The following is a 115343-nucleotide window of genomic DNA, read 5'->3' as shown; positions in this document are numbered from 1 at the left end:
ACACCGGGCGCATCGACACCTGGTCGCTGACCGTCTGAGTGGTGCACCGCTGTGCGGTTTGCCCTGCTGTGTGGTTTGCCTGAAACGCCCGCCCCGGTCGCACGAATGGCCTAGTGTCCGGTTCGTGCAGCAAGGACCCCAGTACCCGTACCCCCAGCAGCCCCACCTCCAGCAGCAGTACCCCGGCTACCCGCCGCCGAAGTCCGGCGGGAAGACGGCGCTGGTGGTCGTGCTGGTCGTGGTCGGCGTGCTCGTCCTGGCCGGGGCGGGCGTCGGCGCGTTCTTCCTCCTCACAGCGGACGGCAAGGGGTCCACCGCCGCGCCGCCCACGACGTCCGCGAGCGGCGAGCCGGACAAGTACACGTCGTTGCCGCTCTGCAGCGAGGTCGGCAGCCGGATGAACAACCTGCCGCCCCTGTCGAGCGACGCCCCGGCCGAGCCGGCGACCACCTCGGACGACAAGATCCAGCTTTCGCAGCTGAGCTGCTCGTGGACGAAGTCGGGCTCGTCGTCCGGCACACTGTCGATGATGCTGGCGAAGTCGAACGAGCCGGGCTCGGGGAACGGTCCCGGGTACGCGAAGGCCGGCTACGACATCGAGGTGGAACGCGGCGCGAAGCCGATCAGCGAGAAGATCGGGAAGGCGACGAAGGCGGCGGACATCGACTACGGCTCCAGCGGCACCCTGCAGTGCGGGGTGCGGTTCTACCAGGGCAACGTCGATGCGACGGTGATCGTCACCGCAGCCGACCCGGCGGACCGGAACGTCGAACGCTGCCGTCGCAACGCCCACAGCCTGGCCAAGGCCGCTTCCGAATCGCTCAGCTGAACGGCGAAGGCCCCCGCACCGGAAAGTGCGGGGGCCTTCGCCGTGGCTCAAGCGATCAGTCGAACGCCTTCGAGATCAGCGCCTTCTGCTCGACCTCGTGCACCTTCGACGAACCCGCCGACGGGGCCGCCATCGGGCGGCGCGACACGACCTGCAGGCCCGAGAGCAGCTCCGGGAACTTCCGGGGCAGGTTCAGGCCGAAGAACGGCCACGCGCCCTGGTTTTCCGGCTCCTCCTGGACCCACGCGACCTGCTGCGCGTTCGAGTACCGCTCCAGCGCCGCGACCAGCTTCTTCTTCGGCAGCGGGTAGTACTGCTCGATCCGCACGATCGCGACGTCGTGCGCCTCGCGCTTCGTCCGCTCCGCGACCAGCTCCCAGTACAGCTTCCCGGAGGTCAGCAGCACCTTCCGGATCTTCGCCGGGTCCGGCGTGACGTCGTCGATGACCGACATGAACCGGCTCTCACCGGTGAAGTCCTCGGTCGGCGACGTGGCGGCCTTGTTGCGCAGCATCGACTTCGGCGTGAAGACCACCAGCGGGCGCTGGATGCCGTCGAGGGCGTGGCGGCGCAGCAGGTGGAAGTAGTTCGCCGGGGTGGACGGGACCGCCACCGTCATCGAGCCCTCCGCGCACAGCGAGAGGAAGCGCTCGATGCGGCCGGACGTGTGGTCCGGGCCCTGGCCCTCGTGGCCGTGCGGCAGCAGCAGCACGACGTCGGAGCGCTGGCCCCACTTGGCCTCGCCCGAGGAGATGTACTCGTCGATGACGGTCTGCGCGCCGTTGACGAAGTCACCGAACTGCGCTTCCCACATGACCAGCGACTCGGGGTTGGCGACCGAGTAGCCGTACTCGAAGCCGACGGCCGCGTACTCCGACAGCGCCGAGTCGTAGATCATCACGCGGCCCTGGCCCTCGGCCAGGTTCTGCAGCGGCGAGTACTCCTGGCCGGTCTTGCGGTCGATGAACACCGAGTGCCGCTGGGTGAACGTGCCGCGGCGGGAGTCCTGGCCGGACAGCCGGACGAGCCGGCTCTCCATCGCCAGCGACCCGAACGCGAGCAGCTCGCCGAACGCCCAGTCGATGTCGCCCTCGCGGGACATCTTGTGGCGCCGCTCCATGACCGGCTTGACGCGCGGGTGCGGGGTGAAGCCCTCGGGCACGTTCACGAAGGCGTCGCCGATGTGCTCCAGCGTCTCCTTGGTGATCGCGGTCGCGACCTTGGCCGGGACCTGCTGCTCCTCCTCGACCGAGGGGCTCGCCTTCGCCGGGTGCTTCTCCAGCTCCCGGACCTCGTTGAAGACGTGCTCCAGCTGGCTCGAGAAGTCGCGCAGCGCGGCTTCGGCCTCCTCGACGGAGATGTCACCGCGGCCGATCAGCGACTCGGTGTAGGTCTTCCGGACCGAGCGCTTGGTGTCGATGATGTCGTACATCGCCGGCTGCGTCATCGAGGGGTCGTCGCCCTCGTTGTGGCCGCGGCGGCGGTAGCAGATCAGGTCGATGACGACGTCCTTGTGGAACGCCTGCCGGTACTCGACGGCCAGCTTGGCCACCCAGTGGGCGGCTTCGGGGTCGTCGCCGTTCACGTGGAAGATCGGCGAGCCGATCATCTTCGCGACGTCGGTCGCGTACTGCGACGAGCGCGAGTGCTCCGGCGCGGTCGTGAAGCCGACCTGGTTGTTGACGATCACGTGCACGGTGCCGCCGGTGCGGTACCCGCGCAGCAGCGACAGGTTCAGCGTCTCGGCGACGACGCCCTGGCCCGCGAAGGCCGCGTCGCCGTGCATCAGGACCGGCAGCACGGTGTAGCCCTCGCCGCCCTTGTCCAGGAGGTCCTGCTTCGCGCGAACGATGCCCTCGAGGACCGGGTCGACGGTCTCCAGGTGCGACGGGTTCGCGGTCAGGGAGACCTTCGTCTCGCCGTCGCCGAACATGCGGAAGTACTTGCCCTCGGCACCGAGGTGGTACTTCACGTCACCGGAACCGTGCGCCTGGCCCGGGTCGAGGTTGCCCTCGAACTCCTGGAAGATCTGGCTGATCGGCTTGCCGACGATGTTGGCCAGCACGTTCAGGCGGCCGCGGTGCGGCATGCCGATGACGACCTCGTCGAGCTCGTGCTCGGCGGCCTTGTCCAGCAGCGTGTCGAGCAGCGGGATCGCCGTCTCGCCACCCTCGAGCGAGAAGCGCTTCTGGCCGACGTACTTGGTCTGCAGGAACGTCTCGAACGCCTCGGCGGCGTTCAGCTTCGAGAGCACGTACTTCTGGACCGCGGGGTCCGGCTTCTCGTGCGGGATCTCGACGCGCTCCTGGATCCAGCGGCGCTCCTCGGGGTCGAGGATGTGCGTGTACTCGATGCCGACCGTGCGGCAGTACGAGTTGCGCAGCACGCCCAGGATGTCGCGCAGCTTCATCCGCTCCTGGCCGGCGAAGCCGCCGACCGGGAACTCGCGGTCGAGGTCCCAGAGCGTCAGGCCGTGGGACAGGACGTCCAGGTCGGCGTGGCTGCGCTGGCGGTAGTTCAGCGGGTCGGTGTCGGCCATCAGGTGGCCGCGCATCCGGAACGCGTCGATGAGCTCGATCACGCGGGCGGTCTTGTCGACCGGGCCCTCGGGGATGTCGGCGACCCAGCGGATCGGCTCGTACGGCAGGCGCAGGCTGGTGAAGACGTCGTCGTAGAAGCCGTCTTCGCCGAGCAGCAGCTGGTGGATGCGCTTGAGGAACTCGCCGGACTCCGCGCCCTGGATGATGCGGTGGTCGTAGGTCGAGGTCAGCGTCATGATCTTGCTGATGCCGAGGTCGACCAGCGTCTTCTCGCTGGTGCCCTCGAACGCCGCCGGGTACTGCATGGCGCCGACGCCGATGATGGCGCCCTGCCCGGCCTGCAGGCGCGGCACCGAGTGGTTGGTGCCGATGCCGCCGGGGTTGGTCAGCGAGATCGTGGTGCCCGCGAAGTCGTCCGCGGTGAGCTTGTTGTTGCGGGCCTTCTTGACGATGTCCTCGTACGCCTGCCAGAACTGCAGGAACGACATGTCCTCGACGCCCTTGACCGAGGCCACGACGAGGTTGCGGGACCCGTCCTTGCCCTTCATGTCGATGGCGAGCCCGAAGTTGACGTGCTCCGGCGTGATCGCGAACGGCTTGCCGTCGATCTGCTGGTAGTGCCGGTTCAGGTTCGGGAAGTCCTTCAGCGCCCGCACCATGGCGTAGCCGATGAGGTGCGTGAAGGAGATCTTGCCGCCACGCGTGCGCTTGAGGTGGTTGTTGATGACGATGCGGTTGTCCGCCATCAGCTTGGCCGGGACCGCGCGCACGCTGGTCGCGGTGGGGACGCTCAGCGAGGCGTCCATGTTCTTGGCGATGGCCGCCGCGGCGCCTCGAAGCTGCTTCGACTCCGGCTCATCCTTCTTCGCGTCGGCCTTCGGCTCGGCCTTCGCGGCGGCGGCGGGCTTGGGAGCCGCCTTCGGCGCCGGCTTCGCGGGGGCCGGCGTCTTCGTGGGGGCCGCCTGCTTGGCCGCCGACTCCGCGTTCTGCACGGCCTTGGCCGAAGGCTGCGCCGCCGCCTGGCCGTTGGTGGCCGGCTTGGCTTCGGCCTGCTGCCGGGCGTTGTCCGCCTTGGCCTGCGCGTTCTGCGTCGGCTTGAAGTCCGCGAAGAAGTCGTGCCATGCGGCATCGACTGAAGAAGGGTCGGCGAGGAACTGGTCGTACATCTCCTCGACCAGCCACTCGTTGGGGCCGAATTGTGACGCAGGGCTGCTGCTGGACACGGCTGGGGCTCGCCTCTATCCGTCTCGATCTCGATCTTGAATCCGCTGATGCGCCTACCAGGCTAACCCCCTCGGTGACCGCGATGTGATGGAACCGGCCTGTGTGAGGCGTGGCGCACTAGGGGATCGGTCACTGACTCGATCAAGATGTGCTAAGGGAACCTTAAGCACTGGACCCGGTACAGGGTTCGCGGTGTCTTTTTTCCCGGTTCGCCCGGCTGCCGCCGCGCGTTCACCGCGACGGGTTCCCATGGCGGGATGTGGCTGGTCGAATGTCCGTCGTTCTGGGACCAGGGCCTGGTGAGGCCGCTGGTCACCGAGTCCGGCACGGTCGTGCTCCGGTGCGATTCGTGCCACGCGGTCTGGCCCACGCTGGCCGACTTCGAGGAGATGGAGTGGGTCGAGCCCGACGAGCCGGACTGGCTGGTCGGGGCGGGAGTCCACGTGCGGCCGGGAACGGTCCGGTGGGCGTCGCGGCCGGATGTGGAGGCGGCGGGGATGGGCTCGTTGAAGTGGCGGGCGCTGCCTTAGGGGCGGTGCGGGGCGGGCTGGGGGTGGCTCGCTGGGCGGTGGGTGTCGGTGTGGGGCGGGCCGGGGATGGCTCGCTGGGGTCGCCGGTGTCGGTGTGGCGGGCGCTGCCTTGGGAAGCAGTGTGGGTGGGCTGGGGTGGCTCGCTGGGTGGCCGGCGGCGGGCGCTGCCTTGGGAGGCAGTGTGAGGTGGGCCGGGGATGGCTCGCTGGGGTCGCCGGTGTCGGTGTGGCGGGCGCTGCCTCGGGTGGGCGCGGGTCGGCTGTCCCGGGGCGCTGCGGGGTGCTGCGCCGGGTCGGCGTGGCTCGCCGGGGGCCGTCGATGTCGGTGCGGCCGGGGCGGCGGGCGCTGGCTCAGCCGGTGGCTCCCACGTCCTTGGCGAGGTCTCCGCTCAGCGGGTACGGCGGCTCGTGGGGGACGAGCCGGACCGCCTTGTGGAGCTGGTCCGTCGCGAGGAGGCCGGCGATGTCGCGCACCACCGGGGTGATGTCGGTGATCGCTGTGATCCAGTCGCCGGTGTAGTGGTCGAGCGCTTCGGCGGTGAGGCCGATGCGGATCGCGTCGAAGTCGAGCACGGTGTGGTCGAGGTCTCGCTCCGCGTCCCACCGGGTGAGTACCGGGCCGGGGTGGGCGAGGGCCCACTCGAAGCCGTCGCGGGTGAGGTCGATCGCGAGGACGCGCTCGTGTCCGGGCTTGCTGCCGTTGCCGCTGTCGTAGGCCGCCCAGCGGAACGAAGGGTCGAGCCAGACGGTGCCCTCGAGGACCGCGAAGGTCTGTTTTTCGAGCGCGGCGTCGGCGACGGCGGGTGAGCACGCCTGGTAGACCCGGACGGTCGTCTCGGTCTGCGCGGCTCGGACCTGCCGGTCGGGGACTCGCTTCTCTTCGAACATGCCCGCCATGCTCCCAGCGCTCCGGGCCCGCGGCCACGAACTTTCGGCGTTCAGCCCACTGCCGGGACCGGTGGGGAGGGCCGCGGCCAGCGTGACGGCGGCCTGGGTGACCTGGTCGGCGCGGGCCGGCAGCCGCGCAGGGCAAAGTCGGCGCGGACGGCATCGCGGGGCGGAACCGCCGCGGCCGACAGCCGCGCAGGGACAGAATCGCCGCGGACGGCCAGCCGCGCAGGGCGGAGTCGCCGCAGCCGGAGGACAGCGGCCGGCTGATGCGCCGGCCAGCTTGGCGCCCGGCCGACCTGGTGCCGGTCGCCCGGTGCCCGATGCCGGGTGCCTGGTGGACCGAGGTGGGCTTGGCCAGTCGGGCGTCCGGTCGGCCTGGTGCCGGTGCCCGGTTCCTGGGTCGGCCGAAGCGGGCCTGGCCAGCCAGGTGCCGGTCGGCCTGATGCCCCGCGGGCTGGAGCGGGCGCGGTCGGTCCGCGGTTCCGGCTCCGGTGCCCCGGCCGCGAGGGGCGGAAGGCCACCGCGGCCGGCGCTGGGTCAGCCCAGGGCCCACAGCCTCGCGTAGTGCCCCTTCGCCGCCAGGAGCTCCTCGTGCGTTCCTGTCTCGGCGATGCGGCCGTGGTCCAGGACCACGATGCGGTCCGCGCGGGCCGCCGTTGCCAGGCGGTGGGCCACCACGAATGTCGTGCGGCGGCGCGCCACCGTCTCCGTTGCGCGCAGGACCGCCGCTTCCGTCGACGGGTCCAGGGCTGCCGTTGCCTCGTCCAGCAGCAGGACGTCCGGGTCCACCAGCTCCGCTCGGGCCAGTGCCACCAGCTGGCGCTGGCCCGCCGACAGCGAGCGGCCGCGTTCGCCCACCGGTTGCAGGAAGCCCGCCGGCAGCGCCGCGACGCCGTCGAACGCGCCCACCGCGCGGACCGCCGCCTCCACCTCCGCGTCGGAGGCGGACGGGCGGCCGTAGCGGACGTTGTCGGCCACCGTGCCCGAGAACAGGTGCGCCTCCTGCGGCACCACGCCCATCCGGCCCCGCAGGCCGGCCAGCTCGTACTCGCGGACGTCCGTGCCGTCGATCCGGACCTCGCCGCCGGTGACGTCGTAGTAGCGCGCGACCAGCTTCACGACCGTCGACTTCCCGGCGCCGGTCGCGCCGACCAGCGCGATCGTCTCGCCCGCGCTGACGTCCAGCGAGAACTGCTCCAGCGCCTTCGCCTCGACACCGGTGTAGGAGAAGTCGACGTCCTTGAACGCCACCTCGCCGCGCAGCCGCTCCGGTGCCGCGACCGAGTGCTCGGCCGCCGGGACCGACGTCGGCGTGCGCAGCAGGTCGCCGATCCGGGAGAGGCCGACGCGGGCCTGCTGGTAGCCGTCGAACACCGACGACAGCTGCTGGATCGGCGAGAAGAACTGCTGCAGGTACAGCAGGAACGCGAGCAGCACGCCGGCCGACAGCGTGCCCGCCGCGACGCGGCTCGCCCCCACCACCAGCACCGTCGTGGTCGCCAGGTCGGACAGCAGCGCCACCAGCGGGAAGTACGTGGCGACGTACTGCTGGGCGCGCAGCCGCGAGCGCCGGTAGGAGTCGCTCAGCGAAGCGAACGCCTCCGCGGAACGGTCTTCGCGCGCATACGCCTGCGTGACGCGCAGCCCGCTGACGTTCTCCTGCATGTCCGCGTTGACGACGCTGACCCGCTCGCGGGCCTCGTTGTACGCCTTCGACGCCGCCCGCCGGAAGATCACCGTGGCCACCGCCAGCACCGGCACCATCGCCAGCGCGAACAACGCCAGCCCGGCGTCGGTGACCAGCAGCGCCGCCGCGATCCCGGCCAGCGTCAGCGCGCTGACCACCGCCGTGGCGAGCCCGGTCTGCAGGAACGTCGAGAGCGCGTCGACGTCCGTCGTCATCCGGGTCATGATCTTCCCGGACAGCTCCCGCTCGTAGTAGTCGAGCCCGAGCCGTTGCAGGTGCGCGTAACTGCGGACGCGCAGCGAATACAGCACCGTCTCGCCGACCCGCGACGTCAGCCGGGTCTGCGCGAACACCACCAGCCAGTCGGCCGCGATCACCAGGGCGCCGATGCCGGCCGCCAGCCAGACCACGTACTCGACGCCCGTGCGGACACCGTGGTCGACGCCGAACTGGTACAGCGCCGGCAGCGCGATCGACGCCAGCGCGTCCGCCGCCACCAGGCCGACGACCACCGCCAGCGGCCAGCGGACCGGCCGCAGCAGCCGGGCCAGCCGGAAGCCGGGGTCGGGTGCCGTGACGTCCACATCGGACAGCCGCGGCTCGTCGACGGCCGGCGGGAGCTGCCGCACGCCCTCGATCAGCTCCGAGGTCGGCGGCATGTCGAGGCCGGCGCCGCCGCGGCCGACGAACCCGCTGCTGTTCGGGTCGCCGCTGCGCAGGCGCGCCGCGTCGGCCAGCTCGTCGACCTCGTCACGCTCTTCGTGCGGCCACAGCGACGGCGTGACCCCGGCCGGGCCGAGGTCCAGGCCCTCGCACCGGTGCTTCTCCTCGACGCCGTCGCCCGGGCCCGCGATCAGCTCGCGGAACAGCGGGCAGCGCGCCATCAGTTCGGCTTCGGTGCCGACGTCGACCACGTGACCGTTGTCCAGCACCGCGATCCGGTCGGCCAGCGCCAGCGTCGAGCGCCGGTGCGCGATCAGCAGCGTCGTCCGGCTCGCCGTGACCGAACGCAGGGTGTCGTAGATCGCGGCTTCAGTGACGGTGTCGATGGCCGAGGTCGCGTCGTCGAGGATGAGGACGCGCGGGTCGGTGATCAGCGCCCTGGCCAGCCCGAGCCGCTGCCGCTGCCCGCCCGAGAGCGTCAGCCCGCGTTCGCCGACCAGCGTCTCGTAGCTCTCCGGCAGCGCGCGGATGAACTCGTCCGCCTCCGCGGCGCGCGCGGCCGCGAAGACCTCTTCGTCGCTCGCGTCCGGCCTGCCGTACGCGATGTTGTCCCGGATCGTGGTGGAGAACAGGAACGCCTCTTCGAACACCACGCCGATCGCCTGGCGCAGCTGCCGCAGCGGCACGTCCCGGACGTCGAGGCCGCCGACCCGGACCGCGCCCGCGTGCACGTCGTAGAACCGCGGCAGCAGCAGCGAGATCGTCGACTTCCCGGAGCCCGCGGTGCCGACCAGCGCGAGGGTCTCGCCCGGGTGCGCGGTGACCGAAAGCCCGTTCAGCACCGGATCGCTGCGCGTGTAACCGAAGCGGACGGCGTCGAGCTCCACGCCCAGCGGCCCCTCCGGCATCGATTGCGCGTCGGGCGCGTCGACGACGTCCGGCTGCGCGTCGATCAGCTCGTACACGCGCTCGGCGCCCGCGCGGGTCAGCTGGGCCTGCACGACCAGGCTGGACAGCATCCTCGCGGGCCCGACCAGCGTCGCGAGGTAGGTCGCGAAGGCGAGGAACGTGCCGAGCGTGATGGCGCCGTTCATGGCGAGGACGCCGCCGATGCCGAGCACGGCGACCTGGCCGGCGGCGGGCAGGGAAGCGGTCGTCGCCGTCGGTACCGCGGACAGCTTCGCCGCGCGAAGCCGCTCCGCGAACAACTTGCGCGCGGTCCCCTCCAACCGCCCGACTTCCCGCTTCTCCTGGCCGAAACCCTTGACCACGCGGACACCGGTGACGGTCTCTTCGACCTGCTGCGCCACGTCGCCCGCGCGCTGCTGCGCCGACCACGTCGCCGGGAAGAGCCGCTTGCGCCCGCGCGCCACGATGATGCCGACCGCGGGCGTGACGACCAGCGCGATCAGCGTCAGCACCGGGGACAGCCACAGCATCGCCGCGAACGAAAGCAGCGCGAAGAGCACCGAACCGAAGGACACCGGGATCTGCATCAGGATCCCGGTGACCAGCTGCAGGTCGGAGATCGCGCGCGAGACGATCTGGCCGGTGCGCATCGCGTCCTGCTTGCCGCCGTCCAGCCGCGAAACCGCGTTGAAGACCCGCTGCCGCAGGTCGTGCTGGACGCCGAGGGCGAGCTTCCCGCCGACGTACCGGCGCACGAACGCCGTGCCGAAAGCCACCACTTGCAGCGAGATCAGGAAGACAGCCACCCCGGGCAGCCCGCCGGTCTGCCCCGCCACGGCGTCGTCGACCGCCGTGCGCACCAGCAGCGGGCTCACGGCCTGCACGCCGACGCTGAAGACGGCGGCGGTCAGCGAAAGCACGACGAGGGCGCGGTGCTCCCAGGCCGCGGCGGACAGCCGGCGGACCCAGCCGACGGTCTCGGCTGGTGGGAGCTCTTGACGGGAGCGGGACGGAGCGGTGGTCACGTCATGACAGTAAGCGCGGCCACCGACAATTTATTTCCGCGAACGCCGTGAAGGCCACCCCGGCGACGTCGGGGTGGCCTTCACGGACGGGTGAAACCTAGGTGATGTCTCGCTTCTGGTTGCCCAGCCAGCCGAGGCCGAAGAAGAGCATGGTCCAGGCGAAGAAGATCAGCGCCGACGCCCACCACGAGATCACGCCCGGCGCGCCCGCCGCGAGCTGCAGACCCAGCTGCGACCAGTGGTCGACGCCGCCCGGCAGGTTCAGCGTGTTGATCCCGAAGGCGTCCGCCGCGATCCCGCCCACGATCCCGTTCGCGGTGCCGTTCGGCAGGATCCCGCCCAGGATGTCGACCGGGCCCCAGAGCGCGATGACCAGCACGTTCTCCACGATCAGGAACCACACCAGGAACAGCACCACGGCCAGCGGCACGCTGCGCAGCACCGCGCCGAACCCGATGCCGAACAGCGTCACCAGCACCGAGGCCAGGATCGTCCCGCCGAGCGCGGCCAGCCACTGGCCCGCGCTGGGCCACCGGCCGGAGTCGACCGACGCCATCACCGCGACCGCCGAGACGCCGAAGCTCACCAGGCCGTAGATCGCGCCCCACGCCACGTAGGTGAGCATCTTCGCGGTCAGCGCCGTGATCCGGTTCGGCGCGGTCAGGAACGTCGTCGTGATCGTCTTGCTGCGGTACTCGCCCGCCAGCGCGAAGACGCCGAACAGGCCGGGGATGAGCTGCGCGATGTTCACACCGTGCGCGAACGCCAGCAGCCCGACCGGCAGCTTGCTCGCGTCCAGGCCGACCGCGCCCGCGACCTCGCGCGCGTCGCTCGAGCCGATGAAGTCCGCGAAGTCGTTGGTGATCTTGCCCCAGACGAAGGTCAGCCAGAACGCCACCAGCGCCAGCGGGATCAGCAGCACCCACCACGTGTTCAGCGACAGCGTCTTGCGGAACTCCGCTTTGATCAGGTTGCCCATCACTGCTGCGGTCCTCCCCAGTGCTGCTGCTGTTGCTGCTGCGGGCCCGAAGGCGGGTACTGCTGCGGCGGGTACCCGGGCGGCGGGCCCTGGTACTGCGGCTGCGGCGGGTAACCCGGCGCGCCGGCGTACTGGCCTTGGGTCAGCTGGAAGAACATCCGCTCCAGGTCGGCGTGGTCCTCCTGCATCCCGTAGACCGCGATGCCGGCCTTCGCCGCGATGTCACCGATCTGCTGGACGCTCGACCCGGCGACCGCGACCCGGCCGTCCGGAGTCGGCGAAACGCCGGTGATGCCGTTCTCCTGCAACGCCTTCACGAGCGCCGACGGGTCCGCCGGCTGCACCAGCACCCGCGACTGCTGGCTCTTGCGCAGCTGCTCCAGGGGGCCGAAGTAGCGCGTGACGCCCTGGCTGATGATCACGACCTGGTCGATCAGCTGCTCGACCTCGTTGAGCAGGTGGCTCGACACCAGCACGGTCCGCCGCTGCTCGCGCGCGTACGAGCGGAGGAAGTTCCGCAACCACAGGATGCCTTCGGGGTCGAGGCCGTTCGTCGGCTCGTCCAGCACCAGCACCTGCGGGTCGCCGAGCAGCGCGGTGGCCAGCGCCAGCCGCTGCCGCATGCCGAGCGAGAACCCGCCCGCCTTCCGGTCCGCGGCGCTGCCCAGGCCCACCAGGCCGAGCACCTCGTCCGCGCGCTGGTCCGGCACGCCGATCGCCGCCGCGTACACCCGGAGGTGGTTCCGGGCCGTGCGGCCCGGGTGGAAACCTTCGTTTTCCAAAACCGAGCCGACCACCCGCGCCGGATTCCCCAGCTGCGAGTGCGGACGGCCGTTGATCGTCGCCGTCCCCGACGTGGGCGTCACCAACCCGAGCAGCATGCGCAACGTCGTCGTCTTGCCGGCGCCGTTCGGGCCGAGGAAGCCCGTCACCGACCCCGGTTCGACCGTGAAGCTGAGGTTCTGCACCGCGTTCACCGCGCCGAACTGCTTGCTCAGGTTCTGCACCACAATCCGGCCACTGCCGTCGTGCATACCGTCCCCTAACGTTCCCCGCTGATGCGGCGTCATCCTGCCCTACCGCCGCCGCTCGCGCGCACGGAACTGCCGAACCGGCCGGGAGCGACCTTCGTCACGTTCCGCAACCGGCGATGTGCGTGACCTGAGGGTTTGCCGAGCGCGACAGATCAAGTTGGTAAACATTTCGTTCGACTTGGCGACCCGGTGCAGCGAAGTCGTGCAAAGACCTCTAAGCTGGGTATCGGCGGCCCGCTCCCAGTGACCCCCAGGCTGGTTGAGCGGGTCGCCCCTTCGTCTCTGCTCCGGGCTTCGCTCCGTCGCGCGACTTCGTCCTTTTGCCCGGGGGCCGAGCCCCCGGACCCCCCACGGTGCGGCACGCGCGGCTTCCCGGCGTTGCCGCGTCCGGGTCGAGTCGCGGTGTGGTACGCGCGGCTTCCCGGTGTCGGCCCTCTTCCCTGTGGCATCGTGGCGCGATGCGGATCTTGCTCGTCGAGGATGAGCGGCGGCTCGCCGAGGCGCTGCGGGCCGGGCTGAGCGCCGAGGGGTACGCCGTCGACGTCGCGCACAACGGGCGGGACGCGCTCTGGCTCGCCGGGGAACACCCCTACTCCGCCATCGTCCTGGACATCATGCTGCCGGGGCTGAACGGCTACCGCGTCTGCCGGCGGCTGCGGGAACAGGGGAACAGCACGCCGATCCTCATGCTCACCGCCAAGGACGGGGAGGACGACGAGATCGAGGCGCTCGACACCGGTGCCGACGACTTCCTGCCCAAGCCCTTTTCCTACGGTGTCCTGCTCTCGCGGCTGCGGGCGCTCATCCGGCGGGGCGGCGCCACCCGGCCGGGGGTCCTCAGGCTGGGGGACCTCGAGCTCGACCAGGCCGCCCGGACCTGCCGGCGCGGCGGGGCCGACATCGCGCTCACCACCAAGGAGTTCGCCCTGCTCGCCTACCTGGTGCAGCGGCCGGGACAGGTGGTCACCAAAGCCGAACTGCTCGACAACCTCTGGGACTTCGCCGCAGCCGCGACCGCCAACCTCGTCGAGGTGCACGTCAGCGCGCTGCGGCGCAAGCTCGGCGCCGAAACCATCCGGACCGTCCGCGGCGCCGGCTACCTCGTGGTGACCGCGGGTGCCTAGGTTCCTCCGCTCGACCCGCTTCCGCGTCGCGCTCACGGCGTTCGCCGCATCGGTCGTGGCGCTCGGGGCGGTTTCCGTGTGGTTCGTGCTCCAGGCGGAGAGCCGGCTCCGGAACGCCGCCGCGCAGCTCGCCGACGCCCACGCCGACGCGATCGTCCAGCTGCTGAACACCGGTGCCGAGCCGGCCGGCCTGACCCTGCTCGTGCGCGATTCGATCTACGAGGTCACCGATCGCGCCGGTAGGCGGCTCGTCTCCTGCCCGGTCCTGGACGGGGCCACGCTCGCCGCGTTCGACACGCTCCGGCCGTACGAGATCGTCCGGAGCGACCAGGCCTCCGTCGGGTGCGCGCCCGAACTGCGCGACCTCGACGAAACCCTCACCGTGCACGTCGTCCACGCCGTCAGCGGGGACAGCAAGTACGACGTCTTCGCCGGCGTGGAGATCGACGCCGAGGGCCAGGCGGCCGTCGACTCCGTCCGGACCGTGCTCACCGCCGGCGTTCCCGCGGTCGCGCTGCTCATCGGCGTCATCGCGTGGCTCGCCGTCCGCCGGTCGCTGCGGCCGGTCGAGGCCATCCGCGGCGAGGTCGCCGAGATCGGCGCGCACGACCTGGGCCGCCGGGTGCCGGAACCGGGCACCGGCGACGAGATCGCACGTCTCGCCGGGACCATGAACACCATGCTCGCGCGGCTCGACGAGGCCGTCACCCGGCAGAGCCGGTTCACCGCCGACGCGTCGCACGAACTGCGCACCCCGCTCGCTTCGCTGCGGACCCAGCTCGAGGTCCTCCTCGCGCACCCGGACCGGCTCGACTGGCGGGACACCTGCGAGAACGCGCTGCTCGACATCACCCGGCTGCAGGACCTCGTCGCCGACCTCGTGCTGCTCGGCAAGCTCGACCACGCCGGCCCGGCTCGCCTCGAACCGGTGGCACTGTCCGAAGTGGCCGAAACCGTCGCGGCCGGGCGCGCCGACGTCGAAGTCAGCGGGACGCCGGTGGTGCGCGGGCACCGGTCGCGGCTGGAACGGCTCGTCCGCAACCTCGTCGACAACGCCGAGCGGCACGCGGTGTCCCGGGTCGTCGTCGCGGTGTCCGCTGTGGACGGACAGGTCGTGCTGACGGTCACCGACGACGGGCCCGGCATCCCGGAAGCGGACCGCGAGCGCGTCTTCGACCGCTTCGTCCGCCTCGACGACGCCCGTGCCCGCGACGACGGCGGGTCCGGGCTGGGCCTGGCCATCGTGGCCGACATCGCCCGCGCCCACGGTGGCACGGCCGTGGCCGAAGCGGGCAGCCGGTTCGTCGTCACGCTCCCGGAGCTGAAGACGTCTTAAGCTCGCTTCAGGTCCCGTTCAGCGTCCGCGGCCGACGCTGCGCGCATGATCATCTCTTGGCGGCCCCTCGACCACGCCGCGTACCGGTCGTCGTCGTGGTTCCCCGGCCTGACCGGCGTGCGCGCGCTCGCCGCACTGGCCGTCGTGTTCTTCCACTACGGCGGCCCGGCGCTCGACCGGCTGCAGGGCTGGATCGCCGTCCAGCTGTTCTTCGTGCTGTCCGGGTTCCTGATCACGACGTTGGCGCTGCGCGAAGAAGACCGCACGGGCCGGATCTCGGTGCGCGCCTTCTACCTCCGCCGCGTCTTCCGGATCATGCCGGTGTACTTCCTGCTGCTCGGCCTGACGGCGCTGGCGGTGACGCTCGCCGGGACGTACGGGAGCAGCCGGCTCGCCGACGCGATGCCGTACTACCTGACGTTCCTCAACGAAGTCGTCGACTTCAACACGCCGTACCCGACGTCGTGGTCGCTGGGCGTCGAGGAGAAGTTCTACCTCGCCTGGCCCGCGCTGCTCGTGCTGACGTCGTTCGCGAAGACCGGCAAGACCGCGCTGCGCCTGCTGATCGGCGCGGGCGCGCTGGGGTTCGTGCTCGGCGTCCTGCCGCTGGCTCCCGCGCACCAGTGGGCGAGCCTGTCCGTGCACTACGGCTCGCTGGTCGTCGGCTGCCTGCTCGCGCTGGCGCTGCACCACCCGCGCGGGTTCGCCGTGCTGCGGCCGCTGACCAGCCCCGCCGCGGCGACGCTGGTGGCGCTCGTGTTCTGCGCGCTGCAGCTGTCGGTCAAGCCACTGGGGCGGGCGCTCGGCGGGAACTGGCAGTTCGTCGTCCCGGTCTACGCGGTGGGCGCGGCGCTGCTGCTGGTCGCGGTGGTCTCGGCGGGGCCGGTGCGGAGGGTGCTCTCGAGCCGTGTGCTGACGTTCATCGGCGACCGCTCCTACGCGCTCTACCTGGCCCAGACGGGCGCGGCGGGTGTGACCGGCCTGCTGTTCCCGACCGGGTTGGGGAAGGCGGTCGCCACCTCCGCCGTGGCGCTGCTCTTCGCGTGCGGTCTCCGGAAGTGGGTCGAGCAGCCGGCCATCGCGTACGGGCGACGGCTGGTGGCGAAAGGGGAGCGGGCCCCTGCCGCGGAACGACAGGGACCCGCTCGGGTGAGGTAGGTCAGGCGAGGACGGTGTCCAGCGGCGTGTGCACCAGGTCGTGCGCGACCGCGACCGGGCCGTTGGTCAGGGCACCGTCGTGGGTGTTGAGGCCCTTCGCGAGCGCGGCGTCGGCCTGCAGCGCGGCCTTCCAGCCGTGCTCGGCCAGCTGGACCGCGTAGGGCAGCGTGACGTTGGTGAGGCCGTAGGTCGACGTCCGGGGCACCGCGCCCGGCATGTTCGCGACGCAGTAGAAGACCGACTCGTGCACGGTGTAGGTCGGCTCGTCGTGGGTGGTCGGGCGCGAGTCGGCGAAGCAGCCGCCCTGGTCGATCGCGATGTCGACGAGCACGCTGCCGGCCTTCATGCGCGACACGAGCTCGTTCGAGACGAGCTTCGGCGCCTTCGCGCCCGGCACCAGCACCGCGCCGATGACCATGTCGGCCTGCAGCACGGACTCCTCGACCGACAGGCGGGTCGACGTCACCGTGCGGATGCGGCCGCCGAAGTCGTTGTCGATCTGGCGGAGGCGGTCGACGTTGGTGTCGAGGATCTCGACGTCCGAGCCGAGGCCCAGCGCGACGCGGGCGGCGTTGAGGCCGGCCACGCCGCCGCCGATGACGACGACGCGCGCCGGGTGCACGCCGGGGATGCCGCCGGGCAGGACACCGCGCCCGCCGCTCGGCTTCATCAGCGAGAACGCGCCGACCTGCGGGGCCAGCCGGCCCGCGACCTCGGACATCGGGGCGAGCAGCGGGAGCGCGCCGGTGGCGGTCTGCACCGTCTCGTAGGCGATCGCGGTGGTGCCGGCGGCCAGCAGCGCGTCGGTCAGCGGGCGGTCGGCGGCGATGTGCAGGTAGGTGAACAGGACCTGGTCGCGCCGGAGCCGGCCGTACTCCTCGGCGATGGGCTCCTTGACCTTGAGGACGAGCTCGCCCTCGGCCCAGGTCTCGTCGGCGGTGGCGAGGATCTTCGCGCCGGCGGCGACGTACTCCTCGTCGGAGATGGACGACCCGGTGCCGGCACCGGTCTCGACGAAGACGTCGTGCCCGCGCCCGACCAGCTCGTGCACGCCGGCCGGGGTCAGCGCGACCCGGTACTCGTGCCTCTTGATCTCACGGGGAACGGCGATACGCACGGTCGGCCTCCTGGGTCGGTCTGCGTCGAAAATCGGTGCGGTGGTGCCACTCACGGTGAGCCACCCGGACGGCGGTGTCATCGTGCTGCACGGACATTTTTTCGCCGGGTTCGTGGTGCTCGGCGGACAACACCGTTGACTTCGACTTCACTTGAAGTTGCAGCGTGGGCGCATGAGAGCTGTGTGGTTGCGTGAGTTCGGCGGCCCGGAGGTGCTGGTCCCCGGGGAGGCACCGGATCCCGTCGCCGGGCCCGGTCAGGTGCTGGTCGAAGTGGCCTTCGTGAACACGACGTTCGTCGAGACGCAGCTGAGGGCGGGCGCGCCCGGGCCGTTCCGGGTGACGCCGCCGGTGATCCCGGGCAACGGCGTCGGCGGGGTGATCAGCGCGGTCGGCGAGGGCGTCGACCCGGGACTGGCCGGGCAGCGGGTGGTGACGTCGACCGGCGGTTCCGGCGGCTACGCCCAGCGCGTCGCGGTGGCCGCGACGGCGGTGTTCCCGGTGCCGTCTTCCCTGGAACTCGACGCGGCGGTGGCGGTGCTCGCGGACGGCCGCACCGCGACCGGCTTGGTGCATGCGGCCAGCGTGCGCCCCGGCGATCGAGTCCTGGTCGAGGCCGCGGCGGGCGGTGTCGGCGGCCTGCTGGTCCAGCTGGCGAAGGCGGCGGGCGCGGTCGTGATCGGCGCGGCGGGCGGTCCGGCGAAGGTGGCCCGGGTGCTCGGGGCGGACGCCGTGGTCGACTACCTGGCCCCGGATTGGGTGTCCGAGGTGGGGCCGGTCGACGTCGTCTTCGACGGCGTGGGCGGCCCGATCGGCGCGGCCGCTTTCGGTGCGCTGCGGCGAGGCGGGCGGATGGCGGTCTACGGGCTGGCGAGCGGTTCGTGGGCGGAAGTGTCCGAAGAGGACGCTGCCGCGCACGGGGTTTCCCTGGTGCGCTCGATCGGGAGCCCGGCGGAGCTGCGGGCGTTCACGGAGTCGGCACTGGCGGAAGCGGCGGCGGGCCGGCTGGTGCCGGTGATCGGCCAGCGCTTCCCGCTGGAGAAGGCGGCGGACGCCCACGCGGCGATGGAATCCCGCGCCACGGTGGGGAAGACGCTGCTGGTCGCATGAGCACGTTCGACGTGGACGAGTTCCTCGCCCGGCCGCTCACCGCCCGGGTGGCCACGGACGGCCCGACGGTCCGGCCCACTTGGTACCTCTGGGAGGGCGGCGCGTTCTGGATCCTCAGCGGCGAGTGGTCGCGCCTGCCGGCGCGGATTCGCGAGCGGCCGCGGATCGCGCTCACGGTGGACGTCTGCGAGCTGGACACCGGGCTGGTCCGGCAGGTGGTGGCGAGCGGTGCCGCGGAGTTGCGCCCGTTCGACGTCCCGCGCGGGCACCGGAAACTGGTGCGGTACCTCGGTGCGGACGAGGAACGGTGGGATCCGCGGTTCCGGGCGTACCTGCACGAGAACCAGGACACCCTCCGGGTGCACCTGCGGCCTTCGCGGCTGATTGCGACCGACCTCAGCTACGAGGTTGTGGGAGCGTCCTTCGCGGCAAAACAGTGCTCCTGATCCGTGGTGCCGTGCAGGGCACCTCATGGACTTGAAAGCCATGAGGTGCCCTGCACGGAAACCTGTTCAGGCGCGGTAAGCGGACCAGGAGCTGTTCATCCGCGTGCCCTGGCCCGCGGTGAACTCGTACATGCAGTTGTCGTAGCTGTAGTCCATGAAGTTGTGCACCGGGTCCTTGCCCGACGCCGTGCAGGTGTCCTTGGTCGTCGGGCAGCCCGACGTCGCCGTCGCTTCGGCCGGGGTGTCGGACACGTAGTCGCCCGAACCGGAGCAGCCGCCCTGGAACGTGTGGTAGAGCCCCATCCAGTGGCCGACCTCGTGCGTGGCCGTGTCGCCCTCGTTGTAGTTCGTCGCCGAGCGGCCCGGGAGGGACTCGTCGAGGATGACGACGCCGTCCAGCTTCGGCTGCGAGTTGTAGTTCCACGGGAACGTCGCCCAGCCGAGCAGGTCGTCGCCGAGGTTGGCGGTGTAGATGTTCAGCGCGTTCTTGCCGCCCTTGCGCAGCGCGTTCTTCATGTTGCGCTCGGCCGAGGTGCCGTCGGTGATGCCGTTGTACCAGGTCGAGTTGTTCGTGTAGTCGGTGCTCACCAGTGAGAAGCTGAAGCCCTTGGAGCCGTAAGCGCTGTTCAGCACCGAGATCTGCTTGGTGATCGTGGCCGCCGGCAGGTTGCCGGTCGAGCCGCTCGTGATCACGTGGAAGTACACCGGGATCGAGACCGCCGCCGCGGCCTTGAACGCCGTCCGCTTGCCGGCGAGCTTGCTCTGCATGTCCGCTTCGACGCGGGCTGCCTCGGCGGGCGACAGGCTGTCGGCGTGGCCGTCCTTGCTCCGGTCCGCCGACTGGGTGGGGGTGAAGCAGTCGCCGGACGGCGCCGCGACGGCGCTCCCGGCGGTGGCGCCCGGGACGACCAGGGCGACGAGGGACAGCGCGGACACCGCGCCCAGCTTGAGAGCCCTGCTGACCGAACTGCTCATGGACAACTCCTCGTGCGATGACCCGGCCGCGCCGGGTGGTGCAGAGAAAATGCGTCAGGCGATCACCGGAATCCACCACCTTTCGGCTGGAAAACACAATCCGGACGATCGGCGCGATCCATGCGGAGCAGCGCATGCGTCGCGTACTGGGCCGAACGGCGCAATCAGCTCCAGCGCAGCGCCACGAGCTGCGTGATCAGCGCCAGCCGGACGTCGGGGTCGTCGAGGTCCAGCGGGACCAGTTCCAGGAGCTTCCGCATCCGGTACCGGAGGGTGTTCGGGTGGATGCGCAGCTCCCGCGCCGCCGCGCGCGGGTCGCCGGGGTGGCGCAGCCACTCGTAGAGCGTCTCGACGTAGCCGGCCTTGCCCGTCTCGTCGTGCGCGCGCAGCGCGCCCAGCGGGCCGAGCTCGGCGACCTTCGCGCCGGCCGCCGCGGTCGCGCCGCGGTGCAGGGTCAGCGCCGTCCAGGCTTCGTCGAAGGTGATCACGCGCGCGTCGAGCAGCTCCGCGCGCAGCAGCCCGAGGGCTTCGTCGGCCTGCAGACGCGACGCCGAGAGGTCGCCGATCTCGCCGGGCGCACCCGCCGCGGCGCGCGGAGCACCGACGCGACGGGACGGTCCCGTCGCGACGAGAGCCTCGCGCAGTTCCGCCCACCCGCCGGGGCCCGGCCGGTCCGGGACCACGGCGTAGAGCAGCCCGCCCAGCTCGGTCGCCACCGGGCGGCTGCCGATGCCCTGGGAGATGCGTTCGAGCAGCGCGAGGCGCAGGCCCTCGGCGTCGCGCCCGTCGCCGCCGGTGACCTCGATGACGACCACGCGGTGCGGCTCGTCGGACAGGTCGAGCTCGGCCATCGCCTTGCGCGGGTTCGCGCGGCCTTCGAGCACTCCGCGCAGCAGCTCGGCCGACGCGCGGCGCTGCGCGTCGGTGTGCGCGCGGCGCCGCAGCAGGTGCAGCGCGACGACCGGGGCGGCGTCGGCGAACGCGGCCGCGCGCTCGTCGGACACCGGCCCGGCGACCACCGCCCACATCGAGCCGAGCAGCTCGCCGCCCATCCGGATCGGCACGATCAGCCGCGGCAGCGTGCCGTCGCGCTGGGCGGGGACGAAGATCGTCTGCCGGCCGCGCGACAGCTCGCGGAACACCCCGCGCGACCGGAACCGCGCGAGGACGTCGTCGGGGATGCGGCGGCCCATGATCGTGGCGACGCGCGCGGGGTCGGTGAGGTCCTGGCGCGCGGAGTAGGCGAGCACGCGCGAGTTGGTGTCCTCGATGGTCACCGGGGCGTCCACGACGGACGCGACGGCGTCGGCGAGCCGGAAGAGGTCGCCGGAGCCGGGGTCGAGGTCTTCGGACTCGTCGGCGAGGGCGTCGAGGACGGTCCGCAGCAGCCACACGAGCTGCGCCCACGACGTCGCCGCGTGCACCTGCACCAGCGCGATCCCGCTCGCCTTCGCGGCCCGCTTCACCGACGGCTTGCCGGCGACCGGCGGCTTGAGCAGCACGGCGGCGGCACCCTGCCCGGCGCTCTGGCGCACGAGCTCGGCGGCGTCTTCGGGACCGGTCGTGGCGACGCCGAGCACGAGGTCGCCTGCCGACAGGGTGACCGCGCCGCCGGGTTCGGCGATGACGACGTCGGCGACCGCGGGGGAGTCCTCGGGCACCTGGAGCGCGTGGAGCAGCGTCGGCCCCACCCGGTCGACCACGCTGCGCACCGACACCACGGCATCATTCTGGCCGAGAAACCGGTGGACGGCTCGGTAGGGTCGAAGGGGTGAGCGAGCCCCGGCGGATCGTCGAATCCGGCTACGACAGCTCGGCGGAGCGCTACCTCGAGTGGAGCGCCCGGATCGAGGACGAGCCGCGGATGCGTTTGCTGGCGCAGCTGAACGACCGGCTCCCCGACGGCGCCCGCGTCCTCGACCTCGGGTGCGGGGCGGGCGTGCCGTGCACCGCGGTGCTGGCCGAGCGCCACGACGTCCTCGGTGTCGACCTTTCCGCGGCCCAGCTCGAGCTGGCCCGCCGGAACGTCCCCGGCGCGCGGTTCGAGCGGGGCGACATGACCCGGCTGTCCTTTCCGGACGGCAGCTTCGACGCCGTCACGGCGTTCTACTCGGTCCTGCACGTGCCCCGGGAAGAACACGGCGCGCTCTTCGCGCGGATCGCCGGCTGGCTGCGGCCCGGCGGCCGGTTCCTCGCCGCGCTCGGCCGCGGCGAAGCGAACGGTGTCGAGGCCGAATGGCTGGGGACCCCGATGTTCTTCAGCAGCAACGGGTCCGCCGAGAACCGCCGGCTGCTCGAAGCGGCCGGGTTCACGCTCGAAGTGGACGAACCGGCGACGCTCGAGGAGCCGGAGGGCCCGGCGACCTTCCACTGGGTGCTCGGCCGCCGCTGAAGGGGGGCCTACCGGGGCGGCGGCGGGCGGACGCGCCGCCCCGGTAGGCGTTCAGGGGGTCAGAGCTCCACGCTCTTGACCACGCGGCGCGCGACGGCGAGGACGCGGCGTTCCTTGAAGATGTCTCCGATCATCACGACTGTGCGGCCCTGGAACAGGCCGAGGGGCGCCCCGGCCAGCAGGTCCAGCACCTCCGGCGGGTGCGCGTCGGTGGTCTCGACCGACAGCAGCATGCCGGTGGCCAGGTCGACCACGCCGGAAGCCAGGGAGTCGGGCACAGGCGGTGAGGATCGAGCCGATGCGCTCGATCGAGAAGCTCGCGCTGATGGTCGTGCTCGGCGACGACGGAGCGATGGCCAGGTAGCCGCCGCTGCTGCGGACGACGGCCTGGCGGAACACGCCGCCCGGACGGCCCGCGAGGTAGAGCGAGCCGGTGGTCCCCTCGGCCCGGCAGGCGCGCAGCGCCCACGCGAAGAAGTCGAACGAAGGCCGGTCCCGCGTTTTGCTCACCGCACTCCTGGCATCTTCCGGAAATGGCGTCCCGGAAGATCTTCTCCGGGTCGAGGAGTGGCCGACTCTATGGCACTCGTGCTCGCGTTCCCAGAGGGTTCCCCCGATTTTCGCAATAGCCGAAAATTCCTGTCGTTGCCGCCGGGAGACCGAAAAGAACTGTCCACTCGGTAATGAATCTCCTTGCGGGGCAAGGGTATACCCCGGTGAGAGCGCCAGCCGATCTTGTGGCATTCTCTCGCGCTTGTTCGCGGTGACCGGTTTCGAAAGCGCGAGGTGATCGGGTTGTACGGACGTGACGTGGCGGAATGGAAAAAGATGATCGCGGCGGGCCGGACGATCCTGATCGCCAGGGCGGTGGCGGACCGGACCACCTCGTACGGTGAATTCGCCGCCGCGCTCGTGCGCACCACCGGCGTCGCCGGGTTCGACTTCACGACCGGGGCCGGCCGCGCGAGCATGGCCTACCTGCTCGACCGGATTTCCGAGGCGGCGTACGCGGAGTCGGGCGAACGGCTGCTCGGCGCGCTCGTCCGCAACCTCGGCACCGACGACGCCGGACCGGGCTTCTTCCGGCTCGCGAGCCGGAAGGGCCTGGCCGTCCCGCGCACCCGTGGCGGGCGCCAGCTGTTCTGGGCCCAGCACGTGCGGGAACTGCACGAGCACTTCGCCGGCGTCGCCCACCGCCCGGCGGCGGGGTGAGCGACGTCAGACGTCGTGCGGCTCACCGGCTCCTCTCGGCCCAGCAGTCTCGCGTCCGCGGGGTCAGCGGGTTGCCGTGCCGACGGACGCGTTCAGTGCGACTGACGCGAAAGCACCGCGTCGAGCACGCGCCGCAGTTCGGCCTCCGGGTCGTCGACGGGCGCAGGTGCGCGCCACGCCACGATGCCGTCCGGGCGAACGAGCGAAGCGCCGCCCTCCGAAAGGCCGTAACGCGAAGCGAACAATTCGCCGTCGACGACGTGGCAGTCGATGCCGGCCGAAGCGGCGGCCGGCGTCCACGCCGAGCCGTCGCCCGCGCAGAGCAGCACCCACGACCGGCCGAGCAGGTCCACAGTGGACTCCAGGCCGGGCGCGCGGAACCCGGGCCGCCCGGTCGGCGCGTGCACGTCCTCGACGCGCGCGCCGTCGTCGGGCTCCTCGGACAGCACGGCCGTCGAGCGGTAGCGGAAGCCGAGCAGGATGCCCAGCGGGTCCTCCGCCGGCGTGATCCCGGAGACGTCGAGGCCCGGGTGCATGCGCTGCTTCATGTTGTGCAGGGACGTGTCGACGACCATCCGCGCGATCGGACGGCGTTCGGCTTCGTAGGTGTCGAGCAGTCCCGGCCCCGCTTCGCCGCGCAGCACCGCGGCGAGCTTCCACGCGATGTCCGCGGCGTCGCCCACCGCCGTGTTGCCGCCCATCCCGCCGGTCGGCGGGGTCACCTTCGCCGCGTCGCCGATCAGGAAGACCCGCCCGTCCCGGAAGCGGTCGGCCAGCCGGGCGGCGATCTCCCAGGACCCCGTCCAGACGATCTTCGGGTCCAGGTCCGGCAGGTCGGTGGCGCTGCGGATCATCGCGACCAGCCGGTCGGGGGTGAAGTCCGCCGGGCTTTCGCCCTTCTCCGGGAAGTAGTCCGGCGCGAAGACGTACCGGTCCGGCACGTCGGTGTTGACCAGCCCGGCCGTGAACTCGGGGTGCTGCAGGTAGAACAGGTCGGTCACGCCGGCCTGGACGCGGTCGCCGAGGTCGGCGTCGAACACCACGCCGAGGCAGTGGCTCAGCGCGTCCATCCCGGTGGTCCCGATGCCGAGCCGGGCCCGGATGCCGCTGCGGCCGCCGTCGGCCGCGACGACGTAGTCCGCGCGCACCACCGTCTCTTCACCCGAATCGCGGTGCCGCAGCGTCGCGGTGACGCCGTCGGCGTCCGGCGTCAGCTCGACGAGTCCGGTGCGGAAGCGGACCCGCGCACCCGCTTTCTCCGCGTGCGCCAGCAAGATCGGCTCGACGACGTCCTGCCCGGCCATGCCGGCGGGCAGCGTGGTCGAGGCCGAGACGTCGAACTCGCTGCCGTCCTCGGCGAGCCGGTGCAGCACGCGCCCGGCCAGGCTGGTCGCGACGGTGATCCGCAGCCCCTGTGACGCACGGGGGCTCACCGCCAGCACCTCGCGGTCGATGCCCGCCCAGTGGAACAGCTCCATCGTGCGCCAGTTCTGCCCGGCGGCGCGCGAATGGACCGACGTTCCGGCGTGCCGTTCGACGGTCAGCACGTCCACTCCGGCCTGCGCGAGGAACAACGACGCCGACAGTCCGCCCAGTCCGGCCCCCACGACCAGCACTTGTACCCGTTCCATCCCGATTACCTCCATGCCTGTGAATCTCTCTGTAAAAGTATCTTAGTCACAGAGAGATTAGTTTGCCAAGTGCGTGGTACTCCCAGGACGTGGGAAAAGTTGGGTGCTCCGTTCAGCCCAAGTAGGTTCGTCCCGGCAGCCCCCTGAAGCCCTTGAGCCGCAAGGAGAACCGATGAGCGCGGACGACACCTCGGCCTGGTCCTTCGAGACCAAGCAGATCCACGCGGGCGCCGCGCCGGACCCGGCGACCGGCGCGCGGGCGACCCCCATCTACCAGACGACGTCGTACGTCTTCCGCGACAGCCAGCACGGCGCCGACCTGTTCAGCCTCGCCGAGCCCGGCAACATCTACACGCGGATCATGAACCCGACCCAGGACGTGCTGGAGCAGCGGCTCGCCGCGCTCGAAGGTGGCGTCGCGGCGCTGGCGTTCGCGTCCGGCTCGGCCGCGACCACGGCGGCGATCCTCAACCTCGCGAGCGCGGGCGACCACTTCGTCTCGAGCCCGTCGCTCTACGGCGGTACCTACAACCTCTTCCACTACACGCTGCCGAAGCTCGGCATCGAGGTCACCTTCATCGACGACCAGGACGACCTGGAGCAGTGGCGCGCCGCCGTCCGGCCGAACACGAAGCTGTTCTTCGCCGAGACGCTGGCCAACCCGGGCAGCAACGTCCTCGACATCCGGGGCGTCGCCGACGTCGCGCACGAGGCCGGCGTCCCGCTCGTCGTCGACAACACGGTGCCGACGCCCTACCTGGTGCGCCCGATCGAGCACGGCGCCGACGTCGTCGTGCACTCCGCGACGAAGTACCTCGGCGGCCACGGCACCACGGTGGCCGGCGTGCTCGTCGACGGCGGCACGTTCGACTTCGGCAAGGACCCGGCGAAGTTCCCGGGCTTCAACGAGCCGGACCCGAGCTACCACGGCCTCAAGTACTGGGAGGCGCTCGGCCCGGGTGCCTACGCGGCCAAGGCGCGCGTCCAGATCCTGCGCGACACCGGCGCGGCGATCGCGCCGCTGAACAGCTTCCTGATCCTGCAGGGCATCGAGACGCTGTCGCTGCGCCTCGAGCGGCACGTCTCGAACGCGCAGGCGCTGGCCGAGTGGCTGGAGCAGCGCGACGAGGTCGAGAAGGTGTACTACGCGGGCCTGCCGTCGAGCCCGTTCTACTCCGCGGCGCAGAAGTACCTGCCGCGCGGCGCGGGCGCGGTCCTGTCGTTCGACCTGCGCGGCGGCGTCGACGCGGGCCGCAAGTTCGTCGACGGCACCGAGCTGCACAGCCAGCTGGTGAACATCGGCGACGTCCGCAGCCTGATCGTGCACCCGGCGTCGACCACGCACAGCCAGCTCAACCCGGAGGAGCAGCTCTCCAGCGGCGTCACGCCCGGCCTGGTCCGGCTCGCCGTCGGCCTGGAGGGGATCGAGGACCTCAAGGCCGACCTGGAGGCCGGATTCCGGGCGGCCAAGGCGGAACTGTGACGGGTGACCCCGTCACCGGGGCCTGGCGGATCGGTGATCCGCCAGGCCGCCGGAAGTTCGTCACCGGCCCCGGCGCGCTCGCGCTGGAGGCCGGTGGCGTGCTGCCGTCCTTCACGCTCGCGTACGAGACGTGGGGGACGCTGAACTCCGACGCGTCCAACGCGATCCTCGTCGAGCACGCGCTGACCGGCGACAGCCACGCGGCCGGTCCCCTCGTGCCCGGGCACCCGAACGCGGGCTGGTGGGACGCGCTGATCGGGCCGGGGAAGGCCGTGGACACCGACGAGTACTTCGTCGTGGTCCCGAACGTGCTGGGCGGCTGCCAGGGCTCGACCGGGCCCTCGTCGGACTTCGACGGCCGGCCGTGGGGCAGCCGGTTCCCGGTCGTGACGGTGCGGGACCAGGTCGCTTCGGAGGCGGTGCTGGCCGACCACCTGGGCATCGACCGCTGGGCGGCCGTCGTCGGCGGCTCCATGGGCGGGATGCGCGCGCTGGAGTGGGCGGTTTCGCTGCCCGGCCGGGTGGCTTCGGTGCTGGTGCTGGCGTCCACCGCGCGGGCGTCGGCCGAGCAGATCTCTTGGGCGGCCCCGCAGCTGCACGCGATCCGCAGCGACCCGTTCTTCCACGGCGGCGACTACTACTCGCAGTCCGCGGGACCCGCGGCCGGCCTCGGCATCGCCCGCCGGATCGCGCACGTCACCTACCGCAGCGAGCCGGAACTGGCCCAGCGGTTCGGCCGGACCTACCAGGGCGACGAAGACCCGTTGCGCGGCGGGCGGTTCGCCGTCGAGTCCTATTTGGACCACCACGCCGACAAGCTGGTCCGCCGCTTCGACGCGAACAGCTACCTGGTGCTGACGGAGTCGATGAACACCCACGACGTGGGCCGCGACCGCGGCGGCGTGGCGGCGGCGCTGGGCCGGATCACGGCCCGCGCGGTGATCGGCGGCGTCGACAGCGACCGGCTCTACCCGCTGTACCAGTCGGAAGAGCTGGCGGCGGGCATCCCGGGGACGTCGGAGGCGTCGGTGGTGACTTCGCCGTACGGCCACGACTCGTTCCTCATCGAGTCCGGCCAGATCGCGGGCCTGGTGAAGGTGCTGCTGGGCTAGCGGCCGCCGACGCGTTCTCCCAGGCGCACCAACCGGTTCGCGACCCGCCGCGACGTCTCGGCCGCGTAGTCGCCGAGCCGTTCCGCGGCGCGGTCGGACAGCTTCGCCACCCGCCAGGCGACGTCGTCCGCGCGGTCGCCCGCTTCGTCACCCGCGGTGGCGATGCGATCGGCGAGCCGGCCGGTGCCGGCGGCGAGCAGGTCCTTGAGCGCCATGGCTTCCCCTTCGTCTAGAGCATTCCGGCGCGGCGCCACAGCACCGCGCTCGGACCGCCGATCAGGTCGTTCTCGCGCAGGAACCGGACGAGCTTGCGGGCCCCGAAGGCCAGCGTCTCGCGCCGGTGCGGGCTCGTCCGCGCGGCGGCCACCGCGACGCCGGGGTCGATCCCCGCGCGCAGGTACTGCCGCGGACGCGACAGCAGCCGGGACATCAGCAGCGCACCCACCGCGACCACGACCCTGGCGAACTCCTTGCGCCACCAAGGGGCTTCGGCCAGCGAGCGGACCAGGTCGTCCCGCGCGTACCGGACGTGCCGGGCCTCCTCCGTCACGTGGATCCGCATCACCGCGCGCACCACCGGCTGCACCGTCTCGTCGTCGAGGTGCTCGCGCTGCAGCGCGTCGAAGATCTCTTCGCCGATCAGCGTCGCCACCCACATCGCCGGCCCGTGCAGGATCGACGGGAGCGCCTGCGCGGACAGCTGCAGCCAGCGGTTGTTGCGGTACGGCCGCCCGTCGACGTGCTCGATCAGCCGGGCGAACATCGTGGAGTGCCGGCATTCGTCGGCGACCTCGGTCAGCGCGTAGTGCACGTGCCGGGTCGTCGGGTCCTGGTGGTAGGACGCGCGCAGCAGCATCTGCATGAGGATCAGCTCGAACCAGATCCCGACGCTGACGGTGTTCACCAGCTCCTGGCGCGACAGCTCGATCCGCTGCTCGCGGCTCAGCGCGTCCCACACCGGCGTGCCGTAGAGGGAGACGAGCTTTTCGGGGATGAAGAACTGGTCTTCGTTCAGCGGCGCGGCCCAGTGGACGTCGACGTCCGGGTCGTAGGAGAGCCGGGCGCTCGAGCGGAGCAGCCGTTCGGCGGTGGCTTCGCGTTCACCCATCCGAGCCTCCCTGTGTCGTGTAACACTAGAACGCATGAAACAATCTCCGTCAAGATGTAAAGTCGGCGCATGCGCGATCTCCTGAAGCACGCGCTCGAAGCCGAGCTCCCCGGCGACGAGACCTCGGAACGGATCATGGGTGCGGCGCTCACCCAGGCGGAGGACTTCGGGCTGCGGCGGTTCACCGTCGACGACGTCGCGCGCCGCGTCGGGCTCTCGCGGGTGACGATCTACCGGTACTTCCCGAAGAAGGACCAGCTGCTCAACGCGCTGATCCTGCGGGAGATGAAGCGGTTCTTGACGAAGGTCGACGCCGTCGTCGAGGCGCAGGGCTCCCCGGAGGAGAAGCTCATCGAGGGGTTGAGCTTCTCCCTCGGGTACCTGCGCGGGCACCGGCTGCTCAACCGCCTGCTGCGCACCGAGCCGGAGCTGATCCTGCCGCACCTGACCGTCCAGGCCGGCGGCCTGTTCGCGGCCGCGCGCGCCCGGATCGCGGCGCACTTCCACGCGGAGATCGCCGCCGGGCGGCTCAGCCTGCCCGCCGAGGACGTCGACGGGATGGCCGAGCTGCTGATCCGCATCGTCGTGTCGCTGGTGCTGACGCCGGACACGGTTCTGCCGGTCGACGACGACGTCCAGCGCCGCCGGCTGGCGGAGCTGTACCTGGCGCCGATCGTCCGCTCGCTGCGTCCTTGACTCAGCCCTGCCGCGTGGGCCGGATGGTGAGGTCGCCGATCTCGACGTCGTCGGGCTGCTCGATGGCGAACGCGATCGTCCGCGCGACGGCGTCGGGGCTGATGCCGAGCGCCGCCATCGCCTGCTGGGCCTGCTCGCGCTGTGCGGGATCCTCGACGTGGTCGACGAGTTCGGTGCGCACGAACCCCGGCGAGATGGACGTCGTGCGCAGGACGCCGTCGGTGGACTCCTGCCGCAGTGCCTCCAGCAGTGTCCGCACGGCGTTCTTGGTGCCCGCGTAGACGGCTTGGGCCGGGACGATCTTCAGTCCCGACGTCGAGACGGTCGTGACGAAGTGGCCGCGGCCCTGCGCGCGGAACACCGGGAGCGCGGCGGCGATGCCGTGCAGGACACCGCGGAGGTTGACGTCGATCATCGCGTCCCAGGCGTCGACGTCGAGGTCGGCCACCGGCGCGATCCGGGCGACACCGGCGTTGGCGACCAGGACGTCGAGGCGTCCGAAGCGGTCGACGGCTCGCGTGACGAGCCGCTCGAGATCGGCGCGCCGCGTCACGTCGACGTCCAGCACCTCCGCGCGGCCGCCGTCGTCGCGGATCTTTCGCGCGAGCGCCTCCAGCCGGTCGGTGCGCCGGGCGCCGAGCACCACCGCCGCCCCGCGGCCGGCGAGTTCCCACGCGGTCGCTTCGCCGATCCCGCTGCTCGCGCCGGTGATCGCGACGACCTTGTCCAGTCCGTTGGTCATGGGGTCCTCCGTTAAACTGACAACTGTCCGGTTAACCCTACCGGACAGTTGTCCACTTATGCGAGGAGAGTGCCGTGGCCGGTCGTGAGCGCCGTTCGGACGCCGTCGCCAACCGCGACCGGATCGTCGAGGCCGCGCGGGCGGAACTGAGCGAGTCCAACGGCGCGGTCGACGACCTGAAGCTGCACCGGGTCGCCAAGGCCGCAGGCGTCGGGCAGGGCACGCTCTACCGGCACTTCCCGACGCGCGAGCACCTGCTGGCGGAGGTCTACCGGGCCGAGCTGACCCAGCTCGTCGACACGGTGGCGCCGTTGCTGGCGGAGCATTCCCCGCTCGGCGCGCTGTCCCGCTGGCTGGAGCGGCTGGTCGAGTACGCGCGCGTCAAACGCGGCGTGATGGCGGCGATCGAGGTGCCGGCGTGGCAGGACCTCTACTCCGGCCAGCACCACCGGCTCGACGAAGCGCTCGAAACGCTGCTGGACTGGGGAAAGGTCGCCGGGGAGATCCGCGCCGGGGTCGACGCCGCCGATGTCATCCTGCTCCTCGGAGCGCTGTCGCGGATCCCGGAAGCCGAGTGGGACGAGCGGGCACCCCGGATCGTGGCGGTGATCGTCGACGGCCTCCGCGCCTAGTCCGAGACCGCTTCCGAGATCCAGGGAGCTACCGGCAGGTCGCGGTCCAGGCACTCGACCGACAGCCGGATCGTCCAGCGCAGCGCCTGCAGCACCAGGCTGTCGACCTCGTCCGGGGCCGCGTTGGCCAGTGCGATCTCCACCTGTTCCTGCGCCGCCTCCGTGTTGCCGTGCACCTCCGCGAGCAGCGTCCGCACCGCGGTCCGCACCGGCGGGTCGGCCTGGTCGATCGAGACCTCTTCACCGTCCTCGTCGAAGACCTGGACCTTGACCGGCGCGCTGCCGCCGTCGCCCAGGGTGGCGACCATCGCGCTGCACTCGCCGAACAACAGCAGCATCAGCGCCTTGGTCTCGTCCGCGCGGGCCTGCGGCTCGGCGGCCGTCGGGGCGACCTCGACGAGGGCTTCCGCATCGTCGCCGAGGCTCAACGCGGTCAGTGCGCGCTGTGCCTTCTCGACGAGCTTTTGCTCGTTCCAGTCCGCTTCCACGTGCCCCATCAAACACCAGCCGCGCCCCTTGTGGGGATACCTTGATCCGGGACGGTCATCCCACCGCGCGAAGGGCACCCAGCGCGAGCCGGGAGAGCAGCTCGGCGAGCTCGCCGTCACCGAGATGGCGGTTGTACGGGGTCGAGTTGATCAATCCGAACACGGCGTGTGCCGCCGACCGCGCCTGTCGTTCTCCCAGATCCGGCATCGCTTCGCGGATCGCGCCGACCCACACCTCGACGTACTGGCGCTGCAGCGCGCGCACCTGCTTGCGGTCGGCGTCGGTGAGGTTCGCGAGGTTGCGCTCCTGGACGGTGATCAGCGCCGGGTGGTTGAGCGCGAAGCCGACGTGGAACGCCACGAGGCCGGCCAGCGTGTCGTCCGGCGTGCCCGGCCGGGCGGCCCACTTCGTGCCGCCGTCGAGCAGGTAGCGGCTGATCGAGTTCAGCATCTCGCCGAGGATCGCGTCCTTGCTGCGGAAGTGCCGGTAGAGCGCCGGACCGGAGATGCCGACCGCGGCCCCGATGTCGTCGATGCCGACGCCGTGAAAGCCGTGGTGGGCGAACAGCTCGGCGGCCGCGGACATGATCTGTTCGCGTCTGTTCGCCTTCTCGCCGTTCACGAGCGGAGTGGGGTTCGCCGGCATCCGGCCATATTAAGGCCCCAAGTTAGCGACCGCTAACACCCGTTCCCTCCTTCCGATGTAAGCCGAGTGGGTTACCTACGGGTAACTAGGGGTTCCTTGTGGGGCTTCCACCTGCTGTCCTATTCGGGCTGGCTCTGTCACAAAGGAGTGACCCCATGGCTGTTCCCGCCCGCAAGTCACGTCGATTCTTCCTACGGTTGAGCACGGCCCTGGGGGCCGTCGTCCTCGCTTCTCTCGGTGTGACGGGCCTCGCCCAGGCCGCCGGGACCGTTTACGCCGCGGTCGGCGACTCCTACTCCTCGGGGGTCGGAGCCGGCAGCTACGGCAGTTCCGGCAGCTGCTACCGCAGCTCGAAGGCGTACCCGCAGCTCTGGGCCAACGCCCACAGCGGCACCTCGTTCACGTTCCTGGCCTGCTCCGGCGCCCGCACGGGTGACGTCATCAGCCAGGCGAACTCCATCCCGTCCAACGCGACCCTGGTCACCGTCACCGTGGGCGGCAACGACGCCGGCTTCAGCGACGTGATCCAGACCTGCACGCTCGGCAGCGACTCGGACTGCACCAACCGGGTCAACACGGCGAAGACCTACGTCAACAACACGCTGCCGCCGCTGCTGACGAACACCTACAACGCGATCAAGGCCAAGGCGCCGGGCGCCAAGCTCGTCGTCCTGTCCTACCCGCGCTTCTACACCGTGCCCGGCTCCTGCTGGGTGGGGCTGAGCGACACCAAGCGCTCGGCGATCAACTCCGGCGCCGACACGCTGGCGTCGGTGATCCAGTCGCGCGCGGCTTCGGCGGGCGCGACCTTCGTCGACGTCCGCTCGTCGTTCGTCGGGCACAACATCTGCTCCTCGGCCGACGACTACCTGCACAGCCTGACCTGGCCGGTGATCGAGTCGTACCACCCGACCGTGGCCGGGCAGTCCGGCGGCTACTACACGCCGCTGCGCGCCGCGATCGGCTGATCTTCCCCGCGAGTTCGTGAAGGCCACCTCGAGGAAGCCCCCGCTTCCTCGAGGTGGCCTTCACGGCATTCCGGCGACTGGACAACCCACGTTAGCGGTCGCTAACATCGGAGCGGAGGTTAACGACCGCTAACTTCGAGGGAGCCCATGGACACGCCGGCACTGGGGACGTCTGCAGCCCCGGACAGCGAGGCCTACACCCGCAACGCGACGTCGCACGCGGAGCTGGTCGAGGACCTCCGCAAACGTTTGGGGAGCGCCCGGCTGGGCGGGCCCGAGAAGGCGCGCACCCGGCACGTCGAGCGCGGCAAGCTGCTCCCGCGCGACCGCGTCGACACGCTGCTGGACCCGGGTTCGCCGTTCCTGGAACTGTCGCCGCTGGCCGCGAACGGACTGTACGACGACGAAGCGCCGTCCGCCGGGATCATCACCGGGGTCGGGCGCGTCTCGGGGCGCGAGTGCGTGGTCGTCGCGAACGACGCCACCGTCAAGGGCGGCACGTACTACCCGATGACGGTGAAGAAGCACCTGCGCGCGCAGGAGGTCGCCCTCCACAACAACCTGCCGTGCGTCTACCTGGTGGACTCCGGCGGCGCGTTCCTGCCCCGGCAGGACGAGGTCTTCCCGGATCGTGAACACTTCGGCCGCATCTTCTACAACCAGGCGACGATGTCCGCGCGCGGCATCCCGCAGATCGCCGCGGTGCTCGGCTCGTGCACGGCGGGCGGCGCGTACGTCCCGGCGATGAGCGACGAGGCCGTGATCGTCCGGAACCAGGGCACGATCTTCCTCGGCGGCCCGCCGCTGGTGAAGGCCGCGACCGGCGAGGTCGTCACGGCCGAGGAGCTCGGCGGCGGCGACGTCCACTCGCGCCAGTCCGGCGTCACCGACCACCTGGCCGACGACGACGCGCACGCGCTGCGGATCGTCCGGTCCATCGTGTCCACGCTCGGGCCGCGCGCGCCGCGCCCGTGGGACGTGCTGCCGACCGAAGCGCCGGCCGTCGACCCCGCGGAGCTGTACGGCGTCGTCCCGACCGACCCGCGCACACCTTACGACGTAAGGGAGGTGATCGCGCGGATCGTCGACGGCAGCCGGTTCGGTGAGTTCAAGAAGGAGTACGGCGCCACGCTGGTCACCGGCTTCGCCCGGATCCACGGCCACCCGGTGGGCATCATCGCGAACAACGGTGTGCTGTTCGCCGAGTCCGCGATGAAGGGCGCGCACTTCATCGAGCTGTGCGACAAGCGCTCGATCCCGCTGCTGTTCCTGCAGAACATCACCGGGTTCATGGTCGGGCGCGCGTACGAAGCCGGCGGCATCGCGAAGCACGGCGCGAAGATGGTCACCGCGGTGGCCTGCGCGCGCGTGCCGAAGTTAACGGTCGTTATCGGCGGCTCGTTCGGCGCCGGGAACTACTCGATGTGCGGCCGGGCGTACTCGCCGCGCTTCCTGTGGATGTGGCCGAACGCGCGGATCTCGGTGATGGGCGGCGAGCAGGCGGCGTCGGTGCTCTCGACGGTCCGCCGCGACTCGATCGAAGCCCGCGGCGGCGAGTGGTCCACCGAGGACGAAGAGGCGTTCAAGGACCCGATCCGCGAGCAGTACGAAGCCCAGGGCAGCCCGTACTACTCCACCGCGCGGCTGTGGGACGACGGCGTGATCGACCCGGCGGACACCCGCACGGTGCTCGGCCTCGCCCTCTCGACCGCGGCGAACGCGCCCCTGTCCGATGTCAACTACGGCGTCTTCCGGATGTGATCATGTTCGACTCAGTACTGGTCGCGAACCGCGGCGAGATCGCCGTCCGGGTCATCCGCACGCTGCGGGCGCTCGGCATCCGCGCGGTCGCGGTGTACAGCGACGCCGACGCCGAGGCCCGGCACGTCCGCGAGGCGCACACCGCCGTCCGCATCGGGCCGGCGGAAGCCGCGAAGAGCTACCTGTCCATCCCGGCCATCGTCGACGCCGCGGTGTCCTCGGGCGCGCAGGCCGTGCACCCGGGGTACGGCTTCCTCGCGGAGAACGCCGAGTTCGCGCGGGCCTGCGAGGCGGCCGGTCTCGTGTTCATCGGCCCGCCGGTCGCGGCGATCGACGCGATGGGCGACAAGATCCGCGCGAAGGCGACCGTGTCGAAGGCCGGCGTGCCGGTCGTGCCCGGCGCGTCCGACGTCGACATCCCGCCCGGCGGTTTCGCGGAAGCCGCGGCGGAGGTGGGCTACCCGCTGCTGCTCAAGCCGTCCGCGGGCGGTGGCGGCAAGGGCATGCGGCTGGTGCACGCCGCCGACGAGCTGGACGCGGCGATCGAGTCCGCGCGGCGCGAGGCCAAGGGTTCGTTCGGCGACGACACGCTGCTGATGGAGCGGTTCGTCACGACGCCGCGGCACATCGAGATCCAGGTGCTGGCCGACGAGCACGGCCACGTCATCCACCTCGGCGAGCGCGAGTGCAGCCTGCAGCGGCGGCACCAGAAGATCATCGAGGAAGCGCCGTCGGTGCTGCTGGATCCCGCGACCCGCGAAAAGATGGGCTCGGCGGCGGCCGAAGCCGCGCGCTCGGTCGGGTACGTCGGGGCCGGCACGGTCGAGTTCATCATGTCGGCGCACAACCCCGACGAGTTCTTCTTCATGGAGATGAACACCCGGCTCCAGGTGGAGCACCCGGTCACCGAGCTGGTCACCGGCCTCGACCTGGTCGAGTGGCAGGTCCGGGTCGCGGCCGGGGAACACCTGACCGTGAAGCAGGAAGACGTCGTCCTCACCGGACACGCCGTCGAAGCGCGCGTGTACGCCGAAGACCCGGCACGGGGGTTCATCCCGACCGGCGGCACGGTGCTGGCGGTGCACGAGCCGGCCGGCGACGGCGTCCGCGTCGACTCGTGGATGACGCGCGGCGCGGTGATCGGCTCGAACTACGACCCGATGCTGGCCAAGGTCATCGCGTGGGGCCCGGACCGCGCGGCGGCGCTGCACCGGCTCGACCTGGCGCTGGCGGACACGGCGCTGCTGGGCGTCGGCACGAACACGGCGTTCCTGCGCGGGCTCTTGGCCGACGCCGATGTCCGCGCGGGCAAGCTCGACACCGAGCTGGTCGACCGGCGGCTGTCCACTTTGGTCTCTTCCGACGTGCCGGCGGAGTTCTTCGTCGCGGCCGCGCTCGACCGGTTCCTGGAGCTGCAGCCGTCCGGATCCGTGGTGGACCCGTGGGACGTGCCGGACGGCTGGCGGATGGGCGGCTCCGGCGGGGTCACGTTCCGGCTGAAGTCCGGCGCGGCCCGCGCGGTGGTCCGGGTGCAGGGGACGCCGTCCGACGCGACCGTCGTCGTGGACGACACCGACCCGGTGCGCGTCTCGGCCCGGCGCGACGGCGATGTCCTGGAGATCCGGCACGCCGGCGGGTTCCACCGCTACCGCCACGCCTGCGGCCCGGACCGGACGGTCTGGCTGGCCCGGGACGGCCGGAGTTTCCCCTTCGGGGAGCAGGGGTTCGTGCTGTCGTCGCGCGGCGAGGCCGCCGGGGCCGGGCCGGTCACCAGTCCGATGCCGGGCACCGTGCTCGTCGTGAAGGTGGCGGCGGGCGACGTCGTCAAGGCCGGGACGCCGTTGCTGGTGGTCGAAGCCATGAAGATGGAGCACACCGTCACCGCGCCGGTCGACGGCGTGGTCAGCGAACTCCCCGTCCGGGTGGGCCAACAGGTCGCGCTGGACGAAACCCTTGCCGTCGTAACGCCCCAAGAGGAGCAGCAGTGATCGACTTCCGCCTGGACGAGGAGTACGAGGCCCTCCGCAAGACCGTCGAGGACTTCGCGCACGCCGAGGTCGCGCCGGTCATCGGCGAGCTGTACGAGAAGGAAGAGTTCCCGTACGCGATCGTCGCGAAGATGGCCGAGATGGGCCTGTTCGGCCTGCCGTTCCCCGAGGAGTTCGGCGGGATGGGCGGCGACTACTTCGCGCTCTGCCTGGCTTTGGAGGAACTGGCCAGGGTCGATTCGTCGGTCGCGATCACGCTGGAGGCCGGGGTTTCCCTCGGCGCGATGCCGATCTTCCGGTTCGGGACGCAGGAGCAGAAGGAGAAGTGGCTCCCTTCGCTCTGTGAGGGTACCGCCCTGGGGGGCTTCGGCCTGACCGAGCCGGGCGGCGGTTCGGACGCGGGTGCCACCCGCACCCGCGCCACCATGGACGGCGACGAGTGGGTCATCAACGGCAGCAAGGCGTTCATCACGAACTCGGGCACGGACATCACGCGCCTGGTCACCGTCACCGCGGTGACGGACGTGATGGAGAACGGCCGCAAGGAGATCTCGGCGATCATCGTCCCGTCGGGCACGCCGGGCTTCGAGGTCGCGCCGAAGTACTCGAAGGTCGGCTGGAACTGCTCGGACACGCACGAGCTGTCCTTTTCGGACGTCCGCGTCCCGGTCGAGAACCTGGTCGGCACGCGGGGTCGCGGGTACGCGCAGTTCCTGTCCATTTTGGACGAGGGCCGGGTCGCGATCGCCGCGCTGTCGGTGGGGCTGGCGCAGGGTTGCGTGGACGAGAGCCTGAAGTACGTCAAGGACCGCGTGGCGTTCGGCCGGCGGATCGGGGAGTACCAGGCGATCCAGTTCAAGATCGCGGACATGGAGGTCCGCACGCACACGGCCCGGCTGGCGTACTACCAGGCGGCGTCGAAGATGCTGCGCGGCGAGCCGTTCAAGAAGGAAGCCTCGATCGCGAAGCTGGTGGCGTCGAACGCGGCGATGGACAACGCGCGCGACGCGACGCAGATCTTCGGCGGCTACGGCTTCATGAACGAGTTCCCGGTCAGCCGCTTCTACCGCGACGCGAAGATCCTGGAGATCGGCGAGGGCACGAGCGAGGTCCAGAAGATGCTGATCTCGCGCCACCTCGGCGTCGCCTGACGTAACGCGCGAGCCGCCACCGGCGAAAGTCCCCGGGGAACGAGGGGGCTCGATGAAGCGGATCGCGGTCATCGCGGCGGGGTTGTGCCTGGTGGCGGCGTGCACGCCCGCGGCGCCGGCCGACGACGGCTCGGAGTTCGACGAGCCCTCGCCACCGGTCACGACGGTCACCTTGCCGACACCGAGCCCGACGCCGACGGCGTTCCCGGACGGCTTCCCGAAGGTCGTGCCCGTGCGGTCGCTCCCGGCTCGCTTGCGCGACCAGTACCGCGCCGGCGGCGCGACCGAAGCCCTCCAGGTCGCCCCCGGCGTCTGGTCACCGGTGCAGGGCGCAGCAGCCATCGTGAACCCTCGAGTTCTCGACGGCTACTGCGCCTCGGTCGAAGCGTTCGAGCGGCAGTACCGGGCCGGGGCGAAGTACTCCGGCACTTGCTGGTGAAGCCCGGCGCTACTTCGGCTGTTGCTGCTGTTCCTTCTTGTCTTCCTCGGCCCAGGCGGCTTCCGCCTGCATCTGGATGTCGGTGAGGCCGCGGTCGACCTGCACGATGTCCTTGCCCGCCCAGCCCACGAAGTTCTTCGAGCTCTTCGCGTCGGAGAGGGCTTTCAGCATCGGGTAGTAGTCCGGTGCCTTGGCCTTGAGCCAGTCGTCGACGAACTTCATCTTCTTGTAGCTGTCGCCGAACTTGGTCTTGAGCCAGTCCTCGTGCTTCTTGATCGTCGAGATGTCGTGGTCGCTCAGGTGCGACTTCGGCGGCGGCGGCTTCGGCGCGGGAGCCGGCTCCGGCGGCTTCGGCAGCGGCCGCGAGAAGTTCGGCGTGGTGCCGTCGCCCGGGGGCCGGGTGCTCGGCGTCGCGCCGCCTCCGGGCGGGCCGTCGTGCGTGACCGCCGTGCCCGGCGGGGGCAGCGGCCGCGAGAAGTTCGGCGTCGTGCCGTCGCCCGGCGGCCGGGTGGTGGGCGCGGCGCCGCCACCAGGGCGGTCGTGGGTGATCGCGGTGCCCGGCGGCGGCATCGGCGTCATCTCGTGGCCCGCGCCCGACGAACCCGGCTTGCCCTTGACCAGCTTCGACAGCCCGGTGAGCCGTGCCAGGGTGCGGCCGGCGTAGGCCACGACCTTGGCGAGCTTCGCCATCATCGCCGCGACCTGCACCGAGACCGTCGCGACGCACTTGGTCACCCCGACGGCGATCGACGCGCCGAACGTCGGGATGGCGAGAGCGAGGGCGATCAGCATCGTTGAGATGATGTCGCCGAGGATCGTCGTGATGATGTCGCGCAGCAGCGAGCGGACCGCGCCGATCAGCGCCCCGGTGGTCTCGACCATGTAGCCGGCGACGTCGGCCGCCTTGGCGTTGGCGTCGATCCAGCCCTTCCGGTCGTTGATCGACTTGAGGAAGCTGTCGTAGCCCTTGCCCTGCCACTGGGTGATCGTCGACTTGAGGGTCTCGTCCAGCTCGGTGCCGGTGTTGCGCAGCGACTCGCCGATCTTGTGCAGCTCGTTGGCGACCTTCGTGACCTCCGAAGGGTTGCCCGCGACCTGGTCCAGCGGCCACTTCAGGAACGAGACGTGCTCGATCAGCCAGCCGAGCCCCGCCGCGATCAGCTTCGCCAGCGGGTCCATCGCGAACGCGACGGTGTCGAGCACGGCGCTGATGACGTTGATGCCCAGCTCCACGCTGACGGCCGCGAGGTCGCCGCCGTGCTCGGTCTGGACCTTGCCGATCGAGTCGCCGACCTGCTTCCAGCTGTCGAAGACGCCGGCGCCCGTGGTGGAGTTCGCCGACGTGATGGGGACGGTCACTTGCCCAGCTCCGTTTCGAAGGTGCTCAAACCCTGCGCCGTGTTCGAGTCGTGGGTCGCGTAGGTTTCGCCGGCCTTCTTCACGTCCTCGGCGGACTTGCCGATGTCGCCCACCAGTTTGGTGATCTCACCCGTGATCACGGCCATCGTGACCCGCGACGGCACGGCGAGCACCTGCGCGAGCAGGATGCCGAACGCGGCGTTGTCGAAGCCGTTGGCGGCCTGCATCCGGTTCGCGGCGTCCTGCACCGCCGGCTGCGTGGTGCCCGACAGGAACTGGCTGAACTTTTGCAGCTCGGCCGGGTCGACCGAGAAACCTTCTCCGGAAACCACCGGTTCTCCTCCGTACTACCAGGGGTTGCTTTCGCCGTCGTCCTCGTCCGGCGCGGGCCGCGGGCGACGACGCGGCGGAGCTTGCGGCGGGGGCGGCGGCGTGCGGTGCGGCGGGGCGGGCGGGCGCGGCGTGCGGTCCTCCGCCTCCTGCTCCGGCATGAACACGTCGCTCTTGCCCGGCGGCGGCGTGCTCTCGTCCGGTTCGGGCGGGGGCAGGAACTCGTCGAGCAGTTCGCGGGCGGCCGAGCTCTCGCCGACCATGCCGCTGAAGGCTTCGGCGACTTCGGCCGAGACCTTCTGCTGCGCCTTGCCGACCAGCTGCATCACCAGACCGGCCAGCGCCTGCGGCGGACGCTCGTACGCACGCGGGCCGAACCGGAGGTCCTGCAGGACCCCGCTCGGGCCGAGCGTCACCGACACCGAGCCGTCCGGCGACTGCACGCTGGCGGTGGCGGACCGCAGCTTTTCCTGCGCCGCCGCGGCTTTTGCCTGGATTTCCTCGAGTTCGACCGTGAACGCGGCCAGCGGATCGCCGCCGCCGGGCACTGACTGTGTCAATTTGTCCTCGTCGCGAGAGAGGTCGTGAACGGAGGAAGTCAATCAGCGCTCGTTGAAGCTCGGATGACACGAAGCGAGCCGCCGGTTGAACGCGGTGTGGATCGCCGAAGTCGGCCCGCGCGTACGCCCGGTGCGGTAAACAAGGGCATGGACAACACCGTCATCCGATCGGGCGATTCCGGGGACGTCGACACCCTGCTGGGTTTCTTCGACGAAGCCGTCGAATGGCTGGTCGCGCGGGGCAGCTCGAAGCAGTGGGGGACCGAGCCGTGGAGCCGGGTCCCGAAGCGCGTCGAACGCGTCAAGGGGATGGCCGCGGACCCGGGCCTGCGCGTCGCGGTGGTCGACGGCGAGCCCGCGGGCGCGCTGATCGTGTCGGAGGAACACGACCCGCACGTGCCGGCGGTTGACGAGCGTGAACTTTACGTCCGCCTGCTGATCACGTCCCGGCGCTTCACCGGCCGTGGCGTCGGGGCGAGGCTGATCGAGTACGCGCTCGACGAGGCGCGGCGACGCCGGATCGACCTCGTGCGCGTCGACTGCTGGGCCGGCGGCGACGGTGAGCTGCAGCGCTACTACGAGAGCCAGGGCTTCGTGCCCACCGTGCAGTTCCACGTCGAGGAATGGGTCGGGCAAGTCCTCGAGCAGCGCGTGGGGTAGCGCGATCGCGGGTCAGGGGTGACACTGTTGACGAAGTGCCAACAGACGAAGGGGTCGCCATGGCCGAGGAGCTCGCGGGCAAGGTCGTCGTCATCACCGGCGGCGGGCAGGGGATCGGCGCGGCGACCGCGTCGGCGCTGTCCCGGCTGGGCGCGAAGGTGGTGATCGGCGACCTCGACCAGGTCCGGGCCAAAGACACAGTCGCCAATCTGGACGCCGAGGCGCTCCCGCTGGACGTCACCGACATCGCCGGGTTCACCGAGTTCCTCGACGAGGTCGAACGCCGCCACGGCCGCATCGACGTGCTGATCAACAATGCCGGGATCATGCCGCTGGCGCACCTCGAAGAGGAGAGCGACGCGACGACCCGGCGTCAGCTGGAGATCAACCTGCACGCGGTCATCCACGGCACCCGCGAAGCGATGAAGCGGATGCGGCCGCGCCGGTCCGGGCACATCGTCAACGTCGCTTCCTTCGCGGGCAAAGCGGGTTTTCCGGGCGCCGCGACGTACTGCGCGACGAAGCACGCCGTCGTCGGGCTGTCCGAAGCGGTGCACCTGGAGCTGCACGGGTCCGGCGTGCGCATCTCGTGCGTGATGCCCGCGATCGTCCGGACCGAACTCGCGAGCGGGCTCGGCGAGGCGAAGCTGTTCAAGTCTTCGCGCCCGGAAGACGTGGCCGACGCCATCGTGGCCACGCTGCGCAAGCCGCGGTTCGAGGTGTTCGTGCCCCGATCCGTGGGAACTATGGGCAAGCTCACCCGGCTGCTCCCGCGGCGGGCGGGCGAAGCGCTGGCCCGCGCGTTGAAAGCCGACCAGCTTTTGGCTTCAGCGGCCCATTCCCCGGCTCGCGCGGAGTACGAGGCGCGCGCCGCCGAGAGCGCGCCCGGGGCGGGCACGGAGTAACTCGGACGGCCTAGCGACTGTCCGATTTGGACGTGGGCGCTGTTGAGTCCACCGGCCTGACCGGGCAAGATTGACCGGAAGTGCCCGGGACGTCGCAGGAGGCTCGAGAAAATGGTTTCACCGCCCGCACGACTGGCCGCCGCGGCGTCGAACGTGGTCGGCAAGGTGCTGCACGGCGGGGTCGCCGACCTGCGCCCGATGCCGCGGGTGCTGATCGACCAGGGTCCCAACCGCTCGCTGTACCGGATGACGCACAGCAGCCGCCCGGTGTCCGGGCCGCCGGTCCTGCTGGTGCCGCCGCTGGCCGCGCCGGCCATCTGCTTCGACCTGCGCCGCGGCTGCAGCCTCATCGAGCACCTGGTCGAGGGCGGCCGCAACGCCTACCTCGTCGACTACGGCGTGGTCGCGTTTTCGGACCGGCGCCTGGGCATCGAGCACTGGATCGACGAGGTCCTGCCGCGCGCGATCCGCAAGGTGAGCGCGGACGCGGGCGGCCAGGACGTGCACCTGGTGTCGTGGTCGCTCGGCGGCATCTTCTCGCTGCTGGTGAACGCGGACCAGCCGGACCTCCCGATCGCGTCGATCACCGCGATCGGTTCGCCGGTCGACTTCACGGCGATCCCGATCGTGGCCCCGTTCCGCCCGCTGGTCGACCTGACGAACGGCCACCTGCTGACCCCGATCTACCGCGCGTTCGGCGGCGCACCGTCCTATTTGGTCAGCCGCGTGTTCCGCGCGACGGGCATCAGCAAGGAGATCACGAAGCCGATCGCGATCTTGAAGAACCTCGACGACCGCGACTACCTCGCCCAGATCGAGGCGGTCGACCACTTCATGAGCAACATGTACGCCTACCCCGGGCGGACGTTCGGCCAGCTGTACCACCGCCTGTTCCGCACGAACGACCTGGCCGAGGGCAAGGTCGACCTGAACGGGCGGATCATTTCACTGTCGTCGGTGCGGGTCCCGACGCTGGTGGTGGCGGGCGAGAACGACACGATCGCCCCGCGGCCGTCGGTCGAGCGGGTGGTGGAACTGCTGGACAAGGCCCCGGAGGTCCGCTTCAAGACCGCACCGGGCGGCCACCTCGGCGTCCTGACCGGCCGCAAGGCCCGCGGCACGACGTGGCGCTACCTGGACGAGTTCCTCGACGACCAAGCCGCGGCTTCAGCCGACTAGGTCGATCTCGAACGGCTCCGCCGCGCTGTAGCGCACGTCCGCCCACACCGCGCCCGGCACGCCGTAACGCCGGTGCGACGTCAGCTTCGCGTCGTACCCCGGCACCTCCCCGGGGTTGTGCCCGACCCCCGCGCGATCAGACCCCCACGCGAAGATGGCCGGTACCCACAAGGGTTTCGCGGAACCGTCACCGCTCAACCGGGGACGCACCACGATCGCCGCGCCCTCGCTGCCGGACAGGAAGACGCGGACCGTGTGCTCGCCGTCGTCGGGCGGGGTGACGGTGATGCGTTCCAGGAGCTCGACCTCCACCCCCAGCGGCCCGGCGCCGGCCGGGTTGGCGGCTCGCTCGCGCAGCCACCCGGAGTCGATGCCCACGGGATCGATCTTGCGGCCGGCCGGCAGGCAGACGTCCTTGTGCCCGGCGTACCGCTCGACCCCGCGCGACATGTACCGCAGCAGCGCGGCGACGAGCTTCGGGTAGGCGTCCCGCTGCGCGTCCGTCCAGCCCCCGGCGCCCGCGGACTCCGCTTCGATGCCGAGGAATTCGTCGTTGACGTCGAGGAACCCGAGCCACCGCGACGCACCGGCGTGGTACGCGCCGCCGGCGGCGACGACGAAGATGGTCCCGCTGCGCCCGAGCCCGAGGTTGCACAGCGGCCCGGCGAGGTCGGCGCGCCCGTTGGTGACGATGTCGAGCGAGGGGTAGTCCCCGGGCGCGGAATCGGCGGTGGCGGTGTGGTGCCCCACGACGCCTTCGACGACGCGCATGCCGCCGTGCCCGCGGGTCTGCCACCCGGGCACTTCGACCACGGGGTACCCGGTGCTGCGAGCGGCGTCGACGAGCCAGGGAACGTACACGGCTCAGCCCTCCGGCTCGTCGTACACGCCGGCTTCGGCTTCGGTGTCGGGCGCGTGGGGATCGGCGATCCGTTCGGCGAGCGCGGTCCGGGCTTCGTCGAGGTCCTTCGGACCCTGCCGATCGGCGTCCCAGCCCTCGGCATCCCATTCCTGCGGCGACTTGATGGGGGTGTCATCCCCGGGCCGGTGCACGACGGCAGCGGCGAGGAGCGTGGTCTCGATGTGTTCGGTCACGATCGGCCTCCGGCACCCGAGGGTACCGGAGGCCGGCCGCGGACGACCTACTTCAGCTCGGCGCTGGACTTGCCGAGGACGCGGCGAGCCACGATCAGCTGCTGAATCTGCTGCGTCCCCTCGAAAATGTCGAGGATTTTGGCGTCCCGAGCCCACTTTTCGAGCAAAGACTCTTCGCTGTAGGCCCCGGTCAGCTCGACGCACTTCAGCGCGATCTCCACCACCGAACGCCCGGCCTTCGCCTTGGCCATCGACGCCTGCAGCGAGTTCGGCTTCCGGTTGTCCGCCATCCACGCGGATTCCAGCGTCAGCAGGTACGCCGACTCGTAATCCGCTTCCAAGCGGAGGAATTCGGCCGCCGCCGCGTGCTGGGTGTTCGCCGGGCGGTCGTAGTCGATGGTGACGCCCGCGGCTGTCAGGATCTCGCGCGTCTCCTCCAGCGCGGCCCGCGCGACGCCGATCGCCATGGCCGCCACCAGGGGGCGCGTGTTGTCGAACGTCTGCATGACGCCCGCGAAACCCTTGGCCGTGTCGATTTCCGGCGTGCCCAGCAGGTTTTCCGCCGGGACGCGGCAGTTTTCGAAGCGCAGCACCGCCGTGTCGGAAGCGCGGATGCCGAGCTTGTGCTCGACGCGCACCACCTCGAAGCCCGGCGTGCCCTTCTCCACCACGAACGACTTGATCGCCGCGCGGCCCTTGGACTTGTCCAGGGTCGCCCACACGACCACCGCGTCCGCGCGCTCGCCCGACGTCACGAAGATCTTCTCGCCGTTGAGGACGTAGTGGTCGCCGTCGAGGCGGGCCGTCGTGCTGACCGCCGCCGAGTCCGAACCGAAGGCGGGCTCGGTGATCGCCATCGCCGCCCACATGCCGGAGAAGCGCTCCAGCTGTTCGTCGGTCGCGACCGAGCCGATCGCCGCGTTGCCGAGGCCCTGACGGGGCATCGACAGCAGCAGGCCGACGTCGCCCCAGCACATCTCGATCGTGCCGAGGACGACGTTCAGGTTGGCGCCGTTGCGGTTGCCCTTTTCCTTCTCGGGACCGGAGCGCCGGACGCCCGCCGCGCCCGCGCCGCCCTCGCCGGACGAGTTCAGCCCGTCCAGCAGCGCCGCGAACATGTCGAGCTCGGCCGGGTACGTGTGTTCCGCGCGGTCGTACTTGCGCGAGATCGGCCGGAACACCTCGGCCGCGGCCTGGTACGCCTGGTTGATCAGCGCGCCGGCCTTCTTGGGAGCTTCCAGGTTGATCATCGTTAACGCCTTTCGCGAAAGCCTAGAGAAGGACGGCGCCTTCCATGACGCCGATGGCACGCAGGTCCCGGTACCAGCGCTCGACCGGGTGCTCCTTGACGAAGCCGTGCCCGCCGAGCAGCTGCACGCCCGCGTTGCCGATCTGCATGCCCTTGTCCACGGCCAGCTTCCGCGCCAGCGCGACCTCGCGGGCGTAGGACTTGCCCTGCTCGGCCCGCGACGCGGCGCGCAGCGTCACCAGCCGCAGGCCCTCCAGCTCGATCGCGATGTCGGCGACGGAGAACGCGACCGCCTGCCGGTGGCTGATCGGCTCGCCGAACGCCACGCGCTCGTTGACGTAGGGGACGACGTAGTCGAGGACGGCCTTCGCGGTGCCGGCGGCCAGCGCCGCCCAGCCCAGCCGCGAAAGCCGGACGAGGTCGGTGAAGACGTCGAGCTTGCCGCCGCCGAGCAGCGCGCCCGCGGGCAGCGACACCTTCTCCAGGTGCAGCTTGCCGGTCGCGGCGCCGCGCAGGCCCATCGCCGGCTCGGCCTCGATGGTGACCCCGGCGGTCGACGACTCGACCAGGAACAGCGCCGGGCCGCGGCCTTCGAGGTCGGCCGACACGATGAACAGCTCCGCCTGCGCCGCGCGCGGGACCAGCGTCTTCACGCCGTCGAGCTGGTAACCCTTGGGCGTGCGACGCGCCTTCGTCGCGGGCTTGAAGGGGTCGTACAGCGCCTTCTGCTCCTGCAGCGCCAGCGCCGCGGCGGGGACGTTCTCGCCGACGAACGCGGGCAGGTAGTCGGCCTGCTGCTGCTCGTCACCCCAGCTGACCAGCGCGGTGCTGACCGCGGACGGCGCGAGCACGGCCACGGCCAGGCCGAGGTCGCCGTGCGCGAGCGCTTCCGCGACGAGCGCGTTGGTCACCACCGAGCGCTCGGTGCCGACACCGCCGAGCTCCTCGGGGATGCCGACCAGGCTGATGCCCAGCTCGGCGGCCCGGCTCAGGAGTCCCTCGGGTGCCTCGAGCTTCGCGTCGGCGTCCGCGGCGGCCGGCCGCAGCTGCTCGGCGGCGAACTCCGTCACCGTCTCGACGATGAGCTGCTGGTCCTCGCTCGGCGTGAGGTCGAACAGCCCCGTGTCGGCGGACGGCGCGAGCCGGGCGGGCTTGCCCAGCTTCTGCACCGACTTGAACGACCGGGTCGCCGCGCCGGCGACGCGGAAGCCGTTGCGGGTCCCCGCGGTGACCAGGTCCTCGAGGGGCTTGCGCAGCCCCGCGCGGTCGACGACCTTGCTCCCGGCCAGCCGGGTCAGCGCGGACAGGCCCCAGCCCATCGCGTCCCGTTTCCTTGGCGCAGCCATGTGGCCCTCCATCCGTTACCTACTCGCGAGTAGGTTAACGCGGGAGCCGCTCCGGCGCCAGTGCGGGGGGTGACCTTACGCCGTAAGGCGAGCTGAAATCTCCCACAGCTCCCGCGCGCCGGCGTGGTCCGTGCGCCGTTCGAGCCGGGGCCGCTCGCCGTTCCGGCCGCCTGGGCCGACGTAGGCATTTCCCGGGACGTCCTCGGTCGCGGCGAAGAGGATGGGGAGTGCGCCGTACTCGGGCTTCTTCTGCGCGATCACCGGGTAGAGCGCCTTCATCAGCAAGGCGAGGGGGCGGTCGAAGTGCCGATCGAGGCCGGTGCGCGCGACGCCGGGGTGCGCGGCGACGGCCCGGACCGCGCTCCCGGACGCCGTCAGCCGCCGCTGCAGCTCCTGCGTGAATAGCAGGTTCGCCAGTTTCGACTGGCTGTAGGCGCCCAGCGCGGAGTAGCGGCGGCGCTCCCAGTTCAGGTCGTCGAGACGGAGCCGTCCCGTCCGCGCCAGCCCGGACGAGACGGTGACGACCCGGCCGGTGACGTGCGGCAGGAGCAGGTCCGCCAGCAGGAACGGGCCGAAGTGGTTGACGGCCATGTGCGTCTCGAAACCGTCCGCGGTCTTCGCGTACGGCACCGCCATCACGCCCGCGTTGTTGATCAGGACGTCGAGGCCGCCGGACCAGCCGGCGGCGAACTCCCGCACCGAGGTCAGGTCGGCGAGGTCGAGGCGCCGGACTTCGGTGTCGCCCGGCGGCGGCGTGACGCGGGCGGGGTCGCGCACGGCGAGGACGACGCGGTGACCCCGGGCGGCGAGTTCGCGGGCGGTGGCGGCGCCGAGGCCGCCGTTGGCGCCGGTGATCAGGTAAGTGCTCATGGACTTGAGCGTCGCGGCGCGCGCGGGGGCGCGGCAGAGCGCGCCGATCGGGGGACCGGCGATCCCTGGGTACGCGGGTCCGAAGCGTCGATAATCGGGACCGTGAACCGCGCCGACCTCGCCGACTTCCTGCGCCGCCGCCGGGAGGCCCTGCGCCCGGACGACGTCGGCCTGCCGCCCGGGCAGCGCCGCCGCACCAGCGGGCTGCGCCGCGAGGAGGTCGCGGCGCTCACGGGGATGTCCACCGACTACTACACGCGGCTGGAGCAGCAGCGCGGGCCGCGGCCGTCGGAGCAGATGCTCGCCGCGATCGCCCGCGGCCTGCGCCTGACCCTCGACGAGCGCGACCACCTGTTCCGGCTGGCCGGGCACACCGCGCCGAGCCGCGTGGCGCGCACCGACCACGTCAGCCCGGCGCTGATGCGCGTGCTGGACCGGCTGCACGACACACCCGCGCAGGTGATGTCGAACCTCGGCGAAACGCTCGTGCAGAACCCGCCGGCCCGGGCCCTGCTCGGCGACGAGACCGGCCACACCGGGCCCGCGCGCAGCGCGAGTTATCGATGGTTCACCGACCCGGCCGAGCAGCTGCTCTACCCGCCGGCGGACCGCGCGCGCCACGGCCGGTTCCTGGTCGCGAGCCTGCGCGCGGCCAGCGCGACCGACCCGCGCGCCGCCGGCCTCGCGCGGCTGCTCGCGGCGAAGAGCGCGGACTTCGCGACGCTCTGGGAAGCGCACGAAGTCGCGGTGCCGTTCGAGCACCGCAAGACGCTCGTGCACCCGGGCCTCGGCGAGATCGCGCTCGACTGCCAGCTGCTCTTCACCGACGACCTCGCGCAGCTGCTGCTGGTCTTCACGGCCACGCCCGGCACCGAAGACGCGGAGAAGCTGCGGCTGCTGTCCGTCGTCGGCCCGGAGCTACTGTGAATGCTCGGCGTGCACCTGCTTGCGCCACTCGGCGAACCGCAGGCGCTCGAACCCGATGAGCCCGAGCACGACCGCGGCGACGACCAGCAGCAGCACCGCGGCCGGGACGTGCTCCAGCAGCGGCGTCGCCGCGACCAGCAGCACCCCCAAGACCAGCCGCTGGTGGTTCCAGCTGCCCAGGTTGCGCTTGCGCAGCGCGCTCAGCGCGATCAGGTAGAGCCCGAGCCCGCCGGTCAGCGTCCAGATCGGCACCCCGTGCAGCGCCTCGCCCGGCGAGTGGTGCTCGGTGTCGGCGATGTACAGGAACGCCTTCTTCAGCCCGAGGGCAACGAGCACGATCCCGGCGATCAGCGGCAGGTGCAGGAACGTGTAGGAGTCGGTGGCGAGCTTCGTGCGCTCGGTGCCCTCGGCCTGGGTGAGCCGGTGCTCGGACACGCGCGCGACGACGTCGAAGTACGTCCACCACATCCCGGCGGCCAGCGCCAGCCCGCACACCGCGCCGCCGGTGACCAGCCACGACATCGGGAGCGACCCGATCCCGATGCCGATCGCGACGATCGACTCCCCGAGCGCGATGATCACGATCAGCCCGAACCGCTCGGCGAAGTGCGCGGGCGCGTTCAGCCGCCACCCTTCGGGCCCGGCGAGGTAGACGTTGAGGTAGTCGGCCAGCAGCGCGGCGACCCACAGCCCCAGCTGCCACGGTCCGCTCAGGAAGGCGGCGACGCCGAGCAGCCCGACGGAGGGCAGCAGGCCGACGAACATCTTGAGCAGGACCTTCCGCAACCCGGGGTCGTGCTTCGCGGCGCCGAGGTAGGCGACGAGGTGCAGCAGCCGCACGAGCGCGTAGCAGGCGACGAACAGCACGGGCGCGTACAAGCCGCCGGGGAAGTCGACAAACGCTTCGGGGATGGTCAGGGAAACGAGGAACATCACGGCCATCGCCCCGAACATCGCGAGCCGCGCGATGCCGTGGTCGACGTGGATGGTGTTCCCGAGCCAGGCGTAGCTGCACCAGCACCACCACAGGACGGCGAGCATGGCCAGCCCCTGCCCGACCCCCACCGGGCTCAGGTGGTCGGCCATCAGCTGGGTGGTCTGGGTGATGGCGTAGACGAAGACCAGGTCGAAGAAGAGCTCGATGGTGGAGACGCGGTGGTCCTCGTCCGCGCTCACCAGGTGCAGGCGTGTCGTTGGCACGCCGAATTATGGACGGCCGGCCCCCGCGAGCGGCGCGTTTCGGGGTAACGCCCTGCGCGAACATGGCCGAGTGTGCATACGTCTGGGACACTGGGTGCGGGACGTGGGGAGGTGGGTCGTGCATTCCTATGCGGCCGCGCTGCACCGGACGATCATGGCCGTGGACGTCGCCGGGTACAACAACCCGAGCCGCACCCTGGCCCACCTGCGAGAAGTCCACGAGGGCCTCTGGCGGGTCCTGCGCACGACGTTCGCCGAAACGGGCATCCCCTGGGACTCCTGCTACGTGGAGAACACGGGCGACGGCGCGATGATCCTGCTGCCCCCGGACATCGCCAAGGCGGACCTCGTGGCCCAGTTCCCGGCCCGGATGCGCGACGAACTGCGCCGCTACAACCACGTGCACGCGGAGGAGGCCCAGGTCCAGTTGCGCCTCGCCCTGCACGCGGGCGAAGTGGCGGAGGGCAGCCACGGCCGCGTCAGCAAGGCGGCGAGCTTCACGTTCCGCATCCTCGACGCCCCGGAAGCGAAGGCGGCGCAGAAGGAGTCGAAGGCCGACCTGGTGCTGATCACTTCGGACCTGCTGTACGAGGAGGTCGTCGCCCAGGACGCGGCCGCCGACCCGGGAGCGTTCCGCCGCATCCCGGTGCAGGTGAAGTCCGGCGAACGGCCCGCGTGGGCGTGGCTGCGCGTGTTCGGCCGCGTGAACGGCGTGGTGGTGACCGCGCCGAAGGTGGCCGGCCGGGGGACCTTCCCGGCGTTGATCGACGCGCTGCTCGCCGTGCCCTGCGTGCGCAAACCGGAAAGCCGGCGGCTGCTGCTGGAACTGTTCCCCCGCCGGGAGATCGCCGACGTCGTGCCGTACCACGCCGAGGATCGCCTGCACGTCATCGCGCTGGCGCGCACGTGCCAGCGTTTCGACGGCGGCCTGGGGGAACTGCTCGACGCGGTCCGGACCATCGAGCCGGAATCCCCGCAGGTCACCGCGCTGGCCGCGATCATCGGCGATTGGCCGGAACACCGGCCGCGCTGACGCTTGTCCAGCTTTTGCCCCTTTTTCCCCGGGTTCCGGTCGGTAAACTCACGGTCCCGAGCGCACGCCGGGGGAGGTGGTTCGTCACGTGTCGGCCGGTGAACGGGTTTACGGGCCCGGACGCGAATTCCGCTACCGGCCGGGCACCACGGTCTCGGTCCGGGAAGCGATCGTCAACGTCCTCGCCGGAGCGGGTTTGGCCGTCGATCCCGCCGGCCGCGCGTTGCTGCTGCACCTGATCGACGACAACCTCGGTTCGCCGTTGGTGGTCCCGGATCAGGTGACCGGACGCGATCACCTGATCGAAGTCGTCAACGCCTGCGCGAAAGCGGATGGCGGAATGGTCGCGCTCGCCGACGCCGTCCGGATGATGCGGCCGGAATCGCGCGAATCGGATCAGGTGCGGCGGCTGGTGGACCAGCCGCGCATGCACGACTTGCTGCCGGAACCGGAACTGTGGTGGCTCCGCGCCCGATTGCTCGGCGTCGTCCCGCCCCGGCTGAGCGCGCTGCTCCGGCGAGCGGCCGGACCGGCGGATCCCCCAATCGACGTCCGCGACGCCTGGGACGCTTTCTGCGCCCTTTCCGACTTCAACACCCCGCCGGACGGCTTGCCGCCCGCGCTCGCGTTCGTCGAATTCGTGGCCGGGAAAAGCCCGCCCGGGCTCGCCGGTGAACTGCGGCACTGGAATGCGGTGCAGGCACGGCGGTTGCAGGCCGAAGCGGGATTGGCCGCGTTGCGCGCGGAACGGGAGCCGGATTCGCCCGCCGAGTCGCGGCTGCACCTGATGATCGTCGTCCAGCCCGACGGCATCGACCCGGGACGCCACCTGGTTTCCTACTGGCGCCAGGACGATCCGGAAGAATGGCCGCCCGCCCGCGGTGGTCTCGACACGGTGACCGGGGACCAGCTCGAGCGCCACGTCGACACGCTCGTCGTCGAAGCGGAAAACGCGTGGGCGGAGTACCGCGGCGAAGTCCGCCTCGAGTTCGTCCTGCCGAGGTCGTTGCTTAACCTGCCGGTGCACCTCTGGTGCAAAGAACACGAAACCGGCGATCCGCGGCCGTTGTTCCTCGATTACCCGATTGTCGTGCGGTCGCTGGAACGGATGCGTTCACGGCATTGGCACCGGGCCTGGCGGCTGCGGTGGGAAGCGATGATGACCGATCCTTCGGCTGAACGGGTGTATTTCTGCACTTCCGAAGACACCGGTGAGCGGCACCGGCTCGACGCGATACTCAGTGAGGATCAATGGGTGGTCATGGTTCTCGCGGCCGCGCCGGCATCGCGGCCGAGACCGGGGGAAGACGAACTCGCGGCGGGATTGCGGTCCGGGCTCCCCGCACTACTATGGCATCCCGAGGCGTCGCTGGATCTCTTGCGAGAGGTGGTCACGTGGCTGGTCGAAGGCGGTGCTCTCGGCGACCTTCCCGCTCGCGTGCAGAAATCGCGGTGCGCCGCTTTTCGGAAAACGACCATTCCGCCGGACCTGAGCGTCGTCCGGAATCTGGTCGTCCTCTGGGACGATCCGGCGCGCGTGGTTTTCCTCGACAGCCCGCCGTTCCGGCCGGGCTCGCCACCCGGGAGCGCCGATGAACGAGGACGAGCATCCTGAACGGCCGCCGGGCTGGTGGGTCTACCGCGGCACCGGGATCCCCGCACCCGAGCGGGCGGACCTGCTCCCGCCCCCGCCGCCGTGGCGCGAGTTCGACGGCGGGCCGTTGCTCGACGACGTGCCGGCGCCACCCGGCGACCGGGAAACGAAACGGCGGCTCGGCGGCGCCAGCACCGAATCGGTGCCGCGGGCCGACATCCACGAAGTCGACATGGTCAACGCGGCGCTCTACCTGCGCCGTCCCCTCCTCGTCACCGGCCGGCCGGGCAGCGGGAAGTCCAGCCTCGCCTTCCGGATCGCCCGTGAACTCGGGCTGGGCCGGGTCCTGCAGTGGCCGATCACTTCGCACACCACGCTGAAGACGGGGACGTACAGCTACGACGCCATCGGTCGCGCGCACGCCGCCGGCTCGCGGTCGGCGGCAGCCGGCAGCGGGGCAGGAGAAGTGGCGGAGCCGCCGATCGGCGACTTCGTGCGGCTCGGTGCGCTGGGCACCGCGTTCCTGCCCCGACGGCGGCCGCGGGTGCTGCTCATCGACGAACTGGACAAGTCCGAAGAAGAATTGCCCAACGACCTGCTCAGCCTGTTCGAGGACGGCGAGTTCGAAATCCCCGAGCTGGTCCGGATGGCGCGGCGCACACCGGTGGTCGAGGTCTTCACGGCCGATCCCGATTCGACGGCGGAGATCATCGGCGGACAGGTGCGGTGCCACGCGTTCCCCATCGTCGTGATCACCAGCAACGGCGAACGCGACTTCCCGCCCGCGTTCCTGCGGCGCTGTCTGCGCTACGAGACCAAGGACCCGGACGTCGACCAGCTGGCCGCGATGGTCGCCGCGCACATGCTCGACCCGGCCGACGCCCACCGGTCGCGGATCATCGAAGAGTTCGTCAGGCGGAGCGAAGCGTTCGGCGGGCTGCCGGTCGACAAGCTGCTCGAAGCCGTCTACCTCGCCACTTCCGGGGCCTACCGCGAAAACGGCGCCTCCTGGGAGCAGCTGATGGACGCGCTGTGGCGGCAGTTGAACTCCTTGGTTTCCTGACGTGGCACCGGAGCCACCCGACGTCCCCACCGTCGCCGAGCTGAGCTGGAGCGAGGTGGGCGACGCCGTGTGGCTCGCGATGGCGATCGGGGACTCGGCACCGCGCGCCCACCCGGAGTTCGAGTCGCCGGACCCCGCGGTCGAAGAAGACGAACGAGCGCACGGTTTCCCGGAGCCGCCGGAAGAACCGGCCGGGCCGGTGACCCCGCCGCTCGGCCGCCCACCCGACCGGATCGTCACCGCTTTGGCGAAGAGCACGGAAATCCTGGGGGCGTCCGGCGCAGCGGTGTCCGGCCCGGTCGGGTTCCTGCCGGAGGCCGCCGCGATCATCCGCGCGCTCCGCTCGCTCAAGCGGACCCGCCCTTCGCGCCACGAAGAAGACGTCGTCCTGGACGAAGAGCTGACCGCGGAAGACGCGGTGCAGGACGACCTCTGGCTCCCGCGCACGAAACCGGCCATGGTCCGCGGGCTGGACCTGACCGTCGTCGTCGACTCGAGTCCGTCGATGGCGCTGTGGCAGCCGACCGTGACCGCGTTCCTGACACTGCTCCGGCAGCTCGGCGCGTTCCGCTCGATCCAGGTGCGCCTGCTCGAAACCGGCAAGCGCGCGGACGACGGGGTGCCCGGGCCGGTGTTGCGGGGCGGCACTCCCGGCGCGCCCGAACGGCAGCCCGCCGAGCTGCTCGACCCGTCGGGCCGCCGTCTCCTGGTCGTGCTGACGGACGGGATGGGCGAGTCCTGGCACCAGGATTCGGTCGCTCCGCTGCTGGCCCAGTGGGGACGGACCATGCCGGTCGCGGTCGTCCAGGTCCTTCCGCAGCGGCTGTGGGGCCGGGCCGGACCGCAGCTGCACCAGGCCAGGCTGACGACACCGGGCCCGTTCCGGCCGAACCGCCGTTACGGCCTCGAACTCCCGGACGCCTGGCTGACCGGCGAAGACCCGGAGACGGCGGGCGCGGGCGCGGTGCCGATCCCGGTCGTCGAACTGGATCCGCGGTGGCTCGGCTGGTGGGCGCGGACGATCAGCCGCGCGCAGCCGGACCCGGTGCAGGCGGTCGTGCTGCTGGCCCGGGCCCAGCCGCAGCCGGCCGAGGCGTGGGACGGGCCGGTGTTGTCGGCGCAGGACCAGGTGAAGCACTTCCACGGTGTCGCTTCGCCCCCGGCGTTCCGGCTGGCGACGTTGCTGGCCGCGGTCCCGGTCAGCCTGCCGATCGCCCGGTTCGTCCAGGCCGAAATGGTCCCCGACGCGGACACGGCCGACCTCGCGGAGGTGCTGGGCAGCGGCCTCCTCGACGTTCCGGCGACCCTCGAAGCGGGCCAGGGCTGGGACGAGCTCGTCTACGAATTCCCGCTCGCGGTCCGGGAAGCCCTGCTCGCCGCCGGCCGCCGATCCGACACGGTCCAGGTCGTCCGCGCCACCGGCGGCCGCTTCGGCGACCGGCACCCGGTCCTGCTCCGGGTCGCCGCGGCGCTGGAGGACCCCGAACACGCGCCACTGCCGGAAGCCGACACCGGCCTGGCCGCCGGCGTCGCACTCGAACGCGCGGTGATGCGGGCCTTGTCCGGCCCGTACGCCGGCCGCGCGGATCGCTTGCGCCACTGGGAATCCGAGCTGGGCGCGCAGGTGCCGGGCGAAGTGCCGGACCCCGGATCGACGACCGAGAACCTGGTCGCCGACGTCCACGAAGAAGCGGCGGACTCCCGCCAGCGAGTCCGCCAGCTGACCACGGACGCCCCGGCGGTCTGGGGCGCGGTACCGGCCCGCAACCCGGACTTCACCGGCCGCCAACGGCTTTTGGCCGCCTTGGCGCACGACCTCCACAACGGCGGCCGCGCGGTCCTCCACGGCATGGGCGGGCTCGGCAAGAGCCAGATAGCGACGGAGTACGTCTACCGCAACCTCGACCGCTACGACCTGGTGTGGTGGGTGAGTGCCGCACAGGAGACGCGGATCCGTGCGTCGCTGACGGAATTGGCGCGGCAGCTCGAATTGCCCGGTGCCGCCGAGACAGTCACCGCGGTGCCGGACGTTCTCGAGGCCTTGCACCAGGGCAAGCCTTACCGGCGGTGGCTGCTCGTGTTCGATGCGGCCGACGATCCCGAGATGGTGCTCCCGTTCCTCCCGGCGGAGGGCCCAGGTGAGATCTTGGTGACGACCAGGCACCTGGAGTGGCCCGAAACCTTTCCCCCGCGAATCGAGGTGGGGCCGTTCACCAGGGCGGAAAGCGTGGAACTGCTCTGCCTGCACGACCGGCAGCTCGATGCGGAGCAGGCTGATCGGCTGGCCGGGCGCCTGGCCGACCTGCCGCTCGCGCTCGCTCAAGCGGCGGCGCTGCGGGTAGAAATCGAAATGCCGGTGGACGAGTACCTGCGCCGGTTCGAGGAGAAGACCTCAGAAATCCGCGAGACATCGACACCGACCGAGTACGAGGTGCACGTCGCCGCCGCCTGGAACGTGTCGTTCGACGAGCTCGGCACCCGCAACCCCGCCGCGCACCAGTTGCTGCAGGTCTGCGCCTTCTTCGCCCCGGAACCGATCTCTCGCAGCTTCTTCACCGGAGCGCGGCGGTTGTCGATAACTCCGGAGCTCGACACGGCCATGCGCGATCCCAGCCGGCTCGACCAGGCTCTGCGCGACATCCACCGGTGGGGATTGGCGAAGGTGGATCACCGGTCGGACACGCTTCTGCTGCACTGGCTGGTTCAGCTGGTGCTGCGCAACCGGATGAGCGACGAACACCACCACAGCATCCGCCACGATGCTCATCTGCTGCTCGCGAACCGCGACCCGGATGATCCTGCGGAGCCGAGCCTCTGGCCTCAGTACCACATGGTGCTGCCCCACATCTACGCCGCCGAACTGATCGACTGCGACGACAACCAGGTGCGCGCCCTCGTGCTCAACTTGGTCAAGTTCTTGTACTTCTGGGGTGACCACACGGGTGCGACGGTGCTCGCCCGACGGGTGGTCGAGGCGTGGACGGACCGGTTCGGCGAAGCGGACCCGTTGACGCTGGAGGCGTCGGAACGGCTCGGGTTCTTCCTTTGGTCGCTGGGGCGCTACGAGGAAGCGGAAGTGATCAACAACCGGACCCTCCTCCTCTACCAGCAGCGAGAGGCCACTGGGCGGCGATCGGAGAAGACCCTGAACGCCCAGGTGGCCGTGGCCGCGGTGCTGAAGGCGCGCGGCGACTTCGCCGGTGCGCGCAAGCTCAACCTGGCGACCTACCACGAAGCTGCCGCCGTCTTGGGCGCCGGCGAACCCACGACCCTGACCGCCGCACACGACCTGGTCGTTTCCCTGCTCCTGACCGGTGAGTACGACGAGGCCGGACGAATCGGCGAAGACACCTGGTTGCGGTGCTCGGAGGTCCTGGGGCCGGACAACGCCGCCACCATCAGCACCCTGAACATCTGGGTGATCTGCCGGCGGGAAATCGGCGAATACACCTGGGCCAGGATCGAGCAGCAGAAGATCGTCGAGCGGGTCCGCCGTCTGGTCCGTGACGAAAACGCCGGCGTGGTCCGGCGGGAGTACCACCTCGCAGTGGCGCTGCGGAAGGATGGTCAGCACGAGGCGGCGCTGGCCTTGTCGCGAAGTACCCTGGAGCGCTTCAAGTCCCGCTATGGCCTCGGCAACCCGAACACCCTGCCGTGCGTGCTCGCGCACTCGATCGATCTCCGGTGCGTCGGGGAGCTCGACGCGGCGAGAGCTCTCGGACAGCAGGCGGTCGACCTCTACCGGGTGAGTCTCGGTCGTCGGCATCCCCACACGCTCGTGGCGGAAGTCGACCTCGGTGTGACACTCCGCCTGTTGGGCGCCCCGATGGCGGCACGGGACGGGGACGACCACGCGCACCACGACCTGCGAAGGATTCTCGGCGCCGATCACCCGCACACGATCGCCGCGGCCATCGAACTCGCGAACGACCGGGCAGCCGTCGGCGATCGGCGGTGGTCCGCCGAGCAACTGCTGGCCATCGACACCGAAAACCTCGCGCGGGCTCGCCGGACGCTGGGCGAAGACCACCCGGTCACCCTGGCTGTCCAGCTCAACCGGGCGCTCGACCTGCACGCGGCCGGACGGAGCCGCGACGCAGCGCCTCAGCACCAAGACGTCGTGGCCCGCTACCGCCGGGTGCTCCGCGCCGACCACCCGATGACCGTGTCCGCCGAACGAGGGGTCCGAGCCGTCTGCGACATCGACCCGACGCCACTCTGACCGATCACCAGGCGGCGGAGAGCCAGCGTGCGACGTCTTCGGTAGCGGGCTCCGGCGCCGATCGCCCGCGGATCCCGCGGTGGACGGCACGTACCACTTCGGGCCGTTCGAGGAGGACTGTCGCGGCAGCCTCGTCGCCGGTGACGCGCAAAGCGAGGCCGAGACCGATCAACGCGGTCGGCGCGTCCGGATCGCTGCGCAGTTCGGTTCGATATGCCTCGACCGAGTCCTCACCGCGGCCGTCCACCAGCGCGAAATCCGCTTCCGTGGCGCCCGGTACTTCCCGCCAGACGGCCTGGGCGCGGCGCGCGCCGTCGTCACCGAGGCGGACTCGGAGCAGATCGGCACGTGCGTTGGCCCAGTCGCCGTCGGCCTCGGTCGTCAACGTCGTACCCACGTCCTCGATCGCGGGACCGGGTTCCCCGCGCAGCCAGCCACCGACGATCAGCTCGATCGCCTCCGGCGCCGGCCGTAGGTGGCGGAGCCGCCAGCCGGCGTGGTGGTCGGCTGCGATCAGGTCGGACCAGTGCTCGGCGATCGCGAGGACCTCGTCGTGCCGCCAAGCTTCCGCGCGCTCGGTGACGTGTGCGAGGAATCGTCGCCCCGGCTCGGTCAGCGCCTCGTCGGCGTGGACCGTTTCGAGGGTCCGGACGACCTGGTACCGCCAGTGGGCGTACTCGAACGCCGCCAGTACGTCGTCCGGCTGCTCGGCGCCCAGCGCGCGGTAGAACTCCGCGACCGCGAAAAAGGCGTAGATACCGTGCACGACTCCGCCGAGCGGCCGTGGGTCGTCCCGCCACGGGGCGTAGAGCCGCTCCGTCCGATCGTCGTTGTGCAGCCGTACGACCTGTAGCAGGCCGCCGAGCCGGATGTGCTGGAACTCGTGCACCAGCGCCGCGGCCAGGGTGACCGGGTCCTCGGGACGGGAGATGAGTGCGCTGCCGAACGCCTCGCCGCTCGACGCACTCGGCAGCCGGAACGGGAACGGCGGTCTGGGCACGATCGTGTCGAGACCGGCGGGCAAGGCCTCGGCGAATCCCGGGAGAAGCCGGTCGATCAGGTCCCAGGCCTCGCCGAGCAGAGCGCGCCAGGTGACGAGATCTTCGGGTCTCAGCCGGTCGGGTGCCATCGGACCGAAAAGCCCGCGATAGGGGTCGACGTCGTCGAGCCGGACCGAGAACCGCCGTCGTCCGGTGCCCAGCTCCGCGGTGCGGATTCCCTGCCAGCCGGGCGCGTCGGCGGTGGGGTCGGCCGGGAGGACGACGACCCGGTCGCCGGTCCTGATCTCGATCCGGCCACCCGAGGAATGCAGCTCCGCGGTCTCGCACTCGGGAGCATCGCCCAGTTGGACGAGGCCGAGCGTGGGCAGGGTGACGTCTCCGCGCCACACCGGCACGCTCGTGCGGAAGTTGCCGACCCGGGCTCGTACCGCGGCGGCCGCGGCAAGGCTGTAGATGTGTCCGATGTGGACCCACAGGGGACGGGGGTCGGTGGTCAGCTGCCGGAGCAGGCGCGTCGTGTGACCCGCCCAGCTGCCGGTGTAGGGGTGGGTGAGCACCTCGTCGAGGGCGGCCGGGTCGGTCTCCTGAGCGAGGACGAGGAGGTCCCAAGCGCGTTCCGGGGAGGGCAGCGGACCACTGAGGGACGGAGCGGCCGCCACCTTGTCGATGATGTCCCGCAGGAGGAGGAGCCGACGGCTGCGGTCCGCGGTCCGCAGCCGCCGAACCAGGTCCGGACCGCCTTCGGAACGTGCCAGAAGGTCGAACTCCGCCCAAGTGAAAGTGTGCATGGCGGATTCGGGAGAGGTGTTGCCTGAGGGGAGCACGGTCAGTCCTTCGAGAAGCGGCTTTAGTCGACCCGTTTCGCTTGACTACCGCTCGCCGTCACGGGAATGTACGCGGCTCGTTCGGCTGCGTGACGGACGGACTTGTGCAGCGCAGCGGAGTCGAGATCCCGCAGCTGGGAGAGCGGAACCGCGCTGAGGTCCAGGAGTTCGGACTCGATCTCCGGTCGTTTCTTGCCGCCCGGCGATCGCATCGCGATTTCCCCTCTCTCGAGAACCCGCTTGGAGGCGCGCGAACGCTAGCACACGCCCCCGCTCACCCCTTCGGTGTGGGCTGCCCCCGCAGCTTACGCCGGATGGTGCAAAGAATCCGCCGTTTTCGACGGGCCGGTTCGCGGTGTGGGACGGCCCGGGGGAACGGTCGGACAACCGGGCACCTCGAGGCTGGTTCCCCCGGCTGAGTGGCCGATTCGTCACTCTCCTGTAGCTCGGGCACGCCTGTGTCATGTTTTTGCCCTTTTACGGTTACGCCGAACAGGTAAACTCACGATCTTCGGTGCGCTTCTCGGGGGTGGGAGGTGGTGCGGCAGGTGGCGGCGAGGCAGGGGCAGCCCGGCCCGGGTATCGCGGTCCGCCGGGCAGTGGTGGACGTGCTGGTGGTCGCAGGCTTCGCCGACGACAAATCCATCCGCACCCTGATGGTAGGCGAACTGCGCGAAGCGCTCGACCACCCGTTCACCTTTTCGGACCAGTTGACCGGCCGTGACCAGCTGATCGAAATCGTCTCTGCGTGCTGCCGCCTCCGTGAGGGGCTCACCGTGCTCGCGGGCGTGATCGAGTTCCTCCGCCCCGGCAGCAAGGAATGCGCCGAGGTCCGCGCCCTGGTTTCTTCGGTCAGGATGCACGAGGTCGTGCCGGAAGCCGAACAGGAGAAACTGCGGGAACGGCTGGCGGGTTTCGCGCCGCCGGGACTCGGGACGGCCGTGCGCCGCGCCGCTCGCTACGTCTCTCCTCCGCCGCGCTACGAAGACGCGTCGGCGGCCTTCTCCGGTCTTGCCGACTTCAACGCGGGTCCCGGGGAATTGCCGCCGCTGTTGATGTTCGTCGAACTGATCGCGGACGAGTGCGAACCCGCCCTCGCCGCAGAACTGCGCGCGTGGTCCGACGGGCAGGTCCGGCGGCTCCGGCTCCGGGACGCGCTGGACCAGCTGCGCGCAGAACTGACGGTGCCCCGGCCGGCACCGGGCCGGCTGTACCTCGTCGTGGTCGTGCGGCCGGATCCGATCGACGACGACCTGTACGAGTTGTCCTCGTGGCGGCAAGAAGATCCGGCGGACTGGCCGCCCGCCTGCGGCGAGACGGTGCGGGTCCGCGAGAGCCAGCTGGAGCGCCACGTCGACGTGCTGGTGGCCGAGGCCGAAGAGGCCTGGTCCGAGGTGGTGGCCGACGTGGTGGTCGAATTCGTCCTGCCGCGTGCCTTGTTGAACCTGCCGGTGCACGCGTGGGCCACGGAGCGCGCTTCCGGTTCACCCAAACCGTTGTACCTCAGTTACCCGACCGTGGTGCGTTCGCTGGAACGGATGAGCTCGCCGCGCTGGCATCGCGTGTGGCGGCAGCGTTGGGAGTCCTGGACTCGTGATCCTTCGTTCGAACGGGTGTATTTCTGCAGCGCCGATGACAGTCCCGATCGACTTCGGCTGGAGGCTGTTTTGAGCAATCGGCAATGGGCGATGGCGGTGCTCACCGAATCGCCGCCGGTCAGGGCGACATCGGGCGGGGACGAGCTTTTGCCGGCGTTGCGAGCGGGGGTCCCGGTCATCGTCTGGCACCCGTCGGCCTCTTCGGAAGTCGTACGCGAAGTGGTAGCCTGGCTAGCCGAAAGCCGTGGCGGATTGGGGGATTTGCCCGCGCTGGCGAGGGAGTCTCGACTGGAAGCTCTTCGGAATCCGCCGTCCCCGGGCGATGGTGGTGTACTCACGGACCTGGTGGTGCTATGGGACGACCCGAATCGGTTGCTTCCCCTCGGCGAAACCGGGATCATCGGGCACCTCGAAGGAGGTGCCGATTCGCGTGACCGAGCTTCCTGACACCCGGATCGGTGCGTCACAGCATCCGGACAGTCCGCCCGATTGGTGGATTTACCGTGGTACCGGTCGTCCGTTGCACGACATCAGGCTGGCCGACCGGCTGCCGGCCCCACCTCCGTGGCGGACCTTTCGGGGAGCCGCGCTTCCCGAGCGCGACGTCTTCCCGCCCGACGACGGGGAAGTCGAGCGCAAGCTGGGCACGGAGCTCAGCTACTCCGCGCGGACCGTCGACGAGCACGAAGTCGAGATGGTCAACGCGGCGCTGTACCTCCGCCGTCCGTTGCTGGTCACCGGCAGGCCGGGGAGCGGCAAGTCGAGCCTGGCCTACCGGATTTCCCGGGAACTGGGACTCGGCCGGGTGCTCCGCTGGCCGATCACTTCGCAGACCACGCTCAAGTCCGGCCTCTACGACTACGACGCGATCGGCCGGGTCCAGGCCGCGGCCGCGTGGAAGGAAATCGCCGCCTCCGGCGCGGGAACCCCGGGGGAGGTCCCGATCGGCGAGTTCGTCCGGCTGGGTGAGCTGGGCACGGCGTTCCTCCCGCGCAGGCTGCCGCGGGTGCTCCTGATCGACGAGCTGGACAAGTCCGAATCGGATCTGCCGCACGACCTCCTCGGGTTGTTCGAAGACGGCGAATTCGCGGTCCCGGAGCTGGCCCGGGACGCCCGGCGCTCGGTGCGGGCCGAGGTGTTCACGGCGGATCCGGGGTACAAGGCCGAAATCGAGCACGGCCGGGTCCGGTGCGCGGCGTTCCCCGTCGTCGTCATCACCAGCAACGGTGAACGGGAATTCCCGCCCGCGTTCCTGCGCCGGTGCCTGCGGCTGGAAACCCGGGAGCCGGACGCCGACCAGCTCGCGGCGATGGTCGCCGCGCACGCCATCGACCCGGACGGCCACCGGGCCGCGCTGATCGAAGACTTCGTCACCCGCAGCGCGACGGTGGGCGGCCTGCCGGCCGACAAACTGCTCGACGCGATCTTCCTGGCGACCTCCGGCGCCTACCGGCCCGAGACCGACGCCTGGCCTCGCCTGGTCGATTCGCTGTGGCGCCAGCTCAACCCGCAGGGGCCGTGAGATGCCGGACCCCACCGCGGGCGAGCCCGACCTGACGTGGACCGAACTCGGCGACGGCCTGTGGCTCATGGCGGCGATCAACGGGACCGCGATGCCGGCCCCCGGACCGGCGGAGCGCCCCGCGCGACCGGCCGCACCGCCGCCGGACCCGGTCGAAACCCGGCGGGAAGGCCCCGAACCGGCGGCACGTGACAGCGACGAACCCGAACTCGTGCCGGCCGCCGGCGGAGGTGGTCCGGCCCCCGGCCCACCGGCGGACGACCGGGAATGGCTCACCGAGCGGGCCGCCGGAAACGGCGGTCTGCTCGCACGCGAGCCCGGCGCCGGCCGGGCGGACGTGGAACTCGCCGAAGTGGCGACCGCGCCGGTCCTGCCCGGGGCGGCCCAGCTCGTCCGCGCGTTGCGGCCCTTCAAGCGGAAAGTCGCGTCCAAGAGCGACGCCGACGTCGAACTCGACGAAGAACGCACCGCGGAGGAAGCGGCGCAGAGCGAAATGTGGCTGCCGATCACCCGCCGCCGCCGCGACCGCTGGCTCGACCTCACGCTCGTGATCGATTCGACGCCGTCGATGGCGCTCTGGACCCCCACCGTGAACGCGTTCGTCCGCTTGGTGGAACGCGTCGGCGCCTTCCGGTCCGTCCGCGTCAGGCTGCTCGAGACGGGCAAGACCGGGCCCGCGGAAGGCGGCGCGGTCGTCGGCCCCACCTTGCGCGGCGGGACGGCCGACGCCCCGGCGAGGGGGCCGGGGGAACTGATCGGCTCGGCGGGCCGGAGCTTGCTGCTGCTGGTCACCGACGGCGTCAGCGACGCGTGGCACCGGGACCTGGTCTCCCCGATGCTGGCCCGGTGGGGGCGGGCGATGCCGGTCGCGATCGTGCACCTGCTGCCCCACCGGCTCTGGTCGCGCGGCGGGATGGGCGTCCGCCAGACGGTGCTCACCTCACCGGGCCCCCTGCGCCCCAACGGGACTTACGACGTACGTTCAGCCGACGCGCTGCTGGACCCGGAGGAAGCCGAGGAGCTCACGGCCGGCGCGGTGGCGGTGCCGGTACTGGAGCTGCAGGACCGGTGGATCGGCTGGTGGGCGTCGCTGGTGACGGGAGTGGGCGGCGTGGCGCGGAAAGCCGCGGTCGTGCTCGCCCACGACGAGCCGCGCCCGGTCGATGCCGAGGCCGGGGAGCGGGTGGAGCGGTCCGCACGGGAGAAGGTGCAGCACTTCCACAGCTCGGCGTCACCACCGGCGTTCCGGCTGGCGACGCTGCTCGCGGCGGTACCCGTGGACGTCGGCGTCGCCCGGACGCTGCAGGCCGAGCTCGTCCCGGGTTCCGGCCCGGACCACCTCGCGGAGGTCTTCACCAGCGGCCTGCTCGAGCGAGCCAGCGACGGAACACCGTGGGACCGCTCGCAATGGGAATTCGCCGGCCACGTGCGCCAGCTGCTCCTGCGCGGCGCCCGGCGTTCGGACACGGCGCACGCGGTGATCAGCGCTTCCCGCCGCTACGGCGACCAGATGCCGGTGCTGGTGCGGCTCCAGGCCGCACTGGCGGCCCCGGACGCCACCCCGGACCCCGTTCTCCCGGCGGCGACGCCCGCGGAGATAGCACTGGAACGTGACCTCATGCGTGCGTTGTCCGGCCCGTATTTGTCCCGGGCGGATCGGTTGGAGAGTAGAATCGCGGGCATTGGTCAGCTCGGCGATCGAACCACTAACATCCCGGCGGTGAGTGACACGATGTCGCAGGAACTCAAGCCGATGGGTTCCGCGAGTGAACCTGAATCCGTTGTCCGCCCCGATGCCGGGACCGCGGACATATCCCCGTCGCCCAGCGAGACGCCGCCGGCTCTGCGCACGAAGGTCGTCCGCGAAGTTGCCGACATGACCAGTCGAAGCGTACGCCGATCTGGTGATGAAGCACCACCCGTTTGGGGTGTTGTCCCACCGAAAAACCCCAATTTCACCGGGAGACGTGAACTACTCGATCAATTGGGCGAGCGGCTGGGTGCGGGCACCACCGCTGTCCTGCCTGCGGCGTTGCACGGAATGGGCGGCATTGGCAAGACGCAGATGGCGGTGGAATATATCTACCGGCACCTGCAAGACTACGACATCGTCTGGTGGATCCAAGCCACCCAGCCCACGCAGATCCGCAAGTCGCTCACCGAATTGGCCCAGCACCTGCGGCTGCCGGGCGCCGACGAAGCCATCACCGCGGTCCCGGCGGTCCGCGAGGCACTACGGCTGGGCCGCCCTTACCGTCGTTGGCTGCTGGTCTTCGACTCCGCCGAAGACCCGGACATGGTCCGGCCCTTCTTCCCGGTCGACGGGCCCGGTCAGATCCTGGTGACTTCCCGCAACCCCAGCTGGGCCGGTATCGCGCGACCGCTCGAAGTCGCCGTCTTCCAACGTGACGAAAGCAAGAACCTGCTCAGCCTCCGCCGCTCCGCACTCGCGGACGAAGACTCCGACCTGATCGCGGAGAAGCTCGGAGACCTGCCGCTCGCGGTCGAGCAGGCCGCCGCGTGGCTCGCCGAGACCGGCATGCCGGCGGATGAGTACCTGCGGCTGTTCGACGAGAAGGTCACCGAGATCCTCGACACCTCCGCCCCGAGCGACTACGAGGTGTCGGTCGCCGCCGCGTGGAACGTGTCCTTCGACGAGCTGAGCTCCCGCAGCCCGGCTGCTCACCAGTTGCTGCAAGTCTGTGCCTTCTTCGCGCCGGAGCCGATTTCCCGGAGCTTGTTCGCCGGGGTCCGTGGGATCTCCGTCGCACCCGAACTCGATTCCGCCCTGAGAGACCCGATGCGGCTAAGTCGCGCGATCCGCGACATCAACCGCTACGGTCTGGCCAAGATCGACCACCGGAGCGACACCCTCTTGCTGCACCGGTTGGTCCAGCTGGTGTTGCGCAACCGGATGGGCGACCAAGACCGCATGGAAATGCGCCACGGTGCGCACCTGCTGCTGGCGAACCTCGACCCGAACGACCCCGCGGCAACGCAGACGTGGCCGCGGTACCAAGAGATCCTGCCCCACATCTATGACACCGAATTGACCCAGTGCACCGATCCCTGGGTGCGGCAGCTCGTCATCAACCTTTTCAAATTCCTCTACCACTGGGGTGACCATCAAGGAGCGCTCGCGCTTGCCGAGCGGACGGTGAAAGCGTGGGCGACGGATCGGGAGGAACGCCTCGCCCGCGGCGAGGAACCCGTTGAAGACCCGCCCTTGCTGGAGCTCAGCGCGTCCGAACGGTTGGCGTTCTTCTATTGGGTCGTCGGGCGCTACGACGAAGCTGAAAAAGTCGCGAAGGAGACGCGCCGACGTTACATCGAGGCAGTCGGGCCGGAGAGTGAAGAAACGCTGACAGCCCAGCTCACTTATGCGCTGATTTTGAAGGCGCGCGGCGATTTCGCGGAGGCGCGGAACCGTAACAGGGAAATCTACGAACAAGCCAGAGGCCTGTTCGGGGACGACGATCCGACCACCTTGTTTTCCGCGCACGAGTTCATTGTCGCCCTTCTGCTGACGGGCGAGTACGAAGAAGCATTCGAACTTTCAAAAGAAACGTACGCCCGCAGGGCCGAAGTCTTCGGTTACGGCAATGTCCTGACGATCAACACGCAGGTGTTGCAAGTTTTGGCGCGCCGAGAACTCGGGCACTATCCATGGGCGCGCATCGAAATGCAACGCATCGCGGAACGCGCGGAGCAGCTTTACGGCGGCCACAGCGTCGGCACGCTTCGGCGTCGTTATTTCGAGTCGGTGGCTTGCCGTAAGGACGGCGACCACGTCGCAGCATTCGAGATTTCGAGTGATGCGCTGAAGAAGATCCGCGGTCGCTACGGCGACAGTCACCCGAACGCCATGGCCTGTGCGCTGGGGCATTCCATCGATCTCCGGCACGCGCGGAGGTTCGCCGACGCCCGCAAGCTCGGCGAAGAAGTTTACGACCTCTATCGCGAGAACCTCGGGGAAAAGCACCCGCACGCTCTGTCGGCCCAGCTCGACCTCGGGGTGACCCTTCGGCTCAGTGGTGACCCGGCCAGCGCCCGGGTCGTCGACGAGAAGGCGCTGGCGGGAATGCGGGAAGCCCTTGGCGAGGATCACCCGCACACGATCGTCTGCGGGATCGACCTGGCGAGCGACCTCTTCGCACTGGATCGGGTCGCCGAAGCGGCGGCCATGGATTCCGACCTGCTGGACCGTGCCCGTCGTGTACTCGGTGACGACCACCCGACCACGCTTGCCGTGCAGCTCAACCGTTCGCTGGACCTGCGAGCCCTGGGCGAGGCGACCGAGGCGGACGCGCTCTACGAGGACGCGCTTACGCGGTATCGCTTGGTGCTCGGCGAAAACCACCCGGGTACCGAGTCTGCGTTGCGAGGCATCCGCGCGGACTGCGACATCGACCCGATGCCGATGTAGCTGCGCGTCGAGCCGGCCGGGGGCGAACGATCTTCGCCGCCCGGCCGGGCATCGCGTTCGAACGGCACGTTTCCGCTCCGTAGTCCGGTGTCAGTTCAACCGGACAAGTCGATCACGTCTGCTGATCGTCAATTCTTTTGTGAGAGCTGGATTCTCATCCGGTTGATTCCGCGTGCAACTCGCCACAGACAGAATTTCCACGCTCACGAACCCGTCGAATTGGAGCTCGACGCGGAAAGGGGCGCCACCTGGTGCAACAGGTGACGCCCCGGCACGACGACCCCGACGCCTCACAACGACAGGAGCACAGCCGCAATGCCCAAGACTATCGGCGATGAAGGCCGCAGCCCAGATCGACCACCTGATCACACCGTTTGGTGGGCCATCGTCGAGGTCCTGACCAGCGCAAAGCTGTACCGACGCCTGGTCAAGTTGCTCTGCCTCGTCGGCGTGGTGATCATCGTGCTGGCGGCCTTGGCGGCGATCACGTTTTCGATGGCCGGCACGGACGCTCCGACCGTCTTCCAAGAGTTCGCGGCGCTCGTTCCCAGCTTCCGGCTCAAAGCCCACTAGCCGGGCTGCCTACTCGTCATCCAGCGAGGACGCACCCGAGCACTGAACCGACGGACGCCGGTCAATGCGTGAACCGCCCCAGCCAGCCGGCGATCGCCTCCACTGAAGGCGACCCTCCCGGTCCGCCACGCAAAGCTCGATGCACCGCCCGGACCAGTTCCGGGCGGTGCAGCAGCGCGCGGGACGTCGGCCCGGTGCTGCGCGCCGCGAGGGCCAGTCCCAAGCCGGCCAGGGCCGCCGGGTCGTCCGGGTCCGCCGCCAGCAGTTTCCGATAGCCCGCGGCGGCTTCTTCCGGCCGTCCGGCCACGAAGTGCAGATCCGCTTCCGTCGCGCCCGGGACCGCGGACCCCTGCGCGGCGAATCGCGCGGCGCCGTCCGGGCCGAGGCGGAGCCGGATCAGGTCCGTGCGGGCGTCCTGCCAGTCGCCGTCCGGGACCGGGGTCGGGACTCGTGGCTCGGGCAGCGTCGCAGTGGCGGACCGCGGCCGCGCGAGTCCGGCTCGCCAGGTCGCCGCCAGCTCCGCCACCACGCCCGGGTCGGGGCGGAGGTGCCTGATCCGCCAGGCCGCGTAGTGGTCTTCGGCGGCGAACCGCGCCCGGGCACGAGGGCCCGCGGCGACCGGCTCGTCCTGCCACGGGTCGACTTCGGCGGTGACACCCGCCAGGAATCGGCGGCCGGCCGTGGTGAGACTCTCGTCGGCGCGCACCACCTCGAGCGTGCGCCGGACTTGCTCGCGCCGCAACGCGAATTCGAAAGCGGCGAGTTCGTGGTCCGGTTCCGTCGCGGCGAGTGCGCGCCAGAACAGCGCCACGCCGAAGAAAGCGTAGATCCCGTGCAGCACACCACCGATCGGGCGCGGGTCGGCGCGCCAAGGTGCGTAGAGCCGCTCCCGTGGGTCGTCGACGCTGAGCCGGACGAGGTGGAGCAAGCCGCCCAGCCGGATGTGGTGGAACTCGTGCACCAGTGCGGCCGCCAGCGTCGCGGGATCTTCGCCGTACGCGACGATCGCGCTGCCGAACGCTTCTCCGGTGGACGCGCTGGGCAGCCGGAACGGGACGGTGGGCTCGGGCACGATCGAGTCCAGCCCGACGCGCAGGGTGTCCGCGACGGCGGGCAGGTGCTCGGCGAGCAGCGACCAGGCGCCGTCGAGCACGGTCCGCCACGATTCGACTTCGACCGGGCTCAGCCGGTCCGGTGGGATCGGCTCGTACAGCCCGCGATAGGGATCCAGGTCGTCGAGCCGGACTTCGAGCCGTCGCTCACCGGACCAGCACACGGTCTTCCGGATCCCGGACCACCCCGGCGCGTCGGCGGACGGGTGCGTCGGCAGTCGGACCACCGAGTGGCGGTTCCGGATTTCCACCCCGTCGCCGCCGCCCCGGACCGTGGCGACGGAAAACGGCGCGTCGGTGCGCAGCTGAGCCGAACCGAGCGTCGGCAGCGCGGCTTTCCCGTGCCAGACCGGAATTTCCGTTTCGAACGGGATCCCGGCGCGGACGGCGGCCGCGGCGGCCAGGCAGTGCACGTGCCCAACGTGCACCCAGAACGGGCAAACACCAGTGACGTCCTGCCGGTACAGCCGGGTCGTGTAGCCGGCCCAAGTTCCGGTGTACGGGTGGGCGAGGATCGTCTCGAGCGCTTGGGGCGCAGCGTGTTCGACACGAGCAAGCAGTTCCCACGCCGTTTCCGGAGACGGGAGCGGGTGGTACAGGTCTTCGGATTTCGTGACCACTTCGACCAGATTGCGGAGCAGCAGGAGCCGCCGGCTTCGTTCGGCCGCCCGCAGTTTGCGCAGTGGCCCGGAACCGCCTTCGCCGCGGGCGATCGCGTCGAAGTCCGACCAGAGCAGCTGGTGGCGGTTCAGTTCCGCGGCGGGATCGTCGGTTTGCTGGGAAATCATGGTCAGTCGACCCGCTTGGCCTCGCTCCCGCTGGCGGTCACTTGCACGTGCGAGGCCCGTTCCACCGCATGCCGCAACGACTTGCGCAGCTCGCCGCCCTCCAGGGTGCGGAGTCTGGTGAGGGAGACGCCGCCGAGGTCGAGGAGCTCGGATTCGATTCCGTCTTCTGCGCCGGAACGAGCTGCTTGCATCGCGCTTTTCCCCTTCCGCAGGGAGAGCGGACCCCGTCGGCCCGATTTCATTGTCCCGCATTCCGGGCCGTTTCGACAGGGACGGACGCCGTGCGCCGATCAGGCTACGTCGAGCACCGTGTGCAGGAGGGTCGTCAGCTCCGCCGCGAAGTGGGGGCGGGCCGCCACGCGACGGGTGCGCGCGAGGTCGTTTGCGATGGTCAGCGCCGCGTGGACGGTGATTTTGGCTTCCCTCGGCGGCAGGGACGGGCGGATCGCGGAAAGCAGCGTGACCCACTGCGCGACGTAATCGCGTTGCACGCGCAGCAGATCCGCTTTGTCGCGGTCGGGCATCGTGACGCGGTCCGCCGAGAACGACACCAGCAGTTCCGGCGTGTGCAGAATCGTGTGCACGTACGACTCCGCCAAGCGGCGCAGGGCCGAGCGCTCGTCCGGGGCCTGGAGCGCGCGCTCGGCCGCCAGCGCCAGCCGGTCCGCCGCGCGGTGGCCGATCGCCACCATCAGGGCGGCCTTGCTCGGGAAGTGGCGGTAGACGCTCGGGCCCGCGATGCCCGCCGCCGCGCCGATGTCCTCCATGCTCACGTCGTGGAAGCCGCGCTGGGCGAACAGCGCCGTCGCTTCCGCGAGGACCTGCTCGCGGCGTGACGGCGTGCCGAGCCCGCTCACCGGTGAAGACGGCGGTGCGGACGGCGTCGGGAGTGTGGCGTTCAGCACACCGAGAGCCAGCTCGACCAACAGCGCGGCGAACCGCCGGCGCGCCACCGACGTGTGGTGCACCGACACGCTGCCGAACACCGACAGTGCCGCCCAGCACAGCAGCTCCGCGTCTTCGCCGGACAGATCGGGGCGCTGGGCGAGCAACGCCTTCGACCACGCCGACAGCGCCAGCGCCGAGCGGCGGCCGATCTCCCGCTGGTCCTCCTTGGGCAGGTGGCGGCCTTCCCAGCGCCACAACGCCGCGATCTCCCGGCGCTCGACGGCCTGCGTCGCGAGCAGGCGGAGCAGGGATTCCAGCTGGTCGGCGGGCGGTACGGAGTCCGAGAGCGCTTCCGCTGTCGCCGCCTCCATGTCCTCGAAGCCGCTGAGGACGACGTACGCGAGGATCGCCTGCTTGTCCGCGAAGTGGCGGTACAGCGCCGGCCCGGTGACGCCCGCCGCGTCCGCGATGTCCTTGATGCCGACCCCGGGGAAGCCGCGCGCGCGGAACAGCTCCGCCGCCACCGCGGCCAGCTGGGCCTTGCGGTCGCGGGGACGCGTGGAGCGCTCGACGTCGGTCATGGTGAGTGAACGATAGCGGCTAACGGCACACCCGCAACCCATTGACACCATGGGGTTGTCCGGCGATATGTTAATGGCCATTAGCACTACTGGCCGGTATCATCGGTCACGGTACGAAGACGTCCCACCCGCTCGCGAGGAGTTGTTCTGTGAGTAGCGAGGCCTACATCTACGAGGCGATCCGCACGCCTCGCGGCAAGAACAAGGGCGGTGCCCTGCACGGCACCAAGCCGGTCGACCTGGTGGTCGGCCTGATCGAAGAGCTCAAGGTCCGCCACCCGAACCTCGACCCCGCGGTGATCGACGACGTCGTACTCGGCGTGGTCTCCCCGGTCGGCGAGCAGGGCGCGGTCATCGCGCGCACCGCCGCGCTGAACGCCGGCCTGCCCGAGACCGTCGCCGGTGTGCAGCTCAACCGCTTCTGCGCCTCCGGCCTGGAGGCCACCAACACCGCCGCGCAGAAGGTCCGTTCCGGCTGGGACAACCTGATCATCGCCGGCGGCGTCGAGTCGATGTCGCGCGTGCCGATGGGCTCCGACGGCGGCGCGCTGTTCATGGACCCGGCCACCGCGTACGACAACTACATCGTCCCGCAGGGCACCGGCGCCGACCTCATCGCGACCATCGAGGGCTTCTCGCGCGAGGACGTCGACGCGTGGGCCGTCCGCTCGCAGGAGCGCGCCGAAGCGGCCTGGTCCGGCGGCTACTTCGCCAAGTCCGTCGTCCCGGTCAAGGACATCAACGGCGTCACGGTCCTCGACCACGACGAGCACCGTCGTCCGGGCTCCACCGTCGAGGGCCTCGGCAAGCTCAAGCCGGCCTTCGCGGGCATCGGCGAGCTGGGCGGCTTCGACGCCGTCGCGCTGCAGAAGTACCACTCGGTCGAGCGCATCAACCACGTCCACACCGGCGGCAACTCCTCCGGCATCGTCGACGGCGCCGCGCTGGTGCTCGTCGGCTCCGAGCAGATCGGCAAGACCTTCGGGCTGACGCCGCGCGCCCGGATCGTGGCGACCGCGTCGATCGGCTCCGAGCCGACGATCATGCTCACCGGCCCCACGCCGGCCACCGAAAAGGTGCTGAAGACCGCGGGCCTCAAGCCCGAGGACATCGACCTGTGGGAGCTCAACGAGGCGTTCGCGTCCGTCGTGCTCAAGTGGATCAAGGACCTGCACCTCGACGAGGACAAGGTCAACGTCAACGGTGGCGCGATCGCCATGGGTCACCCGCTCGGCGCCACCGGCGCGATGCTGGTCGGCACCGTGGTCGACGAGCTCGAACGCCGCCAGGCGCGCCGCGCGCTGGTGACCCTGTGCATCGGCGGCGGCATGGGCGTCGCGACCATCATCGAGCGGGTGTGAGGACCACAATGGCCGAGAGCAAGACCATCCGCTGGGAGCAGGACTCCGACGGCATCGTCACCCTGACCCTGGACGACCCGAACCAGTCGGCGAACACGATGAACGCCGACTTCCGCGAGTCGCTGGGTGTCACGGTCGACCGCCTCGAGGCGGAGAAGGACACCATCACCGGTGTTGTCATCACGTCCGCGAAGAAGACCTTCTTCGCCGGCGGCGACCTGAACGACCTCATCCAGGCGAAGCCCGAGAACGCGGTCGAGCTGACCGAGGGCAGCGGCGCGATGAAGGGCCAGATGCGCCGCATCGAGCAGCTCGGCAAGCCGGTCGTCGCGGCGATCAACGGCGCCGCGCTCGGTGGTGGCCTGGAGATCGCGCTGGCGACGCACCACCGCATCGCCGCCGACGTCAAGGGCAGCCAGATCGGCCTGCCCGAGGTGACGCTGGGCCTGCTGCCCGGCGGCGGCGGTGTCGTGCGCACCGTCCGGTTGCTCGGCATCCAGAGCGCGCTGCTGAACGTCCTGCTGCAGGGTCAGCGCCACCGCCCGGCCAAGGCGCTCGAGCTCGGCCTGGTGCACGAGCTCGTCGGCACGGTCGAGGAGCTCGTCCCCGCCGCGAAGGCGTGGATCAAGGCGAACCCCGAAGGCGGCGTCCAGCCGTGGGACGTCAAGGGCTACAAGATCCCGGGCGGCACGCCGTCCAACCCGAGCTTCGCGGCCAACCTCCCGGCGTTCCCGGCGAACCTGCGCAAGCAGATCAAGGGCGCGAACATGCCGGCGCCGCGGGCGATCCTGGCCGCCGCGATCGAGGGCGCGCAGGTCGACTTCGACACCGCGATCACGATCGAGACGCGCTACTTCATCCACCTCGCGACCGGCCAGGTCTCGAAGAACATGACGAAGGCGTTCTTCTTCGACCTGCAGACCATCAACTCGGGTGGTTCGCGGCCGGACGGCTTCGAGAAGTACACGGCCAAGAAGGTCGGTGTCCTCGGCGCCGGGATGATGGGCGCGGCGATCGCGTACGTGTCGGCGAAGGCCGGCATCGACGTCGTGCTCAAGGACGTCTCGCTGGAGGCGGCCGAGAAGGGCAAGGGCTACGCGGCCAAGATCGAGCAGAAGGCCCTCTCGCGCGGCAAGACCACGCAGGAGAAGTCGGATGCGCTGCTGGCGAAGATCAAGCCGACCGCCGACCCGGCCGACTTCGCGGGCGTCGACTTCGTCATCGAGGCCGTCTTCGAGAGCGTCGAGCTGAAGCACAAGGTGTTCGGCGAGATCGAGAGCGTCGTCAACGCCGACGCGGTGCTGGGCTCCAACACCTCGACGCTGCCGATCACCACCCTCGCCGAGGGTGTGCAGCGCACCGAGGACTTCATCGGGATCCACTTCTTCTCGCCGGTGGACAAGATGCCGCTGGTCGAGATCATCTGCGGCGAGAAGACCTCCCCGGCGACGCTGGCGAAGGTCTTCGACTACACGCTGCAGATCAAGAAGACCCCGATCGTCGTCAACGACAGCCGCGGCTTCTTCACCTCGCGCGTGATCGGCACGTTCATCAACGAGGCCGTCGCCGCGCTGGGCGAGGGCGTCGAGCCGGCGTCGATCGAGCAGGCGGGTTCGCAGGCCGGCTACCCGGCGCCGCCGCTGCAGCTGATGGACGAGCTGACGCTGACCCTGCCGCGCAAGATCCGCAAGGAGACCCGCGAGGCGATCGAGGCCGCGGGCGGCACGTGGAAGGCGCACGCGTCGGAAGGCGTCATCGACCGGATGGTCGACGAGTTCGACCGCAAGGGCCGCTCGACGGGCGCGGGCTTCTACGAGTACGGAGAAGACGGCAAGCGGACCGGGCTGTGGCCGGGCCTGCGCGACGCGTTCAAGTCCGGCTCGGCGGAGGTGCCGTTCGAGGACCTCAAGGAGCGCATGCTCTTCGCCGAGGCCCTCGAGACGGTGAAGTGCTTCGACGAAGGCGTGCTGACGTCGGTGGCGGACGCCAACATCGGCTCGATCTTCGGCATCGGCTTCCCGGCGTGGACGGGCGGTGTCATCCAGTACATCAACCAGTACGAGGGCGGCCTGCAGGGCTTCGTCGACCGGTCGCGCGAGCTCGCGGCCCGGTACGGCGACCACTTCGAGCCGCCGGCTTCGCTCGTGGAGAAGGCCGCCAAGGGCGAGATCTACGAATAGCTGATGGTCTGTGAAGGCCTCCTCGCCGGCACTGCGCCGGTGAGGGGGCCTTCACGGCGTTCCGGACCGGAAGCTGTGTCCGAGCTCCGGGCCCGTGCACAGTCGGGACCTGCGCTTCGGCGATGTGAAAGACTCCGGAGATGTCCGATTGCACGGGCGCGGCGGGCGCACCAGTCGCGACGGCTGCGGCGTCAGTCCCGCGGCTTCGAACTTCGCCCGCTCGTGCCGGAACATCGGCTTGTTCGCCGGCACCGGATCCCGGCCGGTCAGCGGCGCCAGCCGCTCCACCTCCGCCCACTGCGCGGGGGAAGGGCAGGTTGACCACGACGTCCGGGCTGCCGTCGTTCTCTGTGCTCAGGAGCACCACCGGCGTGCCGAAGTGTCCGGCAGCTTGTCCACCTCGAATTCGCCGGAACGCCACCAGGGCCGGTTAATCTCCGCCCATGCGCCGTCCCGTCACGGTGGCACTGGCCGCCGCCCTGTTCGCCTCCGCGTTGACAACGATGTCAACCGCTGCCGACCTGAGCCCCGCAGACTTCGTCGACTCGCTGATCGGCTCCGCCGGGGACGGCAACACCTTCCCCGGCGCCACCGCGCCGTTCGGGATGCTCTCGTGGAGCCCGACCAGCACGCGCGGAGACCAGACGTCGACCGGCGCCGCCAACGGGTACCAGTACGACACCACCCGCGTCCGAGGCTTCGCGTTAACGCACGTTAATGGCGCCGGGTGCAACCCCGGCGCCGCGGGGGACGTGCCGATCCTGCCCTTCGCCGGCGACGTCACTTCCTCGCCGACCGCGGACACCACCGACGCGGTCTACGCGAGCAATTTCAGTCACGCGGACGAGGGAGCAACGCCGGGACGGTACCGTCTCGGCCTGTCCAGCGGCGTCACGACCGACGTCGCGGCGACCGAACGGACCGCGGTCGGCACGCTGGACTACCCGGAGGGCAAGCCCGCCAGCCTGCTGTTCCGCACGTCGAACTCGCTCAACGGCAGCGAGGACGCCGAAACGCACCTCGACCCGGCGAACCGCAAGGTCACCGGGTCCGTGCTGACCGGCGCGTTCTGCGGGCGCCGCGCGAACGGCGGGGTCAACAACCGCAAGTCCTACTACCGCTTGTTCTTCACCGCGCAGTTCGACCAGCCGTTCGCCGGCACCGGGACGTGGAAGGACGCGACCTTGCAGCCCGGCGGTCTCGACCAGACCGGCGGCGAAGGCTACGCGACGGGCAAGGACCGCGCGGGACGCGGCTCAGGCGGCTACGTCACCTTCGCGCCCGGCAGCAAGGTCACCATGCGGATCGCGATCTCGTACGTCTCCCTCGACGGCGCCGAACGCAACCTGCGCGCCGAGCAGCCGCCGAACTCCACCGTGGACAGCGTCGCCGGCCGGTACTTCGGGATGGACCGGCAGGTCCACCGCGTCGAACCGGGACAGGACGCGCAGTACTCGAACTTCTCCGGCTGGGACCAGTACCGCGCGCAGGTCCAGCTGCTCGCGCTGCTGGAACCGCGCGTCGCTGGGAACTTCGCGCAGTTGCTCTACAACTACGCGGAGCAGAACGACGGTGTCTGGGACCGCTGGGTGCACGTCAACGGCGCGACGCACGTCATGACCGGCGACCCGTCCGCGGCGACGATCGCGACGTTCTACGCGATGGGTGTCCGCAACTTCGACTACCGCGGCGCTTTCGACTCGCTGTACGAGCAGGCGACCGTCCCCCGGTCCGAAGGTCTGCAGGACGGCGGCTGCCCCGGCCAGTGCGTCGGCCAGCGGCCGAACCTCGCGCAGTACCTGGCGTCGCACTTCGCGCCGAACGACGTCTGCCACTGCTGGGGCGGCGCGGCGGAGACGCTCGAGGACGCGGTCGCGGACTCGGCAATCGGACATTTCGCGGAACAGCTCGGGCGTACCAGCGAAGCCGCGGAGCTGCGCGCCCGCGGCGCGTACTGGCGGAACGTCTTCAACCCGGACACCGGCTACGCGCAGGCGCGCAACCTCGACGGCAGCTGGGTGACGCCGTTCGACCCGGCGAGCGACCGCGGGTTCGCGCAGGGCAGCGCGGCGGCCTACACCTGGATGGTCCCGCAGGACGTCTCCGGACTGGCCGACGCGATGGGCGGCAAGACGGCCGCCGTCACCCGGCTCGACGGGTTCTTCCACGACGCGAACGGCAACTGGCAGCTCAAGGGTGGCGGGCCGCTCAAGTACGACCCGACGAACGAACCCGACATCCACGCGCCGTGGCTGTACAACGAGCTCGGACAACCGGCGAAGACGCAGGAAACCGTCCGGCAGCTGGTGAACTCCGTCTACACGACGGGCCCGGCCGGCCTGCCCGGCAACGACGACCTCGGCACGATGTCCGCCTGGTACGTCTTCGCCGCGCTCGGGATCTACCCGCGCACCCCGGGAACCGGCGAGCTGCTGCTGTCGAGCCCGCTGTTCGCGAACGCCGTCGTGCGCCCGGCGGGCGGGGCGTCGATCCGGATCGCGACGTCCGGGAGCGGGAAGTACATCGCCGACGTCCGTCGCGGCGGACGGCCGCAGCGGGACTGGAAACTCGACGAGTCCTTCCTGCGCACCGGCGGAACGCTGGAATTCCGCTTGTCCGAGACGCCGACGGCCTGGGGGCGCTGATCACCCGAAAGTGCGGCGCCGCGGAAAGAACGACACCCGACGCGGGGGCGGTCTCCCCGCCACCGTGCCCGAATCGGCCTTAGTGGAGCGGTTCCCACCGCGTTGGCCGAGGCCGTGCGCGTACAACGTCCGGCACCCGAGGCCGGCGCAGCTCCGGATGCGGGTCGCGCTGAACGCCGGAGAAATCGCCTACGACAAGCGCCGGACCGGTGGTACAGGCCGGCCCGGCAGCTCGCGGACACCGCCGCGCGCCGGCTGCGTCAGGGCTCCAGCGCCAGGTGCGGCAGCCGCCGGTCCAGCAGGCGCGGGAGCCACCACGCGCGTTCCCCGAGCAGCCGCATGATCGCCGGCACGACCAGGCAGCGGATCACCAGCGCGTCCAGCAGCACCGCGACCGCGAGGCCGAGACCGAACTGCGCCAGCATCCGCGACGGGTCGAGCAGGAACGCGCCGAACACCAGCACCATGATCGCACCGGCCGCGGTGATCACGCCGCCGGTCGCGGCCAGGCCTTCGCGTACCGCGAGCCGCGCGTCGCCGGTGCGCCGCCACTCCTCGTGCATCCGCGACACCAGGAACACCTCGTAGTCCATGGACAGCCCGAACACGATGGCGAAGATCATCACCGGCACGAAGGCCTCGATCGGGCCGGGCTGCGCGCCGAACCAGCCGTCGCCGAACACCAGCGTCATGACGCCGAGTGAGGCGCCGATGCTCAGCAGGTTCAGCAGCGCCGCCTTGAGCGGGATGAGCACCGACCGGAACACGACCATCAGCAGCAGCGCGGACAACCCGACGACGACCAGCACGAACAGCGGCAGCCGATCGGCGACGGCGCCCGCGAAGTCCGTCGCGGCCGCGACCGAGCCGCCGACCAGGTAGTGGCCAGGGAGCGTCGGCAGGACCTCGGTACGCAGCCGCGTCACCAGCTCGGCGGTCGCCGCGTCCTGCGGTGACGTCGTCGGGAAGGCGAGGACGGTCCGGCCCATCGGGGTCAGCGCGCGGGCGATTCCCGGCGTCGACGCCAGCCGCTGCTGCAGCGTGACGGCGTCACCTTCTTCGGCGACGATCGCGAGCGGGCCGCTGAAGCCCGGCCCGAAGCCTTCCGCGAGCTGGTCGTACGCCTTGCGCGTGGTGGAGCCGGCGGGGGTCGGTGCCCGCGTCGGCGAACCCGAGCCGCATACCCAGTGCGGGGAGGGACAGCCCGACGAGCAGGAGCAGGCCGATCGCCAGCGGCGCCGCGGGCCGCCGCTGGACGCCGTCCGCGAGCCGGCGCCACGCCCGGCCGTGCTCGCGCTTCGCCGCGTGCCGGCGGATCCCGCGTTCGAGCCGCTTCCCGAACAGTGAAAGCAGCGCCGGGAGCAGCGTCACCGACGCGAGCATCGTCATCAGGACGGTCAGCGCGACCGACAGCGCGACGCCGCGAAGCCCGCCGAGTCCCAGCGCGAGCAGGCCGAGCAGCGCGATGATCACTGTCGTCCCGGCGAACAGCACGGAGCGGCCGGCTGTGTCGAGCGCGCGCCTGGCGGCTGCCTCGCGGTCGAGGCCGTTCAGGATCTCCGTGCGGTAGCGCGAGAAGACGAGCAGCGCGTAGTCGACGCCGACACCGAACCCGACCAGCATCATCAGCGGCGAGGTGTAGCTCGCGATGTCGACGTAGTGCGAGACGACCGTGATCACGCCGAGCGTGCTGCCGACGGCGAAGACCGCGGTGATGACCGGCAGTCCCGGCCGCGAGCAGCGAGCGGAACAGGAACACGAGGATGACCAGCGCGGCGAGCAGCCCGACGCCTTCCGCGGGGCCGCCGCCGGAGATGCGCTCGACCGGGTCGCCGGCGATTGCGGCCTCGACGGGACTGTTCTCGACCGTCGTGGCGAACTTCAGAATGTCGTCGTAGGGCAGGTCGGTCGAGGCCGCGTCGAAGGTGACGGTCGCGTAGCCGATCCGGCCGTCGGCCGACAGTGTCTCGAACGGCGTGGTCACCGACCGCACGTGCGGCTGCAATCGGACGTTGTCCAGAACATCACCGATCGCGGTGCGCTGCGCGTCGAGCCCGTCGTCGGACTTGAACACGATCTGTGCGCTCGCGCCCGACTGCGCGGTGTTCCGCAGCAGGTCGACGACCTGCTGGGACTCGGTGCCGGGCAGCGAGTTGTCGTCGTGGAACGCGTCTCCGGTGAGCCGCGAGGTGAGCGTGACGCCGATGAGGACCAGCGCCCAGAGCGCGACGGCGAGCCACCGGTGGCGCTGCGCCCAGCCGGCCAGTTTCGCCAGGCTTCCCCCGGTGGGGCGTGTGATGGTGTCCATGGTGGACAAGGATTCGCGGCCAGGGGCCTGCTCCGCGTCGAGCGCGGGAGGACACTTGCGCTCCTCCCGGCGGTGTCCCCTAAGGCCCGTCCCGTACACCCGGAGGAGTACGGATCAGGGGTTCACCCAGCGCGGCGTCACTGCCCCGGACTCGTAGGCGAGCACGACCAGCTGCGCGCGGTCGCGAGCGCCGGTCTTGGTCATGATGCGGCTGACGTGCGTCTTCGCCGTCGCGGGGCTGAGCGTGAGCTCGCGCGCGATCTCGTCGTTCGACAGGCCCGCCGCGACCAGGGACAGCACCTCGCGTTCGCGGTCGGTGAGCCGGTCCAACGCCGGTGGCGGCGAGGGGCGGGTGCCGCGCGACGCGAACTCCGAGATCAGCCGCCGGGTGATCGACGGCGCCAGCAGCGCGTCACCGCGGGCGACCACGCGCACCGCGTGGATCAGCTCCTCGGGTTCGGTGTCCTTGACCAGGAAGCCGCTCGCGCCTGCGCGCAGGGCGCCGTAGACGTCCTCGTCGAGGTCGAACGTCGTAAGAATGACGACCTTACTGTGTACGGCGGGATCTTCGAGGAGGTGCCGCGTCGCGGCGAGACCGTCGAGCACCGGCATCCGGATGTCCATGAGAACGACGTCGGGTGGTGGTCGTGGGTGGCTTGCAGCGCCTCGCGGCCGTTCGCGGCCTCGGCCACGACGGTGATGTCGTCCTCGCCGTCCAAAATGGACCGGAAACCGGCTCGCACCAGCCGCTGGTCGTCGACGAGCAGGACCCGGATCATCGGCTCATCATCGCACCGGCAGCCGCGCGCGCACGCGGTAACCGCCACCTTCGCGCGGCGCGGCGGACACTTCGCCGCCCAAGGCCCGCGCGCGCTCGGCCATGCCGCGGATCCCGTTCCCCGGCGGCGCGTCCCCGCCGCGCCCGTCGTCGTCGACCTGCACGGACAGTTCGTCGGCGCGGTAGCCGAGCCGCACGACGACGGTCTTCGCACCGGCGTGCTTCGCGACGTTCGTCAACGCCTCCTGCACCACCCGGAACGCCGCGTGCTCGACGTCCGGCGGCAGGTCCCGGGCGACGCCGTCGATTTCGGTGCGCACGGTCAGCCCGGACGCCCCGACCGACTCGGCCAGCTCCGCGACCCGGTCCAGCGCGGGGCGCTCGGTCCGGAGCATGCCGAGCGTCGCGCGCAACTCCTGGAGTGCGGTCTTGCTGGCGTCCTTGATGGTCCTCAGGGCTTCTTCGGCCTGCGCGGGGTCCCGGCGGTGCAGTGCGGCGCCGGCCTGGACGTTGATCAGCGCGAGGTGGTGGCCCAGCGCGTCGTGCAGTTCGCGCGCGATCCGGAGCCGCTCGTCGGTGGCCCGTGCCCGTGCTTCGGCTTCCTTCGTCCGCTCGGCTTCGGCCCGGTAGTGCGCGACGGCGCCACCCGCGACCAGCGCGACGAACCAGCCGGTCATCAGGAAGAACGCGAAGTTGTCGACGTGCCGCCCGGTCCGCGAACTGATTTCCCCGACGGCGACCCCGGCCATTGCGGCGACGACGAGCAGCGCGGCACCGCGGATCCGCCCGGCTGCGGCGGAGTTGAAGAGCGCGTACGCGAAGGCGAGGAGGACGAGCCCGTCCGGGTCGGTCAGCGGGTAGTAGAGGGCGCAGCTAACGAGCGTTAACCCGGCGACGCTCAGCGGGTACGTCCGGCGGAAGAACAGCGCGACGCAGCACAGGACGGTGAGCACCCAGCCGATCGCGGCGTGGTTCGCGGGCTTGGCGCCGTCGTTGAGGACGGCGAAGAGGGAGCCGACGAGCACGGCGACGGTCACCGCGAGCTCGGCCGCGTAGCGCCGCAACCAGGACATGCGCCGAGTTTAGAGGGCGTAACAAACGTTAACGGGTGAACGACTACGGCGGCATTGATTCGTGGAGCCAAGGAGTCGTCGTGAGCAAGAAACTGGGGTTGATCCTGGCCGCCGGCCTGCTGGTCGCGGGCTGCGGTGCCGGCGCGGTGCCGCCGAAGAACGCGGGGAACGTCGGGGTCCTGGACGCCCCGACGTCGACGTACCAGGCGCCCACGTCGTCGGTTCCGGCCACGACCGAAGCGCCCGCGACGACGTCCGCAGCGGCCGCCGTGCCGGCCGCCCCGCAAGCGACCACCCCGCAAGCGGTCGCGCCGAAGGCGAGCACGCCGAAGCCCAAGGCCGCGCCGAAGACGACCGCCCAGGCCGCGCCGAAGCCCGCCGAGTGCGGCGCGGACTACTACCGGAACTCCGACGGCAACTGCGTCCACCGGCCCAGCGACAACCCCTCCGGCGCGACGGCCCTCTGCAAGGACGGCAGCTACAGCTACAGCCAGCACCGTTCCGGGACCTGCTCGGGCCACGGAGGCGTCCGCACCTGGCTGTGACGAAACCGCCACCCGTACGGAAACCCGCCACCCCGTAGGTACAGTGCATGAAGTTGCATGATGCGTACTAACTACACACCGTGGGGGTGTTGGTGTCCCGTCCCGAGCGGTCCGGCCGCGCGATCGTCGTCGTGCTCGCGTCGTGCGGGCTCGTCGCGTCGTTCATGCAGACGCTGGTCGTACCGCTGATCCCGGTCTTCCCGCGGCTGCTGAACGCCTCGCCCGCCGACGCGTCCTGGGTGGTCACCGTGACGCTGCTGGCCGCGGCCGTCGTCACCCCGGTCAGCGGGCGGCTCGGCGACCTCTACGGCAAGCGGCGGATGATCCTGGTCAGCCTCGCCCTGCTCATCGCCGGTTCGGTCGTGTCCGCGACGACGAGTGCGCTCGCGTTCCACATCATCGGCCGCGGGCTGCAGGGCTGCGCGATGGGCGTCATCCCGCTCGGCATCAGCATCATGCGCGACGAACTCCCGCCCGAACGCGTCGGCGGCGCGATCTCGCTGATGAGCGCGACGCTCGGCGTCGGCGGCGCGATCGGGCTGCCGGTCGCGGCCGTCGTCGCCGAGAACGCCGACTGGCACGTGCTGTTCTGGATGGCCGCCGGCCTCGGGCTGTTCTTCGCGCTGCTGATCGTCAAGTTCGTGCCGGAGTCGCCGCTGCGCACGCCGGCGCCGTTCGACTACTTCGGCGCGTTCGGGCTCGCCGCCGGTCTGGTCTGCCTGCTGCTGCCGGTGGTCAAGGGCGCCACGTGGGGCTGGGGCAGCACGCCGACGCTGGGGTTCGCCGCGGCGGCCGTCGTCATCCTGCTCGCGTGGGGCACCTACCAGCTGCGCCGCCGCGACCCGCTGGTCGACCTGCGGGTGTCCGCGCGCCGTCCGGTGCTGTTCACGAACCTGGCGTCGATCATGGTCGGGTTCTCGATGTACGCCATGGCGCTGTCGTTCCCGCAGCTGCTGCAGGCGTCGTCGTCGACCGGGTACGGCCTGGGCCAGACGATGGTGGAGTCCGGGCTGTCCCTCGCGCCGAACGGCCTCGTGATGATGCTGCTGTCGCCGGTTTCGGCGCGGCTCATCACCCGCTTCGGCCCGCGCCCGACCCTGATGACCGGCGCGCTGGTGATCGCTGCCGGGTACATCTTCGCGATCCTGCTGATGGGCAACGCCTTTGAGCTGATCACGGCGTCGGTCATCATCGGCGCCGGTGTCGGCATCGCGTACGCGGCGATGCCCGCGTCGATCATGGGCTCGGTGCCGGTCACCGAAACGGCGTCGGCGAACGGCCTGAACTCCCTGATGCGCTCGGTCGGCACGGCCATCTCCAGCGCGGTGATGGCCGCGATGCTGGCCCAGCTGACGATCACCGTCGGCGGGCTGGCGGTGCCGTCGCTGTTCGGCTTCCGGGCCACCTTCGCGGTGGCCGCGTTCGCCGCGCTAACGGGCGTACTGCTCGCCGGGCTGGTGCCGAAGACGCGCACCGCGCCGGAACTGGTGCCCGCCTAGTTCTTGCGCGCCACCAGCGCCAGCCCGCCGCATTCGGCGGGGTCGGCCGGCACGTCCGCGGGGTCGTCCGGGCGCCACTCGGGGATGAACACGATGCCCGGGTCGAGGATCTCGAAGCCGTCGACCAGCGCGCGGAGCTCGTCGGCCGAGCGTGGGGTCACGGGGTTCGCGCTCTTCTGGTACATCGCCACGGCGCGGGCCGTGCCGTCGCTCTGGTGCTCGTACGTGGCGGACGACAGCGCGAGGTAGCTGCCGGGTGCGAGCGCGTCGCGGTAGGCGGCGATCAGCCGGGCCGGGTCGCGCTCGTCCGGGATGAAGTGCACGAACAGCGCCATCACGACCATCACCGGCTGGTCCAGGTCGAGCATCATCTCGGTGATGTCGTGCTCGAGGACGTCGTCGGGCACCTCGGCGTCGGCGTGCACCATGGCCGCGTTCTCGTTGTCCTCCAGGACGATCTCGCTGTGCGCGACGGCGATCGGCTCGTTGTCGACGTAGACGATCCGCGAGGTCGGGTCGATCGCCTGCGCCACCTCGTGCACGTGCCCGACGGTCGGCATGCCGGACCCGATGTCGAGGAACTGCCGGATGCCCTGGTCCATCCCGAAGCGGATGGCCCGGCGCAGCCACCGCCGGTTGAGCCGCGCCCGCTCCCGCGCGTTCGGCTGCGCGGCCAGCACCTGCTCGGCGAACATCCGGTCGACGGCGTAGTTCAGCTGGCCGCCGAGGATGTAGTCGTACACCCGCGCGGGGTTCGGCTTGTCGAGGTCGATACCCCGTCTGGCGTACTCGTCTTCGCTCATCGCGACTCCCGTGATCAGGGTGGTGGGGCGAGAATAGCCATCACCGGCGGGCCGGCAGGTGGCTGGTGTCGTTCAGCGTGTGCAGCGTGCGGTTGTGGAAGCGGTCGTCTTCCTCGAGCACGGTGATGCCGCCCGCGCTCGACCGGAACGCGGCGTGCGCACAGGCCTGCACCGGCAGGCCGAGCCAAGCGGCGACGACCCAGCTCAGCGAGCCGCCGTGGGTGACGACGACCTGCTGTCCGGCCGTCCCGGCCGAGATCCGGTCGACGGCGCGGTACACGCGCGTCACCCACTGGAGCTTGGTCTCCGCGCCGTCGATGCCTTCGTCGTGGTCGAGCCGCTCGCCCGTCGGCGGGGGCGGGACGAACCGTTCGTCGAGCCAGGACTGCGGCCGCCCGCCCGCCACGCCGTACGACTTCTCGCGCAGGTCGCGCAGGAGAACCGTGTCGGCTTCGAAGCTGCGCGCGATCGGCTCCGCCGTCTCGGCCGCCCGCCGGAGGTCGGAGCTGTACAGCTCGATCCGGTCCGCAGCGGGGATCAGCTCCCGCAGCCGGGCCGCGATCGCCGCCGCGTGGGCGCGTCCGCGCTCGGTCAGCGCCGAGTCGAACCACCCGCCGACCCGGTGCTCCACGTGGTGCGTGGCTTCCGGGTGCGCGACAACGTACAGCCGGCGCACTAGAGCTTCCGCGCCACCAGCGCCAGCCCGCCCGAGCGCTCCGGCGGGTCCTCGAGCGGCTCGTCCGGTCGCCACTCCGGCGTGAACACGATCCCCGGCGGCAGGATCTCGAACCCCTTCACCAGCGCGCTCAGCTCGTCGGGCGAGCGCAGCGTCAACGGCGTCCCGCTCTTCCCGTACAGCGAAACCGACCGCTGGGTCTCTTCGCCCTGCCCCTCCCACGTCCCCGACGACAACGCGAGGTAGCTGCCGGGCACCAGCTGGTCGGCGTAGCGGGCGATCAGGCCGGCCGGATCGCGGGAGTCGGGGATGAAGTGCACGAACGCGGCCATGATGACCATCACCGGCTCGCTGAAGTCGATCATCGCCTCGGTGGTCGGGTGTTCCAGCACGTCGTCCGGGTACTCGGCGTCGGCCTGGACCATCGCCGCGTTGTCGTTGTCCTCGAGGACGATCTCGCTGTGCGCGACGGCGATCGGCTCGTTGTCGACGTAGACGACCTGCGACGTCGGGTCGACCGCCTGGACGACCTCGTGCACGTGCCCGACCGTCGGCATGCCCGACCCGATGTCGAGGAACTGCCGGATGCCCTGCTCGGCGCCGAACCGCGCGGCGCGGCGCAGCCACGCCCGGTTCGTCATTGCCATGTGCTTCGCGTTCGGCAGCACCCCGACGATCTGGTCGGCGAACACCCGGTCGACGGCGTAGTTGAGCTTCCCGCCGATCATGTAGTCGTACACGCGCGCCGCGTTCGGCCGTTCGAGGTCGATGCCCCGCTTGGCGTGTTCGTCTTCGCTCATCCGCCGCTCCCGGGCTCAGGGGTGTGACGGGAGAATAGTCCGGTTCACAGCAGCGGCGGCACCGCGGCGTCGATGAGGTGCGGACCGGGCTCGGCGAACGCGCGCTGCAGCTGCTCGGCGAGTTCCTCGGCGGTGGTCGCCCGCGTCGCGGGAACGCCCATGCCCTCCGCGATCTTCACGAAGTCCATGTCCGGGCGCGAGAGGTCGAGCAGCTCGTTCGCCTTCGGCCCGCCGGACGCCGCGCCGACGCGCTGCAGCTCCAGCCGCAGGATCGCGTACGCGCGGTTGTTGAGCAGCACCGTCGTGACGTTCAGGTTCTCGCGCGCCTGCGTCCAGAGCGCGGAGATGGTGTAGAGCGCGCTGCCGTCCGATTGCAGGTTCAGGACGGGACGGTCCCGTCCCGCCACTGCCGCGCCGGTCGCGACCGGCATGCCGTAGCCGATCGCGCCGCCGGTCAGCGTCAGGACGTCGTGCCGCGGCGCGCCCGCGGTCGCCGTCGGGAGCAGCAGGCCGGACGTGTTCGCCTCGTCGGCGATGATCGCGTTCTCCGGGAGCAGCGCGCCGATGACGTCGACCCAGTTCTGCGGCGTCAGCGGACCGCTCGGCAGTGCCGGCCGGGACGCCTGCTGCAGCACCGGCTCGGTGTCCGCGGCGACGAGGTCGGCGACCTCGTTCAGCGCGCGCGTGACGTCCTGGCCGACGGACGCGAGCGTGTGCACCTGCGCGCCTTCGGGCACCAGGTCGCTGGGCTTGCCCGGGTAGGCGAAGAACGACACCGGCGCCTTCGTGCCCGCGACGACGAGGTGCTTGACGCCGTCGAGCTGGTAGGTGACCTGCTCGGCGAGGTACCCGAGCCGCTCGATCGCCGGCAGGCCCGCGCCGCGCTCGAGACGGGACGGGAACGTCTCGACGAAAACCTTCGCACCCGTCGCGGCGCCGATCCGGCTCGCCGCGCGCAGTCCTTCTTCACGGCACGCACCGCCGCCGATGAGCAGCGCGACCGATTCGCCGCTGCCGAACACCGCGGCGACGTCCTTGACAGTGGTCGCGTCGACGGCCTGCGGCACGCGCGGCGGAACAGGCGCGCAGGTCTCGCCGCCGTCACCCCACGACGCGTCCGCGGGCAGGATCAGCGTCGCGACGCGGCCGGGTGCGTCCTGGGCCGCGGCGACCGCGGCGGCGGCGTCCGCACCGACGTCCTTGGTGTGCTCCGAGCGCCGCACCCAGCCTTCCAGCGAGCCCGCGACGGCTTCGATGTCCGATTCCAGCGGGGCGTCGTACTGCTTGTGGTAGGTCGCGTGGTCGCCGACGACGTTGACGATCGGCGTGTGCGCGCGCCGCGCGTTGTGCAGGTTCGCGAGCCCGTTGCCGAGGCCGGGGCCGAGGTGCAGCAGCGTCGCGGCGGGCTTGTCCGCGATGCGCGCGTAGCCGTCGGCGGCCCCCGTGACGACGCCCTCGAACAGCGCGAGCACACCGCGCATCTCCGGGACCGTGTCGAGCGCGGCGACGAAGTGCATCTCCGACGTGCCGGGGTTCGCGAAGCACACGTCGACGCCGGCGTCGACCAGTGTGCGGATCAGGGACTGGGCGCCGTTCATCTCGCTCATGCGGTTCCTTCGGGGAAGAGAACGCCGGGGTTGAGGATCCCGGCGGGGTCGAAGCTCTGCTTGATCCGGCGCATCAGCTCGATCTTCGCCGGGTCTTCGAGTGCCTGGTGGTACTTCGCCTTGGTGCGGCCGAGACCGTGCTCGCCGGAGATCGCGCCACCCAGCTCCATGGCGTACGCAAAGATGTCGGTTAACAGCCGTTCACGCTTGTCGGCGTCCTTGCAGAAGATCCCGAAGTGGACGTTGCCGTCGCCGGCGTGCCCGCAGCCGAGGGCGCCGCCGCCCGCGGCCATCGCGAGCTCGCGTGACTTGGCGATGAACTCCGGCATCGCGGTCCGCGGCACGACGACGTCGATGATGTCGTCGGCGCCGGCCGCCTTCGCCGTCCAGAACGCCTTCTCACGCGCTTCGATCAGCTTGCGCGCGGCCGGGCCTTCGAGCACGTAGACGTCGGTCGCGCCGAGTTCGCCGAGCAGTTCGCCGACCGTCTCGACGTCCTCGTGCAGCCGTCCGCTCTCGCGGTTCTCCAGCGCGACGACGAGGTAGGCCTCGCTGGTCTCGCGGATCTTGTCCGGGATGCCGAGTTCGAGCTTCTCGTTGTAGACGATGGCGGCCATCGTCAGGTTGTCGATGTATTCGAGGATGTGCGGCGCGAGCCCGCTGGAGAGGATCGCCGGCACGGCGGCCATCACCTGGGCGAGATCGCCGAACGGCGCGAGCACCGTGGCGCCGTGGGACAGCCGCGGGTGCAGCTTGACGGTGATCTCGGTGGCCAGCGCGAGCGTGCCTTCGGAGCCGATGATCAGCTGCGTGAGGTCGTACCCGGTGGAGATCTTCGACGTCTTGCCGCCGGTGCGGAGGATCTCGCCGGTCGGCAGGACGGCCTGCAGGCCGAGCACGTTGTTGCGCGTGACGCCGTACTTCACCGCGCGCATCCCGCCCGCGTTGGTCCCGACGTTCCCGCCGACGCTCGCGCTCAGCTCGCCGGGGTAGACGGTGTAGCTCAGCCCGGCCTCGGCGGTCTTGGCGTCGAGCTCGGCGAGTGTCACTCCGGGTTGCACGACGGCGACGTGGTTGCCGGTGTCGACCTCCAGGACGGCGTTCATGCGCTCGAACGAGATCAGCAGTCCGTCTTCGCGCGGCCGTGCGGCTCCGGACAGTCCGCTCCCGGAGCCCCGCGCGGTCACGGGGACGTTGTGCTCCGAAGCCGCTTTCAGCAGCTCCGCGACTTCCTCGGCGGTAGCCGGCTTCGCGACGTACGCGGGCTTCTGCGGCTTCGCCGTCAGTGCCTCGTCGTGCGCGTAGTCCTCGGAGATCGCCTCGCCCGTGAGCAGGTTCTTGTCCCCGACGATCCCGGCCAGCTGTGCCGCCACGTCGCCCATCGAGAGTTTCTCCTCCGCGCCGTTGCTGTGGTTACCGCAGCGTAGTACGTACCGCCGGTACGCCGCCATGAAGGTTTTTCACATTCTGCGTGCGCTCAGTGATTGACCGGTTACAGCGTCCTCAATTTAGCTCAGGCTAAATCTCTGATGGGTGACGCGGATGGCGGCGAAGCTTCCCTCATGACCTTGACGTACACCTTCGAAGACGGCTTTTCCGTGCACCGCCTCGGGTTCGGCGCCATGCGGCTCACCGAGTGGGACCACGCGCGCGACGGCGGCGAGGCGGTCGCCCGCCGCGCGGCCGAACTCGGCGTGACGTTCTTCGACACCGCGGACGCCTACGACCTGGGTCTCAACGAAGAGCTGCTTGCCCGCGCCCTGCACCCGTACCCGGGGATGCTCGTCGCGACGAAGTGCGGACACGCGCGTCCGAGCCGCGGCGAGTGGGTGCCGCTCGGCCGGCCCGAGTACCTGCGGCAGCAGGCCGAACTTTCGTTGAGACGCCTCCGTCTCGACCAGCTCGAACTGCTGCAGCTGCACCGGCTCGACCCGCAGGTGCCGCTCGCCGACCAGATCGGCGCGCTCGCCCGGCTGCGGGACGAAGGCAAGGTCGCCCGGATCGGGTTGTCCGAGGTCAGCGTCGCGCAGCTGGACGATGCTCGAGCCATCGCGCCGATCGCGAGCGTGCAGAACCGCTACAACCTGACCGACCGGGCGTCCGACGATGTTCTCGCCTACTGCGAGCGTGAGGGGATCGCGTTCGTGCCCTGGCTGCCGATCGTACGCGGTGACCACGCGACGGCCGGCGGCGTGCTCGGAAAGGTCGCGGCCGGGCTCGGCGCGACACCCGCCCAGGTGTCCCTCGCCTGGTTGCTGCGCCGTTCCCCCGTGGTGATCCCCATTCCCGGCACGTCGTCGATCGCGCACCTCGAAGAAAACTGTGGTGCCGCGAAAATCGAGCTTTCCGACGACGATTTCGCGCGCCTGGGCGAACTGGGATGAAAACGGCCCGGCCGCGGTCTCCCGCGGCCGGGCCGTCCGGTTCGGGCCTGGATCAGACGAGCCAGCCGATGAGGTGCGCCAGGTGCGCCAGCGCACCCGAGATGATGTCGTGGCAGTAGTGCGCGTGCTGGGCGAACGTCTGCATGGAATGACTCCTTGATGACTCGAAAATGGTTTCCCTGGAGATGCTCCGGTAAGAGCTGCGTCAGGTTTTCACCGTGCTGGCGGGCTGTCAAAGAGCCATTTTCGAATGCGCTCGGCATCGCGGAATCTTCCCATCCTAAACACGTAATCCCTTCGTGTTCGACGCCGGGGTGCCCGGTTCGGCGGTCAACCACTCTGGGTAGCAAGCAAGTCGATCATCACTGTGGGTGATTCTGAACTTGATCCGACATCCCGGGCACGCCGGTAGCTCGATGTGGTGATCACCGGCCACGAAAGGTGAGATCTCGATGATCACCCTTTCGGGTGGCGGAAAGCAAGAAAAAGGGGACGCCGGGCGCGGTATCCGCACCCGGCGTCCCGTTGGGGGAGAAGGGAATCAGGCTCGCGCGAACGAGAGCGTCTCGCCCTCGACCCCGCGCAGCCACAGGTCCTGCGCGGCCGCCGCCATCTCGGCGAGGCCTTCCTCGATCGTGGCGAACACGTTGCCGGGTACCCAGCCCGCGTCGCCGTTGATCAGCAGGTTGTTGCGCCCGTAGAAGATCGCGAGATCGGTCGCGCCTTGGTCGCTGTGGGCCTCGCTGCCGTCGTCGTAGCCGTACGCCGGGTTGCCGATCTCCCAGGCTTCGAAGCCGAAGTACACGACGTCACCCGGGATCGGCGTGATCGTCGGGTTCTCCCGGCCGGGCTTCGGCTCCGCGAACGGCGGCACGAGCGTGTAGACCTCGTTGCGCGCGTACTTCGCGTGGTAGGCGGAACCGCTCTGCGGCAGCGCGTCCCACACCGCGCGGCACGTCCGCGGCGCTTCGTCGTCCAGCAGCCGGGCCCGGCAGGAAACCCCGCGCTTGTCGAGGGTGATCGTGATGTACCGCGCCATGCTCAGCTCCCCGTGACGGACGCGACGACCTCGCCCCAGATGCGCAGCGCGTCGTCGACCTGCTCGGCGTTGACGACCAGCGGCGGCACCATGCGCACGACGTTCATGTACGGCCCGCAGGTGAGCAGCAGCAGGCCGTTCTTCGACGCCGTCTGCTGCGCGGCGGCCGCGGTCGCCGCGTCGGGCTCGCCGTCGGCGGTGGTGAACTCCGAGCCGACCAGCAGCCCGAGTCCGCGCACCTCACCGATCGCCGGCGTCTTGTCCGCGATCACCCGCGCGCCTTCGAGCAGCTGACGTCCGCGCTCGGCGGCGTTCTCCACCAGGTTCTCCTGCTGGATGACCTCGAGCGTCGCGATCGCCGCCGCGCACGAGACGGCGTTGCCGCCGTACGTGCCGCCCTGCGAACCCGGGAACGCCTTCGCCATCAGTTCCTGCGAAGCGGCGATGCCGGACAGCGGGAAGCCGCTCGCCAGGCCCTTCGCGATGAGGACGATGTCGGGGGAGACGTCGAAGTGGTCGTGTCCCCAGAACTTGCCGGTGCGGCCGAAGCCGGTCTGGATCTCGTCGAGGACGAGCAGGATGCCGTGCCGGTCGGCGCGTTCGCGCAGGCCTGCCATGAACTCCGTGTTCGCCGGGACGTACCCACCTTCGCCGAGCACCGGTTCGACGAAGATCGCCGCGGTCTCGTTCGGCGCGCTGACCGTCTGGAACAGGAAGTCGAGCTCGCGCAGCGCGAACTTCGTCGCCGTCTGCTCGTCCCAGCCGTAGTGGTAGGCGTACGGGAACGGCGCGACGTGCACACCGGCCATCAGCGGGCCGATGCCGGCGCTGAACCGCGTCCCGGACGTCGTCATGCTCGCCGCCGCGACGGTCCGGCCGTGGAAGCCGCCCTGCATGACGATGACGTTCGGGCGCTTCGTCGCCTGCCGCGCGAGCCGCAACGCCGCTTCGACGGCTTCGCTGCCCGAGTTCGCGTAGAAGAGTGAGTCGAGCCCGCTGGGCAGGACGGCGCCCAGGCGTTCGGTCAGCTCGAGCAGCGGCTTGTGCATCACCGTCGTGTACTGCCCGTGGACGAGCTTGCCGATCTGCTCCTGCGCGGCCCGCACGACGTGGGGGTGGCAGTGCCCGGTGCTCGTGACGCCGATCCCGGCGGTGAAGTCGAGGTGGCGTTTGCCGTCGACGTCGTAGAGGTAAACCCCTTCACCGTGGTCGACCACGACGGGCGTTGCCTGCTTGAGCAGCGGAGATAGCTGGGCCATGGCAGCGTGCTCCTAGGTCGGTTGAGCGGGTTGTCGATTGTTGACAATATCCATAGCATGGCCCTCGGGACAACACGTGAGGAGCAGTCGGGATGAGCGCGAGCACCGAGTCCGGCGTCGTCGACGCGGTCGGCAAGGAACTGTTCATCGGCGGCAAGTGGGTCGCCGCCGGGTCCGGGAAGACGTTCCCGGTGGTCGACCCGGCCACCGGCAAGGAGCTGTGCCAGGTCGCCGACGCCTCCCCGGCGGACGGCCTCGCCGCGCTGGACGCCGCCGTCGCCGCGCAATCGGACTTCGCGAAGATGGCGCCGCGGGAGCGCGGCGAGATCCTGCGCCGGGCGTACGAGCTGCTGATGAAGCGCCAGGAAGAGCTGGCACTGCTCATGACGCTGGAGATGGGCAAGCCGCTCGCCGAGTCGAAGGGCGAGATCGCCTACGCCGCCGAGTTCTTCCGCTGGTTCGCCGAGGAGGCCGTCCGCATCGGCGGCGGATTCGCGACCGCCCCGAACGGCGTCGGCCGGTTCCTCATCACGAAGCAGCCGGTCGGCCCGACGCTGCTGATCACGCCGTGGAACTTCCCGATGGCGATGGGCACCCGCAAGATCGGGCCGGCGATCGCCGCGGGCTGCACGTCGGTGATCAAGCCCGCCGCGCAGACGCCGCTGTCGATGCTCGCGCTGGCCGGCATCCTCGCCGAGGCCGGGCTGCCCGAGGGTGTGCTCAACGTCATCACGACCAGCGACTCCGGCGGCGTGATGGAGCCGCTGATCCGCGACGGCCGGGCCCGCAAGCTCTCCTTCACCGGCTCCACCGGCGTCGGCCGCAAGCTGCTGGAGCAGTGCGCCGACAAGATCCTCCGCACGTCGATGGAGCTGGGCGGCAACGCGCCGTTCCTGGTCTTCGACGACGCCGACATGGACGCGGCGATCGAGGGCGCGATGCAGGCGAAGATGCGCAACATCGGCGAGGCGTGCACCGCGGCGAACCGGTTCTACGTGCAGCGCGGCGTCGTCGAGGAGTTCTCGCGGCGGCTGACCGAGCGCATGCAGGCGCTGCCGATGGGCCGCGGTACCGAGAAGGACGTCGTGGTCGGCCCGCTGATCGACGACAAGGCCGTCGACAAGGTGACGGAGCTGGTCAAGGACGCCACCGACCGCGGTGCGAAGGTGCTCACCGGCGGCTCCGGCGTCGACGGGCCGGGCCACTTCTACCAGGCCACCGTGCTCACCGACGTCCCGCAGGAGGCGCGGCTGACGCACGAGGAGATCTTCGGGCCGGTCGCGCCGATCACGCCGTTCGACACCGAGGAAGAGGCGGTGGCGAAGGCGAACGACACCGAATTCGGCCTCGTTTCCTACGTCTTCACCAGCGACCTCAAGCGCGCGCTGCGCGTGTCCGAGGCCCTCGAAGCCGGCATGATCGGGCTCAACCAGGGCATCGTTTCGAACCCGGCGGCGCCGTTCGGCGGGATCAAGGCGTCCGGCCTCGGCCGTGAGGGCGGCACGGTCGGCATCGAGGAGTTCCTGGAGACCAAGTACATCGCGGTGGCCCTGTGACGGCCTACCGTTTGGCGAGCATCCCCGGCGACGGGATCGGCGTGGACGTCACGGTCGAGGCCCGCAAGGTCCTCGACCGGGCGTCCGCCCGCTTCGGCTTCTCCTTGGAGTGGACGGAATTCGACTGGAGTTGCGAACGGTACGCGCAACTCGGCGCGATGATGCCGGAAGACGGCGTCGCGCAGCTCTCGGCGTACGACGGGATCCTGCTCGGCGCGGTCGGCTTCCCCGGCGTTCCGGACCACGTTTCGCTGTGGGGCTTGCTGATCCCGCTGCGGCGCGCGTTCCAGCAGTACGTCAACCTGCGCCCGGTGCGGCTGCTGCCGGGCACGGCTTCCGTGCTGGCCGGGCGGAAGGCCGAAGAGCTGGAGCTGGTCATCGTCCGCGAGAACTCCGAAGGGGAGTACTCCGCGATCGGCGGGCGGCACAACGCCGGGCGGCCGGACGAGTTCGTGCTGCAGGAGTCGGTGTTCACGCGCGTCGGCGTCGAACGGATCATCCGGTACGCCTTCGAGCTGGCGCGTACGCGGTCTTCGCGCGTCTGCTCGGCGACGAAGTCCAACGGCCTGATCCACTCGATGCCGTTCTGGGACGAGATCTTCGCCGAGGTCGCCGCCGAATACCCGGACGTCCACAGTGAACAGATGCACGTGGACGCGCTGGCCGCGCGGATGGTCCAGGCGCCGGACCGGCTCGACGTCGTGGTGGCGTCGAACCTCTTCGGCGACATCCTGAGCGACCTGGCGGCCGCGATCACCGGCGGACTCGGCATGGCGCCGTCCGGCAACATCAACCCATCGGGTGAATCCCCGTCGATGTTCGAGGCGGTCCACGGGAGCGCTCCGGACATCGCCGGACAGGGGATAGCGAACCCCGTGGCGCAGATCCTGGCGGCCGCGATGCTGGTCGAACACCTGGGCGAAACCGTTGCCGCGCAAGCGATCCGTGCCGCCGTGGACCGGGTCCTCGACGAGGGCCGGGTGCGCACCCCCGACCTCGGTGGCACGGATACCACAGAACGGCTCGGCACGGCGGTGGCCGAAGCACTGGGCTGAGTTTTTGTCGGTGCCCTCCGGCACGGTGGCCACAAGCCCACCGAGGGGGAGGAGAAACCGATGTGCTGGCAATGTGAAAACCCGGATCGGCCACAGTCCGACTACGTGGCGATGCTCCAGGAGAAGGTCGCCGACCGGGGCTGGCTCGTGCAAGGCGTGGAGGGCAACGGGCTTTATCCGCCGTGGGCCTACACAATCGGGCTCAGCGGGTACGGCTTGCCCGAGCTGGTCACGACCGGCTTGCCGCTCGAGGAAGCCGCCGAACTGCTCAACGACCTGGCGTCGCACGCACTGCACGCGTCGCCACCGGAGCCGGGGGAACGCATTCCGCTGCGGGACGGCCCGCTGGTCGAGGTCGTCCCGCTGACGGAACCGTCGGCGCACCTGGTGTTCGCGGTCGCCCTGTACGGCCCGGAAATCCGTGCACTGCAACTGGTCCACGCGGACGAACGCGGCCGCTGGCCGTGGTCACCCGACTTCCGCGACGGCCAGGGCGGTCAGCCGGTGCTGGGGGTGCGCCGTGCCGGCTGACTGCCCGTGTGGCGTGCCCAGGAACTGTTTCCCCGTACCGGTACCGGCGGTTCACGCACGCGTGCCGTCCGGCCGGACGGGGAGGGTGACCGTCCGGATCGACGAGCCGACGTGGGCGGAGAAGCCCGCCGCCTGGGCGGACGGACCGTCCCTCCGGGGAACCGGGTCGGCCGTTTGGGTGGACGAGACGCCCGCTTCGCCGGACAAGCCGGCGGCGCGGGCGGAACCGGCCGCACCGCCGGCGGCGTGGGCGCTGGAGCCGTCCGCTTCGCCGGACAAGCCTGCCGCGCCGGCGGACGAATCGGTGGCGTGGGAAGAGGAAGCGGCGGCGTGGGCGGACGAACCCGCTGTCGAGGACTACGAGCCGGTCGTCACGATCCGCGTGTCGCCCCTGCGATCGCGCTTGGCGGCCCTCCGGTCACGCGTTTCCCGGTACCGGCGGCGCGTGCCCGTCCCGGAGGCTGGTGCCGGGCGCGAGCCGCTGCACCGCGTCCTCCATGTGCGCCTCGAGGAGCGCCAGCGCCGTCTCCTCGTCGCCGTCCCGCAGCGCCTGGATGAGCTTCGTGTGCTCTTCCACGCGTTCTTCGACCCGCTGGTACGTGCTTTGCAGCGCGGTGAGGCACATCCGCGTCTCGATGAGGAGCGTCCGGGCCATCCGGACGAGCCGCTTGCTGCCGGAAGCGTGGATGAGGGCCTCGTGGAACTTGAGGTCCGCGGTGGAGAGCGCGTTCGGATCGTCTTCACTCGCGGCGGTCGCCATCTCGCCGACGGTGTGTTCGAGCAGGTCCGCGATCCGGTCCCGGTCCCCGCCCCGCAGGGCGCGAAGCATGGCGGCGCGTTCGATCGCCGTTCGAGCTGCATAGATGTCGTAGACGTCCCCGGGCTCGAGGTCGATCACGAACAGCCCGCGGTGCCGCTCGCTGCGCAGGAGTCCTTCGGAGACCAGGTGCTGCATGGCCTCCCGCAGCGGCCCCCGTGACACCTGGAACCGTGCGGCCAGCTCGGTCTCACCGAGCTGGGTCCCGGGCGGGAGGGCGCCGGTCATGATCGCGTCACGCAGCTGACGCGCGATCACGGCGGCCGTCGACTCGCGGCTCACCGGCTCGATCTCGGGCAGCATGCCCGGCGGCAGGGCCATTTCAGGCGCTCCCGTCCGGCCGATGCCGGAAGAGCGCGCCGAGCGAGCGGACGAGGCGGTGCTGCCCGGTCAGGCGCAGCCCCTCCCACACCGTGACCTGGTTGGCGGTCAGCACGGGCTTCTTCAGCGCGGCTTCGATGGCGTTGATCTCGGCGAGGGTCCGCATGGCGGTGTCCGGCACGAGAACGGCGTCGGCGTCCGGGTGGTCGTGGCGCACGGCGAGTTCGAGGACGGCGTCCGGGCTCATGGCGCCGACCTCGGCGGCCGTGATGATGTCCGCACTGGCCATCGAGACGACCTCGACGCCGCCGGCCTTGAGGAAGTCGACGAACAGCCGGGCGATGTCGTCCGGGTAGCTGGCGGCCACGGCGACCCGCTTGACGCCCAGGGCGCGCGCGGCGTGCACGAACGCGAAGGAGGTGCTGGAGGCCGGAACACCGGCGACGGCGGACAGGCGGTCGGTCTGGTCGCGGGCGCCGTCCCAGCCGTAGACGAAGCTCCCGCTGGTGCAGGCCCAGATGATCGCGTCGGGCTCGTGCTTCTCGAGCAGAGCGGCGCCATCGGCGAGGCGGCTTTCACTGCCGAGGTCGAGCAGTTCGGCCACCGCGTGCTTGTCGGTGCCGTAGATGTGTTCGACCGCGAGCCGGATGTCGCCCTCGTCGGCGGCCATCCCGCCGAGCAGCTGCTCGGCCAGCGGGTAGTCGTCTTCGGCCGCGTGGTCGGGGTAGATGAAACCGATGGTGGTCACGGAACCTCCGGAGGGACGCAAATTGTCGACAATGCTAGAGGGGTGGTCAAAGAAAACCTTCACGACCTGCCGGACGTTCCCCGACATGTTCGTCCACGCCGAGGTCGCTCCGGGCGCCGGGCCGGCGCGCTCTCTCAGGACACGTCACGAAGCCACTTCCCGGGTCCGACGATCGGGAGGCCCATCCGCCGCAGGCACGCCCACATCGTCAGCTGGTTGGCGGTGAGCACCGGCTTGCCGAGCGCGGTCTCCAGCGGCTCGATCAGGTCGTAGGTGGGGAGGTTGGTGCAGCTGACGAAGATGGCTTCGGCCTCGCCGTGGTCCGCGGCGAGGATGCGCTCGGCGATGGTCCGGTAGCTGACCTTCCAGATTCCGCCGCCGAGCCCGAGGTGGTCGCTGGCGACGGTCTCGACGTTCAGCTCGCCGAGGAAGTCGTGCAGGGCGGTGGTGAGGTCGGCGTCGTACGGCGTCAGCACCGAGACGCGGTGGAGGTCGAGCTGGTGCAGCACCTCGGCCAGCGCGCCCGAGGTGGTGACGGCGTCCGGCGCGCCGGCGTCGCAGATCGCCTTCGTCAGCGAGCGCTCGTAGTCGACGCCGTTGACGAAGCTGCCCGAAGTGCAGAGGTAGGCGACGACCTCGGGCTCGACGTGCAGGACGTCGCGGGTGGCGCTGGCCAGGTGGTGGCTGTCGCTGACGAGGCGGGCCATCTCCATGCTGACCGGCACCGGCTCGTACGGCGTGCGGGCGAGGTGGAGGGACACCTCCATCGGCACCCACCGCCAGAGCTCGCGCTCCAGCGCGAGGTCGAACGGGGCGATGACGCCGATGCCGCGCTGGGCGAGCGGGCCTTCGAACGCCAGGAAGTCGAAATCCAAGGCTCAGCCTCCGGAATACGTCTGCACTTGATGACACGTCCGGTGCTCCGGGGGTCGTTCCTCGGATTGTTGACAATCATACGAGCCGCTTTTACCGTGTCAACGTGATCGCCTCGGAAAACCAGGAAGCTCCGGTCCTGGCAGTGCTCTGTGGCGAGCACCGCCCACCGGACATGCGTGCTGTCGAATCCGGGGCGGTCGTGCGTTACACGGACGCGGCGGGCCTGCCGGAAGCGCTGTCCGGAGCGGACGCGCTGTTCGTCTACGACTTCCTCTCCACGGCCGTGCCGGGCGCCTGGCACGCGGCCGATCGCCTGCGCTGGCTGCACATCGCGAGCGCGGGCGTCGACCCGGTGCTGTTCCCCGGGCTGGTCGAGAGCGACGTGGTCCTGACCAATTCGCGGGGCGTCTTCGACGACGCCATCGCGGAGTACGTGCTGGGCGTCGTCCTCGCGTTCGCGAAGGACTTCGCGCGCTCGCACGACCTGCAGCGCGAGGGGCGCTGGCAGCACCGCGAAAGCGAGCGGATCGCCGGGCGCGAGGTGGTGGTCGTCGGCACCGGGCCGATCGGCCGGGCCATCGCGCGGCTGCTGCGCGCCGCCGGGATGCGGGTGAGCGGTGCCGGGCGCCGGGAACGCACCGGGGATCCCGACTTCGGCGTCGTGCACGAGTCCGCGAGGCTCACCGAAGTGCTGCCGCACGCGGACTACGTCGTCGCCGTCGCGCCGCTGACCGAACACACCAGGGGCATGTTCGACGCGCGCGCGTTCGCCGCGATGAAGCCGTCGGCGCGGTTCGTCAACGTCGGCCGGGGCGAGCTGGTAGTGACGTCCGACCTGGTCGAAGCGCTCCGGAGCAAGGCCATCGCCGGCGCCGCGCTCGACGTGTTCGACACCGAGCCGCTGCCGTCCGACAGCCCGCTGTGGAGCCTGCCGGACGTGCTGGTCTCGCCGCACATGTCCGGGGACTTCACCGGCTGGCGGAACACGCTCGTCGAGGTGTTCACCGAGAACTTCCGCCGCTGGCAGGCTGGGGAGCCGCTGCGCAATGTCGTCGACAAGACGCTCGGCTACGTGCCGTCGGGGAACCAGGGAGCCGGATGAACGACAGGATGCTGACCGCCAGCGAGCTCGTCGCCGCCTACGCGACCGGTGAGCTTTCGCCGATCGAGGCGACGCAGAACGCGCTGCAGGCCATCGAAGGCCGCGACGGCGAGTGCAACGCCTACTGCCTGGTCGACGCCGACCGCGCGCTGGAGCAGGCCAAGGCGTCCGAGATCCGCTGGCGGGACGGGAACCCGATCGGCTGGCTCGACGGCGTGCCCGCGTCGATCAAGGACATGTTCCTCACGCAGGGCTGGCCGACCGTCCGCGGTTCGAAGAGCATCAACCCGGACCAGCCGTGGGACGTCGACAGCCCGGTCGCCGCGCGGATGCGTGAAGCGGGCCTGGTCCTGCTCGGCAAGACGACCACGCCGGAGATCGCGTGGAAGGGCGTCACGGACAGCCCGCTCTGCGGCATCACGCGCAACCCCGCCGACCCGTCCAAGACGGCGGGTGGGTCGAGCGGCGGCAGCGCCGCGGCGGTCGCGGCCGGCATGGGCGAGCTGTCGGTCGGCACCGACGGCGGCGGCTCGGTGCGGATCCCGGCGTCGTTCTGCGGCATCGTCGGCCTCAAGCCGACCCACGGCCGCATCCCGCTGTACCCCGCGAGCCCGTTCGGGCCGCTCTCGCACGCCGGTCCGATGGCGCGTTCGGTGGACGACACCGCGCTGCTGCTGGACGTCCTGTCGATGCCCGACCACCGCGACCCGGCCGCGCTGGCACCGCCGGCCGGGTCGTTCCGCGAGGCGGTCCGGCGGGACGTGCGCGGCCTGATCGCGGCGTTCTCGCCGACGCTCGGCTACGTCGACGTCGACCCGGAGGTGGCGGCGATCGTCGCCGCGGCGGTGCGCGCGCTGGGCGACGCGGGACTGCACGTCGAGGAGACCGATCCCGGCTTCGCGGACCCGAAACCGGCGTTCGACATCCTGTGGTCCTCAGGCGCGGCGAAGCTGCTCGGCACGTTCCCGCCGGGGTCGGAGGAGCGGACCGATCCGGGCCTGCGCAAGGTCTGGGAGCTCGGCAAGACGTGGACCGCGAGCGACTACCTCGACGCGACGGCCGAGCGGGCGGCGCTGGGCATCCTGATGGGCGAGTTCCACACGCGCTACGACGTGCTGATCACGCCCACCCTCCCGATCGCGGCGTTCGAGGCCGGCCACAACGTGCCGCCGGGCAGCGGGCTGAGCGAGTGGCCGGAGTGGACGCCGTTCACGTACCCGTTCAACATGACGCAGCAGCCCGCGATCAGCGTCCCGGCGGGGCGGACGTCCGAGGGGCTGCCGGTGGGCCTGCAGATCGTCGGGCCGCGCCACTCGGACGACCTCGTGCTCGCCGTGGCGAAGCTGCTGGAGGAAGTACGGCCCTGGTGACCCCCTTAGGGTGAACCGGCGGCCGGAGCCGGGGAAGCTGTGCCACTGTCGGCCGGGTGAACGCTGAAGGCTGGCGCTACGAACGAGCCATCCCGACCACCGACGCGACCGGACGGCCGACCCGGGTGGTGGTCGGCCTGGTCAAGCAGGGCGACCGCTTGTCGGCGGCCCTGCGCGTGGACGACGGCAAGGCCGCCCTGGTCCCGCTGGAAACGGGTGGCGAGCTGCTGAAAGCGCTTCGCGAGACGCTGGAGAGCTGGTGGCGTCTCGACGGCCACCGCGACCTGACCCCGGAGCCCCGCGCGAGCCGTTAGGACCCGCGGTGCGAGTCCGCCGAAGTCCGGCGCCGGCGGACCAACCCGCGCACCTGGGGGTTGACGGCCACCAGCGCGGTCGCCACGACGACGAGCGTCGCGCCGCCGAGGAGCGTCGCTTCGCGGCCGGCGTGCTCGGCGAGCGGGCCGGCGGCGATCTGGCCGAGCGGCATCGCGACGAACGAGCCGAGCATGTCGTAGGAGTACACCCGGGCGAGCTTCTCGGGCGGGATGTTCTCCTGCAGCGACACGTCCCACGCGACGGCGAACTGCTCGATCGCGACGCCCGCGAGGAACATCGCGAGCAGCAGCGGCAGCAGGTACGGCGTCTCGCCGAGCGCGAGTATCGGCAGGGCGTCGACCACCACGAGCGCCACGCCGATCAGGAGCATCCGCCGCGGCTGCCAGTGCGCGGCGATGACGCCGCCGAGCAGCGACCCGGCCGTCTGGACGGCCAGCGCGAGCCCCCAGCCGGTGCGGCCGAAGGTGTCGTCGGCGACCAGCGGGCCGATCACCAGCAGCGCGCCCGCGTTCACCGCGTTGACGATCATGAACTGCAGCACCACCAGCCACACCCAGGACCGCGCGCGGAACTCCCGCCACCCTTCGGCGAGCTCAGCGAGGGGACGGCTCCCGGGAACGCGTTCGCCGCGCGGCAGCCGGATCCGGCGGTACGCCACCGCGGCGGCGAGGAACAGCAGGGCGTTGCCGCCGAGCGCCCAGCCGGACCCGGCGAAGGCGACGAGGATCCCGGCGAGCCCGGCCCCGGCGATGCGGCCGACGTTCGAGAGCAGCCGGACCAGCGCGTTCGCCTGCGCGAGCTGCGACGCGGGCACGGTCAACGGCGTCAGGGACGCGGCCGCGGGCAGGGAGATCGCCGAGACGGCGCCGTTGACCAGGCTGAGCCCGACCAGCAGCGGAATGGAAGCGAAGCCGCAGAGGACGCTCGCGGCGATCGCGGCCTGCGTGAGGGCGGCGGCGGTTTCGGTGCCCTGCAGGATCACCGACCGCGGCAACCGGTCGGCCAGCATGCCGCCGAACAGCACGAGCAGTACGTTGGCGAGCGACCGCGCCCCGACGACGATCCCGAGGTCCACGGCCGAGCCGGTCAGATCGACGACGGCGAAGGCGAGCGCGAAGGGCGCGACGGCGTTGGCGAAGTCGGCGAACGTCCGGCCGGTGACGAGGGCGCGGAAGCGGACTTCCCGCAGCGGGGCGAGCAGTGGGATCACGGGAGTGGCTCCGGGGAGAAGGGAGGGGTGGTGGGGAACAGCGCGGTCATCGGGGTGCCACCGGAACGGCTGCCGGGCGCGGATGGTGCGGCCCGGACGACGCGGTTCCGGACTCAGCCGGTGCGGCCGACGCGCTCACTGCGGTTCCGCCGGATTCGTCGCCAGCTCGAACAGGGCGATGCTGGCGCTGACCCGGACCGTCCCCGGGGTACGGGGTGGCTGGGCCGCGCCGTGCAGTTCCTGGCTCAGCTCTGACGCCTGCTTCAGCAACCGCGTCCACACCTCCGGGGGCACCCACAGCTCGGCATCGGTCAGGGAAGCCGGGCGATTCCCCACGCGCGAGTCCGCGCGGCGCAGCAGTTCCGCCGCGATCGCCTTCGCCAGCAGCCGCTCCTCGCCCGGGTCCCGGCTCGTGAGGCGCTTGCCCGACTCCGGGTTGTGCCGGTAGCGCTTCGCGCGGCCGCCGCGGATCTGGATCTCCTCGGCGACCTCCAGCAGGCCCGCGTCGTGGAGGCGGCGGAAGTGGTAGCTGGTGTTCGCCTGCGTCTCACCGAGTTCGCGCGCGGCTTCGGCCGCGCTCATCGCGGTGCCCGTCAGCAGCGACAGGATGCGCATGCGCAGCGGGTGGGCCAGCACCCGGAGGTGGTCGTGGGGCATGGAGCCAGTCTGCCACGACTGTCAAAGAGTTATTTGGGGGTTGCCTCGACGAAGCGTGCTCAGAGCGAAAACTCCGTGCCGTCCGGAGGTAGCAGAGCGCCCGCCGCGAGCACGGCGGCGTGTTCGGCGGACACGGGGTCGAGCACCGGGTTCGTGTTGTTGAGGTGGGTGAACGCCCACGGCCGTCCGGCGATGCGGGCCAGGCTCGCGGTGATCGGGAGGTGCCCCATCGCGAACTGGTCCGGTCCGCCGACGCCGGCCATCTCGTCCGGCGCGTAGAACGTCCCGTCCAGCAGCACGAGGTCCGCGTCCGCCACGAACGCGTCGAACCCGGCGGGCCAGCTCTTCAGGCAAGGCGCGTACACCAGCACGCCGCCGGTCGCGAGGTCTTCGATCCGGTAGGCGACCACCCACGGCCCGGCCTGCGTGGCGGGCACGTACTTCGGTTTCTTGTCGCTCACCGGCAGCACCCGGACGCGCAGCCCGGGCAGGTCCGCCGGCGGCGACCAGGTCCAGTGCCCGTAGCCGTCGACGATCTCGCGGAACGGGGTCAGTGCGCGCAGCACCGCGTCCGGCGCCCACACCGGGAGCCCGCCCGCTTCGCGCAGCATCAGCAGGCCGAGGGAGTGGTCGAGTTCGGCGTCGGTGAGCAGTACTCCGCGCAGCGGGATGTCCCGCGGTCCCGGTCCGGCGCGCAGCGCGGCCGTCGCGAGGATCTGCGCGCGGATGTCGGGGGAGCAGTTGAGCAGGAACCAGCCTTCGCCGTCCGCGCTCACCGCGACGCAGTCCTGCGTGCGCGGCGGGAGTCCGGACGTGCACAGCCGGCACGCGCAGTTCCACTGTGGACAGCCGCCGCCCGCCGCGGTGCCGAGCAGGATGACCTTCACCGGCGCATGACCAGGTCGGAGGCGGGTGGCCGGGTCAGCACCAGGTCGACGACGCCGCGGTGCGGCGAGCGCGAGCACACCGGGTCGGTCGCCGCCGCGTCGCCGGTGAGCAGGAACGCCTGGCAGCGGCAGCCGCCGAAGTCGAGCCCGCGGCGGTCGCACGTGCGGCACGGGTCGGCCATCCAGTCCTCGCCGCGGTAGGCGTTGAACGACTCCGAGCGGTACCAGATGTCGGCCAGCGGCGTGTCCCGCACGGACGACAGCCGCAGGGTCGTGATCGCCGACGCGGCCGGGCAGGGCAGCACGGTGCCGTCCGGCGCGACGGTCAGCTGCCGCGCACCCCAGCCATACATGCACGGTTTCGGGTACGGCTCGTGGTAGTCCGCGACGACGTAGACGATCTCCATCGTGCCCCGCAACCGCGCGACGGCCGCGCGCACGATCGGCTCCGCGGCCGCCAGCTGCGAAGGTGTCGGCATCAGCGCGTCGCGGTTGCGCAGCGCCCAGCCGTAGTACTGCGTGTTCGCCAGCTCCAGCCGGTCCGCGCCCATCCGCTCGGCCAGTTCGACGATGCCGGCGACCTGGTCGTGGTTGCGCCGGTGCAGGACGACGTTGAGCGACAGCGGCAGCCCGGCGGCCTTGACCGCGGCGGCCGCGGCGAGCTTGTGGTCGAACGCCCGCGCGCCCGCAAGTTCGTCGGAACGGTCCCGTATCGACCCTTGCGCCGACAGCTGGACGTGCGCCAGCCCGCGCTCGACGAGACCGGACAGCCGCGCGGACGTCAGCCCGAGCCCGGAGGTGACCAGGTTGACGTAGCAGCCGAGCGAACTCGCGTGCGCCACCAGCTCGGGCAGGTCCGGCCGGAGCAGCGGCTCGCCGCCGGACATGTGCACCTGCAGCACGCCCAGCTCGCGGGCCTGGGACAGCACCGACAGCCAGTCCGCGGTGGACAGCTCGGCGTCCCGTTTGGTCAGCTCCAGCGGGTTGGAGCAATAAGGACAGTGCAGCGGGCAGCGGTGGGTCAGCTCGGCCAGCAGGCCCAGCGGCGGGTTCACGTCCACGCGACCACCCGCCGTTCGCCCAGCCGCGCCAGCACGTCGAGGACGTCCTGCTCGCGGACGCCGGAGTAGCGCGTCTCCAGCACCGCGGTGATGTCGGTGACACTGCGCGCGCCGTCGCAGAGCCCGAGCACCGCGGCCGCGGTCGCGTTCGGGACCAGGACGCCCTCCGGGAACAGCAGCACGTGTGTCTCCCGGACGTGGTCGAACGACAATCGGACACCCCGCCGGAGCTGCGGCACCGAACCCGCGGTGATCACCGCGCCGCCCATTCGACGGCGTCCAGCACGGACCACAGGACGTCGCACTTGAAGGACAGCGCGGCGATCGCGCGGTCCTGCTGTTCGCGCGTCACGCAGTGGCGGACGACGATGTCGAGCGTGTCCTTGCCTTCGCCGGCGACCTTGTCGACGCGGTGGGTGAAGTACGCGAGGTCCGCCGGCGCGATCCAGGAGTAGTGCGCGAGCATGTCCGCGACGCGCTGCCGCATCAGGTGGCCGGCGAACATCTCGGTCAGTCCCGAAGCGACCGCTTCCCACCACGGTTTCGTGCGCGCGAAAGTCACGTACGCGTCGACGGCGAACCGGACGCCGGGGGCGACGTGCCGCTCGTCGAGCACCTCTTCGCGGTCGAGACCGACCGCTTCGCAGAGCCGCAGCCAGCGTTCGGTGCCGCTGGTGCCCGCGCTCGTCCCGTCGTGGTAGACGATCCGGTCGAGCCACTGGCGCCGGATCTCCGGCAGCGGGCAGTTGCTGATGATCGCCGCGTCCTTCTGCGGCAGCACCTGCTGGTAGTACCACCGGTTCGCGGCCCAGAGCCGCAGTTCGTGCGCGTCGAGCTCGCCCGCGTGCAGCCGGTGGTGGAACGGGTGCGTGCCCCAGTACCGGTGCGAAAGACCGCGCAGGGCCTCGATGAATGCGCTTTCCGCGAGCGGCTCGACGAGCACGTCAGTCCGCCATGCGGGCCGCGTAGGCGGTGACCTCCATGGGGGTTTCGTATTCGACGAAGTCGGGAGTCGTCCACACCTCGGTCATTTCCTGCTCCTCTCCCGGGAACTGATCGCCGTCACGGTAAGAGCACGGCGAGCCGGCTGGCCAGGGTTTGGCCGGGAGGCTGGGAATGTTTCCTTCCGATGGCGCAGTGCGGTGCCGATCAGCGGGCTACCGGACCGCCGCTTCCAGTTCGACCAGCGCGGTGTCGAGGTGCGTCAGGATCCGCTGCAGGTGCGGCACGCTGCGGCGGCAGCCCGTGACGCCGAAATCGAGGTTGTCGCCGTTGCTGGTCAGCGTGATGTTCACGGCCTGGCCGTCGAGCAGCACCGACGCCGGGTAGATGCCGTCGAGCTGGGCGCCGTTCCAGTACATCTGCTTGCGCGGGCCGGGCACGTTCGAGATCACCAGGTTGAACGGCGGCCGCGTGTTGTTCACGATGCCCGGGATCGGCGAGACGCCGAGCTGCGCGACGTTGACCGCGGACAACAGCAGTGTCTGCAACGGCGTCAGCTCCGAGAACAGCCGCTTGCCGTTGCGCATCGACTGGTGGATCGTGACGAGCCGCTTGCCTGCGTCCGGCAAGTCGGTAGCGAGGTTGCAGAGCAGCGCGCCGATGTTGTTGCCCGCCGCTTCGCCGGGGTCGTTCTGGCGGCGCAGCGACACCGGCACCATCGCGACGAGCGGCGCGTCCGGCAGCGCGCGCTGCTCGATGAGGTAGTCCCGCAGCGCGCCCGAGCACATCGCGAGCACGACGTCGTTGCGCGAGACGCCGCCCGCGGTGGCGACCTTCCGGACGCGCTCGAGCGACCACGACTGCGCCGCGAACCGGCGCGCGCCGCCGATCGGCACGTTGAGCATCGTCCGCGGCGCCTGTCCGGGCAGCGTTAACGTGTGTTCACCGAACGCTTCGCGTGCGACCTTCATCGCGGCCGGGGCCAGGCTCGCGAGCTGGTTGGCGGTCTTGCCCGCGGTCTGGAGGAACGACCGCGGGCGCTTGACGCGGCCTTCGCCGGGCTTGCGCCGGCTGCCCCACCACGGCGGGCAATCCAGGTCCGCGGGGTTGTCCGAGAGCGTGCTCTGCAGCTGGCGCAACGCGGAGACGCCGTCCATCAGGGCGTGGTGGACCTTGGTGTAGACGGCGAACCGGCCGTCGGCGAGACCCTCGATGAGGTGGGTCTCCCAGAGCGGCCGGTGCCGGTCGAGCAGGGTGCTGTGCCAGCGGCTGGTGAGTTCCAGCAGTTCGCGGACGCGGCCCGGTTGCGGGAGCGCGGAGTGCCGGAAGTGGTAGTCGAGTTCGAGCTCGGCGTCGGTCGACCAGGCCACGTGGCCCATCGTGTTGACCGGACGGGCCGGGCGGCGCCGGAACACCGAGCGCATGTTGTCGGACTCGAGCAGAGTGCGGCGGACGTCGCGGAGGTAGTCCGGGCCGGCGCCGTCCGGTTTCTTGAACAGCTGCAGACCGCCCACGTGCATCGGATGCTCGCGCGTTTCGACGAGGAGGAACATCGAGTCGGTCACGGGCATCATCGCCATGGGACATCACCTTCCGCACTCGGCACGCCGACTGTACGCGCTCGGCCGCCGTGGGTGGATCACGTTCTACATTGGCGAGTATGACCGTCCGCGGCTCGGGGGAAACGTCCCTGCCACCGATGGCCGAGTGCGTCGTGATCGGCGGCGGTGTGATCGGTGTGAGCTGCGCGTTCCGCTTGGCGGAAGCCGGCGTCGACGTCCTGTTGCTGGAGCGCGACGGGCTCGGCGAGGGTTCTACGGCGAAGGCCGCGGGCGGCATCCGGTCGTCGTTCACCAGCCGCGTGAACGTCGAGCTCGGGCTGCGCGGGCTCGCCGCGTACAGCGCTTTCTCGCGCGACTTCGGCGTCGAGATCGACTTCCGCCGGGACGGTTACCTGTACCTGCTCACCGACCCCGCGGACGTCACCGCAATCGGACATTGCGCGGAGCTGCAACGGGAGTACGGCGTCCGCAGCCACCTGCTGGACCCCGCGGAAGCGAAGCGCGTGCTCCCACTGCTCGAGACGGACGGGATCCTCGCCGCGCTCTGGTCTCCCGACGACGCGAAAGCCACGCCGGACGCCGTTGTCCAGGGCTACGCGAGGGCCGCGCAGGCGTGCGGTGCGGAGCTGCGGACCGGCGTTGAGGTGATCGGGATCGAACGGGACGGTACCGTCCTGACCGGCGTCCGCACGAGCGCGGGGTTCGTGCGGACCGGAGCGGTGGTCTGCGCGGCGGGCGCGTGGTCGGGGCGGGTCGGTGAACTCGCCGGTCTGGACCTGCCGGTGCGGCCGTTCCGGCGGCAGGTTGTGTTCACCGGACCGGTGCGCGGGCTACCGGAATCGCTTCCGCTGACCATCGAACTTCCGTCGGCGTTCTACTTCCACCGCGAAGGTGCAGGTCTGGCGATGTCCGTTTGCGAGGACGACGGCGTCCCCGGGTTCGACACGCACTACGAGGCCGGCGAGTGGCTGCCGCGGCTGGCCGAGGTCGCGGGGCGGCGGATCCCGGCCGTGCTCGACGCGGACATCCGCACGGCGTGGGCCGGGTTGTACGAAGTGACGCCCGACCGCAACCAGATCGTGGGGGAAAGCGTCCTGCTTTCGCGGTTCCTCTACGCGACCGGTTTCTCCGGGCACGGCTTCCAGATGGGCCCGGCGGCCGGCGAGCTGATCCGGGACCTCTACCTGGGGCGACCGACCGCGGTGGACATCGCGGAGCTGGACGTGCGGCGGTTCGGGAACGCCGATACCGCACCGGCGGAGCACAACATCGTCTAGGGGTCGATTGCCAGATCGTTCAACGATCTGGCAGTATCCGCGCCGTGGCTGTGAGTGGTGCTCGGGAGCTGGTGGACGCGCTTGAAGCGCTCGGAACGGAGATCGTCTTCGGCCTCCCGGGCGTGCACAACCTGCCGTTGTGGGAGGCGCTGTCCGAGACCCGCATCAAGCTCGTCGGGGTGCGCCACGAACAGACCGCGGGCTACGCCGCCGACGGGTACGCGCGCGCGACCGGGAAGCTCGGCGTCGCGCTCGTGACCACCGGTCCGGGTGCTGCGAACACCCTCGGCGCGGTCGGCGAAGCGATGGCTTCTGCGGCTCCGGTGCTCGTCATCGCCACCGACATCCCGTCGACACTGCGGCGTCCCGGCGTCGTCCGCGGCGTGCTGCACGAGACCTCGGACCAGCAGGCGATGTTCGCGCCGGTCACCAAGGGCGGCTTCACCGTGCGGGCCGCCGACCAGATCGGCACCACCGTGCACCGCGCGGCGCGGCTCGCGCTGCAGCCGCAGAGCGGTCCCGTCTACCTCGGCGTGCCGACCGACTACCTGCGCGAGACCGTCCCGCACCGGCGGCCGCCCGCGCCGCACCGCAAGCCCGACGTCGACGTCCCGGACCTCGCGCGGGCCGAGACGATGTTGTCCGACGCGCGGCAGCCGCTGATCTGGGCCGGCGGTGGCGCGCTGCGATCGGGCGCCGGCGACGCGATCGGGGTACTCGCGGAGAAGCTCGCCGCGCCCGTGATCACCACCTTCGCCGCGCGCGGGCTGCTGCCGCTGGACCACCCGTGCCTGGCGCCGAACCCCGTGCACACGCCGGAGGTCGGCGAGCTGTGGGACGAGGCCGACGTCGTGCTCGCCATCGGCACCGACTTCGACGGGCTGATGACGCAGAACTGGCAGATGCCGAAGCCGCCCCAGCTGATCGCGGTCAACGTCGACGCCGACGACGCCGCGAAGAACTACGAACCGGACCTGACGCTGGTCGGCGACGCGCGGTCGATCGTCGAGCGGCTGCTGCCGAAGCAGCGGCCGGGGCTCGACGACATCACGCTGCGGCTGGCCGGCATCGGCCGCCGGGTGCGCCAGCGGATCCGCGACGAGGAGCCGCAGGCCTACGACTTCCTGTCCACTTTGGACGAAGTGCTGCCGTCCGACGCCGTGCTGGTGTCGGACATGTGCGTCGCCGGGTACTGGGTCGGCGGCTTCCACCGCGTGCGGGCGCCGCGCAAGCTCGCCTACCCGATGGGCTGGGGGACGCTCGGCTACGGCTTCCCCTCGTCGCTCGGCGCGGCGGCGGCCGGCGTCGGGCGCGCCATCTGCATCACCGGTGACGGCGGGTTCCTCTACGGCTGCGGCGACCTCGCGACGCTCGCGCAGGAGCAGCTGCCGGTCACCGTCGTGCTCGTCGACGACGGCGGTTACGGGATGCTGCGCTACGACCAGGACCGCGAGGGCGTGCCGCACCGCGGGGTCGACTGGGACAGCCCGGACTTCGTCGGTCTCGCGCGGTCCTTCGGCGTACACGCGGACCGCGTGTCCGGGTTCGGGCGCGCGTTCCGGCGGCTGCTCGGCGAGTTCGTCGAGTCGGACGAGCCGAACGTCCTGGTGGTGAAGGCCAAGCTGAAGCCGCCGCTGAACACGTCTCCGCGGTGGTACCGGACATGAGGATCGGCGTCGACATCGGCGGCACGTTCACCGATCTCTGCGCGCTCGACGACTCCGGGATCGTCGCCGTCGGCAAGGTCCTGACCACGCACGACGAGCCCGCGCGCGCCGTCGAAGAAGGCCTGGCCGCGCTGCTCGCGGACGCCGGGATCACCGCTCCCGACGTGGAGCAGGTGGTGCACGGGACGACGCTGGTGACCAACGCGCTGATCGAGCGCACGGGCTCGCGCACCGCGCTGCTCGCCACCGCCGGCTTCCGCGACGTCCTGGAGATGCGCCGCGAGCACCGGTACGAGCTGTACGACCTGCACCTCGAGCTGCCCGCGCCGCTGGTTCCGCGGCACCTGCGGTTCGACGTCCCGGAGCGGATCCTCGCGGACGGATCCGTCCGGACCGCACTCGACGAGGCTTACGTTGTAAGGCTGGGGCGGGAGCTGCACGCGCGCGGGGTCGAAGCCGTCGCGGTCTGCTTCCTGCACGCGTTCACGAACCCCGTGCACGAACGGCGGGTCGCGGAGCTGCTCGCCGAGGTCGCGCCGGAGCTCAGGGTCGCGCTCTCCGCCGACGTCGTTCCCGAGATCCGCGAGTTCGAGCGCGCGTCGACGACCGTCGCGAACGTCTACGTCCAGGACCTCACCGAGCGCTACCTCCGCGACCTCGAACGCCGGTTGCGGCGGCTCGGGATCACGCGCGCGCCGCACATCATGCTGTCCAACGGCGGCCTGGCGACCGTCGGCACCGCGGCCCGGTACCCGATCCGCATCCTGGAGTCCGGGCCGGCGGGCGGGGCGCTCGCGGCGGCCGCGGTCGGGCCGGCCGACCTGCTGGCCTTCGACATGGGCGGCACGACGGCGAAGCTGTGCCTGATCGCGGGCGGCGCGCCGCTGGTCACGCACCAGTTCGAGGTGGACCGCAAGTACCGGCTGCTGCCCGGGTCCGGGCTGCCGGTGCAGGTGCCGGTCACGGACATGATCGAGATCGGCGTCGGCGGCGGGTCGATCGCGCGGATCGACGCGCTGGGACTCCTGACCGTCGGGCCCGGCTCGGCGGGGTCCGAGCCCGGTCCGGTCTGCTACGGCCGCGGCGGCACCGAGCCCACGGTCACCGACGCCGACCTGGTGCTCGGCTACCTCGACCCGGGCTACTTCCTCGGCGGCGGCATGCGCCTGGACGCCGAGACCGCGAGGGCGGTGCTCCGGGAGAAGATCGCCGATCCGCTCGGGGTGAGCGTCGAAGAGGCGGCCTGGGGCATCCACACGAGCGTCAACGAAGACATGGCCAACGCCGCGCGCGTGCACGCCGTCGAGCGCGGGCACGACCCCGCGAAGCTGCCGATGTACACCTTCGGCGGCGCGGGCCCGGTGCACGGCGCCGGGGTCGCGCGGGCGCTCGGGGCGCCGTCGGTCGTCGCGCCGCCCGCCGCGGGCGTGCTCAGCGCGGCCGGGTTCCTCACCGCGCCGCTCGCGTTCGACTTCGTGCGCTCGGCACGCGCGGCCGTGCACGACCTCGCCTGGGAACAGGTCGACGCGCTGTTCGCCGAGATGGAGGCCGAGGGCGAAGCGCTGCTGGCGAAGTCCGGGGTCGCGGACGTGACCCACCGCCGGATCGCCGAGATGCGCTACGCCGGGCAGGGCTACGAGATCCGCGTCCCGGTGCGCGGCGGCAGCTGGCCCGGCACCCTGATCGGCGACTTCACCGGGACCTACCGCGCGCTCTACCGGCGGACCGGGCCCGAGGTCGGCGTCGAGGTGCTGAACTGGCGGGTCGTCTCGAGCGGTCCCGCCCCGGACGTCACGCTGCGGCTGGCCGTGCAAGCCGCCGAGGGGGACGCGCGCAAGGGCACCCGCAAGGCGTACTTCCCCGCCGCCGGTGGATTTGCCGACACGGCGATCTTCGACCGGTACCGGCTCGGACCCGGCACGCGGATCGACGGACCGGCCATCGTCGAGGAACGCGAGTCCACTGTGGTCGTCCCGCCCGGCGCGCACTGCGTCGTCCGGGAAGACGCCGCCTTGGAGGTGACGGTGTGACCGTCGATCCCATCCTGGTCGGGTTGTTCGGCAACCGCCTGCACTCGATCCTCGCCGAACAGCAGAACGCGCTCGTCAACACGGCTTTCTCCGCCGTCGTGCGGGAATCGCTCGACCTGGCCTGCGCGGTGTTCGACTCGCGCGGCGAGATGATCGGCCAGTCCGTCGGCGGCACGCCGGGGCACATCAACGCGATGGCGACCGGCATGCACCACTTCGTCGCGGCGTACGCGCCGGAGACTCTCGAACCCGGCGACGTCCTGCTCACCAACGACCCGTGGCAGACCGCCGGGCAGATCAACGACATCACGGTGGCGACGCCGGTGTTCCGCGACGGCCGGCTGGTGGCCTGGTTCGCGTCCTGCTGCCACGCGCCCGACATCGGCGGGCGGCTGGTGTCCGCCGAAGCGCACGAAGTCTTCGAAGAGGGCCTCCGGCTGCCGATCCTGAAGTTCCTGCGCGCGGGCGAGGTCAACGCCGACGTGGAACGGCTGATCCGTGCCAACGTGCGGACGCCGGAGGAGACCATCGGCGACCTGTACGCGCAGGTCACCGGCAACGAGGTCGGCGCGGCCAGCCTGCTGGAGCTGCTGGCCGAGTTCGGCCTCGACTCCCTCGACGCCATCGCCGCCGAGCTCATGAACCGGTCCGAGAAAGCCCTGCGGGACGCGCTGCGGGAACTGCCGGACGGCGTCTACACCAACGAAATCGCCACCGACGGCTTCGACGACGAAGAAGTCGTCCTGCGCGTCACGGCCACTGTGGACGACGACGAGATCCACCTCGACTTCGCGGGTTCGTCGCCGCAGAGCCGGCGCGGGATCAACGTCGTGCTGAACTACACGCGCGCCTACGCGTCCTTCGCGGTCAAAGCGGCGATCTCGCCGGAAGTGCCGCACAACGCCGGGTCGTTCCGGCCGGTGCACGTCACCGCGCCCGAGGGTTCCGTACTGAACTGCCTGCCGCCCGCGCCGGTCGCGTCGCGGCACCTGATCGGCCACTTCCTGCCGTCGCTGCTGATCGGCGCGTTGCCCGGGGCCGCGATCGCGCCGAGCGCGGACGCGCTGTGGATGACCATCTGGCGTGGTCCCGGTTTCATGCTCAACGTCTTCCAGACCGGCGGCATGGGCGCCCGGGTGGACAAGGACGGGCTCAGCACCACGGGATTTCCCAGCGGCCTGCGGTCGACGCCGACCGAAGTCATCGAGACGATGGCGCCGCTGGTCCAGTTCTCCCGCGAACTGCGCGTGGATTCGGGTGGCGCCGGACGGTGGCGCGGCGGACTCGGACAGGTGACCACGATGGGGGCACGCGGCGGGGATTCCTGGAGCGTGAACGGGAACGTCGACCGCGTGCGGGCCGCCGCGTCCGGAGTGGACGGCGCGGGTGCCGGGGCACCCGGACGGTTCGGTTTGCGCGAAGGCGCCGACCTGCCCGCGAAAAGCCGGGTGACACTGGCACCCGAGTCTATTGTGGACGTCACGCTGCCGGGCGGTGGCGGTTACGGGCCGCCGCGCGAACGGCCGGTGGCGGCGGTCCTCGCCGACGTCGTCGAGGGGTACGTCTCGGTGACGGCGGCGCGAGAGGTGTACGGCGTCGAAGTGCGGTACCTCGGCGAGCCGGACGCGCTCGTCCGGCTGCCGGCGGACTACGCGGTGGACGAAGAGCAGACAGCACGACTGAGAGCGGGGAAGTGACATGGGTCGGTTGGCCGGCAAGGTGGCGGTCGTCTTCGGCGGCGCGCGGGGCATCGGCCTCGCGACGGTCAAGGAGTTCCTCGCCGAGGGCGCGACCGTGTACGCCTCCGACATCCGCGAGCCCGCGGAGGAGATCGACGGGTACCGGCACTCCACAGTGGACGCCACCGACGAGGACGCCGTGGCCGCGTTCGTCGACGGCGTCATCGCCGAGGCGGGCCGCATCGACGTGCTGTTCAACAACGTCGGCATCCACCTCGGCAAGCCGCTCGTCGACACCACCCTGGCGGAGTTCGACGACATCTTCGCGCTCAACGTCCGCGCCGCTTTCCTCGGCACCCGGGCCGTGCTGCCGCACATGATCGCGCAGCGGGCCGGCAGCATCGTCACGACGTCGTCCAACGGCGGCGTGATGGGCCGCCCGGGCGACCCGGTCTACAACGCCACCAAGCACGCGCTGGTCGGGCTCACGAAGTCGATCGCCGTCGCCCACGCGCACCAGGGCATCCGGGCCAACACGGTGAACCCGGGCGCGATCGACACCGACATGCTGCGCAGCACCCTGAACTCGGCGGAGGAGTTCGAAACCAAGCAGCACCAGCTGGTCGCGAGCACGCCCGCGGCGCGCGTCGGCGAGGCGTGGGAGGTCGCGAAGGCCGTCGTCTTCCTGGCGAGCGACGAATCGAGGTTCATCAACGGCGTCGTCCTGCCGATCGACGGCGCGAAGGCGGCGGGTGCCATGCCGGGCAACCGGTACAGCCTCGACTTCGATCTCGGCGTCGGGGTGGTGCCATGACCGTCGATGCCTCGGGGCTGGGGAGTGAGCGGCACCTCCTGGTGCGCAGCGGCACCGCCGAACGGGTCGCCGCGATCCTGCGCCAGTACATCACCGACGGCGTCTTCGCCCCCGGCGAACGCCTGTCCGAGCCCGTGATCAGCTCGGCGCTGGGCGTCTCGCGCAACACACTGCGCGAGTCGTTCCAGCTGCTGGCCCACGAGCGGCTGGCCGTGCACGAGCTGAACCGCGGGGTGTTCGTGCGCGAACTGACCACCGACGACATCGAGGACCTCTACGTCGTCCGCCGCGCCACCGAGTGCGGTGCCCTGCGCCGCGCCGCTGAGTTGTCCACTGTGGACTTGACCGGCCTGGAACGCGCACTCGATGACGGGCGCCGGGCCGCCGGAGCCGAGGACTGGCCCGCGGTCGGCACCGCCAGCATCCACTTCCACCAGGCGCTGGCGGACCTGGCGGGCAGCGAGCGGCTGTCCGCGACGATGCGCCAGGTGCTCGCCGAGACGCGGCTCTTCTTCGTGCTCAACGAGAACACGCGGGAGTTCTACGAGCCGTTCCTGGACTGCCACGAGCGGATCCTGCGCGACCTGCGCCGCGGCCGGTTCGACGCCGCCGCGGCCGCGCTCGACCGCTACCTGCGCGACGCCGAAGCCAGGCTGCTGGAACTGAGCTCGTAGGGGAAGACGACCGTGAGCGCGTACGGCCGGTACTGAGCCGTGACGCGGTAGATCCCGTCGGCACCGGCCGTCCAGCCGAGCACGGTGACTGTCCGGACGACGGAACACCTGGCGTGCCCAGCCGGGGCAGGACCTGCCGAAGCGGGCGGCGCGCCGGCGAGCAGCACGGCGGCCACGGCAGCGGCGAGCACGCGTCCAGGGAGCACCAGCCCACTCAACCCCGGCGGAAGGTCGCCCCGGAAAGGATTCGAGCCGGTTCAAATCCGCCGTGACCCCTGTTACCGTC

Annotated in this window: 97 protein-coding genes and 2 pseudogenes (1 of these 99 only partly in view); 49 read left to right on the top strand and 50 right to left on the bottom strand. The window is 70.8% G+C overall.

The features are described 5' to 3' along the window. Positions 1 to 38, top strand: partial view of a S8 family peptidase gene (locus ACLJQM_RS18155; RefSeq protein ID WP_410632099.1) — the 3' portion only. 1504 nt of this gene lie to the left of the window's left edge; 38 of the gene's 1542 nt are visible here — the last part of the coding sequence; its start codon lies off the left edge, out of view; its stop codon occupies positions 36 to 38. Positions 39 to 124: 86 nt separating this feature from the next. Beyond that, positions 125 to 829 carry a hypothetical protein gene (locus tag ACLJQM_RS18150; RefSeq protein WP_360765110.1) on the top strand — a complete coding sequence of 235 codons (705 nt, stop codon included), beginning with the start codon at positions 125 to 127 and terminating at the stop codon, positions 827 to 829. Positions 830 to 884: 55 nt separating this feature from the next. Here ACLJQM_RS18150 and ACLJQM_RS18145 read toward each other — a convergent pair whose 3' ends face one another. Next, positions 885 to 4592, bottom strand: a complete 3708-nt coding sequence (locus ACLJQM_RS18145) for a multifunctional oxoglutarate decarboxylase/oxoglutarate dehydrogenase thiamine pyrophosphate-binding subunit/dihydrolipoyllysine-residue succinyltransferase subunit (RefSeq protein WP_360765113.1) — start codon at positions 4590 to 4592, stop codon at positions 885 to 887. 258 nt (positions 4593 to 4850) lie between these two features. On the opposite strand from ACLJQM_RS18145, the gene ACLJQM_RS18140 reads away from it, so the two are divergent. After that, a complete protein-coding gene (locus ACLJQM_RS18140) occupies positions 4851 to 5123 on the top strand; it encodes a hypothetical protein (protein WP_370968450.1) in 273 nt (90 codons plus the stop codon). Positions 5124 to 5473: 350 nt separating this feature from the next. On the opposite strand, the gene ACLJQM_RS18135 is transcribed toward ACLJQM_RS18140, so the two are convergent. The 4 genes from ACLJQM_RS18135 to ACLJQM_RS18120 form a co-directional block, all read right to left on the bottom strand. Beyond that, positions 5474 to 6010 (bottom strand): DUF4291 family protein, encoded by a 537-nt coding sequence (locus ACLJQM_RS18135; RefSeq protein ID WP_410632098.1) that lies wholly within the window; start codon positions 6008 to 6010, stop codon positions 5474 to 5476. Positions 6011 to 6550: 540 nt separating this feature from the next. Next, entirely contained in the window at positions 6551 to 10297 is a 3747-nt protein-coding gene (locus ACLJQM_RS18130) for an ABC transporter transmembrane domain-containing protein (protein ID WP_410632097.1), read from the bottom strand. 97 nt (positions 10298 to 10394) lie between these two features. Continuing rightward, complete coding sequence (locus ACLJQM_RS18125) at positions 10395 to 11276, bottom strand: ABC transporter permease (protein ID WP_247018898.1); 882 nt, start codon at positions 11274 to 11276, stop codon at positions 10395 to 10397. Continuing rightward, a complete protein-coding gene (locus ACLJQM_RS18120; RefSeq protein ID WP_247018899.1) occupies positions 11276 to 12310 on the bottom strand; it encodes an ABC transporter ATP-binding protein in 1035 nt (344 codons plus the stop codon). Before ACLJQM_RS18120 ends, ACLJQM_RS18125 begins: the two co-directional genes overlap by 1 nt. Positions 12311 to 12768: 458 nt before the next feature. On the opposite strand from ACLJQM_RS18120, the gene ACLJQM_RS18115 reads away from it, so the two are divergent. From ACLJQM_RS18115 to ACLJQM_RS18105, 3 genes are read left to right on the top strand one after another with little or no spacing between them, the layout of a single operon-like run. Beyond that, positions 12769 to 13434: a response regulator transcription factor gene (locus tag ACLJQM_RS18115; RefSeq protein WP_360765126.1), complete on the top strand. Its 666-nt coding sequence runs from the start codon at positions 12769 to 12771 to the stop codon at positions 13432 to 13434. Then, positions 13427 to 14770, top strand: coding sequence for an ATP-binding protein (locus ACLJQM_RS18110; RefSeq protein ID WP_410632096.1), 1344 nt, complete (start codon positions 13427 to 13429; stop codon positions 14768 to 14770). Before ACLJQM_RS18115 ends, ACLJQM_RS18110 begins: the two co-directional genes overlap by 8 nt. Positions 14771 to 14815: 45 nt before the next feature. Next, positions 14816 to 15928, top strand: coding sequence for an acyltransferase family protein (locus ACLJQM_RS18105; RefSeq protein WP_410632095.1), 1113 nt, complete (start codon positions 14816 to 14818; stop codon positions 15926 to 15928). Position 15929: 1 nt separating this feature from the next. Here ACLJQM_RS18105 and ald read toward each other — a convergent pair whose 3' ends face one another. Continuing rightward, positions 15930 to 17045: an alanine dehydrogenase gene (gene ald / locus ACLJQM_RS18100; RefSeq protein ID WP_247018908.1), complete on the bottom strand. Its 1116-nt coding sequence runs from the start codon at positions 17043 to 17045 to the stop codon at positions 15930 to 15932. A 172-nt stretch (positions 17046 to 17217) separates the two neighbouring features. Between ald and ACLJQM_RS18095 the strand changes: the two genes are divergently transcribed. Then, a complete protein-coding gene (locus ACLJQM_RS18095; protein ID WP_410632094.1) occupies positions 17218 to 18153 on the top strand; it encodes a zinc-binding dehydrogenase in 936 nt (311 codons plus the stop codon). Beyond that, positions 18150 to 18599, top strand: a complete 450-nt coding sequence (locus ACLJQM_RS18090) for a pyridoxamine 5'-phosphate oxidase family protein (RefSeq protein WP_410632093.1) — start codon at positions 18150 to 18152, stop codon at positions 18597 to 18599. Before ACLJQM_RS18095 ends, ACLJQM_RS18090 begins: the two co-directional genes overlap by 4 nt. Before the next feature lie 66 nt (positions 18600 to 18665). Here ACLJQM_RS18090 and ACLJQM_RS18085 read toward each other — a convergent pair whose 3' ends face one another. Together ACLJQM_RS18085 and ACLJQM_RS18080 are read right to left on the bottom strand one after the other, a co-directional pair. Beyond that, positions 18666 to 19574 carry a zinc metalloprotease gene (locus ACLJQM_RS18085; RefSeq protein WP_410632092.1) on the bottom strand — a complete coding sequence of 303 codons (909 nt, stop codon included), beginning with the start codon at positions 19572 to 19574 and terminating at the stop codon, positions 18666 to 18668. A gap of 164 nt (positions 19575 to 19738) precedes the next feature. Next, entirely contained in the window at positions 19739 to 21295 is a 1557-nt protein-coding gene (locus tag ACLJQM_RS18080) for a PucR family transcriptional regulator (protein WP_410632091.1), read from the bottom strand. Between the two features lie 50 nt (positions 21296 to 21345). Here ACLJQM_RS18080 and ACLJQM_RS18075 point away from each other — a divergent pair, with 50 nt between their 5' ends. Continuing rightward, a complete protein-coding gene (locus tag ACLJQM_RS18075) occupies positions 21346 to 21966 on the top strand; it encodes a class I SAM-dependent methyltransferase (RefSeq protein ID WP_247018916.1) in 621 nt (206 codons plus the stop codon). Positions 21967 to 22025: 59 nt separating this feature from the next. Here the strand turns inward: ACLJQM_RS18075 and ACLJQM_RS18070 are convergent, their stop codons facing one another. After that, on the bottom strand, positions 22026 to 22244 hold the full coding sequence (locus ACLJQM_RS18070; RefSeq protein WP_410632089.1) for a hypothetical protein: 219 nt from the start codon (positions 22242 to 22244) through the stop codon (positions 22026 to 22028). Positions 22245 to 22776: 532 nt separating this feature from the next. Here ACLJQM_RS18070 and ACLJQM_RS18065 point away from each other — a divergent pair. Further along, a complete protein-coding gene (locus ACLJQM_RS18065) occupies positions 22777 to 23178 on the top strand; it encodes a hypothetical protein (RefSeq protein ID WP_410632088.1) in 402 nt (133 codons plus the stop codon). 92 nt (positions 23179 to 23270) lie between these two features. Here ACLJQM_RS18065 and rdmE read toward each other — a convergent pair whose 3' ends face one another. Then, positions 23271 to 24809 (bottom strand): aklavinone 12-hydroxylase RdmE, encoded by a 1539-nt coding sequence (gene rdmE / locus ACLJQM_RS18060; RefSeq protein WP_410632087.1) that lies wholly within the window; start codon positions 24807 to 24809, stop codon positions 23271 to 23273. Between the two features lie 172 nt (positions 24810 to 24981). On the opposite strand from rdmE, the gene ACLJQM_RS18055 reads away from it, so the two are divergent. Together ACLJQM_RS18055 and ACLJQM_RS18050 are read left to right on the top strand one after the other, a co-directional pair. Further along, entirely contained in the window at positions 24982 to 26292 is a 1311-nt protein-coding gene (locus ACLJQM_RS18055) for a bifunctional o-acetylhomoserine/o-acetylserine sulfhydrylase (RefSeq protein ID WP_247018923.1), read from the top strand. Next, a complete protein-coding gene (locus ACLJQM_RS18050; RefSeq protein ID WP_410632086.1) occupies positions 26289 to 27404 on the top strand; it encodes a homoserine O-acetyltransferase in 1116 nt (371 codons plus the stop codon). The genes ACLJQM_RS18055 and ACLJQM_RS18050 overlap by 4 nt, the downstream gene beginning before the upstream one ends. Here ACLJQM_RS18050 and ACLJQM_RS18045 read toward each other — a convergent pair. Together ACLJQM_RS18045 and ACLJQM_RS18040 are read right to left on the bottom strand one after the other, a co-directional pair. Further along, on the bottom strand, positions 27401 to 27619 hold the full coding sequence (locus tag ACLJQM_RS18045) for a hypothetical protein (RefSeq protein ID WP_247018925.1): 219 nt from the start codon (positions 27617 to 27619) through the stop codon (positions 27401 to 27403). The genes ACLJQM_RS18050 and ACLJQM_RS18045 overlap by 4 nt on opposite strands. A 14-nt stretch (positions 27620 to 27633) precedes the next feature. Beyond that, on the bottom strand, positions 27634 to 28512 hold the full coding sequence (locus ACLJQM_RS18040; RefSeq protein ID WP_360765157.1) for an AurF N-oxygenase family protein: 879 nt from the start codon (positions 28510 to 28512) through the stop codon (positions 27634 to 27636). Between the two features lie 69 nt (positions 28513 to 28581). Here ACLJQM_RS18040 and ACLJQM_RS18035 point away from each other — a divergent pair, with 69 nt between their 5' ends. Continuing rightward, a complete protein-coding gene (locus tag ACLJQM_RS18035; RefSeq protein WP_410632085.1) occupies positions 28582 to 29208 on the top strand; it encodes a TetR/AcrR family transcriptional regulator in 627 nt (208 codons plus the stop codon). 1 nt (position 29209) lies between these two features. Here the strand turns inward: ACLJQM_RS18035 and ACLJQM_RS18030 are convergent, their stop codons facing one another. Beyond that, complete coding sequence (locus ACLJQM_RS18030) at positions 29210 to 29950, bottom strand: SDR family oxidoreductase (protein ID WP_410632084.1); 741 nt, start codon at positions 29948 to 29950, stop codon at positions 29210 to 29212. Between the two features lie 74 nt (positions 29951 to 30024). Between ACLJQM_RS18030 and ACLJQM_RS18025 the strand changes: the two genes are divergently transcribed. Further along, a complete protein-coding gene (locus tag ACLJQM_RS18025) occupies positions 30025 to 30582 on the top strand; it encodes a TetR/AcrR family transcriptional regulator (RefSeq protein WP_410632083.1) in 558 nt (185 codons plus the stop codon). On the opposite strand, the gene ACLJQM_RS18020 is transcribed toward ACLJQM_RS18025, so the two are convergent. Together ACLJQM_RS18020 and ACLJQM_RS18015 are read right to left on the bottom strand one after the other, a co-directional pair. Next, on the bottom strand, positions 30579 to 31079 hold the full coding sequence (locus ACLJQM_RS18020; RefSeq protein WP_360765165.1) for a hypothetical protein: 501 nt from the start codon (positions 31077 to 31079) through the stop codon (positions 30579 to 30581). The genes ACLJQM_RS18025 and ACLJQM_RS18020 overlap by 4 nt on opposite strands. Positions 31080 to 31125: 46 nt before the next feature. After that, positions 31126 to 31716: a TetR/AcrR family transcriptional regulator gene (locus tag ACLJQM_RS18015; RefSeq protein ID WP_247018936.1), complete on the bottom strand. Its 591-nt coding sequence runs from the start codon at positions 31714 to 31716 to the stop codon at positions 31126 to 31128. 155 nt (positions 31717 to 31871) lie between these two features. Here ACLJQM_RS18015 and ACLJQM_RS18010 point away from each other — a divergent pair, with 155 nt between their 5' ends. The 5 genes from ACLJQM_RS18010 to ACLJQM_RS17990 all read left to right on the top strand — a co-directional run bounded on the left by ACLJQM_RS18010 (position 31872) and on the right by ACLJQM_RS17990 (position 38023). Beyond that, on the top strand, positions 31872 to 32684 hold the full coding sequence (locus ACLJQM_RS18010) for an SGNH/GDSL hydrolase family protein (protein ID WP_360765171.1): 813 nt from the start codon (positions 31872 to 31874) through the stop codon (positions 32682 to 32684). A 147-nt stretch (positions 32685 to 32831) separates the two neighbouring features. Further along, on the top strand, positions 32832 to 34445 hold the full coding sequence (locus tag ACLJQM_RS18005; RefSeq protein WP_410632082.1) for a carboxyl transferase domain-containing protein: 1614 nt from the start codon (positions 32832 to 32834) through the stop codon (positions 34443 to 34445). A 2-nt stretch (positions 34446 to 34447) separates the two neighbouring features. Next, positions 34448 to 36433 carry an acetyl/propionyl/methylcrotonyl-CoA carboxylase subunit alpha gene (locus ACLJQM_RS18000; RefSeq protein WP_410632081.1) on the top strand — a complete coding sequence of 662 codons (1986 nt, stop codon included), beginning with the start codon at positions 34448 to 34450 and terminating at the stop codon, positions 36431 to 36433. Beyond that, complete coding sequence (locus ACLJQM_RS17995) at positions 36430 to 37584, top strand: acyl-CoA dehydrogenase family protein (RefSeq protein ID WP_360765180.1); 1155 nt, start codon at positions 36430 to 36432, stop codon at positions 37582 to 37584. The genes ACLJQM_RS18000 and ACLJQM_RS17995 overlap by 4 nt, the downstream gene beginning before the upstream one ends. 52 nt (positions 37585 to 37636) lie before the next feature. Next, a complete protein-coding gene (locus ACLJQM_RS17990; RefSeq protein WP_410632080.1) occupies positions 37637 to 38023 on the top strand; it encodes a hypothetical protein in 387 nt (128 codons plus the stop codon). Between the two features lie 9 nt (positions 38024 to 38032). On the opposite strand, the gene ACLJQM_RS17985 is transcribed toward ACLJQM_RS17990, so the two are convergent. From ACLJQM_RS17985 to ACLJQM_RS17975, 3 genes are read right to left on the bottom strand one after another with little or no spacing between them, the layout of a single operon-like run. Beyond that, positions 38033 to 39382, bottom strand: coding sequence for a hypothetical protein (locus tag ACLJQM_RS17985; protein ID WP_410632079.1), 1350 nt, complete (start codon positions 39380 to 39382; stop codon positions 38033 to 38035). Next, on the bottom strand, positions 39379 to 39714 hold the full coding sequence (locus ACLJQM_RS17980) for a hypothetical protein (RefSeq protein ID WP_360765188.1): 336 nt from the start codon (positions 39712 to 39714) through the stop codon (positions 39379 to 39381). Before ACLJQM_RS17980 ends, ACLJQM_RS17985 begins: the two co-directional genes overlap by 4 nt. A 15-nt stretch (positions 39715 to 39729) precedes the next feature. Then, positions 39730 to 40272: a YbaB/EbfC family nucleoid-associated protein gene (locus ACLJQM_RS17975; protein WP_410632078.1), complete on the bottom strand. Its 543-nt coding sequence runs from the start codon at positions 40270 to 40272 to the stop codon at positions 39730 to 39732. A 147-nt stretch (positions 40273 to 40419) separates the two neighbouring features. Here ACLJQM_RS17975 and ACLJQM_RS17970 point away from each other — a divergent pair, with 147 nt between their 5' ends. From ACLJQM_RS17970 to ACLJQM_RS17960, 3 genes are all read left to right on the top strand, one after another. Next, complete coding sequence (locus ACLJQM_RS17970; RefSeq protein WP_410632077.1) at positions 40420 to 40932, top strand: GNAT family N-acetyltransferase; 513 nt, start codon at positions 40420 to 40422, stop codon at positions 40930 to 40932. A 59-nt stretch (positions 40933 to 40991) separates the two neighbouring features. Then, positions 40992 to 41837 carry an SDR family oxidoreductase gene (locus tag ACLJQM_RS17965; RefSeq protein WP_410632076.1) on the top strand — a complete coding sequence of 282 codons (846 nt, stop codon included), beginning with the start codon at positions 40992 to 40994 and terminating at the stop codon, positions 41835 to 41837. A 111-nt stretch (positions 41838 to 41948) separates the two neighbouring features. Continuing rightward, positions 41949 to 43016: an alpha/beta fold hydrolase gene (locus ACLJQM_RS17960; protein WP_360765199.1), complete on the top strand. Its 1068-nt coding sequence runs from the start codon at positions 41949 to 41951 to the stop codon at positions 43014 to 43016. On the opposite strand, the gene ACLJQM_RS17955 is transcribed toward ACLJQM_RS17960, so the two are convergent. From ACLJQM_RS17955 to ACLJQM_RS17935, 5 genes are all read right to left on the bottom strand, one after another. After that, positions 43005 to 43877: an N-acetylmuramoyl-L-alanine amidase gene (locus tag ACLJQM_RS17955; protein ID WP_410632075.1), complete on the bottom strand. Its 873-nt coding sequence runs from the start codon at positions 43875 to 43877 to the stop codon at positions 43005 to 43007. The genes ACLJQM_RS17960 and ACLJQM_RS17955 overlap by 12 nt on opposite strands. A 3-nt stretch (positions 43878 to 43880) precedes the next feature. Continuing rightward, positions 43881 to 44111 carry a hypothetical protein gene (locus ACLJQM_RS17950; RefSeq protein WP_410632074.1) on the bottom strand — a complete coding sequence of 77 codons (231 nt, stop codon included), beginning with the start codon at positions 44109 to 44111 and terminating at the stop codon, positions 43881 to 43883. A 47-nt stretch (positions 44112 to 44158) separates the two neighbouring features. Next, positions 44159 to 45361: an acyl-CoA dehydrogenase family protein gene (locus tag ACLJQM_RS17945; RefSeq protein ID WP_247018960.1), complete on the bottom strand. Its 1203-nt coding sequence runs from the start codon at positions 45359 to 45361 to the stop codon at positions 44159 to 44161. 22 nt (positions 45362 to 45383) lie between these two features. After that, a complete protein-coding gene (locus ACLJQM_RS17940; protein WP_360766188.1) occupies positions 45384 to 46679 on the bottom strand; it encodes an acyl-CoA dehydrogenase family protein in 1296 nt (431 codons plus the stop codon). 102 nt (positions 46680 to 46781) lie between these two features. Then, a complete protein-coding gene (locus ACLJQM_RS17935) occupies positions 46782 to 47576 on the bottom strand; it encodes an SDR family NAD(P)-dependent oxidoreductase (RefSeq protein WP_410632073.1) in 795 nt (264 codons plus the stop codon). A gap of 102 nt (positions 47577 to 47678) precedes the next feature. Here ACLJQM_RS17935 and ACLJQM_RS17930 point away from each other — a divergent pair, with 102 nt between their 5' ends. After that, positions 47679 to 48503 carry a helix-turn-helix transcriptional regulator gene (locus ACLJQM_RS17930; RefSeq protein ID WP_360765241.1) on the top strand — a complete coding sequence of 275 codons (825 nt, stop codon included), beginning with the start codon at positions 47679 to 47681 and terminating at the stop codon, positions 48501 to 48503. Here the strand turns inward: ACLJQM_RS17930 and ACLJQM_RS17925 are convergent. Beyond that, positions 48495 to 49703 carry a low temperature requirement protein A gene (locus ACLJQM_RS17925; protein ID WP_360765244.1) on the bottom strand — a complete coding sequence of 403 codons (1209 nt, stop codon included), beginning with the start codon at positions 49701 to 49703 and terminating at the stop codon, positions 48495 to 48497. The genes ACLJQM_RS17930 and ACLJQM_RS17925 overlap by 9 nt on opposite strands. Before the next feature lie 118 nt (positions 49704 to 49821). Here ACLJQM_RS17925 and ACLJQM_RS17920 point away from each other — a divergent pair, with 118 nt between their 5' ends. The 4 genes from ACLJQM_RS17920 to fxsT (ACLJQM_RS17905) all read left to right on the top strand — a co-directional run bounded on the left by ACLJQM_RS17920 (position 49822) and on the right by fxsT (ACLJQM_RS17905) (position 57615). Then, positions 49822 to 50736, top strand: a complete 915-nt coding sequence (locus ACLJQM_RS17920; RefSeq protein ID WP_410632072.1) for an effector-associated domain 2-containing protein — start codon at positions 49822 to 49824, stop codon at positions 50734 to 50736. 88 nt (positions 50737 to 50824) lie between these two features. Next, entirely contained in the window at positions 50825 to 52351 is a 1527-nt protein-coding gene (locus ACLJQM_RS17915; RefSeq protein WP_410632071.1) for an effector-associated domain 2-containing protein, read from the top strand. Next, a complete protein-coding gene (locus ACLJQM_RS17910) occupies positions 52329 to 53393 on the top strand; it encodes an AAA family ATPase (protein ID WP_247018970.1) in 1065 nt (354 codons plus the stop codon). Before ACLJQM_RS17915 ends, ACLJQM_RS17910 begins: the two co-directional genes overlap by 23 nt. Position 53394: 1 nt before the next feature. After that, positions 53395 to 57615, top strand: a complete 4221-nt coding sequence (fxsT, locus tag ACLJQM_RS17905; protein ID WP_410632070.1) for an FxSxx-COOH system tetratricopeptide repeat protein — start codon at positions 53395 to 53397, stop codon at positions 57613 to 57615. A 4-nt stretch (positions 57616 to 57619) separates the two neighbouring features. Here fxsT (ACLJQM_RS17905) and ACLJQM_RS17900 read toward each other — a convergent pair whose 3' ends face one another. After that, positions 57620 to 59404, bottom strand: coding sequence for an aKG-HExxH-type peptide beta-hydroxylase (locus ACLJQM_RS17900; protein ID WP_410632069.1), 1785 nt, complete (start codon positions 59402 to 59404; stop codon positions 57620 to 57622). 638 nt (positions 59405 to 60042) lie between these two features. Between ACLJQM_RS17900 and ACLJQM_RS17895 the strand changes: the two genes are divergently transcribed. The 4 genes from ACLJQM_RS17895 to ACLJQM_RS17880 all read left to right on the top strand — a co-directional run bounded on the left by ACLJQM_RS17895 (position 60043) and on the right by ACLJQM_RS17880 (position 67559). Continuing rightward, on the top strand, positions 60043 to 61485 hold the full coding sequence (locus ACLJQM_RS17895) for an effector-associated domain 2-containing protein (protein ID WP_360765259.1): 1443 nt from the start codon (positions 60043 to 60045) through the stop codon (positions 61483 to 61485). Between the two features lie 73 nt (positions 61486 to 61558). After that, on the top strand, positions 61559 to 62560 hold the full coding sequence (locus ACLJQM_RS17890) for an AAA family ATPase (RefSeq protein WP_410632068.1): 1002 nt from the start codon (positions 61559 to 61561) through the stop codon (positions 62558 to 62560). Between the two features lies 1 nt (position 62561). Further along, the gene (fxsT, locus tag ACLJQM_RS17885; RefSeq protein ID WP_410632067.1) at positions 62562 to 66986 is read left to right on the top strand and encodes an FxSxx-COOH system tetratricopeptide repeat protein; all 4425 of its coding nucleotides are present in this window, start codon (positions 62562 to 62564) and stop codon (positions 66984 to 66986) included. A 315-nt stretch (positions 66987 to 67301) separates the two neighbouring features. Beyond that, the gene (locus ACLJQM_RS17880; RefSeq protein WP_410632066.1) at positions 67302 to 67559 is read left to right on the top strand and encodes a hypothetical protein; all 258 of its coding nucleotides are present in this window, start codon (positions 67302 to 67304) and stop codon (positions 67557 to 67559) included. 61 nt (positions 67560 to 67620) lie between these two features. Here ACLJQM_RS17880 and ACLJQM_RS17875 read toward each other — a convergent pair whose 3' ends face one another. The 3 genes from ACLJQM_RS17875 to ACLJQM_RS17865 form a co-directional block, all read right to left on the bottom strand. Further along, positions 67621 to 69459, bottom strand: a complete 1839-nt coding sequence (locus ACLJQM_RS17875; RefSeq protein WP_410632065.1) for an aKG-HExxH-type peptide beta-hydroxylase — start codon at positions 69457 to 69459, stop codon at positions 67621 to 67623. A gap of 2 nt (positions 69460 to 69461) precedes the next feature. Then, positions 69462 to 69650 carry a hypothetical protein gene (locus ACLJQM_RS17870; RefSeq protein ID WP_247018985.1) on the bottom strand — a complete coding sequence of 63 codons (189 nt, stop codon included), beginning with the start codon at positions 69648 to 69650 and terminating at the stop codon, positions 69462 to 69464. A 99-nt stretch (positions 69651 to 69749) separates the two neighbouring features. Continuing rightward, positions 69750 to 70928 (bottom strand): TetR/AcrR family transcriptional regulator, encoded by a 1179-nt coding sequence (locus ACLJQM_RS17865; RefSeq protein WP_410632064.1) that lies wholly within the window; start codon positions 70926 to 70928, stop codon positions 69750 to 69752. A gap of 149 nt (positions 70929 to 71077) precedes the next feature. On the opposite strand from ACLJQM_RS17865, the gene ACLJQM_RS17860 reads away from it, so the two are divergent. From ACLJQM_RS17860 to ACLJQM_RS17850, 3 genes are all read left to right on the top strand, one after another. Continuing rightward, positions 71078 to 72289, top strand: a complete 1212-nt coding sequence (locus ACLJQM_RS17860) for an acetyl-CoA C-acetyltransferase (RefSeq protein WP_360765275.1) — start codon at positions 71078 to 71080, stop codon at positions 72287 to 72289. An 8-nt stretch (positions 72290 to 72297) separates the two neighbouring features. Continuing rightward, positions 72298 to 74469 (top strand): 3-hydroxyacyl-CoA dehydrogenase NAD-binding domain-containing protein, encoded by a 2172-nt coding sequence (locus tag ACLJQM_RS17855; protein ID WP_410632063.1) that lies wholly within the window; start codon positions 72298 to 72300, stop codon positions 74467 to 74469. A 443-nt stretch (positions 74470 to 74912) separates the two neighbouring features. Further along, positions 74913 to 77114 carry a GH92 family glycosyl hydrolase gene (locus ACLJQM_RS17850; protein ID WP_410632062.1) on the top strand — a complete coding sequence of 734 codons (2202 nt, stop codon included), beginning with the start codon at positions 74913 to 74915 and terminating at the stop codon, positions 77112 to 77114. A 260-nt stretch (positions 77115 to 77374) separates the two neighbouring features. Here ACLJQM_RS17850 and ACLJQM_RS17845 read toward each other — a convergent pair. The 3 genes and pseudogenes from ACLJQM_RS17845 to ACLJQM_RS17835 form a co-directional block, all read right to left on the bottom strand. Next, positions 77375 to 79422, bottom strand: a pseudogene (locus ACLJQM_RS17845) (MMPL family transporter). A 114-nt stretch (positions 79423 to 79536) separates the two neighbouring features. After that, a pseudogene (locus tag ACLJQM_RS17840) lies at positions 79537 to 80201 on the bottom strand (response regulator). Positions 80202 to 80208: 7 nt separating this feature from the next. Next, entirely contained in the window at positions 80209 to 81273 is a 1065-nt protein-coding gene (locus ACLJQM_RS17835; protein ID WP_410632061.1) for a sensor histidine kinase, read from the bottom strand. A gap of 80 nt (positions 81274 to 81353) precedes the next feature. Here ACLJQM_RS17835 and ACLJQM_RS17830 point away from each other — a divergent pair, with 80 nt between their 5' ends. Both ACLJQM_RS17830 and ACLJQM_RS17825 read left to right on the top strand, forming a co-directional pair. Further along, positions 81354 to 81818: a DUF3761 domain-containing protein gene (locus tag ACLJQM_RS17830; RefSeq protein WP_360765289.1), complete on the top strand. Its 465-nt coding sequence runs from the start codon at positions 81354 to 81356 to the stop codon at positions 81816 to 81818. Between the two features lie 86 nt (positions 81819 to 81904). Continuing rightward, positions 81905 to 83317, top strand: a complete 1413-nt coding sequence (locus ACLJQM_RS17825; RefSeq protein ID WP_410632190.1) for an MFS transporter — start codon at positions 81905 to 81907, stop codon at positions 83315 to 83317. Here the strand turns inward: ACLJQM_RS17825 and ACLJQM_RS17820 are convergent. The 5 genes from ACLJQM_RS17820 to ACLJQM_RS17800 are packed head-to-tail and all read right to left on the bottom strand — an operon-like array spanning position 83314 to position 88585. After that, a complete protein-coding gene (locus ACLJQM_RS17820; protein WP_247019005.1) occupies positions 83314 to 84120 on the bottom strand; it encodes an SAM-dependent methyltransferase in 807 nt (268 codons plus the stop codon). The two genes, ACLJQM_RS17825 and ACLJQM_RS17820, sit on opposite strands and share 4 nt — an antisense overlap. Positions 84121 to 84160: 40 nt before the next feature. Further along, on the bottom strand, positions 84161 to 84796 hold the full coding sequence (locus ACLJQM_RS17815; protein ID WP_410632060.1) for a histidine phosphatase family protein: 636 nt from the start codon (positions 84794 to 84796) through the stop codon (positions 84161 to 84163). Then, the gene (locus ACLJQM_RS17810) at positions 84796 to 85596 is read right to left on the bottom strand and encodes an SAM-dependent methyltransferase (RefSeq protein ID WP_360765295.1); all 801 of its coding nucleotides are present in this window, start codon (positions 85594 to 85596) and stop codon (positions 84796 to 84798) included. The genes ACLJQM_RS17815 and ACLJQM_RS17810 overlap by 1 nt, the downstream gene beginning before the upstream one ends. A gap of 44 nt (positions 85597 to 85640) precedes the next feature. Then, positions 85641 to 87194 (bottom strand): acetolactate synthase large subunit, encoded by a 1554-nt coding sequence (locus ACLJQM_RS17805; protein ID WP_247025534.1) that lies wholly within the window; start codon positions 87192 to 87194, stop codon positions 85641 to 85643. Positions 87195 to 87199: 5 nt separating this feature from the next. Further along, complete coding sequence (locus tag ACLJQM_RS17800; RefSeq protein WP_410632059.1) at positions 87200 to 88585, bottom strand: FAD-binding oxidoreductase; 1386 nt, start codon at positions 88583 to 88585, stop codon at positions 87200 to 87202. A gap of 180 nt (positions 88586 to 88765) precedes the next feature. Here ACLJQM_RS17800 and ACLJQM_RS17795 point away from each other — a divergent pair, with 180 nt between their 5' ends. Next, positions 88766 to 89587, top strand: coding sequence for an aldo/keto reductase (locus tag ACLJQM_RS17795; protein WP_410632189.1), 822 nt, complete (start codon positions 88766 to 88768; stop codon positions 89585 to 89587). Between the two features lie 541 nt (positions 89588 to 90128). Here ACLJQM_RS17795 and ACLJQM_RS17790 read toward each other — a convergent pair. Both ACLJQM_RS17790 and ACLJQM_RS17785 read right to left on the bottom strand, forming a co-directional pair. Continuing rightward, positions 90129 to 90626, bottom strand: a complete 498-nt coding sequence (locus tag ACLJQM_RS17790) for a DUF3830 family protein (protein ID WP_284744294.1) — start codon at positions 90624 to 90626, stop codon at positions 90129 to 90131. Positions 90627 to 90628: 2 nt separating this feature from the next. Continuing rightward, positions 90629 to 91885, bottom strand: coding sequence for an aspartate aminotransferase family protein (locus tag ACLJQM_RS17785; RefSeq protein ID WP_247019013.1), 1257 nt, complete (start codon positions 91883 to 91885; stop codon positions 90629 to 90631). Between the two features lie 92 nt (positions 91886 to 91977). Between ACLJQM_RS17785 and ACLJQM_RS17780 the strand changes: the two genes are divergently transcribed. The 3 genes from ACLJQM_RS17780 to ACLJQM_RS17770 are packed head-to-tail and all read left to right on the top strand — an operon-like array spanning position 91978 to position 95027. Next, positions 91978 to 93441, top strand: a complete 1464-nt coding sequence (locus tag ACLJQM_RS17780; protein ID WP_360765304.1) for an NAD-dependent succinate-semialdehyde dehydrogenase — start codon at positions 91978 to 91980, stop codon at positions 93439 to 93441. Further along, positions 93438 to 94496, top strand: coding sequence for a tartrate dehydrogenase (locus tag ACLJQM_RS17775; protein WP_410632058.1), 1059 nt, complete (start codon positions 93438 to 93440; stop codon positions 94494 to 94496). Before ACLJQM_RS17780 ends, ACLJQM_RS17775 begins: the two co-directional genes overlap by 4 nt. 60 nt (positions 94497 to 94556) lie before the next feature. After that, positions 94557 to 95027 carry a DUF4262 domain-containing protein gene (locus ACLJQM_RS17770; protein WP_247019019.1) on the top strand — a complete coding sequence of 157 codons (471 nt, stop codon included), beginning with the start codon at positions 94557 to 94559 and terminating at the stop codon, positions 95025 to 95027. Positions 95028 to 95445: 418 nt separating this feature from the next. Here ACLJQM_RS17770 and ACLJQM_RS17765 read toward each other — a convergent pair whose 3' ends face one another. From ACLJQM_RS17765 to ACLJQM_RS17755, 3 genes are all read right to left on the bottom strand, one after another. After that, positions 95446 to 96165, bottom strand: a complete 720-nt coding sequence (locus ACLJQM_RS17765) for a GntR family transcriptional regulator (protein ID WP_360765310.1) — start codon at positions 96163 to 96165, stop codon at positions 95446 to 95448. 1 nt (position 96166) lies between these two features. After that, positions 96167 to 96913 (bottom strand): maleate cis-trans isomerase, encoded by a 747-nt coding sequence (locus ACLJQM_RS17760; RefSeq protein WP_247019022.1) that lies wholly within the window; start codon positions 96911 to 96913, stop codon positions 96167 to 96169. A gap of 134 nt (positions 96914 to 97047) precedes the next feature. Further along, on the bottom strand, positions 97048 to 97788 hold the full coding sequence (locus tag ACLJQM_RS17755) for an Asp/Glu/hydantoin racemase (RefSeq protein ID WP_247019023.1): 741 nt from the start codon (positions 97786 to 97788) through the stop codon (positions 97048 to 97050). A 104-nt stretch (positions 97789 to 97892) separates the two neighbouring features. Between ACLJQM_RS17755 and ACLJQM_RS17750 the strand changes: the two genes are divergently transcribed. The 3 genes from ACLJQM_RS17750 to ACLJQM_RS17740 are packed head-to-tail and all read left to right on the top strand — an operon-like array spanning position 97893 to position 100575. Continuing rightward, positions 97893 to 98891 (top strand): D-2-hydroxyacid dehydrogenase, encoded by a 999-nt coding sequence (locus ACLJQM_RS17750; protein WP_410632057.1) that lies wholly within the window; start codon positions 97893 to 97895, stop codon positions 98889 to 98891. Beyond that, a complete protein-coding gene (locus ACLJQM_RS17745; RefSeq protein WP_410632056.1) occupies positions 98888 to 100261 on the top strand; it encodes an amidase in 1374 nt (457 codons plus the stop codon). Before ACLJQM_RS17750 ends, ACLJQM_RS17745 begins: the two co-directional genes overlap by 4 nt. Before the next feature lie 56 nt (positions 100262 to 100317). After that, a complete protein-coding gene (locus ACLJQM_RS17740) occupies positions 100318 to 100575 on the top strand; it encodes a hypothetical protein (RefSeq protein ID WP_247019026.1) in 258 nt (85 codons plus the stop codon). Here the strand turns inward: ACLJQM_RS17740 and ACLJQM_RS17735 are convergent. The 8 genes from ACLJQM_RS17735 to ACLJQM_RS17700 all read right to left on the bottom strand — a co-directional run bounded on the left by ACLJQM_RS17735 (position 100572) and on the right by ACLJQM_RS17700 (position 106934). Continuing rightward, on the bottom strand, positions 100572 to 101807 hold the full coding sequence (locus tag ACLJQM_RS17735; protein WP_410632055.1) for an MFS transporter: 1236 nt from the start codon (positions 101805 to 101807) through the stop codon (positions 100572 to 100574). The two genes, ACLJQM_RS17740 and ACLJQM_RS17735, sit on opposite strands and share 4 nt — an antisense overlap. Positions 101808 to 101942: 135 nt before the next feature. After that, complete coding sequence (locus ACLJQM_RS17730) at positions 101943 to 102464, bottom strand: ArsR/SmtB family transcription factor (protein ID WP_360765321.1); 522 nt, start codon at positions 102462 to 102464, stop codon at positions 101943 to 101945. Between the two features lie 59 nt (positions 102465 to 102523). After that, positions 102524 to 103351, bottom strand: coding sequence for a pyrroloquinoline quinone biosynthesis protein PqqB (gene pqqB, locus ACLJQM_RS17725; protein ID WP_410632054.1), 828 nt, complete (start codon positions 103349 to 103351; stop codon positions 102524 to 102526). After that, entirely contained in the window at positions 103348 to 104412 is a 1065-nt protein-coding gene (pqqE, locus tag ACLJQM_RS17720; protein ID WP_410632053.1) for a pyrroloquinoline quinone biosynthesis protein PqqE, read from the bottom strand. Before pqqE ends, pqqB begins: the two co-directional genes overlap by 4 nt. Beyond that, positions 104403 to 104669, bottom strand: a complete 267-nt coding sequence (gene pqqD / locus ACLJQM_RS17715; RefSeq protein ID WP_247019032.1) for a pyrroloquinoline quinone biosynthesis peptide chaperone PqqD — start codon at positions 104667 to 104669, stop codon at positions 104403 to 104405. Before pqqD ends, pqqE begins: the two co-directional genes overlap by 10 nt. Continuing rightward, complete coding sequence (gene pqqC, locus ACLJQM_RS17710; RefSeq protein WP_410632052.1) at positions 104666 to 105355, bottom strand: pyrroloquinoline-quinone synthase PqqC; 690 nt, start codon at positions 105353 to 105355, stop codon at positions 104666 to 104668. The genes pqqD and pqqC overlap by 4 nt, the downstream gene beginning before the upstream one ends. Position 105356: 1 nt before the next feature. After that, complete coding sequence (gene pqqA, locus ACLJQM_RS17705) at positions 105357 to 105443, bottom strand: pyrroloquinoline quinone precursor peptide PqqA (protein ID WP_086864059.1); 87 nt, start codon at positions 105441 to 105443, stop codon at positions 105357 to 105359. A 126-nt stretch (positions 105444 to 105569) separates the two neighbouring features. Further along, entirely contained in the window at positions 105570 to 106934 is a 1365-nt protein-coding gene (locus ACLJQM_RS17700; RefSeq protein WP_410632051.1) for a WS/DGAT/MGAT family O-acyltransferase, read from the bottom strand. Positions 106935 to 107014: 80 nt separating this feature from the next. Between ACLJQM_RS17700 and ACLJQM_RS17695 the strand changes: the two genes are divergently transcribed. The 6 genes from ACLJQM_RS17695 to ACLJQM_RS17670 are packed head-to-tail and all read left to right on the top strand — an operon-like array spanning position 107015 to position 115057. Then, positions 107015 to 108193, top strand: coding sequence for an NAD(P)/FAD-dependent oxidoreductase (locus ACLJQM_RS17695; RefSeq protein WP_410632050.1), 1179 nt, complete (start codon positions 107015 to 107017; stop codon positions 108191 to 108193). 44 nt (positions 108194 to 108237) lie between these two features. Then, entirely contained in the window at positions 108238 to 109860 is a 1623-nt protein-coding gene (locus ACLJQM_RS17690) for a thiamine pyrophosphate-binding protein (protein ID WP_410632049.1), read from the top strand. Beyond that, the gene (locus ACLJQM_RS17685) at positions 109857 to 111890 is read left to right on the top strand and encodes a hydantoinase/oxoprolinase family protein (RefSeq protein WP_410632048.1); all 2034 of its coding nucleotides are present in this window, start codon (positions 109857 to 109859) and stop codon (positions 111888 to 111890) included. The genes ACLJQM_RS17690 and ACLJQM_RS17685 overlap by 4 nt, the downstream gene beginning before the upstream one ends. After that, complete coding sequence (locus tag ACLJQM_RS17680) at positions 111887 to 113587, top strand: hydantoinase B/oxoprolinase family protein (protein ID WP_410632047.1); 1701 nt, start codon at positions 111887 to 111889, stop codon at positions 113585 to 113587. Before ACLJQM_RS17685 ends, ACLJQM_RS17680 begins: the two co-directional genes overlap by 4 nt. A gap of 1 nt (position 113588) precedes the next feature. Next, the gene (locus tag ACLJQM_RS17675; protein WP_410632046.1) at positions 113589 to 114383 is read left to right on the top strand and encodes an SDR family NAD(P)-dependent oxidoreductase; all 795 of its coding nucleotides are present in this window, start codon (positions 113589 to 113591) and stop codon (positions 114381 to 114383) included. Beyond that, positions 114380 to 115057: a GntR family transcriptional regulator gene (locus ACLJQM_RS17670; protein WP_247019048.1), complete on the top strand. Its 678-nt coding sequence runs from the start codon at positions 114380 to 114382 to the stop codon at positions 115055 to 115057. Before ACLJQM_RS17675 ends, ACLJQM_RS17670 begins: the two co-directional genes overlap by 4 nt. Here the strand turns inward: ACLJQM_RS17670 and ACLJQM_RS17665 are convergent. Then, positions 115012 to 115263, bottom strand: a complete 252-nt coding sequence (locus ACLJQM_RS17665) for a hypothetical protein (RefSeq protein ID WP_410632045.1) — start codon at positions 115261 to 115263, stop codon at positions 115012 to 115014. The genes ACLJQM_RS17670 and ACLJQM_RS17665 overlap by 46 nt on opposite strands. Positions 115264 to 115343 lie beyond the last annotated feature (80 nt).

This window comes from Amycolatopsis sp. cmx-4-83 (assembly GCF_046548815.1).
GTDB classification, from domain to species: Bacteria; Actinomycetota; Actinomycetes; order Mycobacteriales; family Pseudonocardiaceae; genus Amycolatopsis; species Amycolatopsis pretoriensis_A.
Note: the sequence above shows the minus strand (reverse complement) of the source record. Positions and strands in the feature narration are given on the sequence as shown.

Bases quoted from the DNA above. Each gene is read 5' to 3' on its own strand.
- ACLJQM_RS17960 (WP_360765199.1), top strand. From the start codon at position 41,949: ATGGTTTCACCGCCCGCACGACTGGCCGCCGCGGCGTCGAACGTGGTC.
- ACLJQM_RS18135 (WP_410632098.1), bottom strand. From the start codon at position 6,010: ATGTTCGAAGAGAAGCGAGTCCCCGACCGGCAGGTCCGAGCCGCGCAG.
- ACLJQM_RS17945 (WP_247018960.1), bottom strand. From the start codon at position 45,361: ATGATCAACCTGGAAGCTCCCAAGAAGGCCGGCGCGCTGATCAACCAG.
- ACLJQM_RS17700 (WP_410632051.1), bottom strand. From the start codon at position 106,934: ATGGCGATGATGCCCGTGACCGACTCGATGTTCCTCCTCGTCGAAACG.
- ACLJQM_RS18005 (WP_410632082.1), top strand. From the start codon at position 32,832: ATGGACACGCCGGCACTGGGGACGTCTGCAGCCCCGGACAGCGAGGCC.
- ACLJQM_RS17670 (WP_247019048.1), top strand. From the start codon at position 114,380: ATGACCGTCGATGCCTCGGGGCTGGGGAGTGAGCGGCACCTCCTGGTG.
- ACLJQM_RS17875 (WP_410632065.1), bottom strand. From the start codon at position 69,459: ATGATTTCCCAGCAAACCGACGATCCCGCCGCGGAACTGAACCGCCAC.
- ACLJQM_RS17765 (WP_360765310.1), bottom strand. From the start codon at position 96,165: ATGGCCCTGCCGCCGGGCATGCTGCCCGAGATCGAGCCGGTGAGCCGC.
- ACLJQM_RS18045 (WP_247018925.1), bottom strand. From the start codon at position 27,619: ATGGCGCTCAAGGACCTGCTCGCCGCCGGCACCGGCCGGCTCGCCGAT.
- ACLJQM_RS18105 (WP_410632095.1), top strand. From the start codon at position 14,816: ATGATCATCTCTTGGCGGCCCCTCGACCACGCCGCGTACCGGTCGTCG.
- ACLJQM_RS17805 (WP_247025534.1), bottom strand. From the start codon at position 87,194: ATGAACGGCGCCCAGTCCCTGATCCGCACACTGGTCGACGCCGGCGTC.
- ACLJQM_RS18035 (WP_410632085.1), top strand. From the start codon at position 28,582: ATGCGCGATCTCCTGAAGCACGCGCTCGAAGCCGAGCTCCCCGGCGAC.
- ACLJQM_RS17865 (WP_410632064.1), bottom strand. From the start codon at position 70,928: ATGACCGACGTCGAGCGCTCCACGCGTCCCCGCGACCGCAAGGCCCAG.
- ACLJQM_RS18115 (WP_360765126.1), top strand. From the start codon at position 12,769: ATGCGGATCTTGCTCGTCGAGGATGAGCGGCGGCTCGCCGAGGCGCTG.
- ACLJQM_RS18125 (WP_247018898.1), bottom strand. From the start codon at position 11,276: ATGGGCAACCTGATCAAAGCGGAGTTCCGCAAGACGCTGTCGCTGAAC.
- ACLJQM_RS17810 (WP_360765295.1), bottom strand. From the start codon at position 85,596: ATGAGCGAAGACGAACACGCCAAGCGGGGCATCGACCTCGAACGGCCG.
- ACLJQM_RS17730 (WP_360765321.1), bottom strand. From the start codon at position 102,464: ATGCCCCACGACCACCTCCGGGTGCTGGCCCACCCGCTGCGCATGCGC.
- ACLJQM_RS18120 (WP_247018899.1), bottom strand. From the start codon at position 12,310: ATGCACGACGGCAGTGGCCGGATTGTGGTGCAGAACCTGAGCAAGCAG.
- ACLJQM_RS18040 (WP_360765157.1), bottom strand. From the start codon at position 28,512: ATGGGTGAACGCGAAGCCACCGCCGAACGGCTGCTCCGCTCGAGCGCC.
- ACLJQM_RS17795 (WP_410632189.1), top strand. From the start codon at position 88,766: ATGACCTTGACGTACACCTTCGAAGACGGCTTTTCCGTGCACCGCCTC.
- ACLJQM_RS17870 (WP_247018985.1), bottom strand. From the start codon at position 69,650: ATGCAAGCAGCTCGTTCCGGCGCAGAAGACGGAATCGAATCCGAGCTC.
- ACLJQM_RS18000 (WP_410632081.1), top strand. From the start codon at position 34,448: ATGTTCGACTCAGTACTGGTCGCGAACCGCGGCGAGATCGCCGTCCGG.
- ACLJQM_RS18010 (WP_360765171.1), top strand. From the start codon at position 31,872: ATGGCTGTTCCCGCCCGCAAGTCACGTCGATTCTTCCTACGGTTGAGC.
- ACLJQM_RS17990 (WP_410632080.1), top strand. From the start codon at position 37,637: ATGAAGCGGATCGCGGTCATCGCGGCGGGGTTGTGCCTGGTGGCGGCG.
- pqqA (WP_086864059.1), bottom strand. From the start codon at position 105,443: ATGACCGAGGTGTGGACGACTCCCGACTTCGTCGAATACGAAACCCCC.
- rdmE (WP_410632087.1), bottom strand. From the start codon at position 24,809: ATGGAACGGGTACAAGTGCTGGTCGTGGGGGCCGGACTGGGCGGACTG.
- ACLJQM_RS18090 (WP_410632093.1), top strand. From the start codon at position 18,150: ATGAGCACGTTCGACGTGGACGAGTTCCTCGCCCGGCCGCTCACCGCC.
- ACLJQM_RS18055 (WP_247018923.1), top strand. From the start codon at position 24,982: ATGAGCGCGGACGACACCTCGGCCTGGTCCTTCGAGACCAAGCAGATC.
- ACLJQM_RS17685 (WP_410632048.1), top strand. From the start codon at position 109,857: ATGAGGATCGGCGTCGACATCGGCGGCACGTTCACCGATCTCTGCGCG.
- ACLJQM_RS18015 (WP_247018936.1), bottom strand. From the start codon at position 31,716: ATGCCGGCGAACCCCACTCCGCTCGTGAACGGCGAGAAGGCGAACAGA.
- ACLJQM_RS17965 (WP_410632076.1), top strand. From the start codon at position 40,992: ATGGCCGAGGAGCTCGCGGGCAAGGTCGTCGTCATCACCGGCGGCGGG.
- ACLJQM_RS18030 (WP_410632084.1), bottom strand. From the start codon at position 29,950: ATGACCAACGGACTGGACAAGGTCGTCGCGATCACCGGCGCGAGCAGC.
- ACLJQM_RS17675 (WP_410632046.1), top strand. From the start codon at position 113,589: ATGGGTCGGTTGGCCGGCAAGGTGGCGGTCGTCTTCGGCGGCGCGCGG.
- ACLJQM_RS17970 (WP_410632077.1), top strand. From the start codon at position 40,420: ATGGACAACACCGTCATCCGATCGGGCGATTCCGGGGACGTCGACACC.
- ACLJQM_RS17790 (WP_284744294.1), bottom strand. From the start codon at position 90,626: ATGGCGCGGTACATCACGATCACCCTCGACAAGCGCGGGGTTTCCTGC.
- ACLJQM_RS17780 (WP_360765304.1), top strand. From the start codon at position 91,978: ATGAGCGCGAGCACCGAGTCCGGCGTCGTCGACGCGGTCGGCAAGGAA.
- ACLJQM_RS18085 (WP_410632092.1), bottom strand. From the start codon at position 19,574: ATGAGCAGTTCGGTCAGCAGGGCTCTCAAGCTGGGCGCGGTGTCCGCG.
- ACLJQM_RS17940 (WP_360766188.1), bottom strand. From the start codon at position 46,679: ATGGGCTGGGGCCTGTCCGCGCTGACCCGGCTGGCCGGGAGCAAGGTC.
- ACLJQM_RS18020 (WP_360765165.1), bottom strand. From the start codon at position 31,079: ATGGGGCACGTGGAAGCGGACTGGAACGAGCAAAAGCTCGTCGAGAAG.
- ACLJQM_RS17910 (WP_247018970.1), top strand. From the start codon at position 52,329: ATGAACGAGGACGAGCATCCTGAACGGCCGCCGGGCTGGTGGGTCTAC.
- ACLJQM_RS17745 (WP_410632056.1), top strand. From the start codon at position 98,888: ATGAACGACAGGATGCTGACCGCCAGCGAGCTCGTCGCCGCCTACGCG.
- ACLJQM_RS17785 (WP_247019013.1), bottom strand. From the start codon at position 91,885: ATGGCCCAGCTATCTCCGCTGCTCAAGCAGGCAACGCCCGTCGTGGTC.
- fxsT (WP_410632067.1), top strand. From the start codon at position 62,562: ATGCCGGACCCCACCGCGGGCGAGCCCGACCTGACGTGGACCGAACTC.
- ACLJQM_RS17820 (WP_247019005.1), bottom strand. From the start codon at position 84,120: ATGAGCGAAGACGAGTACGCCAGACGGGGTATCGACCTCGACAAGCCG.
- ACLJQM_RS17900 (WP_410632069.1), bottom strand. From the start codon at position 59,404: ATGCACACTTTCACTTGGGCGGAGTTCGACCTTCTGGCACGTTCCGAA.
- ACLJQM_RS17850 (WP_410632062.1), top strand. From the start codon at position 74,913: ATGCGCCGTCCCGTCACGGTGGCACTGGCCGCCGCCCTGTTCGCCTCC.
- ACLJQM_RS18095 (WP_410632094.1), top strand. From the start codon at position 17,218: ATGAGAGCTGTGTGGTTGCGTGAGTTCGGCGGCCCGGAGGTGCTGGTC.
- ACLJQM_RS17935 (WP_410632073.1), bottom strand. From the start codon at position 47,576: ATGAGCACTTACCTGATCACCGGCGCCAACGGCGGCCTCGGCGCCGCC.
- ACLJQM_RS18140 (WP_370968450.1), top strand. From the start codon at position 4,851: ATGTGGCTGGTCGAATGTCCGTCGTTCTGGGACCAGGGCCTGGTGAGG.
- ACLJQM_RS17880 (WP_410632066.1), top strand. From the start codon at position 67,302: ATGCCCAAGACTATCGGCGATGAAGGCCGCAGCCCAGATCGACCACCT.
- ACLJQM_RS17800 (WP_410632059.1), bottom strand. From the start codon at position 88,585: ATGGGCGACGTGGCGGCACAGCTGGCCGGGATCGTCGGGGACAAGAAC.
- ACLJQM_RS17835 (WP_410632061.1), bottom strand. From the start codon at position 81,273: ATGTCCTGGTTGCGGCGCTACGCGGCCGAGCTCGCGGTGACCGTCGCC.
- ACLJQM_RS17695 (WP_410632050.1), top strand. From the start codon at position 107,015: ATGACCGTCCGCGGCTCGGGGGAAACGTCCCTGCCACCGATGGCCGAG.
- ACLJQM_RS17855 (WP_410632063.1), top strand. From the start codon at position 72,298: ATGGCCGAGAGCAAGACCATCCGCTGGGAGCAGGACTCCGACGGCATC.
- ACLJQM_RS17770 (WP_247019019.1), top strand. From the start codon at position 94,557: ATGTGCTGGCAATGTGAAAACCCGGATCGGCCACAGTCCGACTACGTG.